Source organism: Amycolatopsis sp. NPDC003731 (assembly GCF_053586895.1).
Window position 1 is genome coordinate 35,634 of record NZ_JBSFNC010000011.1, and the last position, 81,761, is coordinate 117,394.

Here is an 81,761-nt window from a genome sequence, read left to right on the forward strand (position 1 = left end):
CGCGGCCCACCCACCCAGCGGCCCACCCACCCAGCGGCCCACCCACCCAGCGGCCCACCCACCCAGCGGCCCACCCACCCAGCGGCCCACCCACCCAAGGGGTCCATCCCCGCTCCAGCGTATCGGCACCGCCGGACAGAAAGCGCGCAAAAGCCCCAACCGGCCCGCCTTGTCCACACCCCGACCCAGTTGTGGACAAGGCGGCGACCGACCAAACCCGGCACCACCCGAACCCGGCACCACCCGAACCCCGCACCGCCGAACCCGGCACCGCCTGAACCATCGCAACTCGACCACAAGACCGTGCCCCACTCACCGGGAACCACCCCCACCAGCACCGCAACAAGCGCCCGGCCACGAACCCACCCTTAATTCGGGTTGAAAAAAAATGACCGCCCGACGGTTGCCCGGCTTGTCTGGACCATGCATACTTTGTTGCCAGACACAACAAAGCGCCCGCCGAGGCCCCGCAAGTCCGAGCCCGCTCAGGACCGCGAGCACCGGCTGATCGGTCGCGCCTGCCGCCGCCCCGGCATGCGGGACCACCTCCCCTCCCCGCGTTCCGTGCTGCGCGCGGAACGCCGTTCCCCCACGGTGAAAGAGGCGACAACGATGTCCACCTCCAAAAAGAACCGCTGGGCGGCACTCCTCGCCGCCTCCGCGCTGCTGTTCCTCGGGCAGCAAGCCCTCACGATGACCCCAGCCGCCGCGGCGGCCACCTTCACCGACGACTTCAACGGCCCCGCGGGCGCCGCCGTCGACGGGTCGAAGTGGCAGCTCGAGACCGGCGACAACGTCAACAACCACGAGCGGCAGTACTACACCTCCGGCACCAACAACGCCCAACTCGACGGGCAGGGCCACCTCGTCATCACCGCCAAGAAGGAAAACCCCGGCAACTACAACTGCTGGTACGGCCGCTGCGAGTACACCTCCGCCCGCCTCAACACCGCCGGCAAGTTCAGCCAGGCCTACGGCCACTTCGAGACGCGCATGAAACTGCCGCGCGGGCAGGGCATGTGGCCGGCCTTCTGGATGCTCGGCGGCGGAAACTGGCCGACCGACGGCGAAATCGACATCATGGAGAACGTCGGGTTCGAGCCGAACACCGTGCACGGCACCATCCACGGCCCCGGCTACTCCGGTTCCGGCGGCATCGGCGCGGCCTACAACGGCCCGAACTTCTCCGACGACTTCCACACCTACGCCATCGACTGGGCACCCAACCAGATCAAGTGGTACGTCGACGGCAACCTCTACCAGACGCGCACGCCGTCGGACCTGAACGGCAACCGCTGGGTCTACGACCACAATTTCTTCATCATCCTCAACCTCGCCGTCGGCGGGTACTGGCCCGGCGACCCCAACAGCAGCACGCAGTTCCCGCAGCAGCTGATTGTCGACTACGTGCACGTCACCAACTCCTCGAGCCAGGGCGGCGGCCGGACCGGCACGATCACCGGCATCGGCGGCAAGTGCGTCGACGTCGCCGGCGCGAACACCGCCAACGGCACGCCGATCCAGATCACCGACTGCAACGGCAACGCCGCGCAGAACTGGACCGTCGGCACCGACGGCACCATCCGCGCCCTCGGCAAGTGCATGGACGTGAGCGCGGCAGGCACCGCGGACGGCACGCCGGTGCAGCTCTACGACTGCAACGGAACCGGTGCCCAGCAATGGGTCGTGACCGGCGCGAAGGACATCGTGAACCCCAACGCGAACAAGTGCCTCGACGCCACCGGGAACTCCAGCGCGAACGGCACCCGTCTGCAGATCTGGACCTGCGGCGGCGGCGCGAACCAGAAGTGGACCACTCCCTGAGCTGAGCCCCCCACAAGGAGAAACCAGTGCGGCGAATCCTCGTCGCGCTAATGGGGTGCGCCCTGTTAGCGCTTTCCTTCCTCACGACCGGCTCCGCTCAGGCCGCGGTCGACGCGGGCCCGTCGGCGAGCCAGCTGCTCGCGAAAACCCAGTCCTGCCAACAGATTTCGAACGGCAAGTATTCCTTCGACGAAGGCGGCGCGGCGACGGTGCCCGTCTGCCAGGCGAACGGCGCGGTGTTCTTCAAGGCCGACATGGACATCGACTGCGACGGCGTCCGCACCACGCAGTGCAACGAGAACACCGACTGCTGCTTCTACCCCGACACCGCGTTCCACACTTCGACCGACCAACCGCTCAACGCGGCACAGTTGCCGTACATCGTCCTGCCGCAGCCGACGTCCACCTGGGACTACCGCAACTACGGCATCGACGGCGGTTCGGTCGTGGCGGTGATCTACAACAACCAGGTCACCTACGCCGTGGTCGGCGACACCGGCCCGACGAGCATCATCGGTGAGGCGTCCTACGCCACCGCCGTCAGCCTCGGCATCAACCCCGACCCGAAGAACGGCGGCACCGAGGGACCGGTGACCTACATCGTCTTCCCGAACACGCACGTCAACCCGATCGAGAACCACGCCAACGCGGTCAGCCTCGGTGAGCAGGTCGCGTCGCAGTTCGCCGGCGGCACCACGCCGCCGCCCACGCAGAACGCCGGCCCGATCACCGGCATCGGCGGCAAGTGCGCCGACGTCGCGGGTGCGAACAACGCCAACGGCACCGCCGTCCAGCTCTACGACTGCAACGGCACGAACGCTCAACAGTGGACAGTCGGCACCGACGGGACCGTGAAAGCACTGGGCAAGTGCCTCGACGTCACCAGCGCCGGCACCGCGAACGGCACGCCGACCCAGCTGTGGGACTGCAACGGCTCGAACGCCCAGAAGTGGACGGCCAACGCGGCCGGCAACCTCGTGAACACCGGCTCCGGCAAGTGCCTCGACGCCACCGGCAACTCCAGCGCCAACGGCACCCGGCTCCAGATCTGGACCTGCGGGTCCGGCGCGAACCAGAAGTGGACGCTCCCATGAGAAAACGCTCTCTCGCAGCCCTGGCCGGGGTGACGGCGATCGCCGCGGCCACCTTCGCCGCGCCCGCGCAGGCCGCGGGCGAAACGGTCAGCATCTGGCTCACCACGACCAGCGACGCCGGCGGCCGCCAGGTCACCCGCGGCCTCCAGCAGCAGACGCCGGTGACGTTCGCCGCCGGCACCGGCAGCGGCGGCGTGGCCATCAACGTCAACGAAAACACCACCTACCAGCAGTTCGAGGGCGGCGGAGCGTCCTTCACGGACACCGCGGCCTGGCTGATGAACTCCAGCGGCGCCCTCTCCCAAGCCACCCGTGACGACACCATGCGCAAGCTGTTCGACCCGAACAGCGGCATCGGGCTGAGCTTCATCCGCAACCCGCTCGGCGCGTCCGACCTGGCCCGCTACAGCTACACCTTCGACGACATGCCGGCCGGCCAGACCGACCCGAACCTGACGCACTTCTCGATCGCCCACGACCAGGCCGACGTGCTGCCGCTGACCAAGCAGGCCAAGCAGCTCAACCCGCAGGCCAAGGTGATGGCGTCGCCGTGGAGCGCACCGCCGTGGATGAAGGACAACGACAGCTACCTGCTCGGCTGGGTCGAATCGCAGTACTATCCGGCCTACGCGCAGTACTTCGTCAAGTACCTCCAGGCCTACCAGGCCGCGGGCGTGCCGATCGACTACGTCTCGATGCAGAACGAGCCGACGTGCTGCGCGAGCTACCCGTCGACGAACTGGAACGGCGCCGGTCTGGCGTACTTCGCGAAGAACAACCTGCTGCCCGCGCTCCAGAACGCCGGTCTGTCCACAAAGGTCCTGGCCCTCGACTGGAACTGGGACACCTACGCCTCCTACGGTGCGCCCACATTGGACGACGCGGCGATCCGCAACCACCCGAACTTCGGGGGCGTGGCCTGGCACGGCTACGGCGGCGACATCGCTCAGCAGACGACGACGCACAACCAGTACCCGAATGTCAACGCCTACTCGACCGAGCACTCCGGCGGCACCTGGATCTCGAACCAGCAGGCCGAGGACATGAACAACATCGTCGACTACACCCGCAACTGGTCGAAGAGTGTGACCAAGTGGAGCCTCGCCGTCGACCAGAACATGGGTCCGCACAACGGCGGCTGCGGCACCTGCACCGGCCTGATCACCGTCCACAACGGAGACTCCCGCAGCGGGCAGGTCGACTACACCGTCGAGTACTACACCATGGGTCACCTGACGAAGTTCGTGAAGCCGGGTGCCTACCGGATCGACTCGAACGACAGCTCGGCCGTCCGCAACGTCGCCTGGAAGAACCCGGACGGCTCCAAGGCGCTGATCGCGTACAACTCCGGCACCGGCAACCAGAGCGTGCGGGTGAACTGGGGCAACTCGTCGTTCACCTACACCCTGCCCGGCCGCACGTCGGCGACGTTCACCTGGAGCGGCAACCAGGGCAACGGCGGCGGTACCGGCAAGACCGGCCCGATCACCGGCCTCGGCGGCAAGTGCATCGACGTCGCGGGTGCGAACAGCGCCAACGGCACCGCGGTCCAGCTCTACGACTGCAACGGCTCGGGCGCTCAACAGTGGACCGTCGGCACGGACGGAACCCTGAAGGCGCTCGGCAAGTGCCTCGACGTCACCGGACAGTCCACAGCGGACGGAGCACAGCTCCAGCTGTGGGACTGCGGCGGCACGGCCAACCAGCGGTGGGCGGCCACCGCGGCCCGGGACCTCGTCGGCGCGGGCTCGAACAAGTGCGTCGACGCCACCGGCAACTCCAGCGCCAACGGCACCCGGCTGCAGATCTGGACCTGCACCGGCGCCGCCAACCAGAAGTGGAACGTACCCGCATGAAGAAAACAGCAGTATTCGGCGCCCTGATCGCCGCATCGGCACTGGTGCTCGCACCGGGCGTCGCGCAGGCGGCGACCGGGCCGATCACCGGCATCGCCGGCAAGTGCGTCGACGTCGCCGCGGCGAGCAACGCCAACGGCACCGCCGTCCAGCTCTACGACTGCAACGGGACGAACGCTCAACAGTGGACAGTCGGCAGCGACGGTTCCCTGCAGGCGCTGGGCAAGTGCCTCGACGTCACCAGCGCCGGCACCGCGAACGGCACGACGATCCAGCTCTGGGACTGCAACGGCTCGAACGCCCAGAAGTGGACGGCCAACGCGGCGAAGAACCTGGTCAACACCGGGTCCGGCAAGTGCCTCGACGCCACCGGCAACTCCAGCGCCAACGGCACCCGCCTGCAGATCTGGACCTGCGCGAGCACGGCCAACCAGCAGTGGACGCTGCCGAGCGGCGGCACCACCCCGCCGCCCGGACCGGGCGTGATGGCCGTCGCGCCGTACCTCTACAACGGCTGGGGCGACCCGCCCAACCCGGCGACGATCCAGAACGCCACCGGCGTCAAGTGGTTCACGCTGGCGTTCATCCTCTCCAACGGCTACTGCAACCCGCAGTGGGACGGCGGCCGGGCGCTCACCGGCGGCGTCGACCAGAACACGATCAACACCGTCCGCGCGGGCGGCGGCGACGTCATCCCGTCCTTCGGCGGCTACTCCGGCAACAAGCTGGAGTCGTCGTGCGGCAGCGCGGGCGAGCTGGCGGCCGGCTACCAGAAGGTGATCAACGCCTACGGCCTCAAGGCGATCGACATCGACATCGAGGCCGACGCCTACAGCAACCCGACCGTGCAGCAGCGCACGGTCGACGCGCTGAAGACGGTCCGGGCGAACAACCCGGGCATCAAGCTGTACGTCACCTTCGGCACCGGCCAGTCCGGGCCGGACAACAGCCTGGTCAACCGGGCCGCCCAGTCCGGGCTCACGGTCGACGGCTGGGTGATCATGCCGTTCGACTTCGGCGGCGCGGGCCAGAACATGGGCACGTTGACGCAGCGGGCGGCCGAGGGCCTGAAGAACGTCGTCAAGAGCGCGTACGGCTACGACGACGACACGGCCTACCGGCACATGGGCATCTCGTCGATGAACGGCATCACCGACAACAACGAGACGGTCACGCTCAACGACTTCAGCACGATCCTGGCCTACGCGAACTCCCACCACCTGGCCCGGCTGACGTTCTGGTCGGCGAACCGCGACCGCCCCTGCCCGGGCGGCTACCCGAACAACGACACCTGTTCCGGGGTTTCCCAGCAGGCGTGGGACTTCACGAGGATCTTCGCCCGCTACGCCGGCTGACGGCGGTACCACGAAGGCCCGGCCGGGAACCCCGGCCGGGCCTTCGAGCGTGGGGCTGCCGGGCCGCGGCCCTGGGGAAGCGGCGACCCGGCAGCGTGGAGTCCCGCCTGCCGCTGGGGGTATCCGGCGGCGGGACCGCCACCGAGGTTATCGACCGCGTGTACCGCGCGGCTCGTGGTGGGCCCGTCCGGACGCGAACCGTGCCCGAATGGACCTACTCCGCCGCGATGGCCGCGCGGGCTGCCTCGGCACGGTCGGCGTACGCGCCCACCAGCTGTTCTTCGGCGTCGTCGAGGTACTTCAGCAGCAGCTGTTCCGCCCCCGGGCCGTCGCCGGCCTCGATGCGGTCGAGGATTTCGTGGTTGCGCGGCAGGTAGCGCTCGTGGAAGCGCCGCGGCTCGGCCATGATGTGGAACACCAGCCGCAGCTCGGCGGTCAGCCGCCCGACCAGCTCGTTCACCCGCTCGCTGCCCGACAGCGCGGCGAGCTCCTGGTGGAACCAGACGTTCGCGGTGCCGAGGTCCTTCCAGTTGCCGGTGCGCGCGGCCTCGTCGCCGATCTCGACCTTTTCCTTGATCCGTGCGAAAGACGCCGGCTTGGCCTTCAGCCCGCGGACCGCGGCGCACTCGATGATCTTGCGCACCCGGTAGATGTCGACGACGTCCTCGACGCTCGGGATGCGGACGAAGACCCCGCGGTTGAGCTCGTGGGCGAGCAGCCGCTCGTGCGTGAGCAGCCGGAACGCCTCGCGCAGGGTGTTGCGGGAGACGCCGAGCGCGTTGCCGATGTCCTGCTCCGAGAGCCGCCCGCCGGGCAGGAAGAACCCCTCCGCGATGCGCTTGCGGAGGACGCCGGCGACCCGCTCCGCCGTGCTCTTGCGCGTGACCAGGCCGCGGTCGGCCTCCAGGCCCGGGACCACGCCGTCTTCGATGACCACGAGGACAAGGCTACCCGCCACTCGGGGGACGATCCAATCGGCATCTTGTGGAATTGTTCAACAATCCCTACCGTGTGAGGCACGCCACGATGAGAGACACTGGCCAGGAGGTGCCCATGACTGCCACAGCTACCGAGGCCCGGCCGTTCGACTGGTTCCGCACGCTCGGAAAACGCGGACGCCGCGCCTTCCTCGGCGCGTTCGGCGGGTACGGCCTGGACTCGTTCGACTACCAGACCCTCCCGCTCGGGCTCGCCGCGATCACCGCGTTCTTCGGCATCTCGAGCGGCGAAGCCGGGCTGCTCAGCACGACGACGCTGGTCGTGTCGGCCGTAGGCGGCGTCGGCGCCGGCATCCTCGCCGACCGCATCGGCCGCGTCCGGACGCTGCAGCTCACCATCGCGATGTACACGATCTTCACCGTGCTCTGCGGCTTCGCGCCGAACTTCGAGACGCTGCTGGTGTTCCGCGCGCTGCAGGGCCTGGGCTTCGGCGGCGAGTGGGCGGCGGGCGCGGCCCTGGTCGCCGAGTACTCGCAGGCCAAGTACCGCGGCCGGACCGTGGCGTTCGTGCAGAGCGCGTGGGCCGTCGGCTGGGGCCTGTCGGTGATCGTCTACACGATCGTCTTCAGCTTCGCGAGCGACGACGTGGCCTGGCGGATCATGTTCTGGACCGGCGTCATCCCGGCGCTGCTCGTGCTGTGGGTCCGCCGCAGCGTGCAAGACGCCCCGCGCGCGGAGGAGCGCCGCGTCGCCGTGCGGACCCGCGGTTCCCTGGGCCGGATCTTCCGGGCCGACCTGCTGCGGACGACGTTCTTCGCCTCGCTGCTGGCCACCGGTGTCCAGGGCGGCTACTACGCGATCAACACCTGGCTGCCCGCCTACCTGAAGAAGACGCGTGAGCTGACCGTGATCGGCACCGGCGGCTACCTCGTCTTCCTCATCACCGGCGCCTTCGTCGGGTACGTCTGCGGCGGCTACCTCACCGATCTGCTGGGCCGCAAGAAAACCTTCTTGACGTTCGCGCTGCTCTCGGCCGTGCTCATCGTCGCCTACACGCAAATCCCGAAGGGCGCCAACGGTCTCGTGCTGGTGCTCGGCTTCCCGCTCGGCTTCTCGATGTCCGCGATCTTCAGCGGCTTCGGCGCGTTCCTCGCGGAGCTGTACCCGACCGCGCTCCGCGGCACCGGGCAGGGCTTCACCTACAACTTCGGCCGCGCGGTCGGGGCGATCTTCCCGACCGTCGTGGGCTTCCTCGGCGCGGGCGGCGCGATCGTGATCGGCGCGGCCGGGTACGGCATCGCGGTGCTGGCCCTGCTCGGCCTCCCGGAGACCCGCGGTATCGAACTCGCCGATTGAGGGGGAACTCATGACGACCTTCGACGAACCGGCCACCTACACCCCGGCGCAGGCCCGGGCGGCGTTCCGCACCGGCACCGCCCACCCGACGACGGGCTGGGCCACCGGCTTCACCCAGACCAACCTGATCGCCGTGCCCGAGGACTGGGCCTACGACGTCCTGCTGTTCTGCACCCGCAACCCGCAGGCGTGCCCGCTGCTCGACGTCACCGACCCCGGCGACCCGGAAACCCGGCTCGCCGAGGGCGCGGACCTGCGCACCGACCTGCCGCGGTACCGGATCTGGCAGAACGGCGTCCTCGCCGGCGAGGTCTCGGACGCGACCGGCCTGTGGCGCAGCGACATGGTCGCCTTCTCCATCGGCTGCAGCTTCACGTTCGAGACGGCGCTGGCCGCCGAGGGCGTCCCGCTGCGGCACGTCGACCAGGGCCGCAACGTCGCGATGTACGTGACGAACCGGCCGTGCGAGCCCGCCGGGCGGCTGTTCGGCCCGATGGTCGTGTCGATGCGGCAGATCCCCGAGGACCGGGTCGCCGACACGATCCGGATCACCCGCGCGATGCCCGCCGTGCACGGCGGCCCGGTGCACATCGGCGACCCGGGCGCACTGGGCATCGACGACCTTTCGCGGCCGGACTTCGGCGATCCGGTGGACGCCGAACCCGGCGACGTCCCGGTGTTCTGGGCCTGCGGGGTCACCCCGCAGGCGGCGCTGATGGCGTCCCGGCCCCCCTTTGCGATCACCCACGCACCGGGGTACATGTTCATCACCGATCGGTACGACAGCGAATACCGGGTGGGGTGAAATGGATCTGAACAGCGATCTCGGCGAAGGCTTCGGCGCCTGGAAGATGGGCGACGACGAAGCCATGCTCGACATCGTGACCAGCGCGAACGTCGCGTGCGGCTTCCACGCCGGCGACCCGTCGGTGATGCGGCGGGTGTGCGAACTGGCGGCCGAGCGCGGCGTCGCGATCGGCGCGCACGTCGGGTACCACGACCTGGCCGGGTTCGGCCGGCGCGCCCTCGACATCGCACCGGACGACCTGGCGAACGAAGTGCTCTACCAGATCGGCGCGCTGGACGCGTTCGCCCGCGCGGCCGGCAGCCGCGTGACGTACGTGAAGCCGCACGGCGCGTTGTACAACACCGCGGCGGTGGACGCCGAGCAGGCCGCGGCGATCGTCGACGGCCTGCGCCGCTACGACCCCGCGCTCGCACTGCTCTGCCTGCCGAACTCGGAAATGCAGCGGCAGGCGGAGGCGGCAGGCGTGGTGGCGTACGCGGAGGCGTTCGCGGACCGCGCCTACACGGCGGAGGGCAAGCTCGTGTCGCGCAAGCAGCCGGGCGCGGTCATCCACGACGCCGACGTGGTCGCCGAACGCGCGGTCGGCATGGCGACCGGCGGCGTCGTGACGGAGAACGGCACCAAGCTCGAGGTGCGCCCGGATTCCCTGTGCGTGCACGGGGACACGCCGGGCGCGGTCGAGCTGGCCCGGCGGATCGAGGCGGCGCTGACCGGGGCGGGCATCCAGCTCGGCGCGTTCACCGGATGACCGTCCGGCTGCTGCCGTGCGGGCGGCGCGCGGTGCTGGTGGAGACCGCCGACGTGCTGGGCTACCAAACGGCGTTGGCCGGCTTGGCTCCGGACGGCGTCGAAGAACTGGTCCCGGCGGCGCGGACCCTGCTGGTCCGCTTCGACCCGGCGGTGACGAACGCGGACAAGCTGGGTGCGCTGCTGCGCGAAGTGTCCCCTGTGGACAGTGTGGCGGCGGACGCGGGAGAGGTGGTGGTCCCGGTGGTGTACGACGGCGAAGACCTGGCCGACGTCGCCGCGGAGACGGGGATGAGCGTGCCGGCGCTGGTTTCCCGGCACACCGCGGGGACGTACGTCTCGGCGTTCTGCGGCTTCGCGCCGGGGTTCGCCTACCTCACCGGGTCGGACCCCGCCCTGCACGTGTCCCGCCGGTCGTCGCCGCGCACCCGCATCCCGCCGGGTTCGGTGGCGATCGCCGGCGAGTACAGCGCGGTCTACCCGAGTGCGTCCCCGGGCGGCTGGCGGTTGCTGGGCCGGACGGACGTGCCGGTGTGGGACGTCGAGCGCGACCCGCCGAACCTGCTGCCGCCGGGCACCCGCGTCCGGTTCACGGCGGTGCGGTCGTGAAGCTCGAAGTCGTCCGGCCCGGCTTCGCGACGACGGTGCAGGACCTCGGCCGCCCGGGCCACGCGGCCCTCGGCGTCGGCCGCTCCGGCGCGGCCGACCGCGGCTCGTTCCGGCTGGCCAACCGGCTCGTCGGGAACCCTCCGGATGCGGCGGCGCTGGAGGTCACGCTGGGCGGGCTGGTGCTGCGGGCGTCGGCCGTGACGACGGTGGCGGTCACCGGCGCTTCGTGCCCGCTGTCGAAGGGTGGGCTGAACGGGCCGATCACGTTGTGGCCCGGGGAAGAGCTGACGTTGGGCACGGCGGTGTCGGGGTTGCGGTGTTACGTCGCGGTGCGCGGCGGGATCGACGTGCCGCCGGTGCTGGGCTCCCGGGCGACGGACACCCTCGGGAAGCTCGGCCCGCCCCCGGTGACGGCCGGGATGCTGCTGCCGATCGGCCCGGCGCCCCGGGCGTTCCCGGTGGTGGACCTCGCACCCCGGGCATCGCTGCCGGCGGAACCGGTGTTGCGCGTGACACCGGGCCCCCGCCGCGACTGGTTCACCGATCCGGAGAAGTTGTTGTCCACTGTGTACACGGTCTCGCCGGACTCGGACCGCGTCGGCATCCGCCTGACCGGACCGCCGTTGTCCCGGGCGCGCCACGACGAGCTGCCGTCGGAGGCGTGCGTGCCGGGATCGCTGCAGGTGCCGCCATCGGGCCGGCCGATCCTGTTCCACGCCGACCACCCCACGACGGGCGGCTACCCGGTGATCGCGGTCGTCGAGGAGGAGGACCTCGACCTGGCCGCCCAGCTGCGGCCGGGCCAGACGGTGCGGTTTCGCGCGGTGAGCTGAGGCCCGCGAGCCGAGCGCCCGGCCGCGCCCACCGTCACCGCCACGAGCCACACGCACCGACCCGGAGCTGATCGAAGAGTCCACAGAGGACTAGAGCCCGGACACCCGGAGCGTGATGTTCAGCCGCCCGTCGAGGCCCAGCGCCGGGTCCGCCGTGCCCGGCAGCGTCTTCGGGACGCCGTGGTAGGCGAGCCGGGACGGGCCGCCGAACACGAACACGTCACCCGACCGCAGCTCGACGTCGGTGTACGGCCGCCCGCGCGTTTCGGTGTTGCCGAAGCGGAACACGCACGCGTCGCCGAGGCTGAACGACACCACCGGCTCGAGGCTGCGCTCGTCCTTGTCCTGGTGCAACCCCATCTTCGCGGCAGCGTCGTAGAAGTTGACCAGCGCGATGTCCGGCTCGTAAGGCTGGGCCTCGCCGTACGCGGCCGCCAGCGCGCGGCGGCCGAGGTCGCCGAGCCAGTCCGGGAACGGCAGCACCGGCTTTCCTTCGCCGGTCGTGCGCGAGTAGCCGTACGGGTACCAGTGCCAGCCGAGGCAGACCGACTTCACCGACATCACCCCGCCGTTGGGCAGCCGGGTGTGCCGGTAGCCGGACCAGCCGCGGCAGGCCGCGACCAGCGCCCGCTGTTCGTCGAAGCCGAGCCAGTCGGGCAGGTGCACCGCCCCGGGCGCGAGCTCGGCGCGGGGGCGCGGCAGGAGAGCGTCCATCACTTCGATTGTGCCGGAGACTCCTGCCGCACACGTTCGGTGATCGTCGAGGGCACCACGCGATGACCGCGGAACGTGACACCCGCGGTGGCGAACCTCCGCAGGAGCCGCCCCATCGGACCAGCGGGACGGCCCTGCGACCGCGTCCCCTCGCTCTGGGCCACCATGGCCTCGACGTTCTCACACCTGAATGTCACAAACCAGGGTGGATCAGCTACGAACGCGTCTCTTGACCGCGGCGCCGCCGATCAGTCACGGAACGTCACAACGGTGACGCCCGCCTGTGCCGGCACCGGGTCGTTCATCGCGGCCAGCGCGGCGGGGACGTCGTCGAGCCCGATGCGCCGGCCGATCAGCGCGGCGAGGTCGATGCCCGCCGTCTCCACGACGCGCAGCAGCTCCGGGTACTCGTGCGCCTGGAGCCCGTGGATGCCGACCAGCTCCAGCTCGCCGCCGATGACGCGGTGCATCGGGATCGGGGCGATGCCCTGTGCGGGCGGCATCAGGCCCGCCTGGACGTGCCGGCCGCGCTTGCGGAGGCTGCCGACCGACGCGGCGCAGGTCGACGGCGCGCCGAGGCAGTCGAGCGAGACGTGCGTGCCGCCGCCGGTGAGCTCGCGGACGTGCGCGGCGACGGCTTCCGGGCCGTCGAACGCCGAGGAATCGACGGTGACGGTGGCGCCCGACCTCGCGGCGAGCTGCAGGGCGGCCGGGGAGACGTCGACGGCGACGACCTTGGCGCCCGCCGCGACGGCCAGCAGCACCGCGGAGATCCCGACGCCGCCGCAGCCGTACACCGAAACCCACTGGCCCGCGGTGACGCGCCCCTGCCGCAGCACCGCGCGGAACGCCGTCCCGAACCGGCAGCCCAGCGCCGCGGCCTCGGCGGCGCCGAGCGAGTCCGGCAGCGCGACCAGGTTCGTCTCGGCGTGCTCGATGGCGACGCGCTCGGCGAACGACCCCCAGTGCGTGGCGCCGGGCTGGAACTCGCGGTCGCAGATCTGCTGGTCGCCGCGGGCGCACTGGGCGCAGCTGCCGCAGGCGCAGACGAAGGGCACGGTGACGCGCGCGCCGAGCTCCCAGCCGCGGACGCCTTCGCCGAGCGCGACGATCCGGCCGGCGAGCTCGTGCCCGGCGACGTGCGGCAGCGTGACGGCGGTGTCGTGCCCCTGCCAGGTGTGCCAGTCGCTGCGGCAGACGCCGGTGGCGTCGACCTCGATCACCGCACCGCCCGGCGCGGCCACCGGCTCGGGCACGTCCCGCACGACGGGCGGGACGCAGAACTCCTCCATCACGACAGCTCGCATGCCGCGAGCCTAACCGTCGCTCAATTGAGCGCGTGGAACCTCGTTCTCGCCCGCGGCGGGCCGAGGAGTTTGCTGAGCGAGCCGTCGGGCACGTTCAGGATCTCCTCGAGATTCCGCAGGGCCTCCAGCGATTCCGGCCGCTCGGGCCGGCACCGTCCGGACTGCCAGTGGCTGAGGGTGGCCAGGCTGACCGTGGTTCCCCTGCCGCGCAAGCGATAGCGGATCCGCTCGAGGCCGAGGCCGCGGGCCCGGATCGCCGCCCGCAGGGCCACGTCGAACGGTCCGGCTGCCAGCAGCCGGCTCAGCTCCGCCTGTTCCCCCCGGTCGATGGTGCGTGTTCGCTGACCGGTCATCACAACGCTCCGAAGCAATCCCGATTACAGAACATTGGAGCGTAGGCGCAGCTTCCCAAGATCGGAAGGGCCCTCACCCACCTGCCTTGCGCGTCTCGTCCGCGATCGCCGCGAACGGTTCCGCGTAGCCGGAGTTGATCGTGACGTAGGAAATCCCCCACCGTTCCCGCCACCGGAGAAGTGTTTCCGCGGCCGCGCCGGGATCCTCGGGCAGGACGGTCACGGCACCCCCGGCCGCGAGTTCGGGCACGTCGACCCCGGCCCACCGCGCGATTCCCGGCGACGGCGCGGTTCCGACGGCCATCAGGTTCAGGCCGAGCTCGATGTCGGGAAGGCGCGCCCCGGCGAGCTCTCGGAATCGATCCACAATGGACTGCGCCTCGCGTTCGGTGGTCCTCGGCATCCAGGTGAAGGTGACGATGTCGGCTTCTTGCGCGGCGAGCGCCAGCATTTTCGGCCCCCCGGCGGCGAGCATCAACGGCGGCCGATCGGGTGTTCGCTTCAGGTGCGCGATGGTGGCGGCCATCCGTGTGATGCGCTCACCCGGTGAGGGGAACTCCCGCCCGAGGCTCGTCGCGTGCCCGTCGGCCCCGGGGCGCCCGACGCCGAGCCCGAGCTCGAACCGCCCGCGAGTCTGCTGGTGCAGGGTTTTCGCCTGCCAGTCGAGAGCCCGGGCGTCGCGGAAGGGATCGGCGAGGACGAAGGTGCCGATGGTGAGATCGATGGTGACCGCGGCGGCGGCCCCGAGCAGGACGAAGGGATCGGAGCTCCCGACGGGATCGGTGGCGAGCAGGGTGTCGAAGCCGAGCTTCTCGACCCGTTCGGCCTGGGCGGTCCAGGAGGTGAGATCAGGCGCATGACCGGCGACGACGCCGAAGCGGAAGGAGTTCATGCGGCCATGGTCTTGCGGAGACGGTCGTCACCACATCCGCTTCACGACGTCACCCGCGCGTACGCCCCTGAGCGTCGTAACGACGAGACGGCCGGGATTTCGGACACCGACGGCAGCATGGCGGTCGAGTTCTGGGCTACCAAGATCGCCGTCGGCATACGCACCAACCGCACCTGCACCGGTCAAGTCGCGATCTCGACCACGGCGAAGAACGGCACCCTGCAGCTCACGGACGCTTCAGGGCTGTTCGGCCCCGGCGCGCACGGCTGGGAGTGGTCGCACTGAGCCGGCTCAGCGCAGGGTGACCGACAACGCCTGCGCGATCTCCTTGCCGATCGCGTGCGTAGCCGCGTCCGGGGGCGAGCCCACCTTCACCACCATCGGCCCACCGAACGGCTGCCGCTCCACGACCTCGATGCGCTCGCCCAGGTTGATCGCGTGTTCCGTCAGGTACCTCAGCAGCTCCGGGTCCGTGTCCCAGACCCGGACGATCTCGCCCACCGCGCCCGGCGGGAGGTCGTCCAGGATGCGGACCGGCAGCTCCTCCACGCTGCCGTCCGGGGCCGGGATCGGGTCGCCGTGGGGGTCGCGGACCGGGTTGCCGAGCTTGGCCGCGATGCGCTCGACCAGCCTGTCCGACACCGCGTGCTCCAGCGCGTCCGCCTCCGCGTGGACCTCGTCCCACGTGTAGCCGAGCTCCGACACCAGGTACGTCTCGATCAGCCGGTGCCGCCGGAGCACCGACCGCGCCAGCAGCCGGCCGTCGGCCGTGAGCTCGATGCCGCGGTACGGGGCGTGGGTGACCAGGCCGAGCTGGGACAGCTTCGTGACCATCCCCGACGCCGAGGACGGGCTGACCTCCAGCCGGCCGGCGAGCGACGCGTTGGTGACCGCCTCACCCCGCTCGACCAGCCCGTAGATCACCCGGACGTAGTCCTCGACCGACGAGGACCTCCGGACCGAACCATCTCCCATGCCGCATACGATACGGGGCCGGGTACTTTCTCGTGAAAGTTCACGGCCGCCAGCGGTAGCGGATCCAGCCCGGGACCGGCTCGGCACCCAGTTGCGCGTAGAACGCCGAACCCTTTTCGTTGCCCTCCTGCATGTCCCACTCGACGCGGCCGGTCGTGCGGTTGCGCAGCTCGTCCAGCAGCTCGCCGCCGAGCCCGTGGCGGCGGTGCGCAGGGCGGACGAACAGGTCGTCCAGCCAGATCCCCGGCCGCGCTTCCCAGGTGGAGAAGTTCCAGCTGCAGAACGCGAAGCCGGCCACCGTCCCCGGCTCGCCGGGCGGGGTCGCGATCAGCACCCATGCCTTCGGGTCCGGCCCGAACAGGTGCCCGCTCATCTCGGCGCGGTCCAGCTTCAGGTCGTGGTTGTCCTCGTAGACGGCGTGCTCCTCGATGAGCGCGCAGATTTCCTCGATGTCTTCGAAGACGGCGTCGCGGACGGGCATTTCGCCTCCCGGTTTTGTCGGTGGTGGTCGTTACTGTCGGGCTCGGAGGTGGTCGATGTCACCAGAGGAGAAGTTCGAGGACCTGGTCGACGAGTTCACCGGACGTCCGGGCATCACGCCACCCGGCACGACCGGCGGGTTCGGGCGCACGGCGCTGCGCGCGCACGGCCGGATCTTCGCGATGTTCGTCCGCGGGCAGCTCGTGCTCAAGCTGCCCCGGGTCCGGGTGGACGAACTGGTGGAGGGCGGGCACGGGGTGCGCTTCGACGCCAACAAGGGCACCCCGATGAAGGAATGGCTGGCGCTGGCCCCGGGGTCGCCACACCCCTGGGCCGAGCTGGCCGAGGAAGCACTCGAACACGTGGGAAGGAAGTGAGTCATCACGCTTGATAACGCAGTTCGCCGCCGACGGCGGTGCCTTGCACGGTGAGGTCGTCCAAACCGGACTCGTCCAGGGGCGAACCGGACAGCACGGCGAAGTCGGCGAGCTTCCCTGGTTCGAGCGTGCCCAGGTCACGCTCGGCGAAGGTGGCGTACGCCGAGCCGTACGTGTACGCGCGCAACGCCTGCTCCGGCGTCAGCGCCTCTTCGGGTGCGAAGGACGCGCCTGACGCCGTGCGCCGACGCACCATGTCGGCGAGGGCGAGCAGGGGCGCGCCGTTCACCACGGGCCGGTCCGAGGACGCGGGGAGCACGCAACCCGCGTCGAGGACGCTGCGCAGCCGGTAGCACCACGGGACGCGCGACTCGCCGAGCGCGGCGCGCATGCCGTCGCCGAGCTCGTTGACGAACCGGCCCTGCGGCGACGGGATGATGCCGAGCGAGGCGAGCCGGCGCAGCTCCGCGGGCTGAAGCACCGCGCAGTGCTCGATGCGGTGCCGGTGGTCCGTGCGCGGCGAAGCGGCCAACGCGGCTTCGTAGGCGTCGAGGACGACGGTGATCGCGCGGTCGCCGATCGCGTGCGTCGCGATCTGCCAGCCCGCTTCGTGGGCACGGCGGATCGTGCGGGCCAGCTCGTCCTCGGGCACCTGGAAGTAGCCACGGTTGTCCGGCTCGCCGTCGAAGGGCTCGTGCATCGCGCAGGTGCGCCCGACCAGGGAGCCGTCGGCGAACAACTTCATCGGGCCGACGCGCAGCCACTCGTCGCCGAGGCCGGTGCGCAGGCCGAGGTCGAGGCCGAAGCCGGCGTCGTCGGGCAGGTCGTGCAGCACGCTCGCGGCGACCATCACCGTGCTGCGCACGCGCAGCACGCCGGTATCGCGCGCCTGCTGGTAGGCGGCAAGCTCGGCGGGCGTCTCGCCGACCAGGCCGCCGCCGATCCCGGCCTCCTGGACGCTGGTGATGCCCTCGGCCAGGTACCGCTCGGACGCGCGCTCGAGCCCGCGCACGACCCGCGCCACCGGCGTCGGGTACGTGAGCGGCCGCAGCAGGAGCTGGGCCTGCTCGCGCAGCAGGCCGGTCGGCGAGCCGTCGGCGGCGACCACGACGTCGCCGCCGACCGGGACGTGCGCCAGGTCGAGCTGGTCGAGCACGGCCGAGTTGACCACGGTCATGTGCCCGGACGTGTGCTTCAGCCGCACGAGCATGCCCGGCGCGGCGCGGTCGAGGCCGTGCCGGTCCGGGTGCCCGCCGGCGAGCTTGTTCTGGTCGTACCCGCTGCCGACCACCCAGCTCCCGGCCGGCAGCGTCGCGGCGCGCGCGGCGACGGCGTCGTAGACCTCCTCGACGCTGCGGCAGTCGCTCAGCGGGACGTCGTCGAGGCCCATGCCGAACCACGCCATGTGGTTGTGGGCGTCGTGGAAGCCGGGGACGACGAAGCCGCCGGCCAGGTCGACGCGCGCGCGAGCCGAAAGCGACAGAGCGTCGTCGCCCAGCGCGACCACCCGGCCGTGCAGGACGGCAAGTGCGCTGGTGACGCCCGCGCCCGTCCACACCGTGGCGTTCTCGTAGACCGTGTCCACCTGCATAAAATCAGAGGCTATCGATCGATCGATCGAACGTCTAGCATCGGCCTCATGCCCACCGTGGACTTCGCCGTCGAGGACGGCATCGCGCACATCCGGCTGAACCGGCCCGAGCGGCTGAACGCGGTCGCCGCCGTGCTGGTCGACGACTTCCTCGCCGCCCTCGACGCGGCCGCCGGCAGCGACGCGCGCGTCGTCGTGCTGTCCGGGAACGGGCGCGCCTTCTGCGCCGGCCACGACCTGAAGGAACCCACCCCCGAGGGTGATTCGCGGGCGCGGCTGGACCGGCTCCAGGACGTCACGCGGCGGCTGCGCGGGCTGCGTCAGCCGGTGATCGCGGCGGTCCACGGCTACGCGATCGGCGCCGGCGCGGAGTTCGCGCTCGGCTGCGACCTGATCCTGGCCGCCGAGGACGCCGTGTTCGCGTTCCCCGAGGTCTCGCTCGGGCTGAGCGTCACCGGCGCGGCGTCGCGGCTGCTCCCGCTGCTGGTCGGCCCGCTCAAGGCGAAGGAACTCCTGCTGCTCGGCGAGCGCTTCGACGGCCGGAAGGCGGCCGAGCTGGGCATGGTCAACGCGGCCGTCCCCGCCGAGCAGCTCCAGGCCGAGGCGCTGAGCTGGGCCAAGCGGATCGCCGAGCACCCGCCGGCCGCCGCGGCGATGGCGAAGCGGGTCCTCGACGCCCCGATCGACGTCGAGCCCGCCCTGGAGCTCGAGGTCAGCCACGCCCTGATCACCGAGCACTCGGCCGCGGTCGCCGCGTCCACCGAAGCGTTCCGGAGCCGGGCGTGACGCCGCTGGCCGAGATCGGGACCCTCGCGCAGCTCGTCACCCGGGCGGCCGCGCTGTGGCCGGACCGCACGGCCTGGCTCTTCGACGAGCACGACCAGCGCTTCACCTTCGCCGAGGTCGATCGCGAAAGCTCCCGGATCGCCGCGGCGCTGGCCGAACGCGGCATCGGCCCCGGCGACCGGGTCGCGGTGATGCTGCGGAACGTGCCCGCGTTCCCGCTGACCTGGCTCGCGCTGGCGAAGATCGGCGCGCAACTGGTGCCGGTCAACACGAACTACCAGGAGTTCGACGGCGCCCACATCCTCCGGCACTCCGGCGCGAAGCTGGTCGTCGCCGCATCCGAGTTCACCGAGCTCCTCGGCCGGATCGGGGTGACCGAGGTCATCACGCCGGACGAACTCCGCACTGACGCCGAACCGCCGGAATTCACCCCGGTGCCCGAATTGCCGGTCAACATCCAGTACACGTCCGGCACCACCGGCGCACCCAAGGGCTGCGTCCTGCCGAACCGCTACTGGACCACCCTCGCGGTGAGCCTGGCCACCGACTTCCCGGCCGTCGGCGAGGACGACGTCATCCTGACCGCGCAGCCCTTCCACTACATCGATCCACAGTGGAATGTCGCGCTGGGACTCGCGGGCGGCGCCACCCTCGTCGTGCTGGACCGGTTCCACCCCAGCACGTTCTGGGCGAAGGTGCGCGAACACGGCGTCACCTGGTTCTACTGCCTCGGCCTGATGCCGACGCTGCTGCTGCGCCAGGAACCGTCCGAAGCCGACCGCGACCACCGCGTCCGCGCGATCTGCGCGTCCGCCATCCCGCACGACCTGCACGCCGAGCTGGAGGCCCGGTGGGGCGTGCCGTGGTACGAGGCGTTCGGGATGACCGAAACCGGCGGCGACATCCGGATGACCGCCGCCGACCACGACGAGACCGTCGGCACCGGCTGCATCGGGCGGCCGAGCCGCGATCGCGAGGTGCTGATCGCCGGCGACGACGGGAAGCCGCTGCCGCGCGGGGAAACCGGGCAGCTGCTGATCCGCGGCATCGGCCTGATGCACGGCTACCACGACGATCCGGACGCGACGGCGAAGGCGTTCGAAAACGGCTGGTTCCACACCGGCGACCTCGCCCGGATGGACGCCGCCGGCCGCGTCTACTACGTCGGCCGCACGAAGGACATGATCCGCCGCAGCGGCGAGAACGTCTCCGCCGACGAGGTCGAGCGCGCGCTGCTGCTGCACCCGGCGGTGCGGCTGGCGGCCGTCGTCGCGGTGCCCGACGAGCTGCGCGGCGAGGAGATCAAGGCGTACGTCGTCTGCGACGGCGACCGGCCGGACCCCGCCGAGCTGGCCGCCTTCTGCGCCGGAAAACTGGCCTACTTCAAGGTTCCGCGGTTCTGGGCGTTCGCCGAGGCGCTCCCGATGACGCCGTCGGAGCGGGTGGCCAAGGGCGAGCTGCGGAAGGTCGCGGACCCGCGCGCCGGGTCCTGGGACGCGAAGGCGGCAGCATGGCTGTGAGCAGCCGGGAGCGGGTGCGCGCGGCGGCGGTGAAGCTGTTCGCCACCAAGGGCTTCCACGGCACCGGCATCCGGGATCTGGCGCAGGAGGCGGAACTCTCCTCGGCGAGCCTGTACCACTACATGGGCACCAAGGAGGATCTGCTCGCCGAGATCATGCACACCGCGCTCAACCGGCTGCTCGACGCCGCCCGTGAGGCGACCGCGGGTGGCGGCGACCCGGTGCACCGGCTGCGCACGCTGGTCGCGCTGCACGTCCTCGCGCACGCCGTCGGCCCGGCGGAAACCCGGGTGGTGGACAACGAAGTCGACGTGCTGTCCCCGGCCGCGCGCGAGCCGGTGGTGGCCCTGCGGGACGCCTACGAACGGCTGTGGGCGGCCGCGATCGACGAGGGCGTGGCGGCCGGGGTGTTCCGTGTGGAGCACCCGGCGGTGACCCGGCTCGCCCTGCTGGAGATGTGCAGCGGCGTCGCGAGGTGGTATTCACCACGCGGCCCGCTGGCGCTCGACGAGCTGGCGGAGCACTACGCGGAACTGGCGTCGAGGGCGCTGGGCTGCACGTCCGCACCCGGCGTGACCGACTTGCGGCGGTGCCGGGAAATCGTCGCGAAAGAGTGGGGCGTGTCCGTTTAGCGGCGCTTTTACCTGTGTACGCCTTGCCCAGACGGCGCGGGTGGGGGACGCTCGAAGGGTGACTGAGGAAACGATCCAACTGGAACTGGACGACTCGGGTCTCGCGCCGGGCCTCCCGGCGCCGGCACACCCCCGCGATCAGGTGCAGGATGTCCCCTATCGCCCCGTCGAGTTCCGTGACGACGATCTCCCCGCGGCTCTGGAGCGCTGCGCCAAGTGGCTGCGTCAGGCACAGGAGTGGCTCGGCGAGCCGCTCGACGTGCTGGCCATCCACCTCGACTACGACGACCGTCAGGGTTCGCCGTACTACGACGTGAAGCTCCTGTGCAACGAAGAGGACCTAGCGGGCGTCCCGATCGCCATTCGCAACAAGAAGTAGGCAAGCCGAAGCGCCGTCAGGGCCGCCTTCCCGGCGGCCCTGACGGCTTCTCGCACGTTCTCAGCCCAGCGTGCCGCCGACCTTCACGTGCCCCTTGAGCAGGTTGCGCGCGATGGTCCGGCGCTGGATCTCGTCGGTGCCTTCGTAGATGCGCAGCAGCCGCAGCTCGCGGTACCACCGCTCGACCGGCAGCTCCCGCGTGTAGCCCATGCCGCCGTGGATCTGCAGGACGCGGTCGACGATCTCGTTGGCCTTCTGGCCGCCGTACAGCTTCGCCATCGACTGCGCGTGCCGCGAATCGAGGCCCTGGTCGACCTGCCAGGCGGCGTGCAGCACCAGCCACCGCAGTGCTTCCAGCTCGACCCCGGAGTCGGCGATCATCCACTGGATGGCCTGCCGCTCGGCAATCTTCTGCCCGAACGTCTCGCGGGTGTTGGCGTGCTCGATGGCCATCGAGATCAGCCGTTCGCACGAGCCGATCGCGCGGGCGGGCAGCAGGTACCGGCCCTGGCCGATCCACTGCATGGCGAGCTCGAAGCCGCGGCCCTCCTCGCCGAGGATCTGCGTTTCCGGGACGCGGACGTCCTGGAAGATCAGCGACGCCGGGCCCCACTCGCCCATGGTGTCGATGTATTCGGACTTCCAGCCGGCCTCGCGGTCGACGAGGAAGCAGGTGACACCGCCGTTCGCGCCCTTCTCGGGGTCGGTGATGGCGAAGACCATGGTGAAGTCGGCCTCGTTGCCGCCGGTGATGAAGGTCTTCTCGCCGTTGATGATCCAGTCGCTGCCGTCCTTGCGGGCGGTGGTCCGGATGGCCTTGGCGTCCGACCCGGCCCCCGGCTCGGTGATCGCGAAGCACGACTTGCGCTCGCCCGAGATGGTCGGCAGCAGGTAGGTCTGCTTCTGCTCTTCGTTGGCGTGGAACAGGATGTTGTCGGCGGCACCCCCGAAGCGGAACGGCACGAAGGTGCGGCCGAGCTCGGCTTCCAGCAGCGCGGCCATCACCGCGGACAGGCCCATGCCGCCGTACTCCTCGGGCGTGAGGACACCCCAGAAGCCGGACTCCTTCGCCTTGAGCTGGAGGTCCTTGAGCTCCTCGCCGGTGAGGCCGGGCTGGTGGGCGCGCTCGCGCCGGAGGACTTCCTGCTCGAGCGGGACCAGCTCCCGCTGGACGAACGTGCGGACCCAGTCGCGCACTTCCCGTTCTTCGGTGCTGAGTGAAAAGTCCATGGGGTGGCTGCTCCTCCGACACTGGCTAAGCGCTTGCTTACTCCCATAGTGCGGCACGCGCCACCCGGGCGCAAGGACGGCGGGACGCACCGAGGGCAGCCGGAGCAGCCCGGGAGGCGGCATCCGGGGGCAGGACGGGCGGCCGCGGACGGGCTTACCTTGTCCGCGTGACGAAGGCGACGCACCCCGGCGAGCAGGAGCCGCGCGCTGCCACCCGGGCGATGCCCACGCCGTCGATCGCCGCACCCTGCGATCCGCGGGGCGCGCTGACCGCGGGCTCCGCCCTCGCTCTGCAGCGCCAGGCAGGCAACCACGCGCTGACCGGGCTCCTGGTGCAGCGCCAGAGCGCACCCGCCCGGGCCGCCGGCCGCCGCGTCACGACCCCGTTCGGCCGGTTCGTGGTCGTCGATCGCGACGCACGGGGCGACGACCGGATCACCCGCGCCGAGCTCGACGCGGCCACGCGAACGTGGTCCGCGATCACCTCCGGCCAGTCGCCGCTGACCATCTCGGACACCCAGACCTTCGGCCGCACCTACCCCGGCTTCCGCGAACGCGTCCTCGCCGCGCTCGCCGCCCTGATGTCCCGCCGCCACGGCCGCCGGCTGGTCGTCGCGCTGGCCGCCGGGTCGCACCGGGTGCGGATCGAGCCGTCCGAGGCCGTCGCCCTGCTGCAGGACGGCGGCGAAACCCAGGCTCTCGACCAGGCCGGCGCGCACAATCCGCACACCGGCTCCGACGTGGTGATCAGGCTCGACCCGGCGTGGAGCGCGGTACACGTCCTGGATGCGCACGGCGCGGCGCTGACCGTCCCCGACGTCGTGCGCGTCGGCCACGAACTGATCCACGCCCGCCACGACACCGCGGGTACGAACGCGAGCACCCGGCCCGCCGCCGATCCCGCCTACGACAACCGCGAGGAGGAGAACACCATCGAGACCGGGGACCTCACCGAAAACCAGCTGCGCGAGGAACACCACGTCGACGCCCGGCCCGGGCAACCGGCACCGCGGCGCCACGGCCACCACGGCTACGGCCGGTCCCTCGACCCGCTGCCGAGCCTCCCGTCCGTGCCACGCCGGTTGTGACACCCCCTGTCCTGGGCCCGATCCCGTGACAACGGCCTGCGGGCCCGGAAGGATCGGAGGGGTGATGGAGATCGAGGTCCGCTGGTCGTCGCCGTTGCCCGCCGAAGATCGCTTCCTGCGCCTGCTCGACGACGTCGAGCAGGGGCGGTTCGAGGCGTACCGGCAGGAGGCGGACAAGCGGCGGTTCCTCACCGGCCGCGTCCTGGCGAAGGCGGTCGCGGCCGAGCGGCTCGGCCTGGCCGTCGAGGCGGTGAAGTTCGACGCGACCTGCGAAGACTGCGGCAAGCCCCACGGGCGGCCCCGCATCCCGGGCGCGGACCTGACGCTGTCGATCTCCCATTCGGGCGACCTGATCGGCATCGCGGCGACGCCCTCGGTCCCGGTGGGCCTCGACGTCGAGACGGCCACCCGCCGAGCGGACGACGGCCTGATCGAGTACGCGTTGAGCCCCGCGGAGGCCGAGCACCTGACCGGCCTCGACGGGACCGCGAAAGCGGCAGCGTTCTTCGTCTACTGGACCCGCAAAGAGGCGGTGATGAAGGCCACCGGCAAAGGCCTGCGCATCCCGCTGCAGAGCATCACGTTCTCGCGTTACGACGAGCCGGCGAGCCTGGTCGCTTCGGGCGACCCCGCCCTGGACCCGGCGACGACCCGGCTGGTCGATCTGAAGGCCGCCGACGGGTATCGGGCGGCCATCGCGGTGCTGACCACCGAGGAGCTGTCGGTCACCGAGGAACACTGGGTCCCGTAGCTCAGACCGGCAGGTCCGCCAGCCCCATCGCGGTCAGCAGCGTCCGGAACTTCGCCGTCGTCTCGTCCAGCTCGGACCGCGGGTCCGACGCCGCGACGATCCCGCCACCCGCATACAGCCGCATCGAGGTCGAGGCAATCTCGGCGCAGCGGATCGCCACCGCCCACTCGCCGTCGCCCGCCGCGTCGACCCAGCCGACCGCGCCCGCGTAGTAGTCGCGGTCGAACGGCTCCAGTTCCTGGACCAGCTCACGTGCACCCTCCGTCGGGGTGCCGCAGATCGCCGGGGTCGGGTGGAGGGCCGCCGCGAGGTCCAGCGCCGTGATGTCCGGGTCCGCCAGCTCGCCCGTGATCGGGGTGCGCAGGTGCCAGATCGCCGGCGTGGTCACCAGCTCCGGGCCGGCCGGGACGTCCAGGGTCCGGCAGAACGGCCGCAGCGCCTCGACCAGGTAGTCGATCACCACCGCGTGCTCGAGCTGGTCCTTCCGGGACGTCCGCAGCGCCTCACCGTTGGCCCGGTCGGCCACCGGGTCCGCCGAGCGCGGCATCGACCCGGCGTGCGGCGACGAGAACACCGTCCGGCCGGTGCGGCGCAGCAGCAGCTCCGGCGTCGCCCCCACGAGTGACCGGCCGCCCGGCAGCTCGGCCGCGTACGTGAAGTGGCGGGGATTGCCCACGGCCAGGTTCCGCACGATGCTCTCGGCGGGCACCGGCGCGGCGAACTCGAGGTCCAGGGCCCGGGCCAGCACGGCTTTCCGCAGGTCACGGTCCCCGAGAGCGGAAACGGCGGCGCTCACGGCCGCCATGTGCGACGCCGGCGACGGCACCGCACGCACCCGCACGGGTGCCGGCAGGGCCTCTCGCGGCAGTGAAGGCGCCCCCGAGGACCGGTGGACGGTCCGGGGCACCACGAGGTGGCCCGGCACCTTCGTGTCGGGCCCGGTGTCGAACGGCAGGACGCCGACGGCCAGCGGGGCACCCGTCTCGGCCAGGACACCGGGGATCGCCGAGGCGAGCCGCCGCGGGTCCGTCTCGGTGACCGTGCGGATCGTGCCCTGCGCGAGGAGTGCGCGCGCGGCCGTCGTGAACAGGAAGTCGCCTCGCTCGTAGCGGGCGGCGAGGTCAACCGGGGTGGCCGGGTCAGGAGAACTCACAAGACCAGCCTCCCAGGCGATGGGAGATCCGCGAGGGAAGTGTCGCCAGCGACACTCCCCTCGCGGTCAGCTCCTGGTGACGAGCTACTTGAGCGCGTCGATGAGCGCCTCGCGCTGGCGCTCGCCCAGGCCGGCCGCACGCCGGTCCGGGTCGATGCCGGCCTGCTCGAGCAGGGCGGCGACCTTCACCGCGCCGAGGCCGGGGACGGCCTTCAGCAGCTGGGTGACCTTCGTCTTCCCGATGGTCTTGTTCTCCTTGGCCTGCTTGAGCACCTTTTCGATGCTCTCCTTGCCGGACTTGATCGACGCGAGCAGCTCCGAACGCGCCTTGCGAGCCTCGGCGGCCTTGGCCAGGGCCTCGGCGCGCTGCTCCGGAGTCAACGTAGGCAGAGCCAACGTAGTGTCCTTTCCTCTCAGGTCTCCGCTTTCGCGGCCGACAGCTTTTGTGAGTGCTTGCTCCTGCAAGCGCTGCTCAGCCGTCTCTTGCCACGGGCCCAGTAAACGCCACCCGCTTCCTGGCCGTGCAACCGACACGCACTTATTACCCCCGGAGGTGATACCGGGCAACCCGCTCCGGCCTGCGGAAACGCTCCCAAGAAGTGCTCCGCGTGGCCCTTCTCACCCGGAAGTGGAGCCTCCGTTACGCGCTGTTCTCGTGCACATTTCCTTGCACATAAGGAAAAGTCGAAAAAGAGATGATCTTGATCATCGTCCGGTCGTCGCCCGATCGCGCGACGACCGTGACCGAACGGAGCCGTTGTTGACCATGCCCGCTTCACCCGATCCGCACTAGAGTCGGCGCAACCCCAGTTCACCGGCGAACGACCCCCGGGAGCGACCATGTTGAGCACCATGCAGGACGGCCAGCTGTCGCTGGCGAACCTGCTCCGCCACGGCACGTCGGTGCACTCGGCGAGCGAAGTCATCACCTGGACCGGTTCAGCAGCCCGTCGCGAGACCTACGGCGACCTCGGCAGGCACGCCGCCCGGCTCGCCAACGCCCTCCGGGGCCTCGGCGTGACGGGCGACCAGCGCGTCGGCACGTTCATGTGGAACAACGCCGAGCACATGGCTGCCTACCTGGCCGTTCCGGCTATGGGCGCCGTGCTGCACACGCTGAACATCCGGCTGTTCCCGGAGCAGCTCGTGTTCGTCGCCAACCACGCCGAGGACCACGTCGTCATCGTCGACGGCACCCTCGTCCCCCTGCTGGCCAAGCAGCTGCCGCAGTTCAAGACGGTCCGGCACGTCATCGTGGCCAACGGCGACGCCGCGTCCCTCGAAGCCCCCGACGGCGTCGAGGTGCACTCCTACGCCGAGCTGCTGGCCGCCCAGCCGGACACCTTCGACTGGCCGGACGTCGACGAGCGCTCGGCCGCCGCGATGTGTTACACCTCGGGCACCACCGGTGACCCCAAGGGCGTCGCCTATTCACACCGGTCGATCTGGCTGCACTCGATGCAGGTCTGCATGAGCGACAGCATGAACCTCGCGCAGAGCGACAAGGCGCTGGCCATCGTGCCGATGTTCCACGCGATGGCGTGGGGCCTGCCGTACGCGGCGCTCATGGTAGGCGCGTCGCTGCTGATGCCGGACCGGTTCCTCCAGCCGGCGCCGATCTCGGCGATGCTGGCCGCCGAGAAGCCGACGTTCGCCGGCGCGGTCCCGACCGTCTGGCAGGGTCTGCTCGCCCACCTCGAAGCCCACCCGCAGGACATCTCGCACCTGCGCGAGGTCGTCGTCGGCGGGTCCGCGGTGCCGCCGTCGCTGATGCACGCCTTCCAGGAGCGGCACCACGTGTCGATCCTGCACGCCTGGGGCATGACCGAGACGTCGCCGCTGGGCAGCGTCGCCCGGCCGCCGGCGTCGGCGACCGGCGACGACATCTGGAAGTACCGCTACACACAGGGCCGCTTCCCGGCGTCCGTGCGGGCGCGGCTGATCGACGACGACGGCGCGGTGCTGCCCTGGGACGACGACGCCGTCGGCGAGCTCGAGGTCCAGGGCCCGTGGATCGCGGCTTCGTACTACGGCGGCGCGGAAGTCGACCCGGACAAGTTCCACGACGGCTGGCTGCGCACCGGCGACGTCGGCAGGATCAGCGCCGACGGCTACCTGACCCTCACCGACCGCGCCAAGGACGTCATCAAGTCCGGCGGCGAGTGGATCTCCTCGGTCGACCTGGAGAACCAGGTCATGGGCCACCCGGCGGTGGCCGAGGCCGCGGTCGTCGGCATCCCGGACGAGAAGTGGGACGAGCGGCCGCTGGTCGCCGTCGTGCTCAAGGAAGGCCAGAGCGTCACGCCGGAAGAGCTGCGCGACTACCTCAGCGACAAGGTCGCCAAGTGGCAGCTGCCGGAGAACTGGACGTTCGTGGACGAAGTGCCCAAGACCAGCGTCGGCAAGTTCGACAAGAAGCGGATCCGCGCGTCCTACTCCGAGGGAAAGCTCGACATCGCACAGCTCTAACGGGTAAATCTCCGGCGAGTCTCATGCCTCTGGCGGTCACCATAAGGGACCCTTGCGCCCTTATGGTGACCTTCAGAGCACGTCGGAGGGGTTCTGGGGATGCAGCGGAACAGGCGGAGTTTCCTCGCACTGGCCGGGATGGGCGCGCTGGCGACGGCGTGCGGGTCGAACACCGGGCGGCAGGGTGATCCGCCGCCCTCGACGGCGTACTCGGCGGGGCCGCCGCCGTCGGACGCCCCGAACGTCGCGCTCCAGCAGTGGTACCACGCCTACGGCGAGGAAGGCGTCCAGGACGCCGTCAAGCGGTACGCGGCGAGCTACCCCGGCGCGGCCGTGACCGTGCAGTGGAACCCCGGCGACTACGACTCGAAGATCGTCACCGCGCTGCAGAACAGCAAGGTGCCGGACGTCTTCGAGGCGCAGGTCAAGATCGACTGGGTGCGGCAGAAGCAGGTCGTCCCGCTCGACGACGTCATCGGGCCGGTGAAGGACGACTTCAGCCCGGCCGTGCTGGCCGCGCAGACCGTCGACGGCCGGGTCTACGGCATCCCGCAGGCCACCGACACGCAGGTGCTCTTCTACCGCAAGAGCCTGCTGCAGGCCGCGGGCGTGCAGCCGCCGCAGACGGTCGACGAGCTCATCGACGCCGCCGGGAAGCTCACGAAGGACGGCGTCAAGGGCTTCTTCGCGGGCAACGACGGCGGCGTCGGCGTGCTCACCGGCCCGCTGCTGTGGTCCGCGGGGCTCGACTTCCTGAAGAACGGCAACCGCGAGGTCGGCTTCGACGACCCGCGCGCGGCGACCGCGCTGGCGAAGCTGCACACGCTGAACGCCAACGGTTCCCTGCTGCTCGGCGCGCCGGCGGACTGGTCGGACCCGGGTGCGTTCATCGACGGGCTGACGGCGATGCAGTGGACCGGCCTGTGGAACGTGCCGAAGATCCGCCAGGCGTTCGACGACGACTTCGGCGTCCTGCCCTTCCCGAAGCTGGACGGCAGCGGAGCGCCGTCGGTCCCGGTCGGCGCGTACGGCGCGATGGTGAACGCCAAGAGCGCGCACGTCACCGAGGCCAAGGCGTTCGTGAAGTGGCTGTGGATCGACCAGACGCAGGACCAGCTGGAGTTCGCGACGAAGTTCGGCTTCCACGTGCCGGCCCGTCAGAGCCTGATCGGCCGCGCGGACAACCTCAAGTCCGGCCCGGCCGCCGACGCGGCCCGGTTCGTCAAGGAGAACAGCCACCTCGTCGGCGGCCCGGTGTGGACGCAGCAGTCGAACACGGCGCTGTCCGACGCGGTCGCGAAGATCGCCAAGGAGGGTGCGGACCCGGCCGCGCAGGTCAAGACCGCCGTTGAAGTCGCGAAGGCCGAGCTGAAGCGCCTTTTCGGATGAAGCGGCGCGATGCGCGCGCGTTCTGGCTGTTCGTCGGGCCGTTCCTGGTCGGGTTGGCGATCTTCGCGTACCTGCCGATCGGCTGGAGCGCGTACCTCTCGTTCTTCGACGCGCGCAACACGGTGACGCCGACCGAGTTCGTCGGGCTGGACAACTACGGGCACATGCTCACCGACGAGCCGTTCCTGTCGAGCCTGGGGACGTTCAGCGTGTTCGCGGTGTTCATCGTGCCGCTGACGTTCGTGTTGTCGCTGGCTCTGGCGCTCGGCGTCAACCAGCTGCGGTTCGCGCGGGCGTTCTTCCGGTCGGTGTTCTTCCTGCCGTTCGCGTGCTCCTACGTGGTGGCGTCGCTGATCTGGAAGACCTCGCTGTTCTCGGGGGTCCGGTACGGACTCGCGAACACCGTGCTCGGCCTGTTCGGCGCCGACCCGGTGGCCTGGACCGGGACGGTCGACCCGCCGCTGTACTGGGTGGTGCTGGTGACCGCGCGGCTGTGGCTGCAGCTGGGCTTCTACATGATCCTGTTCATCGCGGCGCTGCAACGGATCCCGGCCCAGCTGTACGAAGCGGCGTGGCTCGACGGCGCCAAACCGGGCTGGCAGGTGTTCCGGTACATCACGCTGCCGCAGCTGCGCGCGACGGCGGTGGCGGTGCTGCTGCTGAACCTGATCAACGCGTACCAGGCGTTCGACGAGTTCTACAACATCATGGGCGACGCCCGCGGCTACCCGCCGTTCGCCCGGCCGCCGCTGGTCTACCTGTACTACACGTCCCTGGGGTCGGGCGGCCAGGACCTCGGCCGCGGCAGTGCCGGCGCGGTGATCCTGGCGCTGATCATCGCCCTGGTGACCCTGTTGCAGGGCCGGGTGCTGCGGTTCGGGCGCGCCTCATGAGGACGTTCCTGCGGTGGGCTTGCCTGGTGGTGGCGGCGGTGTTGTTCCTGCTGCCGTTCTACCTGCTGCTGCGCAACGGGCTGGCGTCGCGAACGGACCTCACCTCTCCACAGTGGACGTTCTTTCCGTCCACAGTGCACTGGGAGAACTTCTCGCGGCTGTTCTCGCTGTCGGACGTCCCGTTCGCCCGCAGCCTGCTGAACTCGACGCTGGTCGCGACCCTGCAGACGGCCGGCCTGATGGTGATCTGCTCGCTGGCCGGCTACGGCCTGGCGCGGATCCCGTACCGGCATTCCAAGATCGTGTTCTACGCGGTGCTGGCGACGCTGATGATCCCGACGTCGGTGACGTTCGTGCCGAGCTTCGTGGTCGTCTCGTCGCTGGGCTGGCTGTCGGACTTCCGCGGCCTGGTGATCCCCGGGCTGTTCAGCGCGTTCAGCGTCTTCCTGTTCCGGCAGTACTTCCTGGACTTCCCGCGCGAGCTGGAGGAGGCCGGCCGGGTGGACGGCCTGTCCCGCTGGGGCGTGTTCTGGCGGATCGTGGTGCCCAATTCGAAGGGCTTCTTCGCGGCGATCGCCGTGATCACGGTGATCGGCAGCTGGAACGCGTTCCTGTGGCCGCTGATCATCGCGCAGTCGCCGGACTCGTGGACGGTCCAGGTGGCGCTGTCGGGGCTGCTGACGGCCCAGAACCCGCAGCTGAACCTGCTGTTCCTCGCGGCCGCGGTGTCGATCCTGCCGATCGTGCTGCTGTTCGCGTTCCTGCAGCGGTACCTGGTGCGCGGGGTGGCCGAGTCCGGCTTGAAGGGCTGAAGCGGGTCCGCCGAAATGACCACGACCTTCGGCGGTACAGCCATCCCGACACCTGTGACAAGGTAGCTCGAAATGTCACGTTCACCGTCCGGTCACCGGCGTCCGGCACGGTGCCGGTCAACCGAGAAGACTGGGGAGCGAACTCATGGCCGAACTCACCCGGCGCACCTTCACCACCGCGGGCGCCGCCGGTGTCGGGCTGCTGCTCTGCACGCCTGCCGCGAACGCCCTCGACCGCGCCCTGCGGCTCACCAGCACGCGCTCGGTCAGCACCGCCGGCACCACGCTCGAGCAGGTCGCCACCGGCGGCGGCACCAGCACCTACTCGCGCCTCTCCGCGGGCCCCGGGTGGCCGCTGGTCGTCCGGAGCGATCTCGCCACCGCGAAGAGCGGGCGCGACGACCGGCGCCGGGCGCTGTCCGCCTTCGTCCAGTTCACCGACCTGCACATCACCGACGCCGAGAGCCCCGCGCGGTTCGAATACCTGCACCCCTTCATCGGCTCGGCGCACCGGCCGCAGGAGGCGCTCGGCACCGTCGCCACCAGCGCGCTCGTCGAGCGCGTCAACAGCGTGCGGCAGGGCCCGTTCACCGGGCGGCCGTTCGACCTGATGGTCACCACCGGCGACAACACCGACAACCACGAGCTGATCGAGCTCGACTGGTTCCTCAAGGTCCTCAACGGCGGCACGGTCACCCCGAACTCCGGCGACGAGAACGCGTACGAAGGCGTCCAGAGCTCCGGCAACGACGCGTACTGGAACCCCTCGATCCCCGGCGTGGGCGACAAGTACTCGGCGAAGGGCTTCCCGCAGCTGCCCGGCCTGCTCGAAGCCGGCCTGCGGACCTTCACCGCGCCCGGCCTCGACGTCCCGTGGTTCTGCACCTTCGGCAACCACGACGACAGCATCGTCGGCTCGCTGCCGGCGCAGATCCCCGGGATCGACGCCTGGTACACCGGGAAGTACAAGGTGATCGGCAAGGACGAGACCACGTCCAAGAAGCTCGCCGACGCCATCAAGAAGGGCTCGGGGGTGCCGGTCGCGGAGCTGTTCGGCGGCAGCGGCACCATCCGCGAGGTGACGCCGGACGCGCGGCGCCGTCCGTTCAGCACCGGCGAGTTCGTCCGGGCCCACCTCGACAGCGCCAACACCGGCCCCGGCCCGGTCGGGCACGGCTTCACCAGCGCCAACGCCGACGGCCAGAACGTCTACTACACCTTCCGGATCGCGCCCGGCATCACCGGGATCAGCCTCGACACCACCACCGACGCCGGGTTCGCCGACGGCTCGATCGGGCTCGCGCAGTACTCCTGGGTCGAGTCGACGCTCAAGCGCAACAGCTCCACCTACTACGACTTCTTCGGCCGCAAGGTCACCCACTCCGTCACCGACGAGCTGTTCCTGCTGTTCAGCCACCACACCAGCGGCTCGATGGGCAACCTGCTGCCGGACTCGCGCCACCTGCTCGACCCGCGGCTGGACGGCAACGCCTTCGTCGCGCTGCTCAAGCGGTTCCCGAACGTGCTGGCCTGGGTCAACGGCCACACGCACCTCAACAAGATCACGCCGCACGCCGGGAACACGCCGCAGCAGGGCTTCTGGGAGATCAACACGGCATCGCACGTCGACTTCCCGCAGCACGCCCGGATCGTCGAGGTCGCGGACAACGCCGACGGCACGTTGTCGCTGTTCACGACGCTGATCGAGGCTGAAGCGCCGTACGCCGTGGACTACGACGCCCGGACGCCGCAAGCGCTTGCGTCGCTGTACCGCGAGCTGTCGTACAACGACATCCACACCGACCTGGCCCGGGTCGGTGCGGCCGAGGACCACAACACGGAGCTGCTGCTCGTCAACCCGCTGAGCTGAGGTACGGCACAGTGGTCGCATGACCGATCTTGAAGGTACACAGCTCTTCCACCGCTCCATGCCGTTTTCGGCACGCCTCGGCGTGGAGGTGCTGGAGCACGGGCGGGAACTCGTCCGCAGCCGGCTGAAGTGGGACGAGAGCCTCTGCACGCTCGGCGGCGCGCTGCACGGGGGCGCGCTCATGGCGCTGGCCGACTCGACCGGCGCCGTGTGCGCGTTCCTCAACCTGCCCGAGGGCGGGCAGGGCACCACGACCGTCGAATCGAAGACGAACCTCCTGCGTGCCGTGCGTTCGGGCTACGCCGTTGCGTCGTCCAGACCATTGCACGCGGGCCGCAAGTTCGTCGTGGTGGAGACCGAAATCCACGACGATGACGGCAAGCTGGTCGCGAAAGTGACACAGACGCAGGCCGTCCTGTAGGTACCTGTTTACAGCCCCGGCCGGAGCGGCGAAAATCCCTGGCAACTGGGTGGGTCTATCAGGGAGCCGCGATGCGCGCACGTGAGTTGTTCACCTTATTGTCAGTGGTTGTGTTATCCGCCGTAACCGCGCAAGTCGCCGAGGCCACGCCCGTCCGGCCGCACGACGACGAGGCGATCGACTACCACGAGTGGACCGGCGGCCGCTTCCACGAAGGCGGCTTCGCCGGGGTCGCGCTCACCCGCGACGGCCTGCGCATCACGCACCCGGCCGGCACGGTCCAGCACACCGAGCCGGAGCTCGGCACGACCAGAACGTACGAGTACGGCCAGTGGACGTCGCCGGAGTACCGGCAGGGCTTCGGCGCGACGCAGCTGGTCGCGTCGTGGAACGCGAAGACGCCCGCGAAGACCTGGCTGCAGGTCGAGGCGCAGGGCCGGACGTCGGCGGGCGCCGAAACGGCGTGGTACGTGATGGGCCGGTGGGCCAGCGGCGACGCCGACGTCCTGCGCACCAGCGTCGACGGCCAGGACGACGCGAACGCGCTGGTCGACGTCGACACGCTGGTGATGAAGACCGGCGTGACGCTGAAGTCCTACCACCTGCGGATCAGCCTCTACCGCGAAGCCGGGTCGGGCGCGACGCCGTCGGTGAGCCTGCTGGGCGCGATGACCTCGGCCGTCCCGGACCGCTTCGAGGTCGAGCCGACGAAGCCCGGGCGCGCCACCGGGATCGAGCTGAAGGTGCCCGCGTACGCGCAGAACCTCCACAAGGGACAGTTCCCGGAGTACGGCGGGGGCGGCGAGGCCTGGTGCAGCCCGACGTCGACCGAGATGGTGGCCGAGTACTGGGGCAAGAAGCCGTCGCCGGCGGAGATGTCGTGGATCCCGGCGGGCTACGTCGACCCGCAGGTGGCCTTCGCCGCGCGCTACACCTACGACCACGCCTACGACGGCACCGGCAACTGGCCGTTCAACACGGCGTATGCGGCGTCGCGCGGGCTGCGCGGCCACATCACGCGGCTGCACTCCCTGAACGAGCTGGAGAACTACATCGCGCGGGGCATCCCGGTGATCACGTCGCAGTCGTTCCTGTCGTCGGAACTCGACGGCGCCGGCTACGGCACGGCGGGGCACATCATGGTCGTCGTCGGCTTCACGAAGGACGGCGACGTGATCGCGAACGACCCGGCGTCGAGCAGCAACGACCGCGTCCGAAACATCTACCAGCGCGACCAGTTCGAGAAGATCTGGCAGCGGACGAAGCGGTACCGCGCGGACGGCACCGTGGCGGGCGGCCCGGGCGGCATCGCGTACATCATCACGCCGGCCTGACCACCGGCCGGGCTCGGCGGGGCGCCTTCCGGGCGCCCCGCCGGGCTCACCAGGTCTTGCCGGCCTGCACCCGGATCGCCCGGTTGATCCGGTTGAAGAAGCCGGTGAGCGCGATGTGCGTGACGATCGCGGACAGCTGCGTCTCGTCGAAGTGCTCGGCGGCGGCCGCCCAGATCTCGTCGGTCACCCCGGACTGGCCGTCCTCGATCCGCGTGGCGGCCTCGGTGAGCGCGAGCGCGGCCCGTTCCGGCTCGGTGAAGAACGGCGTTTCGCGCCAGGTGACGACGCTGTGCAGGCGGTCGTCGGTCTCGCCCTGCCGCTTCGCCGATCGGACGCCGGCGTAGGTGCAGGGGGCGCAGCCGTTGATCTGGCTGGCCCGCAGGTGGACCAGTTCGAGCAGCAGCGGATCAACCCCGGCGCGGTGCACTGATTTGTAGAGCTGCTGGACCGCGCCGGTCACGTCGGGATCGCTCTGGGTCTTCAGCCGTGGTTCCATCGGTTCCTCCATCGGTTACCTGTGCCCCTCCGGGCCCGTCATGTCCACGACGGAGCGGAAGCGAGGAAGGTAACGACCATGACCGACGGGTTGGCTTCGACGTTCGAAGCGCAGCGAGACCGCCTGCGCGCGGTGGCTCACCGCATCCTCGGCTCCCACGCCGACGCCGAGGACGTGGTCCAGGAGGCCTGGCTGCGCCTGTCCCGCCAGGACGAGGCGGCGATCGAGAACCTCGAGGGCTGGCTGACGACGGTGGTCGGCCGGATCAGCCTGGACGTGCTGCGAGCGCGCCGAGCGCGGCCCGAAGGGCTGTACGAGGAGGTCGTCGTCACGGTGGCCGGCTCTCCCGAGGAGGACGCGGAGCTGGCCGACTCGGTGGGCTTGGCGCTGCTGGTGGTCCTGGAGTCCCTCGGCCCGAGCGAGCGGCTGGCGTTCGTCCTGCACGACCTGTTCGCGGTGCCGTTCGACGAGATCGCCCGCATCCTGGGCAAGTCGACGGCGGCGGCCAAGATGCTGGCCAGCCGGGCCCGCCGCAAGGTCCGGACGCCCTCGCCGCCGACAGGGCCTTCGCAGCATGAGGTGGTCCAGGCATTCTTGACGGCAGCCCGCGACGGCGACTTCGAGCAGTTGCTGCGCGTACTGGACCCGGAGGTCCGCTTGACGGTGGACACCCCGGACGGCGTGGTGGTGGTCCTGGGGGCGACGAACGTGGCGACGGGAGCCCGCTTCGGAGCGGCGGCCGGTGGCCGGACGGTACTGGTGGGCGGCTTGCCGGGCGTGGTGGCGTGGCGCCCGGACGGAACGCCGCTGTCGGTGGTGGCATTCACGGTGACGGACGGCCGCATCACGAACATCGCGGCGGTGGCCGACCCGGCGAAGCTGGCGTCGATGGCGCTCCCGGAGCCGCCGGAAACTGTCGGTGGTGGTCGGTAAGCTGGATACCGGGGGCCGGAGGCATGCCTCCTGATGCCGGTTTCGAGCTCCTCGAGGGAGCAGGACTCCGGCAACGCCGCTGTGGCTCGTCGCGAATGACTCATTCGGGACGTGGGAGGTCCCGAATGAGTCATTCGCGACGTCGGGTGCGGGTCAGTCGACCAGGGCGCCGCAGCTGACGTTGACCGTGGCCGCCGTCATCGAGGCCGCCCGGTCCGACGCGACGAACGCCGCCACCGCTCCCACGTCGGCCAGGGTGGCCGCGCGGCCGAGCATCGTCTTGCCCGCGATGTTCTCCTCCAGCTCCGCGCGGCCCGCGAAACCGTCCGGGATCGTCTCCGGGATGCCACCCGTGCGGAGCGTCACCGTGCGGATCCCGTGCGGCCCCAGCTCGGCCGCGAGCTGGCGGCGCATCGCCTCCAGCGCGTGGAACGCCACCTGCAGCCCGCCGACCGAGAACTCCCGCACCGGGTCGCCCGCGCCGCCGAAGAACAGGATCGCCCCCGACCGCTGCCCGATCATGTGCCGGGCCGCCGCGCGGGCGGTCAGGAACTGGGTGCGGACCGCCGTCAGCACCGGGCGCTCGTAGTCCGCGAGGGCCATCTCCACCAGCGGCGTGCCCTGGACGTCGCCGTGGCCGATCAGGTTGAACGAGACGCCGATCCCGCCCTCGGCCGCCACCGCCGCGGCGTGCTCGTCGACCGCGCGCTCGTCGAGGGCGTCGACCGCCGCCGTCTCGGCCCGGCCGCCGGACGCGCGGATCCGGCCGGCGACCTCCTCCAGCCGGGAGCGGGTGCGGCCGGCGAGGAACACCCGCGCGCCCTCCTCCGCGAAGGCGGTGGCCACCGCCGTGCCGATCCGCCCCGCGGCGCCGTAGACGATCGCGTTCTTGCCGGCGAGCAACGTCATGAAGTCCTCCCGAGTGTCCGGTTTTGCCCGTGCGTCGAACGGGCGCACCCGGAATCGACACTCAGGGCCGCGGAACCCCGACCGGGTTCGGCATGGTGACCAGCCCGCGGTCGATCACCGCCCGGCTCAGCGGCACCGCCAGCGCCAGCAGCCGGTCGACGTCGGGGCCCAGCGCCGCCACCGGGGCCGCCGCCAGCCGGTCCGTGTCGTCCTCGACGCCGCGGCGCAGGGCACGGCCCGCGTCGGTGAGGACGCCGTCCGCGTCGAGGATGCCGCGGGCCCGCAGCCGGTCGGTGGCCTCGTCCCACTGTGCGTCCGTCCAGCCGCGGTGGGGCTGGATGTCCCCGCGGGCGAGCACGCCGTCACCGATGTGGGTGAGGGTCGTCTCCAGGCCGCTCAGCCCGGCGTGGACCGCCGCGAGGACGTGGCCGTCGCCGCGGTGCTCACGCAGGATCGTCGCCGCCAGCCACAGGCTCGCCGGCGCGTCCGCCGGCTTCGGCACCGCCGCCCACGCCGCCGCGAGCGGGCGGCCGCCGAACTCGCACGCGTCCACCGCCCGCCAGAGCAGCGCGCTCAGCTCCGAGACGTCGTCCGCGACCGTGCGCAAGGCCGACGCCACCGCTTCCGTCCGCGAGCCGATGACGGCCTCGGGCGAGGCGAACGACCAGGCGTCGGGCAAGGACCGCGCCACCATCGACGGCGCGAAGCCGAACAGCATCGCCGTCGCCGGTCCGGGGCCGATCGGGCCGAGGGGCGCCAGCCGCCCCGCGAAGTAGCCCATCCAGTAGCCGCGCAGGCCGGCCGCTTTCGCCGCTTCGGCCGTCTGAGGCGCGAAGTAGACGACGGCGTGCAGTGGTTCCACGGCCGCCCACAGGCGACGAGCTGTCATGGGCCCTCCTCACGGGATCAGCCGGTGCCGTCACATACTCCCGAATTCAACCCCAGGCGACGGGCAGTTCCCGGACTCCGTACACGAGCGTGTTGTGCTTGAACTCCAGGTCCTCCCGCGCCACTCCCAGCCGCAAATCCGGCACCCGCCGGAACAGGCCCGTCAACGCCTCCTGCAGCTCCACCCGCGCCAGCTGCTGCCCCACGCACTGGTGCGCTCCGAACCCGAACGCCACGTGCGTCCGCGGCGACTCGCGGCCGAAGTCCAGCTTGTCCGCGCCCGTGAACACCGACTCGTCGCGGTTCGCCGAGTTCAGCGCCGCCACCAGCCACTCGCCCGCCCTCACCGACCGGGCCCCGACCTGCACGTCCGCTGTCGCGTACCGCAGCACGCCCCACTGCACCACCGACAGGTACCGCAGCAGTTCCTCCACCGCCCGGTCCGGCGAGGCGAGCACCTCGTCCCGGCCGCCCGGGTGCTCCAGCAGCAGCAGCGTGCTCAGCGCGATCATGTTGGCCGTCGTCTCGTGGCCCGCCACCAGCAGGCTCAGGCCGAGCACCACCAGTTCCTCCATGGTCAACGCGTCGGAAGCACCGGAAGACAGCCTGCTGAACAGATCGTCCTGCGGATTCCGCTGCTTGGAGACGAACAACTCGGCGAGATACCCCGAAAGCGTGTCGTACGCCTCCTCGCCTTCCTCACGCGTCGCGTCCGTGCTCACCAAAGTCGCGCTCTGCCGCTGGAAGTGCGACCGATCCCCGTACGGCACCCCGAGCAGCTCGCAGATCACCAGCGACGGGATCGGCAACGCGAAGTCCTGCACCAGATCCGCGTGGCCGGGCCGCGCGAGCATCGCGTCGAGATGGCTCTCCACCAGCGAACGCACGTACCCCCGCAGCGCCTCCACGCGCCGCACGGTGAACTCCGCGATCACCTTCTTCCGGAGCCGGGCGTGCGCGACGCCGTCGAGCTGGATGATCGAACCCGGGCTGACCTCGAAATCCAGGTCCGCGTTCGGGTTCACGTGCACCGAAGACGCGCCGCGCGAGCTCAGCGTGCGGTCGGCGAGCACCGCGCGGACGTCGGCGTACCGGGTCACCAGCCACGCGTCCATGCCCGCCGGGCAGCGCACCTTGGACGTCGGCGCGGTTTCCCGGAGGGTGGCGTAGGTCCCGGGCGGGTCGAACGGGCAGCCGGCCGGCCGGGTCGTCGGGAGGGCCGGGGTTTCGGGAGCGGCCGTCACGGCGGATCCCCTCTCTCTTCCGGTGGTTCCAACACTTCCACCATGGAGAGAACGGCGGCCGCGCGCCGCCCATCCGACCCGGATGGCCTAGCGGGCGCCGTACGCGCCGCCGTTCACGGGCACGACCTGGCCGGTGACGTGCGCGGCGTCCGGCGCGGCCAGGAACGACACCGTGGCCGCGATCTCCTCCGGGCGGCCGGCCCGCCCGTTGAACGCCAGCGCGATCCGCGGCTCCAGCCACTCGTCGGTCAGCGTGCCGTGGAAGAACTCCGTGTCGAGGACGACGCCCGGTGCGACGACGTTCGCCGTGCCCGTGGCGCCCAGCTGCCGCGCGAGGTCGGTGTTCCACGCCTCGATCGCCGCCTTCGCCGCGCCGTACGAGCCTGAGCCCTGCTTCGCCGCGATGGAGCCGAGCGTCACCACCCGCACGTTGTCCGCGAAACGCGGCTTCAGTGCCGCGGTGACGAGCACGGCGGAGAGCACGTTGGCTTCGAAGTTCGCCTGCCACGCGTCGGCGAGGCCCTTCAGGTCCCCGGGCGCGGGGGCTTCCCGGACCCGGTCGGTGTTGCCGCCGGCGTTGTTGACCAGGACGTCCACCCGCTCGGGCAGGTCCGCCAGTGCCGCCTGCACCGCCGCCGGGTCGCTCGCGTCGAAGGACACCGCCCGCGCGCCGATCTTCTCCGCCGCCGCTTCGAGGACGTCCTTGCGCCGCCCGGTGACGGTCACCCGCTCGCCCGCCGCCGCGAACCGGGCGGCGATCGCCAGCCCGATGCCGGTGCCGCCCCCGGTGACCACGATTTCCCGCTGTTCGCTCATGCCGCCATCTTCGCCGAGAACTCCCGGCGGCCACGCGATTTTCCCGGCGAGCGGGACACGAAACCGGGTTCGTTAGGAAACTTTACTAATAGGTCTTGACGCACCGCCGAACCCCGGCGAACCTGGACGCACGCCGCAGTCATCGTCCGCCCAGTCCCCCGGAGGCAGCATGACCCGGCGCGCGCTCGTGCTCGTCGTGACCCTGTTCCTCGCCCTGGCCACCGCCCTCGCCGGCGGAAGCACGGCCGCCGCGGCGACCACGCAGCCCACCTTCCTCACCTTCTACGGCTGGTGGGACAACACCCCGCCCGGCGGGGACATCTCCTACCCGCAGATCCACGGCACCGCGGGCGGCAAGGGCAGCTACGCCGACCCGATCACCTTCGCCACCAGCAGCGCCGAACTCAAGCCCGGCACCAAGGTCTGGGTGCCGCGGGTGAAGAAGTACTTCATCATGGAGGACGGCTGCGACGAGTGTTCCGACGACTGGAACGGCCACGGCCCGAACGGCGGCCCCGGCCTGCGCCACATCGACCTCTGGCTCGGCGGCAAGGGCGGCAGCGCCTTCGACGCGATCGACTGCGAAGACGCGCTCACGCACTACAACGCCGACAACACCCCGGTCATGGAACCGGTCGTCGTCGACCCGCCCTCGAACGAACCCTACGACGCCACGCCGATCTTCGACACCAGCACCGGTGAATGCTGGGGCGGCGCGCAGCCGAACACCACGGTCGGCCAGTACAAGAACAACTCCACCGGCACCTGCCTGGCCGCGCCGGGCAGCGGCAGCACGCTGAAAGTGGCCGCCTGCACCGGAACCGCCGAGCAGCGGTTCACCTTCCACGGCGCGTTCCTGGTGATCGACGACAAGTGCGCGGGCATCTCCGGCAGCTCGATCGTGTTGCAGACCTGCACCGGCGGCCCGGCCCAGCAGTGGTCGATCAACCCGGACGGCACCATCTCGGACATCCAGTCCAGCAGCAAGTGCTTCCGCGCCTCGGGCACCACCCTGACCGCGGGCAGCTGCTCCGGCACCCAGGCCCGCTGGACGTTCACCGCGGCCGGCACCCCCTCGGGCCTCAGCGTGACGCCGTCGTCGGTGTCGGTCGCGCCGGGCGCCTCGGCGACGGCCACCGTGACCTCCACCGACGCCGTCACGCTCTCCGCGAGCGGCGCTCCGGCGGGCGTCACCGTGGCCTTCTCCCCCGCGTCGGTGCCCGCCGGCGGCTCCTCGACCGTCACGGTCGCCGCCGCGGCCACCGCGTCCCCCGGCTCGGCGACGATCACCCTCACCGGCGGTACGAAGACGGCGTCGCTGGGTGTCACGGTGACCGGCGGCTCGGAAAGCCTGCTCTCACAGGGGAAGACCGCAACGGCGTCCTCCACCGAATCGTCGTCCTACCCGGCGAGCGCGGCCTTCGACGGCAACCTGACCGGCACGCGCTGGGCGTCCAAGGAAGGCAGCAACGCGGAATGGCTGCGCGTCGACCTCGGCGCCACGAAAGCCGTCTCGCACGTCAAACTGACCTGGGAAGCCGCGTACGGGAAGGCGTACAGCATCCAGACCTCGGCCGACGGCACGACCTGGACGTCGATCTACAGCACCACGACCGGCAACGGCGGCACGGACGACCTCACCGGCCTGACCGGCACCGGCCGGTACGTGCGGATGAACGGCGTCACGCGTGGGACGTCCTACGGCTATTCGCTGTACGAAATGCAGGTGTACGGCGCGGGCTAGTTGCCAAATCGGCAACGAGGTTTGCCTTCCCGGGGACGTCGCCCGCATGCTCGGGGGACGTCCTTGAGGAGGAACCATGTCCCACGACCACCCGATGACCGTCGACGCCATGCTGAAGCAGGACTTCTGGGAAGCGATGTACCAGCGTGACGAGCACCGGATCTGGAGCGGGAACGTCAACGTCAACCTGCGCACCGAGGTCGAAGGCCTGAACCCCGGACACGCCCTCGACCTCGGCAGCGGCGAGGGCGGCGACGCGATCTGGCTGGCGAAGCACGGCTGGACGGTCGACGGTGTCGACATCTCGACCACCGCGCTCGCCCGCGCGGCGGAGGCCGGCGCCGAGGCGGGCGTGACGGTGAACTGGCTGCACCGCAACATCCTCGAGTGGCGGCCGGAAGCGCAGTACGACCTGGTCTCCGCGCAGTACATGCACCTGCCGCCGGACCTGCGCCGTGACGTCTTCACGGCGGCCGCGGCGGCGATCCGGCCGGGCGGCTCGCTGCTGGTCGTCGGGCACTCGCCGAAGGCGATGCGGCAGTTCGACGGCCAGAAGCCGCCGGAGGAGCTGTACTTCGAGCCCGAGGAGATCACCGGGTACCTCGGCGACCCGTGGCAGTGGGTGGTCGAGACGTGCGAGACGCGCGGCGAGGGCCACCACACCGACGCCGTCTACCGCGCGCGGCGCCTGGACGCGTGACGGAGCAAGGGCCCGCTCACCTCCCCCGACGGAAGGTGAGCGGGCCCGCGGCCTTCGCTCAGGCGAGCTCGAGGCCGTAGGCCTGCAGCTCGAGGGTGAGCGGGTAGAAGTAGCTGGTCACGGTGTCGCCGCCGGACAGCGTGCCGAGACCCTTGGAGCCGTCGTAGGCCGGGCCGCCGGAGTCGCCGTGGTCGGTGTGCGCGGTGGTGCCGAACTCGTGGTTGAGCACGCCGACGTCGAAGTTGACCGACTCGTCGACCGAGGTGACCTCACCGCTGCCGCCGCCGGTGGTCGAGCCCTGCTTCTGGATCTGCTCGCCCACGGTCGGGGTGGCCGCGCTGGTGATCTGCTGGCCGGTGTTGATCTCGCCGGGTCCGGTGCCGTTCGGGCGGGTCAGCAGGCCGGAGTCGGCGCCGGGGCAGTTGCTTTCGACGACCTGCGCGCCGGAGACGTCGCCGCCGGACCAGGTGCCGCCGAGGTTGGTGCAGTGGCCCGCGGTGAGCAGGAACGGCGAGCCGCCGCGCGTCACGTTGAAGCCGAGCGAGCAGCGGCCCTGGCTGTTCTGGATCGCGTCGCCGTCCGCGATGTACAGCGACAGCTTGCCGGTGCGGTGCTCGACGCGGACGCTGTCGCCGTACTTCGCGGCGGCCGCGGAGACCTTTTCGGCGGTCTCCTTGCTCGCCGCGTCGTACACCTTGACCACGACCTGGTTGGTCTTCGTGTCGATGCCCCACGCGGTCTGCGGCACGTTCTTCACCGCGTCCAGCTGGTTCTTGACCCCCGTGAGCGCCGCGAAGGTGTGCTTGACCTTCTTCGCGGTGAAGCCGGCGGCCTGCACCCGCTGCACCGCGGCGTCGTCGACGACGTTCACCACGGCCTTGCCGTTTTCGAGGTAGATGCCGCCGGACGCGGCACCGAGCGCGTCCGCCATCTGGGTGGCGCCCGCGATGGCACTGGCCTGCAGTTCGGCGAAGGCCAGGGGGGACGCGGTGGCCGCCGAGGCGCAAACACCGCTGGTCAGCGCGGCGGCCGACAAGACGGCGAGGGTCTTGAGGGCGGTCTTCCGGGGAGTCATCAACTTCCTCCAGGTTGCCGTTCGAAGCCTGTGCCGACACTTTCGTTGCCAGGCAACCAACGCACTACCGACGAAGGTTGGTTAATAACCAAGCTATCCGGACATACCTCTCAGATCGCCCCGAACGGCGTAACGCGTCTCCCCTTCCGGCCTACTCGCGCGGCCAGCGGACGTGGTCCTCGTACCCCGGGTTCTTCCGCAGGTACCCGGCGATGAACGGGCAGACCGGCACGATCGTCCGGCCGTGGGCGACGACGTCGTCGAGCGCGCCCGCGGCCAGGACCTTGCCGAGGCCCTGCCCGGCGAAGGCGTCGTCGATCTCGGTGTGGGTGAACACCGTCAGGTCGCCGCGCCGGTCGTACTGGGCGATCCCCGCCAGCTTCTCGCCCTGCCACAGCTCGTAGCGGTTCTCGTCCGGGTTGTCGGCCACCCGGTTTTCGTCGGTCATCTGCTCTCCTCGCTCGCCGGACTCCCCCATCGTGCGACGGCCCGCCACCGCGCGCCGATCGGGCCGGGAAGCCCGCTGGGCCGGCCGGGGGAAGCGGCCGTCCCGTTCGTGTGCATCCCGGCTGTTCCCCTTGGCGGACACCGCGGCCGGCTGGTTGCCTCGCGGTGTGCCTGAACAGCCGTTCGTCCTCCCCGAGTTCTACCTGCCTCACCCGGCGCGGCTGAACCCGCACCTGGACCGGGCGCGCGAGCACAGCAAGGCGTGGGCCCGCGAGCTGGACATGATCGACGTGCCGCAGCACGGCACGGTGATCTGGACCGAGCACGACCTCGACGCCCACGACTACGCGCTGCTCTGCGCGTACACCCACCCCGACGCCGGTGCCGGCGAGCTCGACCTGATCACCGACTGGTACGTCTGGGTCTTCTACTTCGACGACCACTTCCTCGAGCTGTACAAGCGCACCGGCGACATCGAGAGCGCCCGCGCCTACCTCGACCGGCTGGAGCTGTTCATGCCCGCCGAGGGCGAGATCACCGCGACCCCGGAGAACCCGGTCGAGCGCGGCCTCGCCGACCTGTGGCACCGGACGGTCCCGCAGCGGTCGGCCGGCTGGCGGCGCCGGTTCGCCGCCAGCACCAAGGCGCTGCTGGACGAGTCGCTGTGGGAGCTGGCCAACATCAACGAAGGCCGGCTCGCCAACCCGATCGAGTACGTCGAAATGCGGCGGAAGGTCGGCGGCGCGCCGTGGTCGGCGAACCTGGTCGAGCACTCGGTGCACGCGGAAGTCCCCGGCGCGATCGCCGCGTCCCGGCCGATGGAGGTCCTGCGCGACTGCTTCGCCGACAGCGTCCACCTCCGCAACGACCTGTTCTCCTACCAGCGCGAAGTGCAGGACGAGGGCGAGCTGTCCAACGGCGTGCTCGTGTTCGAGAAGTTCCTCGGGCTGGGCACCCAGCAGGCGGCCGACGCGGTCAACGACCTGATCACCTCCCGGCTGCACCAGTTCGAGCACACCGCGCTCACCGAAGTGCCCGCGCTGCTCGACGACCACTGCGTCGACCCGGCGGCGCGCGCGGCGACCTTCGCCTACGTGAAAGGCCTGCAGGACTGGCAATCCGGTGGACACGAATGGCACCTGCGGTCCAGCCGGTACATGAACGAAGGCGCGCTGGCCGGCCGCGGCACGTCCGCGGCACGCATCTTCGCTTCGGTGCTCGCGACCGCACCGCAACGGCTGCGGGCGTACGGCTCGACGCCGTTGCGCGCGACCGACGTCCCGCGGCCGTCGCTCGACCTGCCGTTGCCGCCGCGGCTCAGCCCGCACCTCCCCGCGGCCCGTGCCCGGAACGTCGACTGGGCCCGGCGGACGGGGCTGCTCGACGGCGTGGTGTGGGACGAGCGGAAGCTGCGGGCGGCCGACCTGCCGCTGTGCGCGGCGGGCATCCACCCGGACGCGACGGCCGACGCCCTCGACGTCACGAGCGACTGGCTGACCTGGCGCACCTACGCCGACGACCACTACCCGCTGGTGTTCGGCGCGACGCGCGACCTCGCCGGCGCGAAGGCGGCCAATCGCCGCCTGTCGGCGTTCATGCCGGCGGACGGCGCGCCGATGCCGGCGCCGACGACGCCGCTGGAAGCGGGCTTGGCCGACCTCTGGCCGCGCACCCCGGCGGAGAGCCGGCCCGCCGTGCGCCGGGCGGTCGAGGCGATGGCGGCCGGCTGGCTCTGGGAGCTGGCGAACCAGGCCCAGAACCGCATCCCGGACCCGATCGACTACGTCGAGATGCGGCGCCGGACGTTCGGCGCGGACCTCACGATGAGCCTCTCGCGCGGCCACGCGGTGCCGCCGGCCCTGCGGCGCTTGCGTCCGGTGCAGACGCTCGAGCACGCGGCGGCGGACGTGGCCGGCCTGGCCAACGACCTGTACTCCTTCCGCAAGGAAGTCCAGTACGAAGGCGAGCTGCACAACGCCGTGCTGGTGGTGCGGAACTTCCTGGACTGCACGGAGGAGCGCGCGGCCGAGGTGGTCGCCGACCTGATCCACGCCCGCATGGCCGAGTTCGAGCACGCGGCGGCGACCGAGCTGCCGGCCCTGTACCGCGACGACACCACCGAGGAGACGCTGCTCGCGTTCGTCCAGCAGCTGCGCGACTGGATGGCCGGAATCGTGCACTGGCACGAAAACACGGCCCGCTACACCGAACCCGAGCTGGGCTACCACCCCACACCGGCCCCGGTCTTCGGCGGCCCGACCGGCATCGGCACGTCCTCACTCCGCATCTCCGCCCTGCTTCCGACCCCCTGACCGCCGTGTCGACCCTCCAATCACGCGTGCCGACCCTCCAATCACGCGTGCCGACGCTCCAATCACGCGTGCCGGCTTCCCGATCACACGCCGGCGTTGCCCTGGCCACTCCGCCGGGCATTCCCCGCCGGGGGAGGTGATACTCGGGGCGTGAGCGGCTTCAGCCTGCGGTTCCTCGGCCATTCGACCGTCCGCCTGGACCTCGGCGGCCGTGTCCTCCTGACCGATCCCGTGCTCACCGCGCGCGTCGGCGGGCTCGTCCGGGTCGTTCCCCCGCCGCCGCCCGAGAGCTACGCCGACGTCGACCTCGTCCTGCTCTCCCACCTGCACGGCGACCACCTGCACCTGCCGTCGCTCAAGCTGCTCGGCCACCGGACCCGGATCGTCGTCCCCCGCGGGGCGGGCTCGTGGCTCGGCAAGAAGGGCTTCCGCAACGTCGAGGAGATCGCGCCCGGCAAGACGCTCACCGACGGCGGTGTCACCATCACCGCCACCGAGGCCATCCACTCCGGACACCGGTGGGGCCCCCGCCTGACGCACGGGCCGCAAAGCCCGGCGCTCGGCCACCTCATCGAGGGCGACGGCAAGAAGGTCTACAACGCCGGCGACACCGACCTCTTCGACGGCATGCGCGACCTCGGCCCGGTCGACGTCGCCCTGCTGCCCGTCTGGGGCTGGGGACCGAACCTCGGCCCCGGCCACCTCGACCCCGCCCGCGCCGCCCAAGCCGCCGCGCTGGTCCAGGCCCGGGCGGCCGTCCCCGTGCACTGGGGCACCCTCGCCCTCCCCGGCGTCCGGCGCACCGCCCGGATGCGACGCCTGCTCGCCGATCCGCCGCGCGTGTTCGCCGCCGAAGTCAAAAACCAGACCGAAGTGCTGTTCACCGAGCCCGGCGCCGACGTCGTCCTGCCCGCGCCGAAGGACCGCTCGTGAACTGGACCGACCCCGCCGCCATCGGCTACCCCGCGGTGTTCGGCGGCGTGCTGCTCGGCTCGATCGTCCCGATCGTGCCCACCGGCGCGGTCGTCGGCGCCGCGGCCGCCGTCGCGACGGCGACCGGCCACCTCTCCCTGCCGCTCGTGATCGTCCTCGCCGTCCTCGGCGCGTACGTCGGTGACGTCGTGACGTTCGGGATCCCGCGGCTCGGCAGCGAAGCCGCTTTCCGCTGGATCAGCCGCCGCCAGCCCGCCGAACGGCTCGAGAAGGCCCGCGAGCAGTTCGCCCGCCGCGGCTGGCAGCTCGTCGTGATCGGCCGGCTCGTCCCGGCCGGGCGCATCCCGGTGCTGCTCGCCGCGGCCGCGCTGAGCTACCCGTGGCGGCGCCTGCTGCCCGCCGCGCTCGGCGCCTGCGTGCTCTGGGCCTGCGCCTACGCCGTGCTCGGCATCGTCTCCGGCGGCATCTTCGACTCGCCGCTCATCGCGACGCTGCTGGCGACCGTGCTGGTCCTGCTGGTCACCGTGCTGGCCAACCTGATCGCCCGGTGGCGGCGCAAGACCAAGGAGCCGGTGTGACGACGACCGCGCCGAAGGGCAGGCTGCTGCGCGGCGGCCGGGCCGTCGCCCGCGCGGTGGCGGTCTGGATCGCGGTGACCGGCGCGCTGCGCCTGCTCGACGTCCTCCTGCCCGGCTTCCGGATGACACACTGGTGGCAGCCGACGGTCTGCGCGCTGCTGCTCGCCCTGCTCACCGCCGTCGTCTGGCCGCTGGTCATGCGGATCGCCTACCCGCTGGCGTTCTTCACCTTCGGCGGCTTCGGGTTCCTGCTGCTCGGCGCCGGAACCCTCGCCGTCTTCCGCACAGTTCCCGGTGTCGAGGTCGCCGGCTTCCGGACCGCGGTGATCGTAACGCTCGGCATGGCCGCGGTCGGCGCGCTCATCTCCAGCCTGCTCGCCGTCGACGAGGACGAAATCTTCTTCCGCCGCGCCGCCCGCCGACGACGACGTCACCACCACGAGCCCGGCACCGAGCTTCCGCCCGGTGTGCTGTTCCTGCAGATCGACGGCCTCGGGTACGACACCGTCCGCCGCGCGATCCGCGACGGCGACATGCCGACCTTCGCCGCCTGGCTCGCCGAGGACAGCCACACGCTGAACCGGTGGCACACCGACTGGAGCTCCCAGACCGGGGCCAGCGTCTGCGGCATCCTGCACGGCTCCAACCACGACATCCTCGGTTTCCGCTGGTACGAAAAGGACCGCGACCACGTGATGGCGTGCGCGCACCCGGCCGACGCGGCCGAGATCGAGGCGCGGCACTCCGACGGCCGCGGTCTCCTGGCCGGTGACGGCGCGAGCCGCGGCAACCTCTTCTCCGGCGACGCCGCCCACGTCAGCCTCACCATGAGCTCGATCCCGGTGCTGGTGCCGAAGAAGCTGCAGCGCCGGCACCGGGACCGCGTCGGTGCGGGGTACTACGCCTACTTCGCGAACCCGGTCAACGCGCTGCGCACGTTCGCCGTCGCGCTCGTGGACGTCTTCCGCGAGATCAGCGCGTCGGTCCGCCAGCGCCGCGCCGGCGTCGTGCCGCGGATCCCGCGCGGCGGCTGGTACCCCCTGGCCCGGCCGGGCACGACGGTGATCGCGCGGGACGTCGTCGTGTCGGCGATCCTCGGCGACATGCTCGCCGGCCGGCCCGCGGTGTACGCGGACTTCCTCGGCTACGACGAGGTCGCGCACCACTCCGGCATCGAGCGGTTCGACACGCTGTCGGTGCTGCGCTCGATCGACCAGCAGATCGCGCGGCTGCACCGGGCGAGCCGGCTGGCCCCGCGCCGCTACCACGTCGTGGCGCTGTCGGACCACGGCCAGACCCAGGGCCAGGCGTTCTCACAGCGGTTCGGCGAGACGATCGAGGCGTACGTCGGCCGGCTGTGCGGCGGGTCGCCGTCGCCGTCCGCCGGCAAGCGGCGGCAGGCCGAGAGCTGGCAGATCAACGCGGCCCTGGCGGAGGCGACCAAGAGCGGCGGCCTGATCGCGCGCCGGCTGCGTGCCCGGGTGGAGGACGCGGAGTGCGCCGAAGACCGCCCGCGCACGGCGTCCGGCTCGCCGGGCGCGGTGACCCGCGTGGCGCCCGGCGTGGTGGTGGTCGTGTCCGGGCACCTCGCGATGGTGTCGTTCACCGAACACGAAGGCCGCGTCGAGCTGGAGACGATCGAGCGCGAGTTCCCGGACCTGCTGCCGTCCCTGGTGGACCACCCGGGTGTCGGGTTCCTGCTGGTCCGCAGCCGCGAGTTCGGCCCGGTGGTGCTGGGCCGCGACGGCCTGCACCGGCTCGCCACCGGCGTCGTCATCGGCGAGGACCCGCTGACACCGTACGGCCCGCACGCGGCGGACCTGATCCGCCGGGTGGACACCTTCCCGCACTGCGCGGACGTGATGATCAACAGCCGCTACGACCCGGAGCCGGACCAGGCGTCGCCGTTCGAGACGCACGTGGGTTCGCACGGCGGGCTGGGCGGGCCGCAGCAGCGGGGTTTCGTGGTGCACCCGCGTGAACTGGCGTTTCCCGACGAGGTCGTCGGGGCGGAGGCCCTGCACCGGGTGTTCCGCGGCTGGCTGACAGAGTTGGGCCACCCCGAGCCGGCGGACGCCGGGGCCTCGGTTTCGGAGGTGGTTTCGTGAAGCTGCTGCGGGAACTCCCGCTCGGCACGCGGGTCGTCGTGCGCTACCGCATCGACGGCGGTTTCACCGACGCGCTCGGCGACCTGGTGGCCCGCGACGACGTCTCCTGCACGATCGGGACCCGGCGCGGCCCGGTCGTGGTGGCGTTCTCCGCGGTCACGCTGGCCAAGCCGGTGCCTCCGCCGCCGGTCCGGAAGTCGAAGTTCGACACCCTGGTGGCCGAAGCGTCCGCGGTGTCCGTCGACGGCTGGGACTTCTCCTGGCTCGACGGCCGCGCCACCGAGGCCCGCCCTTCGTGGGGCTACCAGCGCCTGCTGGGCTCCCGGCTCGCGGTCGCGGAAGCGGCCCTCGACCTGGAGACCGGCGGCGGCGAGGTCCTCGACGGCTGCCCGTCCCTGCCGCCGGTCACGATCGCGACGGAGTCGTGGCCGCCGAACGTCGCGAAGGCGTCGGCCCGGCTGCGGCCGCGCGGCGCCCTGCTGGTGGCGACCGCGGGATTTCCCTTCCGCGACAATGCGTTCGACCTGGTCAGCAGCCGGCACCCGGTGACGACCGACTGGCGCGAGATCGCCCGCGTCCTGCGTCCCGGCGGAACGTACTTCTCCCAGCAGGTCGGCCCGGCGAGCGTGTTCGAGCTGGTCGAGTTCTTCCTCGGCCCGCAGCCGGAGGAGGCTCGCAACAGCCGTCACCCCGACCACGCCGTGCGGGCGGCCGCGGAGGCCGGGCTCGAAGTGACGGACCTGCGTTCGGAGTCGCTGCGCACGGAGTTCTCCGACATCGGTGCGGTGGTCTACTTCCTGCGCAAGGTGATCTGGATGGTCCCGGGGTTCACGGTCGGGCAATACCAGGACAAGCTGCGGGAGCTGCACGAGCTGATCGAGCGCGACGGCCCGTTCGCCGCCCACACGACCCGGTTCCTCATCGAGGCCCGGAAGCCTTGACGATCGCGGCTTCGACGCCGTCCAGGAGCAGTTCCAAGCCCGCTTCGAACGACAGCCGGGCCTCGCGCTCCAGGTAGGGCTCGTCGGACCCCGACGCCTCGTACTCGCCCTCTTCCCCCAGGCGGGCCACCGTCGGGAACCGGGCCGGGAGGTCCGGCGCCAGCTCCGCCAGCAACGCCGACCGCGCGTACCACCAGTCCTCTTCGGACTGCCCGGTCTCGCGCGCCGCCTGCCGGGATTCCGCCGCCGCTTGGACCGATCCGCGCACGATGTTGAACAACGCCGCCACCACCCAGCGCACTCGGGCGGGCGGCAAGCCGGTCGACGCCAGGACGGAAAGCAGCGTCTCCTGGACGTGGAACTCCCCCGGCCCGAGCACCGGCCGCGCCGGCGACACCTGGAGCAGCCAGGGGTGCCTCAGGTGCAGGCCCCACAGCGCGTCGGCCAGCGCCAGCGCGGCCGCACGCCACCCCGAAGAATCCGGGAACGACGACGGCAGCTCCCCCAGCGTGCGGTCGTACATGAGGTCGACCAGCTCGGTCTTGCCCGGCACGTACGTGTAGAGCGCCATCGCCGTGCGGCCGAGCCGTTCGCCGACCGACCGCATCGACAGCGCCGCCATGCCGTCGGCGTCCGCGATCTCGATCGCCGCCGCGACGATCGCCTCGACGGACAGGCCCGGCTTCGGCCCCGGGCCGGTGCGCGGCGCCACCACGCGCGGCCCCCACAGCAGCTCCATGGACCGCCGGGCGTCGCCCTGACCCGCGAAGACGACCACCTTGCCGACTCCTTACACCCTAAAGTATTGTACGCTGGTAGATCACTTTACAGCCTAAAGTATCAAGAAGGACGGTATGACTTCACCCAGGCGGGCCGCCGACACCCACGACGTGATCGAGGTCCGGGGGGCCCGGGAGAACAACCTGACCGGCATCGACCTGGACATCCCGAAGCGCCGGCTCACGGTGTTCACGGGCGTCTCCGGCTCCGGCAAGTCGTCCCTGGTCTTCGGCACCATCGCGGCCGAGTCCCAGCGGCTGATCAACGAGACCTACAGCGCCTTCCTCCAGTCCTTCATGCCGAGCCTGTCGCGCCCGGACGTCGACCTCCTGGAGAACCTGAGCGCGGCCATCGTCGTCGACCAGGAGCGGATGGGCGCCAACTCGCGCTCCACGGTCGGCACCGCGACCGACGCCTACGCCATGCTGCGGATCGCCTTCTCGCGGCTCGGCGAACCGTACGTCGGGACGTCCGGCGCGTTCAGCTTCAACCTGCCCGAGGGCATGTGCCCGGCCTGCGAGGGCCTCGGCCGGGTCTCCGACCTCGACGTCGACGCCCTGCTCGACTTCGACCTCTCGCTCAACGAAGGCGCGATCCAGGTGCCCGGCTTCACGCCGGACACCTGGTACGTGCAGACCTACCTCTCCTCCGGCTTCTACGACCCGGACGCGAAGATCCGCGACTTCACGCCGGAGCAGCTGGACGCCCTGCTGCACAAGGACTCCTGCAAGGTGAAGGTCGGCAAGACCAACGTCACCTACGAGGGTCTCGCGGTGAAGGTCCGGCGGCTCTACCTGCACAAGGACGTCGAATCGCTGCAGCCGAAGCTGCGGGCGTTCATCGAGAAGGCCGCGACCTTCGCCACCTGCGGCGAGTGCGGCGGCGCCCGGCTCAACCAGGCCGCGCTGGCGGCGAAGATCGACGGCAAGAACATCGCCGACTGCGCCGCGCTGCAGATCAGCGACCTCGCCGAGTTCGTGCGCAACCTCGACGCGCCGTCGATCCGGCCGCTGCTGGGCAACCTGCGCGACACCCTCGACTCGCTGGTCGAGATCGGTCTCGGCTACCTCTCCCTCGACCGCGAGTCCGCGACGCTCTCCGGCGGTGAGGCGCAGCGCGTGAAGATGGTGCGGCACCTGGGTTCCAGCCTCACCGACGTCACCTACGTCTTCGACGAGCCGACCGTCGGGCTGCACCCGCACGACATCGAGCGGATGAACAACCTGCTGCTGTGCCTGCGGGACAAGGGGAACACGATCCTGGTCGTCGAGCACAAGCCGGAGACGATCCGGATCGCCGACCACGTCGTCGACCTCGGCCCCGGCGCGGGCACCGACGGTGGCCGGCTCTGCTACACCGGCAGCGTCGACGGCCTGCGCGCGTCCGGCACGCTCACCGGCCGCCACCTCGACCACCGGGTGACCCTCCGGGACCAGGTCCGCACGCCCACCGGGCACGTCTCGATCACCGGCGCTCGCCTGCACAACCTGAAGGACGTCGGCGTCGACGTCCCGCTCGGCGTGCTGACCGTGGTCACCGGGGTGGCCGGGTCCGGGAAGTCGTCGCTGATCCACGGCTCCCTGGCCCACCGCGACGACGTCGTCGTGGTCGACCAGTCGGCGATCCGCGGGTCCCGCCGGTCCAACCCGGCGACCTACACCGGCCTGCTCGACCCGATCCGGGCGGCGTTCGCCAAGGCCAACGGCGTCAAGGCGAGCCTGTTCAGCGCCAACTCCGAGGGCGCCTGCCCGAAGTGCAAGGGCCTCGGCGTGATCTACACGGACCTGGCGATGATGGCCGGGGTCGCGTCGGTCTGCGAAGAGTGCGAGGGCAAGCGGTTCACCCCGAAGGTGCTGACGTACGAGCTGCGCGGCAAGAACATCAGCGAGGTCCTGGCGATGTCCGTCGCCGAGGCGCGCGAGTTCTTCGCGGGCGGCACCGCGCGGACGGTCCTCGACCGCCTCGCCGACGTCGGCCTCGGCTACCTGACCCTCGGGCAGCCGCTGACCACGCTGTCCGGCGGCGAGCGGCAACGGCTCAAGCTCGCGATCCGGATGGCCGAACAGGGCTCGACGTACATCCTCGACGAGCCGACCACCGGGCTCCACCTCGCCGACGTCGACCAGCTGCTGGCGTTGCTCGACCGGATCGTCGACGCGGGCAACACGGTGATCGTCATCGAGCACCACCAGGCCGTGATGGCCCACGCCGACTGGCTGATCGACCTCGGCCCCGGCGCCGGCCACGACGGCGGCCGGGTCGTCTTCGAAGGCACCCCGGCCGCGCTCGTCGCGGACGCCTCGACGCTGACGGCCCGCCACCTGCGCGAATACCTGGGGAAGCCGTGAAGCCGACCGGACTGCTCGAGGTGACGGCGGTGCGCCGGGTGACGCCGCGCGTCGTGCGCGTCACCTTCACCGGCGACGGCCTGGCCGAGCTGGAGGCGTGGCCGGACCAGCAGCTCAAGCTCCTGTTCCCGCCGCCGGGCCGCCCGGTGCGGCTGCCGCCGGCCGACGACGACGTCATGCGCTGGTACCAGGCTTACCTGGCGATCCCGGCCGGCGAACGCCCGGTGATGCGCAGCTACACGGTGCGCTCACGGGACGGTGACACGATCGACGTGGACTTCGTGCTGCACACCGGCCACGCGGGCCCGGCCACCGCTTGGGCCGCGCGGGCGGCGGTGGGGGACGTCCTCGGCCGGTACGGGCCGGACCCGGCGTACCGCCGTCCACTGTCCACAGCGGACGGAGTGCTGTGCGCGGGCGACGAGACGGCGATCCCCGCCGCCGCGTCCATCCTGTCCGAAGTGGACAATTCGGTGGTCTTCCTCGAGGTCGCGGACGCGGCGGAGGAGCAGCCGCTGCCCGGCGTCCGGTGGCTGCACCGGGACGGCGCCGAGCACGGCAGCCGGCTGCTGGAGGCGGTGCGCGGGACGGCCCTCCCGGAAGCGGCGTGGCTGGCCGGGGAGGCGTCGACGGTCCGTGCGCTGCGCCGCCACCTCGTCGAACGCGGTCTGCCCAAGAGCGCCATCGAGTTCACTGGCTACTGGCGGCGCAGCCTGACCCAGGACGACGCCCCGACGCCGGACGACCTGGCCGACGCGGCGGAAAAGCTGGAAGACTCGGCGGGGTGGACGGGGAGCTGACGGCAGCGGGCATCGACCCGGCTTCGGTGGTGGCGGCCGAGGACCTCGGCGGCGGGACGTACAACCGGGCGGTCCGGGTGACGCTGGCGGACGGACGGCGGCTGGTGCTCAAGATCGCGCCGTCCGGGCCCGGCCTCACGTACGAGCACGACCTGCTGGCGACGGAGGCGGAGTACTACCGCCTGGCTTCCGGGCCGTTGCCGACGGTGGTGGGTGCGGGGCCGGGGTTCCTGCTGATGACGGAGGTGCCGGGGACGCCGTGGAACCGCGCGCCCGGCACCGGCCCGCACCTGCGTGCGGAGCTGGGCGCCATCGTGGCACGCCTGCACGAGACGACCGGCGACGGCTTCGGCTACCTCCAGGACCCCCTGCACCCGACGTGGTGCGCCGCCACGAGCCCCTGCTGGCATCGGTCACGACACCGGTGCTGGTCCACTTCGACCTGTGGCCGGGCAACATCCTGGTCCGGGACGGCCGGGTGTCGGGCATCATCGACGCGGAGAGGGCGTTCTGAGGCGACCCGGCGGCGGAGTTCGTCTCGCTGACGCTGTTCCACGAACCGGACGAGCCATTTCTGGCGGGATACGGCACGGGCGCCTTCGACGCCCCGGCCCGGCGGAGGCTGACGTTGTACCGGGTTACCTGGGCCTGAGCGGTTCGTCTCGGCGTGACTGGCGGAGAACCTGGCCGCCTTGGGATGACGTCGCGAATCCGCCAGCCCGCCGATGCCGCGCGCCGTTAGGGTCGCGGACATGCCGAGCCGCGACATCGTCGAGAACGCCTGGAAAGCCTTCGCCACCCACGACGCGGACCGGATCGCCGCCGTCTTCACCGAGGATGCGGAATGGCTGGCCCCGCCGGGCAACGCCACCGCGGTCGCCCTGGGCGGCCCCTCGCACCTCGTCGGCCGGCCGGCGATCGTGCGGTTCCTCGCCGAGGACTTCCCGCGCTTCTTCGCCGGCGACGTCACCGTGACCTTCCACGGCTTCCACGCGGACGGCGACCGGGTGGTCGTGGAGGAGACGATGACGGCCACCCTGGCCAACGGCAACCACTACGCCAACGACTACTGCTTCGTCTTCGAACTCCGCGACGGGCGCATCCACCGCGTCCGCGAGTACATGGACACCGCCCGCGGCCACCGCATGGTCTTCGGCGAGGCCGCCGTCACCACGTGACCGGCAGGCTGTGCACGCCGTACACCAGCATGTCGTCCTTGAAGGACAGCTCCTCCATCGGCACCGCGAGCCGCAGTCCCGGGATGCGGCGGTACAGCGTCCCGTACACCACCTGCAGCTCCACCCGGGCCAGCGTCTGACCGAGGCACTGGTGCACGCCGTACCCGAACGCCACGTGATGGCGGGCTTCGCGCGTCACGTCGAGGCGGCCGGGATCGTCGAACACCGCCGCGTCGCGGTTGGCCGCGTCGCCCGCCGCGATGATGCCTTCGCCCGCGCGGATCGTCTCGCCGCCGATCTCGATGTCCTCGGTCGCCACGCGGCGGCGGCCCGTGTGCGTGATGTCCAGGTAGCGCAACAACTCCTCGACCGCGCGGCGCAGCACGTCCGCGTCCCCCGTGCGCACCAGCTCCAGCTGCGCGGGGTGCGCCAGCAACGCCACCGTGCCGAGGGCGATCATGTTCGCCGTCGTCTCGTGGCCGGCCACCAGGAGCAGCTGACCCGTCGACGCCACCTCTTCGGCCGTCATCTTCCCCGTCGCGTACTGCGTGACCGCCAGCTTGCTCAGCACGTCGTCACCCGGGTCGGCCACCTTCCGCTCGACCAGGCCGCCGAGGTAGGCCAGCAGTTCTTCGGTGGCTTCCACCGCCTCTTCCGGCGTCGCCGTCCTCGACACCATCACCTTCGTGATGTCCTGGAACAGTTCGCGGTCTTCGTACGGCACGCCGAGCAGTTCGCAGATCACCAGCGACGGCACCGGCAGCGCGAACGCCGGCACCAGGTCGACCGGCTTCGGGCCGGCCAGCAGCCCGTCGACGAGGTCGTCGACGATGCGCTGGATCGCCGGGCGCAGCGCCTCCATCTTCTTGACCAGGAAGTCGCCGGTCAGCAGCTTGCGCCGGGCCGCGTGCTCGGCGCCGTCCATGGTGATGAACGACTTCGCGCGGTGGCGGCGGGCCGCCGAAGCCGCGCTCTGGTGCGGGTAGCCCGGGTGGTCGGAGTCGGCGCTGACCCGCGGATCCCGCAGCAGCGCGCGGACGTCGCCGTAGCGCGTCACCAGCCACGGCGTGCTCCCGTTCCACAGCCGCACCCGGGACACCGGGGGCAGCTCGGCGAGTTCGGCGGGCGGGTCGAAGGGACACCGCCGGGTCATCGGAAACGCGGGCACGCCGTCCACCGGACACCTCCCGGAGCCGTCGGAAATTTACGTAGCTATGCTAAGCATCTTCCCGCGACCCCGCCACCGTCCGATCAGGCGAACACCAGCGACACCAGCTCGTCCACGAACGGCTCCACCAGCTCGGCCCCGGTCCGGTTCAGCGCGCTGTGGAACAACGCGACCCGGCCGTGCGCGCCGACGAACACCACCGCCGCCGCGCGGCCCGGGGTCACGCGCAGCTCGCGGCCCGCCTCGACGCAGCGCTCGAAGCCCGCCGTCAGCCGGTCGATCACGTCCAGCAGCGGGCCCGTCGGACGGGTGCCGGGCTCCAGGTCGGACGCGCCGTTCGCGAGCATCAGCCGGTAATGCCCCGGATTCTGCATCGCGAACGCGCAGTAGGCGTGAATCTGCGCCCGGATCCGGCCGACGGGGTCGGTTTCGCCGATTGACTCCTCCGCCGCGCGCATGGAATCGGCCAGCCGCGCGTATTCGTGGTCGAGCAGCCCGCGAACCAATTCCGCACGGTCGGAAAAATGCTGGTAGATGCTCGCCGGGGCGATGCCGACGGCGCGGGCGACGCCGCGGATCGTCAGCCCGTCCTCGCCGCCGAGCTCGGCGAGCAGCCGGCCGGCCGCGGCCAGGATCTCGCCGCGCAACCGTTCGCCTTCGCCCCAGCGGTTTCTCGTCCGTCCCATTCCGGCTTCGACGCGTTCCGCCACCCGCCTATTCATACGCCCGCGCCGGAGACCCCGGTATTCCGGGGTCGGCGAAAACGCCTTCAGGAAACCAGCGCGGGGTACAACCCGGTGAGATCTCCGGCGAGCCCGGCCCGCACGTTCCGGCTGACGTCGTCGGCGAGCACCTCGAACCGGCCGTCCTCGACGCCGTCCAGGGCCAGCCCCGCCACGACCGCCGGATCGACCTTGGGACCGTCGACGTCCTTGGCCATGTCGGTGTCCATGTACCCGACGTGCAGCGCGGTCACCTGCGTCTTCTGCGGGGCCAGCTCCAGGCGCAGCGCGTTGGTCAGCGACCAGGCCGCCGACTTCGCCGCGGAGTACGCCGCGACCCGCGGGGCGGTGAACCAGGAAAGCACCGAAAGCACGTTCAGCACCGCGCCGCCGCCGTTGCGCTCCAGGACCGGCGCGAACTCGCGCGTCACGGCCAGGGTGCCGAAGAAGTGCGTGTCCATCTCCAGCCGGATGTCCTCGATGGACCCGCCGAGCAGCGACGCCCCGGTCGACGAGCCGGCGTTGTTGACCAGCAGCGTGACGTCGCCGGCCAGCGCGGCGGCTTCCCGGATCGACTCCGGGTCGGTGACGTCCAGCTTCAGCGGGACCACCCCCGGCAGGTCGATCGACTCCGGATTCCGCGCGGCGGCGTACACCTTGGCCGCACCCCGGTCCAGCAGTTCCGCGGCGAACCGGCGGCCGAGGCCCCGGTTGGCTCCGGTGACCAGCGCCACCGCACCCGAAATCTCCATGACGAACTCCTCTCGCACCTGGCTTGCTCGTTGCAAGCTAGCTGAGGACGACACTACGACGTAGACTTGCTTCAAGCAAGTCAGGTCGAAGGGATCACACGATGAGCCGTCGCATCACCTGGGCGGACGCCGCCTGCCCGATCGCCCGCGCCGCCGACGTCCTCGGCGAGCCGTGGACGCTGCTGATCCTGCGCAACGCCACCGCGGGCACCACCCGGTTCGAAGACTTCCGCGCCCAGCTCGGCATCGCCGACAACGTGCTGACCACCCGGCTGGCCAAGCTCGTCGACCGCGGCCTGCTGACGAAGCTGCCCTACCGCGACGGCGGCCGCACCCGCCACGAGTACCGCCTCACCCAGGCCGGCTCGGACGCGTTGCCGGTGCTGCACGCCCTCGGCACGTGGGGACACACCCACACCTCCTCGGAAGCCGGGCCGACGACGCTGGTCCACACCCGCTGCGGGCAGGCCACCCGGCCGGGCGCGAAGTGCGACGCCTGCGGGAAACCCCTGGCCAGGGGCGATCTGGCGTGGCGCGGATCCTGGCTGGGCGAAGGCGAGATCCCGCTGGCCGATCCGGTCGGCTGAGCCGAACGGCCCCAAGCCGGTACGAAAGTCGGGTCACAAACGCCGGGCGATTCCGTAAGTTCGACACCCAGCGCGCGCAGACCCGGTAAATTCCCCACGGCAAGGAGTCGTCCCGATGTCCAGGAAGTACCTGCTGCCCGGAGCTGCCGCCGCCCTGGCGATGATCGCGACCCCGCTGACGGCCGGCCCGGCCTTCGCGGCCCCGGAAGCGGCCACGATCGTCTACTACGACACCTCGGACGCCCCCAGCTTCCGCGACGTGATCAACGCGGGCGCGGCCCACTGGAACGCGGCGGTCTCGAACGTCAAGCTCCAGGAAAGCTCCTCGGGTGCGTCGCTGCACTACACCGAGGGCAACGACCCGCGCGGGTCGTACGCCCAGACCGACGGCCACGGCAGCGGCACGATCTTCATCGACTACACCCAGGCCCAGCAGTACGACCAGACCCGCATCGCGGCCCACGAAACCGGGCACGCGCTGGGCCTGCCGGACCACTACGAAGGCCCGTGCTCGGAACTGATGTCCGGCGGTGGCCCCGGCCCGTCCTGCACCAACGCCGACCCGAACGCCCAGGAGGCGTCGCAAGTGGAATCCCTGTGGGCCAACGGCTTCACCGGCGCCCGCAAGGCCGCCTCCCGCGTCTACGAAGTCACGATGCCCGTGCGCTGACGGGCTTCACGCGGGTGCCAAGGGGCATCACGCGTGATCGGGGCCGCATCGGCGTGCTGCCCCTGGATCACGCGTGATGCCCCGGGGCGCACGAGCCGCTCACCGCAGCCCGCCGATCACCGGCCGACGGCCGCGGCCGGGCCGCCTTCCGCGCCGCCGGACAGGCTAGGTTCGGGGACATGCTCACCACGCTGGCCGTCGAGAACTACCGCTCGCTGCGTGACCTGGTGCTGCCGCTGTCCGGCCTGACCGTCGTCACCGGGCCGAACGGCAGCGGCAAGTCGAGCCTGTACCGGGCACTGCGGCTGCTGGCGGACGCGTCCCGCAACGGCGCGGTGGCGGCACTGGCCCGGGAGGGCGGGTTGCCGTCGACGCTGTGGGCCGGCCCGGAGAACGGCGTCCGCCGGGGCACCACACGGGTCCAGGGCAAGGTGCACACGAAGGCCGTCGGGCTGCGGCTCGGCTTCGCGGGCGACGAGTTCGGCTACGCGCTCGACCTGGGCCTGCCGGTACCGGGCGCGACGCTGTTCAACCTCGACCCGGAGTTCAAGCGGGAAGCGGTCTGGTCGGGCCCTTACTTGCGGCCGGCCGCGTTGCTCGCGGACCGCGCGGGCCCGTCGGTGCGCACGCGCGTGACGTCCGGGGCGTGGGGCGACGAACGGTTCAAGATCCGGTTGACCGACAGCATGCTGAGCGAGTTCGCGGACCCGCGGGCGTGCCCGGAGCTGGTGGTGCTGCGCGAACGCATCCGGTCGTGGCGGTTCTACGACCACTTCCGCACGGACGCCGGCGCCCCGGCCCGCCAGCCCCGCATCGGCACGCGCACGCCGGTGCTGTCCCACGACGGCGCCGACCTCGCGGCGGCCCTGCAGACGATCATCGAGGTGGGCCGGGCCGCGGAGCTCGAGGACGTGATCGACGCGGCCTTCCCGGGCTCGACCGTGGAGGTGCGCCGCTCCGAGGACGGCCTGCTGTCGGTCGAGTTCCGCCAGCACGGCCTGCTGCGCCCGCTGTCGGCCGCGGAGCTGTCGGACGGAACGCTGCGGTTCCTGCTGTGGGTGGCGGCCCTGCTGACCCCGCGCCCGCCGGAGCTGCTGGTGCTGAACGAGCCGGAGACGAGCCTCCACCCGGACCTCCTCCCGGCCCTGGCGACGTTGATCGCCACGGCGGCGAAGGAGACCCAGCTGGTGGTGGTGTCCCACGCCCGGCCCCTGATCCGCGCCCTGGCCGAGGTGACCGACGTGGGCACGGTCGAGCTGGAGAAGGAGTACGGCGAGACGAAGGTGTCCGGCCAGGGCCGTCTGGACCGCCCGTCCTGGCACTGGCCGGCCCGCTGACCCCCGTACCCAGCGGGCCGACACGCGTACCCAGCGGGACGACACGCGTACCGGAACGGACGACACGACGAACCCCGGCCCGGAGGGCGTGTCGTCCGGCCATGTACGCGTGTCGTCCGGGTGGGTACGCGTGTCGTCCGGGTGGGTACGCGGGTCAGCGGCCGCCGGTGCTTTCGCGGATCTCCAGGGCGAACGGGGTCTGGATGTCCTGCGGCGGGGACGTCTTGTCGCCGGTGATCCGCCGGTGCACGAGGTCCACCGCGGCCTCCGCCAGGGCCGTTTTGTCCGGGGCGATCGTCGTCAGCGACGGGAGTGAGAATGCGCTCTCTTCGTTGTTGTCGAAACCCACGATCGCCACGTCCTCCGGCACCCGCAGGCCCAGCTCGGCCACCGCGCGCAGCGCGCCGATGGCCAGCAGGTCGTTGAAGCAGAACACCGCGTCCGGCGGCGAAGGCAGGGCCAGCAACGACTTCATCGCCGCCGAGCCCACCGAGCGGTGCCACTTCTCCGCCGGGGCCACCAGAGCGTCCGAATAGGACAGGCCCGCCGCGGCCAGCGCCGCCCGGTAGCCGGCCAGGCGCTGCGACGACGTCCCGCGGGAGGGATTCCGGCCGATCGCCGCGATGCGTGTGCGCCCCAGCGAGGCCAGGTGGGACACCGCCGTGCTCGCGGCCAGGACGTTGTCGATCGCCACGTGGTCGATCGGCACGTCCACCGCGTGCTCGCCCAGCATGACCAGCGGGATTCCGCCCGGGTCGGCCGGGAAGTCCGCCGCCTCCAGGGCTTCCGGGTGGACCAGGGCGCCGTCGACCAGGTGCGGCCCCAGCGACGAAAGCGTCTCCCGCTCCCGCGGCCGCGTCCCCTGCGTCTGTTCGATCAGGACGCTCCAGCCGCGCTTCTGCGCCGCCGTGATCACCAGGCCGGCCAGCTCGCCGAAGTACGGGATGGACAGCTCCGGCACCATCAGCGCCAGGAAGCCGGTGCGGCCGCGGCGGAGGTTGCGCGCCCCGACGTTCGGCCGGTACCCGGTCGCCGCGAGGGCTTCTTCGACGCGCCGCCGGTTCTCCGGCTTGACGAAGGCGTAGCCGTTCACGACGTTCGACACCGTCTTCACCGACACTCCGGCAAGCGTGGCGACGTCCTTGAGCGTCACGGTCACGGGCGGTCCCTTCAGAGAGTGAGCACGAAGTGTAGCCAACGGCTGCCGGTTTACAACGTTGTTCCAACGATGTAAAAAGTACCCCAAGGCTCCCGTGGTGACCCCGATCACCCCGGCGAGCGGGCCACCAACGACGCTGCCCGAGGAGTCGACGTGCTCTTGCCCTCCCGTCCCCGACTGGTCCTGGTCACCGCGGCCGCCGCCGCGCTGACCCTCACCTCCTGCACCGCCCGGGAAGAAAGCCCCGCGGCGCCCTCCAGCGGCGGCGGACCGGCCGCCAGCGCCCAGTCCGCCGCGCCGTCCGCCGACGGCTGCACGCTCCAGAAAACCGGTTACCCCAAGGTCGACCTGAAGACCGCGGTGGTGGGTTTCTCCCAGTCCGAAAAGGAGGCCAACCCCTTCCGGATCACCGAGACGCAGTCCATCCGCGACGAAGCCGCGAAGCTGGGTATCGGCAACCTGCTGGTCACCAACGCCCAGAGCGACCTGAACCGCCAGATCAGCGACATCAAGTCGATGCTCGACCGCGGTGCCCAGCTGCTGATCGTCGCGCCGTTGAACTCCGACGGCCTGCAGCCCGCCCTCGACGCGGCGAAGGCCAAGAAGGTCCCGGTCGTCACCATCGACCGCAAGGTGACGTCCCAGCCGTGCACCGACTACCTGACCTTCATCGGCTCGAACTTCGTCGAGCAGGGCAAGCGCGCCGCCCAGGAGACCGCGCGGGTCACCGGCGGCACCGGCAAGGTCGCGATCCTGCTCGGCTCGTCCGGCAACAACGTCACCACCGACCGCACCAAGGGCTTCAAGGACGAGCTCGCGAAGACGCCGGGGCTGTCCGTGGTCGCCGAGCAGACCGGCGAGTTCGACCGCTCCAAGGGCCAGGCCGTGATGGAGCAGCTCATCCAGAGCCACCCGGACATCACCGCGGTCTACGCCGAGAACGACGAGATGGGCGTCGGCGCGGTCAACGCGCTGAAGACGGCGGGCAAGGCGCCCGGCAAGGACGTCAAGATCGTCTCCATCGACGGCACCCGCAACGCCGTGCAGCTCATCGTCGACGGCAGCTACAACGCGGTGATCGAGTCCAACCCGCGCTTCGGCCCGCTGGCCTTCCAGACGCTGCAGAAGTTCGCCGACGGCGAGGCCATCCCGCCCAGCATCGTCATCACCGACGACCAGTACGACGAGACGAACGCGGCGCAGAAGGTCGGGAACTCCTACAAATGACGGCCACCACCGAAGTGCGGACCGCACCGGTGCTCGAGGTGACCGGGGTGACCAAGCGGTTCCCCGGCACCCTCGCGCTCGACGACGTCAGCTTCGCGCTGGCCCCGGGCGAAGTGCACGCGCTGGTCGGCGAGAACGGCGCCGGCAAGTCCACGCTGATCAAGGTGCTCACCGGCGTCTACCAGCCCGACGAGGGAGAAGTGCGGCACCTCGGCGAGCCGGTGACGTTCAAGCGGCCGATCGACGCCCAGCGCGCCGGGATCTCCACGATCTACCAGGAGGTCAACCTCGTCCCGCTGATGAGCATCGCCGGCAACGTCTTCCTCGGCCGCGAGCCGCGCACGAAGGCCGGCCTGGTCGACTGGTCGAAGATGTACGCCGACGCCCGCGAGCTGCTCAAGGGCTACGGCATCACCGACGACGTCAAACGGCCGCTGCACACCCTCGGGGTCGGCGCCCAGCAGATGGTCGCCCTCGCCCGCGCGGTGTCGACCGACGCCAAGGTCGTCATCATGGACGAGCCGACGTCCTCGCTGGAACCGCGCGAGGTCGAGACGCTGTTCGAGGTGCTGAACCGGCTGCACGCCCACGGCATCGCGATCGTCTACGTCAGCCACCGGATGGACGAGCTGTACCGGGTCTGCGACAGCGTCACCGTGCTGCGCGACGGCCGCGTCGTCCACAGTGGACCGCTGAAGCCGCTGCCGCGCATCGAGCTCGTGTCGCTGATGCTCGGCCGCGAGATCCGGCAGATCCGCGAAGAGGGCGTCACGGCGTTCGGCGAGGAGCACGACGTCGAGCGCGAGCCGCTGCTCAAAGCCGAAAACCTCAGCGGCATGCGGAAGCTGCACGACGTCTCGGTGAGCATCCGGCCCGGCGAGGTCGTCGGCCTGGCCGGGCTGCTCGGCTCGGGCCGCAGCGAGACGGCCCGGGCCATCGTCGGCGCCTTCCCCCTCGACGGCGGCAGCGTGCTGCTCGCCGGGAAACCGCTCAAGAAAGGCCGGATCGCCCAAGCGATGCGGGCCGGGATCGCGCTGCTGGCCGAGGACCGCAAGACCGACGGGATCATCCCGAACCTGTCCGTCCGCGAGAACATCGTGCTCGCCGCACTGCCGGCCCTCTCGCCGTTCGGCCTGGTCAGCAAGGCCAAGCAGGACCGGATCGTGCAGGTCTTCATGGAGCGGCTGCGGATCAAGGCGGCCAGTCCCGAGCAGAGGGTGTCGGAGCTGTCCGGTGGCAACCAGCAGAAGGTGCTGCTGGCCCGCTGGCTCGCCACCGGCCCGAAGATCCTGCTGCTCGACGAGCCGACCCGCGGCATCGACGTCGGCGCGAAGGCCGAGGTCCAGGCGCTGATCGACGAACTCGCGCAGGAAGGGCTCGGCGTCCTGCTCATCTCGTCCGAACTGGAGGAACTGATCGACGGCTCCGACCGCGTGGTCGTCCTGCGCGACGGCTCGGTGGCCGGCGAACTGACCGGCGACCGCATCACCGAAGAGAACGTCCTGACGGCCATCGCGGCGGAAACCACCGGGGGTGACAACGATGTCCACGGCCACCCTTGAGCGCGCGAAGGTCACCGCGTGGCTGCAGAACTACGGCGTCTACCTGGCCGTCGTCGTGCTGCTGCTGTTCAACGTGGTGTTCACCGAGAACTTCCTGTCGGCGGCCAACTTCCGCACCCAGCTGGTGCAGGCGGCGCCGGTCTGCATCGTCGCGCTCGGCATGGCGCTGGTGATCGGCACCGAGGGCATCGACCTCTCGGTCGGCTCGGTGATGTCGATCGCCGCCGCGCTCATCCCGCTCTACCTGGGCGCGGGGCCACTGACGGCGATCATCGTGGCCGTCATCGCCGGGATCGTCTCCGGCCTGTTCAGCGGGTACCTGGTGGCCTACCTGGGCATCCAGCCGATCATCGCGACCCTCGCCCTGCTGGTCGGCGGCCGCGGGCTCGCGCTGGTCATCGCGCACGGCCAGCTCGTCCAGCTGCACAACCGGGACTTCCTCGAACTCGGCACCGGTGACGTCCTCGGCGTCCCGATCATGGTCGTCGTCGCGGGTGTCCTCGCCGTGCTGGCCGGGCTGGTCGTCCAGCGCACGACGTTCGGGCGGCACCTGGTCGCCGTCGGCGGCAACCGCGCGGCGAGCACCCTGGCCGGGCTGCCGGTGAAACGCGTGCTCGTCGGCGTCTACGTCATCTCCGGGGCGCTGGCCGCGGTGGCCGGCGTGCTGGCGACGTCGAGACTCGGCGCCAGCGACCCCAACGACCTCGGGCTGCTCATGGAACTGTCCGCGATCACCGCGGTCGTCGTCGGCGGCACGCCGCTGACCGGCGGCCGGGTCCGCGTGCTCGGCACCGTGTTCGGTGCGCTGCTCATGCAGCTCGTCCACGCCACCCTGATCAAGCACAACCTGCCGGACTCGACCGCGCAGATGGTCCAGGCGGCCATCATCGTCGTCGCGGTCTACGTCGCTCGCGAGCGGAGCAGCCGATGACCGCAACGCAGACCACGGAACGCAACGCCGCCTTCGCCGGAGTCCTGCAACGCCAGGGCGCGGCCGTCGTGCTCGTGCTGGGCATGGCCGCGGCGTGGTTCGCCTTCCCCCGCTTCGGGTCCGCGGACAACCTGCGGGACCTGGCGCTGCAGAGCTCCTTCCTGGCAGTGATCGCGCTCGGGATGACCTTCGTGATCATTTCCGGGGGCATCGACCTGTCGGTCGGGTCGAACTACGCGCTCGGCGGTGTCCTGGCCGCGTACGGCGCCCAGTACGGGCTGGTCGTGGCGATCCTGCTGCCCCTGGCGGTGTGTTCGCTGATCGGGTTCGTCAACGGCGTGCTCATCGCGCGCACCGGGATGGCGCCGTTCATCGTCACGCTCGCGTCGCTGCTGTTCGCCAGGGGACTGCTGCTGGCGCTGACGTCCGAAGGGGCGACGACGTACAAAGTGGACGCCGGTTCGGCGTTCCTCTGGCTCGGCCAGGGCACGATCTTCGGCATCGGCGTCCCGGTGTACCTGACGCTCGTCCTGTTCGCCCTCGGCGGGCTCCTGTTGCGCCGCACGCGCTTCGGCCAGTCCGTGTTCGCCATCGGCGGCGCCGAGCAGTCGGCGATGCTGATGGGACTTCCGGTGGCCCGCACCAAGATCGGCCTCTACACGCTCAGCGGCGCGCTCGCCGGCGTTGCGGGCATCCTCACCGCCGCCTACCTGCAATCCGGCGTCACGGTGATCGGTGTCGGCACCGAACTCGACGCGATCTCCGTCGTGGTCATCGGCGGCACGCTGCTCACCGGCGGCGCCGGGACGATCATCGGCACGCTCGTCGGCGTGCTGCTGCGCACGCTCATCCAGAACGTCATCAACCAGATCGGCACCCTCGACTCCAACTACCAGACCGTGGTGAGCGGGGCCTTCCTGCTCGTCGTCGTGGTGATCCAGCGCCTGCTCGCGCGCTCCCGTACCCGCTGACCCCTGTCCCCTACCAGGAGGTTCGACGATGCTCCGCCCCGCCCGCCTGGCCGCCGTGCTGGCCCTGGCGCTCACCGGACTCGCGGTGCCCACCGCGAACGCCGCGGCGCCACCGCAGTGGCAGCGGCTCGCGCCGCCGCTGTCGACGCCGTGGACGAACGACGTCTCCCCCACCAACGCCCTGCCGGACTACCCGAGACCGCAGCTGACCCGCGCGAAGTGGCAGAACCTCAACGGCGTCTGGGAATTCTCCTCGGCCAAGCCCGGGGAGGCCGCGCCGGTGGGCAGGACGCTGGGCGAGCGGATCCTGGTGCCGTACCCGGTCGAGTCGGCGCTGTCGGGGATCATGCGCCACGAGACGAACATGTGGTACCGGCGGACGTTCCAGCTGCCGCGCGACTGGCGGGGCCAGCGCATCCTGCTGCACTTCCAGGCCGTCGACTACGACACGACGGTGATCGTCAACGGCAAGACCGTCTCCCGGCACACCGGTGGCTACGACGCCTTCTCGGTCGACGTCACCGACGCCCTGACCACCGCCCGCGACCAGGAGCTGATCGTCGGCGTCGCCGACCCGAACGACCAGGGCGGGCAGCCGATCGGCAAGCAGCGCCAACCCGGTGACGGCATCTTCTACACGCCGTCGTCGGGCATCTGGCAGACCGTCTGGATGGAACCGGTCGCGTCCGCGCGCATCGACCGCCTGGACGTGACGCCGGACCTCGGTTCCGTGACGGTGACCGCGGTCGTCGGCGGGCCGGTGAAGCAGCGCGTCGAAGCGACGGCCTACGACCACGGCCGCCCGGTCGGGCGCGTGTCCGGCGACGCGAACAAGCCGTTGAAGCTCAAGGTGGACCGGCCGCACCTGTGGTCGCCCGACGACCCGTTCCTGTACGACCTGCGGGTGAAGCTCGTCCCGTCGGGCGACGAGGTCGGCTCGTACTTCGGGCTGCGCACGGTCGGGCTCGGCAAGACCGCCGACGGCAAGCAGCGGATGCTGCTCAACGGCAAGTTCGTCATGCAGGTCGGCCCGCTCGACCAGGGCTTCTGGCCGGACGGCATCTACACCGCGCCGACCGACGCCGCGCTGAAGTTCGACCTGGAGCAGGAGAAGGCGCTCGGCTTCAACATGGTGCGCAAGCACATCAAGGTCGAGCCGGACCGCTGGTACTACTACGCCGACAAGCTCGGTCTCCTGGTCTGGCAGGACATGCCGGCGATGAAGGACGACGTCGAGCCGTCCGCGGCTTCGCGCGTCAACTTCGAGTCCGAGCTGAAGCGGATGATCGACCAGCACCGCAGCTTCCCGTCGATCGTCAGCTGGGTGCCGTTCAACGAGGGCTGGGGCGACTACGAAGTCGGCCGCATCGCCGACCTGGTCAAGTCCTGGGACCCGACGCGGCTGGTGAACGCCGAATCCGGCGTCAACTGCTGCCGGTCCGAACCGGACAGCGGCAAGGGTGACGTCTACGACGACCACACCTACACCGGCCCGGGCACCCCGGCGCAGAGCGGCACCCGCGCGGCGGTCGACGGCGAGTACGGCGGCCTCGGCCTCAAGGTCGCCGGGCACGAGTTCGACCCGGCGGGCAGCTTCGCCTACGAAATGGAACCCGACAGCGCGACGCTGACCCGGCGCTACGGCGAACTCCAGCAGCGCCTGCTGCTGGTCGCCCAGCGGTGCGGGGTGTCCGCGGGTGTCTACACGCAGACCACCGACGTCGAGAAGGAGGTCAACGGCTTCTTCACCTACGACCGGCAGGTGAAGAAGATGGACTTCGCGGCGGTCCGCGCGGCGAACCTCGCGGTGATCAAGGGGGCCACCGGCGCCCCGGTGTCCGGTCCGTCCGTTCCCGCCGGAACGCCCGGGATCGACGGCATCGCCGCCTACCCCTTCGACGAGAACGTGGGCACGGTGGCCGAGGACGTCGTCGGCAGCCACGACGCCACGCTCGTCGGCGGCGCGTCCTGGACCGCGGGCAAGAGCGGTTCGGCACTGGCCACCAACGGCTCCGGCCAGTTCGCCGACACCGGCGCGGCCCTGGTGAACACCGAAGGCAGTTACAGCGCGGCGGCGTGGGTCCGCTTCAACGCGGTCGGCGACGGCTTCCAGACGATCGTGAGCCAAGACGGCGACAGCAACAGCGCGTTCTTCCTGCAGTACTCGGGCGCCGACCACCGGCTCGCGATGAGTTTCGTGGGCACGCGGGCCCTGGCGCCCACGGCTCCGGAAGCGAACCGCTGGTACCACGTCGTCGGCGTCCGCGACGCGGCTTCGGGCACGCTCAAGCTGTACGTGGACGGTCAGCTGGCGGCCACGAAGAGCGTCTGCCTCGGCGAAGCGTCGACGGGCCACACGGTGATCGGCCGCGGCAAGTACGGCGGCGGCCCGGTCGACTTCTTGAACGGGGCGGTCGACCAGGTCCACGTCTACGACCGGGCCCTGTCCGATTCGGACGTGAGCGCGTTGTACTCGAGCGGGAAGTAGGAAACCAACCGGACGGCCCGGGGACCGCGGTCCCCGGGCCGTCCTTCACCCTTGCCGGGCGACCATTGCGCCGCGGCTACCGGTCGGTCGACGCCTTCGCCCCGGTCTCGCGCCGCGACTTGACCCGGTGGTAGCTCCAGCCCAGCAGCGCGAACAGGATGATCGAGGACAGGATCAGGCTCGACCCGGTGCTCCAGCCGCTGAACGGCAGCGACTTCACCGTGCCCCAGACGATCCCCGCCGCCAGCAGCGCCAGCCCGGCCAGCACCGATCCGGCGATCCGCAGCGGCGACGACACGCTGTCCTCGGCCGCCTTCATCGCGCGGTCGCGCACCGGGTCGACGTACTTCTCCAGCGCCGGGAACTCCGAGGCCAGCACCAGGAGCCCGGCGAGCACGAGCAGCAGCCCGGGGCCGGGGAGGACGAGCAGCACCACGCCGACCACCAGCAGGACCGCACCCGCCACGGTGATCAGGATCCGCTTCGCCTGCTTGCCGATGCCCACTGGGCGTCTCCCCTCGTCTTCCCCGATTGTTCCTGGTCGCGGCGCCGCGTGCCACTCGCCAGGACCCGGGCCCTGGCCGCGGCCACCGTCAGCCCCGCCAGCGCGGCCACGCCGAGCGCGGCCACGAGCCCCGGCCAGACGTAGAGCACCTGGGCGTAGGTACCCCGCCGTCCGGCGAATACCCACCCGAGCAGCTGCGGCAGGAACACCAGCGGGACGAGCGGCAGCAGCGGCGGCGCGACCCGCCACCACCGGGGCTTCCGCCCGGCCCGGCGGACGCCCAGGACGGCGAGGCCCACCACGAGCAGCGCCAGGGCGCCGAGCACCCGGTCCGCGACCACCCCGGCGGGCAGGGCCGGCTCCGGCGTGCCGCCTTCCAGCAGGCTCGCGAGGCCCTGGGCCAGCAGCTCCGCGTCGTTGTCCAGGGCCAGCCCGGTGTTCGCGAGCACGGCGACGCCGTACCCGCCGGGCAGCAGCACCTGCGCCGCGGTGTGGGTGAACAACTCGCCGGTGTGCGACGTCCGCCCGTCCCGGACGCGCCAGCCCAGCGCGTAGTCGCGTCCGGGCGCGGGCGTGTGGGCGGTCCGGACCGATTCCGGGGTCAGCACCCCGCCGCCGTCCTGCTGCGCCCGCAGCCACTTCGCCAGGTCCGCCGCGGTGCTGAGCACGCCGTGACTGCCGCCGGTGAACCAGTCCGGTTCGGACGCCGGCACCTCGATCCCGAACGCCCGGACGTACCCCTCGGTCCCGGACGGCGGCGCGTCCACGGCGGTGCTGCCGGTCATCCCCAGCGGCCGGAAGAGGTGCCCGGCGAGGTGGTCCGCGAACGGTTGCCCGGCCACGACCTCGACGATCCGCGCGGCGACCTCGTAGTTCGGGTTGTGGTAGTGGAACGTGGTGCCCGGCTCGCCGGCGAGTTCCGCGTCCTTCAGCCGGGCCACGGCCTCGGCGAGGGTGTGCGGCTGCGGCAGGGTCAGGTCGGGGAAGGCGGAGTCGGCCATCCCGGACGTCTGGTCCAGCAGCATCCGGACGGTGATCTTCGCGCCGCGCGGATCGGCGAGCCGGAAGTCGGGCAGGTACCGCGTCACGGGCTCGTCCAGCCGCAGCCGGCCGGCTTCGGCGAGCTGCAGGACGGTGAAGGCCGTCATGGACTTGCTCACCGACGCGATCGGCAGCCGGGTCTCCGCGGTCAGCGGCGCGCCCGCGGCGTCGTGGCCGTAGCCGGCGGTCCGGACCACTTCGTCGCCGTGGGTGATCGCGACGGCCGCGCCGGGGAGGCCGGTGTGGTCCAGGTAGGCGCGGACGTAGCTGTCGATGTCCGGGCGCGGGGCCGCCGCGGCCGGGGTCGCCGTGGCCGTCAGGAGGGCCGCCAGCGCGAGGAGAAGCCTGATCATGGGGTGAAGGTAGGCAGCGCGGGGTGGCGGCCGCCGCTGCCGGACGACCGGGACGACCCCTTACTTTCGGCACCTTCCCGTGCTTTACTCAATCCATTGGTTGATAAACCAAATGGTTGACCAGGAGGTGCGGGCGATGCCCGGAGTGGTGGCGAGTTTCTGCATGTCGCTCGACGGATTCGTGGCCCGGCCCGACGACAGCGTCGGGCCGCTCTTCGACTGGTACCGGGCCGGGGACGTCGAGCTGCCGATGATCGGCTACCCGATGACGTTCCGGGTCGCGGCGGCGAGCGCGGAGTACCTGGGCACGTTCCTGGATTCGGTGCGCCACAGCGCGTTCGTGTGCGGCCGCCGCGTGTTCGAGTACACGCACGGCTGGGGCGGCCGGCCGCCGGGCGGCGGCACGGCGTTCGTCGTGACCCACCGCCCGCCCCCGGCGGACTGGCCCGCCGACCACCTGGCGCCCTTCACGTTCTGCCCGGACGTCGCGACCGCGGTCGAGCAGGCCCGGTCGGCGGGCGACGGAACGGTCGGCGTTTCCGGGCCGTCGATCGCGCAGCAGTGCCTGGAGCTCGGGCTGCTCGACGAGCTGCGGATCGACCTGGTGCCGGTGCTGCTCGGCGAAGGGGTGCGGTACTTCGGGCACCCCGACCTCGGGAAGTCCGAGCTGGAGCAGGTGGAAGTCGTTGCCGGACAAGGGGTCACCCATCTCCGGTACCGGGTCCACCACCCGTGACCGCCTTACTCGGCCGCCAGCAACTGCTCGAACGGAACGAAATCCGGCTCGCTCGAGGCGGCGACCCGCCCCGAGGCCGACGAAGCCAGCTCCGCCCCCGCCTTCTCGATCCGCCGCTGCAACGCCCCCGAAGCCTCGCCGCTGCCCCAGTCCGACGATGCCGCGTACACGCCGGTGGCCACCGGATCCGCCTTCAGGTACCCGAACAACGGCCGCAGCTGGTAGTCCAGCACCAGCGAATGCCGTTCCGTGCCGCCGGTGGCCGCGAGCAGCACCGGCTTGCCGACCAGCGAATCCGTGTCGAGCACGTCGAAGAACGACTTGAACAGCCCGCTGTAGCCGGCCGTGAACACCGGGGTCACCGCGATCACCGCGTCCGCGCCGGTCACCGTCTCGATCGCGGTGCGCAGCTGCGGGCTCGGGAAGCCGGTCAGCAGGTTCTTCGTGACGTCCAAGGCGATGTCCCGCAGCTCCACCACGGACACCGAGACCGGTTCCCCGGCCGCGGCGACGGTCGCCGCGGCCAGGCGGTCGGCGAGCAGGCGGGTCGACGAAGGCACCGACAAGCCCGCGGTCACCACTGCGAGCTTCATACCGTCGCCTCCACCGCGGCCGAAGCCGCCGCCTTCAGGGATTCGTGCGTCGGCGCGTCCGGCACGTGCGCCGGGCGCAGGGCGTCGAGTTCCTTGCGCAGCACCGGGACCACGTGCTCGCCGAGCAGGTCGAGCTGTTCCAGGACGGTCTTCAGCGGCAGGCCGGCGTGGTCCATCAGGAACAGCTGGCGCTGGTAGTCGCCGAAGTGCTCGCGGAAGGTCAGCGTCTTGTCGATGACCTCCTGCGGGCTGCCCACGGTCAGCGGCGTCTGATCGGTGAACTCCTCCAGGGACGGCCCGTGCCCGTACACCGGCGCGTTGTCGAAGTACGGCCGGAACTCGTTCCACGCGTCCTGGGACTTGGGCCGGATGAACGCCTGGCCGCCCAGGCCGACGATCGCCTGGTCCGCCGAGCCGTGGCCGTAGTGCTCGAACCGCTGGCGGTAGAAGGAGATCAGCTGCTGGAAGTGTTCCTTCGGCCAGAAGATGTGGTTGGCGAAGAAGCCGTCGCCGTAGTACGCGGCCTGCTCGGCGATCTCCGGGCTGCGGATCGAACCGTGCCACACGAACGGCGGGACGCCGTCCAGGGGCCGCGGGGTGGACGTGAAGCCCTGCAGCGGGGTGCGGAACTTGCCGGACCAGTCGACGACGTCCTCGCGCCACAGCTTGCGCAGCAGCGCGTAGTTCTCGATCGCGAGCGGGATGCCCTGGCGGATGTCCTGGCCGAACCACGGGTAGACCGGGCCGGTGTTGCCGCGGCCCATCATCAGGTCGACGCGGCCGTCGGCGAGGTGCTGCAGCATCGCGAAGTCCTCGGCGATCTTCACCGGGTCGTTCGTGGTGATGAGCGTCGTCGACGTCGAGAGGATCAGCTTGGACGTCTGCGCCGCGATGTGGCCCAGCATCGTCGTGGGCGACGACGGGACGAACGGCGGGTTGTGGTGCTCGCCGGTCGCGAAGACGTCGAGGCCGACCTCTTCGGCCTTGAGCGCGATGCGGACCATCGCCTTGATCCGCTCGTGCTCCGTCGGCGTGGTTCCGTTCGTGGGATCGGTCGTGACGTCGCCCACCGTGAAGATTCCGAACTGCATGACCTGCTCCCTTCGCGAGCACCATCTTATATGCGCGTTCAACTACTTCCAAGCAAGAGATATTCCGGCCGTCAGGCGTCCGAGGGGCACCGGCTAAGGTCGGGGGCATGGACGCGGAGCTCGCTCGGCTGGGTTTGGCAGAACGTTCGGTACGACTACTCGCCGGTCGCGACATCTGGGCCTCGATCACCCCCTTGCTCGCCCCGCGCCGGAACCTGGTGGCCGCCTTCGGTCACGTCGGGCCCGGCGCGGCGGCCCTGCTGCCCTTGCAACCCGGCGACACGCTGATCACGGACGCGAGCCTGGACACCGTGCTGTCCGGCGCGACGAGCCCGCACGCGCTGCTGCACTGGGTCAAGGCGGGCGTGATCGTGCACTCGCTGCGGGGCCTGAACGCGAAGCTGGTGATCGCGGAGGACGACCCGTCGTTCGTGGTGGTCGGCTCGGCCGACGTCACCGCCGCCGGCCCGCGGCAGCTGTTCGAGGCCGTCACGCTCTCGCACGAGCGGCACACCGTCGAGGAGGCCCAGGAGGCCTGGCTCGAGTGGTGCGACCTCGCGGGCCCCTCGCTGACCGCGGGTGACCTGGAGCCGCTGCTGGAGCAGTACGGCGCGGGCAAGCCGGTCACGGCCCGCCCCGCGGCGGCGACCCGGACCGCGGCGGCCCCCGCCCGGCCGGTGGTGACCAGCCGCCCGGTGACCCCGGTCCGCCCCGCGGCCGCGACGCCACCGCCCTCGCCGGTCCGCCCCGCGGCGCCCGCGCCGTCGCCGGTCCGCCCGGCCACGCCGCCCGCGTCGCCGGTGCGCCCGGCAGTGTCCGATGCCCCCGCCGCCGCTTCCCCCACGCCGGGCGCCCCGGCCACCGGGTCTCCGGCGCCGTCGCCCGCCGAGCCCGCCCGCCCGGCGCAGCCGGAGGCGGGTTTCCCGGCCGCCGAGGGCGGCGCGCCCGAAACCACGGCCGCCGCCACCGAGCCCGCCACCGCGGAACCGGTTGCGGCCGAGCCGGAAGCCGCCGAAACCGCCGAAACCACCGACGTGCCGCGCCCGTCGTGGCCGCGCCCGGCCGAGCTCTACCTGGTCAGCCTGGTCGAAGGCGGCGAGCCGTCCGCCGAGGCGGAGTACCGCCTGGAAGAGCTGTCCCGCGAGTACACCCACCCCGGCGAAGACGGCGAATCGCCGTTCCGCGTCGAGCTGTTCTGGGCCGACGACGGCCAGGGCCAGGACCCGCCGCGCACGCTGCGCGCGGGCGTGCACGTGATCCCGGTCTACAGCCAGAAGCAGGGCCGTCCCCTCGTCGGGTCGCGGATCGAGGCCCCCGGGCTCGTCCTGCAGGCGCACGTCGACGAGTTCGCCTACCCCCGCCGGACGTACTGCTACGTGCTGACCCGGCAGTCGGCCGCCAAGCCGGCGTTCGGCGACCTCCGCAAGGCCCTCGCCGCGATCGGCGAGAAGCCGAACTTCCGGAACAGTTTCCAGGTCCCGCGGAAGATCGAAGCCCTGCTGGGCCTGTGGCCCGACCTGGGCTACGACCCCCGTTAGGGGGCGGCGCACGCCACTCCGGGAGCGGGAGCGCGCGAAAGTTGTCGGGGGTGGCGGATATCCTGCACTACGGTGCAGGCGAGTCCGCACCACCACCAGCACTTTCGCGAGCCACGATCCGGGAGAACGACCCTGTGACTGCCGAGACCTTGTACGGGGCCGACGACCTGACGCATCTCGAGGGTCTCGAAGCCGTCCGCAAACGACCCGGGATGTACATCGGCTCCACCGACAGCCGGGGCATCAACCACCTCTTCTCCGAGGTGGTGGACAACTCGACGGACGAGGGTGTCGCCGGCCACGCGACGAAGATCGTCGTCACGCTGCACGCCGACGGCAGCGTCCAGGTGGACGACGACGGCCGCGGCATCCCCACCGGCACCCACGCCAAGTCCGGTCTGTCCGGCGTCGAGCTGGTGCTGACGCGGCTGCACGCCGGCGGCAAGTTCGGCGGCTCCGGCTACAAGACCTCCGGCGGCCTGCACGGCGTCGGCGCTTCGGCGGTCAACGCGCTGTCGCACCGCTTCGACGTCACGGTGAAGCAGGACGGCAAGGTCCACCAGATGTCGTTCAAGCACGGCGTCCCGGGCACGTTCGACGGGCCGGGCCCGAAGGCGAAGTTCACCCGCCGGTCCGGGCTGAACGTCGTCGGCAAGATGAAGCGCGGCGAGCGCAGCGGCACGTCCATCCGCTACTGGTACGACGCGCGCTACTTCGAGTCCGGCGCGGCGCTCGACGTCGAAGGCGTCCGGTCGAAGCTGCGCAACACGGCGTTCCTCGTCCCGGGCGTCACGTACGTGCTGCGCACCGCGATCGAAGACACGATCAACGAAGAGACGTTCCACTTCCCGAACGGCCTGGCCGACATGGTCGACTTCCTCACGCCGTCGGGTGAGAAGCCGGTCTGCGGCACGCTGCTGATCACCGGCGAAGGCACGTACAAGGAGAACGCGGCCGACGCCGCCGGCGTCATGCAGTCCAATGTGGAGCGCCACGCCGAGGTCGAGGTGGCGCTGCGCTGGGGCACCGGCTACGAGCGCACGGTCGAGTGCTTCACCAACACGATCCGCAACGTCCACGGCGGCACCCACCGCCGCGGCTTCGACCGCGCGATGGCGAAGGCGTTGCAGGAGGCGATCTCCAAGACCCGCGGGCTGCTCAAGCCCAAGGAGGACATGCCGACGATCGAGGACGTCCTCGAGGGCATGACGGCCGTCATCCACGTCCGGCTGCCGGAGCCGCAGTTCACGTCGCAGACCAAGGACGAGCTGTCCACCGCCGGCATCACCCGCGTGCTGCAGGGCATCGTCGACAAGCACGTCAAGGCCTGGACCGAGGATCGCAAGACGAAGTCCGAGGCCAAGGTCGTGCTGCAGAAGGTGGTCGACGCCTCCCGCGTCCGGCTCACCCAGAAGCAGCAGAAGGACGCCGCCCGGCGCAAGACCGCCCTCGAGGGCGCGGCGATGCCGCCGAAGCTGGTCGACTGCCGCACCACCGGCGTCTCCCGCAGCGAACTGTTCCTGGTCGAGGGTGACAGCGCGCTGGGGTCGGCGCGGATGGCGCGCGTGTCGGAGTACCAGGCGCTGCTGCCGCTGCGGGGCAAGATCCTGAACGTGCAGAAGGCGTCGCTGGGCGACACGCTGAAGAACGCCGAGATCGCGTCGATCGTCCAGGTGCTCGGCGCGGGCACCGGGCGCACGTTCGACCTGACGACCATGCGCTACGGCCGGGTGATCCTGATGGCCGACGCGGACGTCGACGGCTCGCACATCCGCACCCTGCTGATCACGCTGTTCGCGAAGTACATGCGCCCGGTGATCGAGGACGGCCGGCTGTACGCGGCGATGCCGCCGCTGCACAAGCTCGTCACGAAGGGCCGCAACCCGGAGACGCACTTCACGTACACGCAGCAGGAGATGGAGGCGAAGTTCGCCGAGCTGGAGAAGGCCGGCAAGAACATCGTCACCCCGGTGCCCCGGTTCAAGGGTCTCGGCGAGATGGACGCCGACGAGCTGTGGGAGACCACGATGAACCCGGCCACCCGCTCGGTCCGCCGCATCACCATGGACGACGTCGAAGCCGCCGAGGGCGCGCTGGAACTGCTGATGGGCGAGAAGGTCGAGCCCCGGCGGAACTGGCTGGTCGCCTCTTCGGACCGGATCGACCGCGAAGCCATCGACGCTTAAGTTTTCTCAGCTACCAAGGAGTTCTGCCGTGGCACGCCGCAAGGGCCCCACCACCAAGGTCGATCCCAGCGCGTTCGACTCCCCCGGTGCGCACGTCTTCGACAACTCGCTCAAGACCGAGATCGAAGACTCCTACCTGGAGTACGCGTACTCGGTCATCCACTCGCGCGCCCTGCCGGACGCGCGTGACGGGCTGAAGCCGGTGCACCGCCGGATCCTGTTTTCCATGCACGAGCAGGGGTACCGGCCCACACACGCGTATGTGAAGTCGTCCCGCGTGGTCGGCGACTGCTTCGTCCGCGGCGCACTGGTCTCCACCCCGGGCGGACTGCGGCCGATCGAAGAGATCGAACTCGGCGACCAGGTGCTCGACCGCCGTGGTGCCGCCGTGCCGGTCACCGAGGTCTACGAGAACCCGGTGTCCGCACTCGTGCGGGTCACGTGGTCGAACGGGCACACGATGCTCGTGACGCCGGGCCAGCGGTTCCGGACGTTGGCGGAAGACTCGAGTCTGACGTGGACGGACGCCCGCGACCTCGCCGGCCGACAGACTGTTGCCTACGGGAGCGCACGCCGCGAAAACCGTTCGACGGGCGGAGATCGCTACGCCTACCTCCTCGGCTTGATCACGGCCGAAGGGTTCGCGGTCGACCGCAACCGCGACGCGGACGGCCGGGTCCGGATCCACATGTGCGACGTGGAGCCGCTCGACGCGGTGTACGCGTGGGCAACGGCTCACGGCCTAGGCGTGTCGCGGGGGACGCGCACCGCGGCGAAGCCGAGTTGGCGCGACCAGCACATTCTCACTTTCGCCCGGCACGAAGGCCTCCTTGCGGCCGGTAGCCCGCTCAGCGACGCGAAGGTCGTCCCGGCGGAGGTTCTCGCGGACCGGTCGAGCTGGGCGCCGTTCCTCGCGGGCCTCCTCGACGGCGACGGCCACATCCGCAAGAACAACCGCGAGATCGTCTACGTCAGCACGAGCGAGACGCTGGTCCGGCAGGTCTACGCGATGCTCGCGGACCTCGGGATCCACGGTCACCACTGGACCAATCCGGAGACCGGCGGCCACAAGACCTTGCTCGGTCTCTCGGTCAGCGGATCCGACGCCGCGGCACTGGCCGGCATCCTGGCGCCGTGGATCACGATCGGCTACAAGAAGAGCGATCTGGAAAAGCTCACGGAGATCACCTACGGCTACGGCGGCAAGCAGGGCAACGACCGGCTGCCCAACAAGGTGGTCATGGCCGAGTTCTCCGCGGCCCACCTCGGCGGCGGCTGGTTCCGCGACACCGAAGGAACCGCCTTCCGCGCTTCGCTGTCCGCGGTGAGCGGGGCCAAGGTCCGCTACGGCAAGGACCGGCACGGCACCGCACTGGCCGATCGCTCGTTCCCGCTCGCGCGGGCGCACCAGGACGGCTGGATCGACAAGCTGCGCCGCATCGGTTCTCCGCTGGCCGACCGGCTGGACGCGCTGAAGGGGTTCTCGTTCCTCGAAGTGGTGTCGGTCGAGCCCGTCGAGCCGGACGTCACCTACGACATCCAGGTCGGCAGCGAAGCACACGAGTTCGTGGTCGAGGGGTTCGCCGTCCACAACTGCATGGGCAAGTACCACCCCCACGGCGACACCGCGATCTACGACGCGATGGTCCGCTTGGCCCAGGACTTTTCCCTCAACGCGCCCCTGATCGACGGCCACGGCAACTTCGGCTCCCCCGACGACGGCCCGGCCGCCAGCCGGTACACCGAAGCCCGCATGTCGCCCGAGGCGATGCAGCTGGTCGGCGAGCTCGGCGAGGACACCGTCGACTTCCGCCCGAACTACGACGGTTCGCTCGAAGAGCCGTCCGTGCTGCCCGCGGCGTTCCCGAACCTGCTGGTCAACGGCACCTCCGGGATCGCGGTCGGGATGGCGACCAACATGATCCCGCACAACCTCGGCGAGGTCATCGCCGCGGCGCGGTGGCTGATCACGCACCCGTCGGCGACGCTCGACAAGCTGATGGAGTTCGTGCCCGGCCCCGACCTGCCGACCGGCGGCAAGCTGCTGGGCCTCGACGAGGTCCGCCGCGCGTACGAGACCGGCCGCGGCGTGGTCCGGATGCGCGCGAACGTCGAGACCGGCCCCCTGGAAGGCAGCCGCGGGCGGCAGGCGATCACCGTCACCGAGCTGCCCTACGGCGTCGGGCCGGAGAAGGTGATCGAGAAGATCACCGACGAGGTCAACAAGTCCAAGCGGCTCACCGGCATCGCCGACGTCAAGGACCTCACCGACCGCGAGAACGGCACGCGGCTGGTCATCGAGTGCAAGGTGGGCGTCAATCCGCAGGCGTTGCTGGCCGACCTGTACCGGCTCACGCCGCTGGAGCAGTCGTTCGGCATCAACAACCTGGTGCTCGTCGACGGCCAGCCGCAGACCCTGGGCCTGAAGGAACTCCTGGAAGTCTTCCTGCGGCACCGCTACGACGTCGTCACGCGGCGCACGAAGTACCGCCGCCGCAAGCGCGAAGAGCGGCTGCACCTGGTCGACGGCCTGCTGATCGCGCTGCTGAACATCGACAAGGTGATCCGGCTCATCCGCGAAAGCGAGAACGCGCAGGCGGCCAAGGACGGCCTGATGACGCGCTTCAAGCTCTCGGAGATCCAGGCGACGTACATCCTCGACACGCCGCTGCGCCGGCTGACCAAGTACGACCGCCTCGAGCTGGAGTCGGAGCAGGAGCGGCTGCGCGAGGAAATCGCGGAGCTGACCAAGATCCTGGACGACGAGTCGGTGCTGAAGAAGCTCGTCTCGGCGGAGCTGGCGAAGATCGCGAAGGACTTCCCGACCGAGCGCCGCACCGCCCTGATCGACGGCGATCTGAAGGAGGTCCTGGCCGCGTCGAAGCCGTCGGGCCCCCTGGAGGTCGCGGACGACCCGTGCCAGGTGATCCTGTCGGCGACCGGCCTGGTGGCCCGCACCGCGGCCGAGTCCGAAGAAGCGACGGAGACGCGTCGCCGCAACGGCCGCGTGAAGCACGACGCGGTGGCAGCGCTGGTCCACACGACCGCGCGCGGGCAGATCCTCCTGGTGACCAGCCGCGGCCGCGCGTTCAAGACGGATGTCCTGCCGCTGCCGGTGCTGCCCGAGCAGGCAGGCACGGTCTCGCTGCGCGGCGGCATGGCGGCTCGCGAGCTGGTCCCCCTGGAAAAGGGCGAGACGGTGATCGGCATCGCGCCGCTGGGCGAACAGGCGGCGGGCTCCCCGGGCCTGGCCCTGGGCACGAAGGCCGGCGTCGTGAAGATCTGCGCGCCGGAGTGGCCGGTCCGCTCGGACGAGTTCGAAGTGATCTCGCTGAAGGACGGCGACGAAGTCGTCGGCGCCACGTGGCTGACGGACGGTTCGGAGACGCTGGCGTTCGTGTCGTCGGAGGCGTCGCTGCTGAAGTACGCGGCGTCCCTGGTCCGCCCGCAGGGCCTGAAGGGCGGCGGCATGGCGGGCATGAACGTCGGCTCGGGCTCGGTGGTGTTCTTCGGCGCGGTCCGCACGGACGACGACGAGCACGGCGAACCGCTGGTGATCACGGCAACGGGCCAGAGCGTGAAGGTGACCCCGTTCAGCGAGTACCCGGCGAAGGGCCGCGCGACCGGAGGCGTCCGGGCCCAGCGTTTCCTCAAGGGCGAGACGGCGTTGCGCGTGGCCTGGATCGGCCCCCGCCCGGCCGGAGCGGCCCGCAACGGAGACCCGGTGGAGCTCCCGGAGATCGACGTCCGCCGCGACGGCTCAGGCCACGCCCACCCGGGCCCGGACGTGGTCGGCCACCTCATCGAGCGCGACTGACGGTCGTGCGTGGCAAGGCGGGGAGAACCCGCCTTGCCACGCACGACCCGCTAGGCGACCTTGAACGACTGAGCGGCGCTGCCGCTGCAGGCCGCCTGGACCAGCTGGACGCTGTCCGCGGTGGACGATCCCGGCACGGTCAGGCACTTGCCGCTGTGGCGGGCGACGAAGTGGTAGTACCCGCTCCCCTCGGACACCGGCTGCCACTGCTGGTTGGCGCCGCCCGCGACGAGACGTGGGAGCAGGCCCGCACCGACAAG

General features: G+C 71.0%; 75 protein-coding genes and 2 pseudogenes. 49 read left to right on the forward strand and 28 right to left on the reverse strand.

Annotation, left to right across the window (positions count from 1 at the left end; genetic code table 11):
• The first annotated feature begins 612 nt into the window (after positions 1–612).
• From ACWDN5_RS07130 to ACWDN5_RS07145, 4 genes are read left to right on the forward strand one after another with little or no spacing between them, the layout of a single operon-like run.
• Positions 613–1,824, forward strand: coding sequence for a family 16 glycosylhydrolase (locus tag ACWDN5_RS07130; protein ID WP_310968606.1), 1,212 nt, complete (start codon positions 613–615; stop codon positions 1,822–1,824).
• A 26-nt stretch (positions 1,825–1,850) separates the two neighbouring features.
• On the forward strand, positions 1,851–2,918 hold the full coding sequence (locus ACWDN5_RS07135; protein WP_449675143.1) for a ricin-type beta-trefoil lectin domain protein: 1,068 nt from the start codon (positions 1,851–1,853) through the stop codon (positions 2,916–2,918).
• Positions 2,915–4,774 (forward strand): ricin-type beta-trefoil lectin domain protein, encoded by a 1,860-nt coding sequence (locus tag ACWDN5_RS07140; RefSeq protein WP_449675145.1) that lies wholly within the window; start codon positions 2,915–2,917, stop codon positions 4,772–4,774. The genes ACWDN5_RS07135 and ACWDN5_RS07140 overlap by 4 nt, the downstream gene beginning before the upstream one ends.
• Positions 4,771–6,129 (forward strand): ricin-type beta-trefoil lectin domain protein, encoded by a 1,359-nt coding sequence (locus ACWDN5_RS07145; protein WP_310968609.1) that lies wholly within the window; start codon positions 4,771–4,773, stop codon positions 6,127–6,129. Before ACWDN5_RS07140 ends, ACWDN5_RS07145 begins: the two co-directional genes overlap by 4 nt.
• 214 nt (positions 6,130–6,343) lie before the next feature.
• Here ACWDN5_RS07145 and ACWDN5_RS07150 read toward each other — a convergent pair whose 3' ends face one another.
• The gene (locus ACWDN5_RS07150; RefSeq protein ID WP_310968610.1) at positions 6,344–7,066 is read right to left on the reverse strand and encodes a GntR family transcriptional regulator; all 723 of its coding nucleotides are present in this window, start codon (positions 7,064–7,066) and stop codon (positions 6,344–6,346) included.
• Positions 7,067–7,182: 116 nt separating this feature from the next.
• Between ACWDN5_RS07150 and ACWDN5_RS07155 the strand changes: the two genes are divergently transcribed.
• From ACWDN5_RS07155 to ACWDN5_RS07175, 5 genes are read left to right on the forward strand one after another with little or no spacing between them, the layout of a single operon-like run.
• Positions 7,183–8,424 carry an MFS transporter gene (locus tag ACWDN5_RS07155; RefSeq protein ID WP_449675148.1) on the forward strand — a complete coding sequence of 414 codons (1,242 nt, stop codon included), beginning with the start codon at positions 7,183–7,185 and terminating at the stop codon, positions 8,422–8,424.
• A gap of 10 nt (positions 8,425–8,434) precedes the next feature.
• Positions 8,435–9,229, forward strand: coding sequence for a putative hydro-lyase (locus ACWDN5_RS07160; protein ID WP_449675150.1), 795 nt, complete (start codon positions 8,435–8,437; stop codon positions 9,227–9,229).
• 1 nt (position 9,230) lies between these two features.
• The gene (locus ACWDN5_RS07165) at positions 9,231–9,980 is read left to right on the forward strand and encodes a LamB/YcsF family protein (RefSeq protein ID WP_310968613.1); all 750 of its coding nucleotides are present in this window, start codon (positions 9,231–9,233) and stop codon (positions 9,978–9,980) included.
• Complete coding sequence (locus ACWDN5_RS07170; protein ID WP_310968615.1) at positions 9,977–10,588, forward strand: 5-oxoprolinase subunit B family protein; 612 nt, start codon at positions 9,977–9,979, stop codon at positions 10,586–10,588. The genes ACWDN5_RS07165 and ACWDN5_RS07170 overlap by 4 nt, the downstream gene beginning before the upstream one ends.
• The gene (locus ACWDN5_RS07175; protein WP_449675153.1) at positions 10,585–11,421 is read left to right on the forward strand and encodes a 5-oxoprolinase subunit C family protein; all 837 of its coding nucleotides are present in this window, start codon (positions 10,585–10,587) and stop codon (positions 11,419–11,421) included. Before ACWDN5_RS07170 ends, ACWDN5_RS07175 begins: the two co-directional genes overlap by 4 nt.
• Positions 11,422–11,511: 90 nt before the next feature.
• Here the strand turns inward: ACWDN5_RS07175 and ACWDN5_RS07180 are convergent, their stop codons facing one another.
• From ACWDN5_RS07180 to ACWDN5_RS07195, 4 genes are all read right to left on the reverse strand, one after another.
• On the reverse strand, positions 11,512–12,135 hold the full coding sequence (locus ACWDN5_RS07180) for an alpha-ketoglutarate-dependent dioxygenase AlkB family protein (RefSeq protein ID WP_449675154.1): 624 nt from the start codon (positions 12,133–12,135) through the stop codon (positions 11,512–11,514).
• A 248-nt stretch (positions 12,136–12,383) separates the two neighbouring features.
• A complete protein-coding gene (locus ACWDN5_RS07185) occupies positions 12,384–13,442 on the reverse strand; it encodes a zinc-binding dehydrogenase (RefSeq protein ID WP_449675155.1) in 1,059 nt (352 codons plus the stop codon).
• A gap of 20 nt (positions 13,443–13,462) precedes the next feature.
• Positions 13,463–13,795 carry a transcriptional regulator gene (locus tag ACWDN5_RS07190; RefSeq protein ID WP_449675157.1) on the reverse strand — a complete coding sequence of 111 codons (333 nt, stop codon included), beginning with the start codon at positions 13,793–13,795 and terminating at the stop codon, positions 13,463–13,465.
• 73 nt (positions 13,796–13,868) lie between these two features.
• Complete coding sequence (locus tag ACWDN5_RS07195) at positions 13,869–14,687, reverse strand: LLM class flavin-dependent oxidoreductase (RefSeq protein WP_449675158.1); 819 nt, start codon at positions 14,685–14,687, stop codon at positions 13,869–13,871.
• Between ACWDN5_RS07195 and ACWDN5_RS07200 the strand changes: the two genes are divergently transcribed.
• Entirely contained in the window at positions 14,652–14,972 is a 321-nt protein-coding gene (locus ACWDN5_RS07200) for a hypothetical protein (protein WP_449675160.1), read from the forward strand. The two genes, ACWDN5_RS07195 and ACWDN5_RS07200, sit on opposite strands and share 36 nt — an antisense overlap.
• A 6-nt stretch (positions 14,973–14,978) precedes the next feature.
• On the opposite strand, the gene ACWDN5_RS07205 is transcribed toward ACWDN5_RS07200, so the two are convergent.
• Both ACWDN5_RS07205 and ACWDN5_RS07210 read right to left on the reverse strand, forming a co-directional pair.
• Entirely contained in the window at positions 14,979–15,662 is a 684-nt protein-coding gene (locus tag ACWDN5_RS07205) for a metal-dependent transcriptional regulator (RefSeq protein WP_086839591.1), read from the reverse strand.
• Between the two features lie 40 nt (positions 15,663–15,702).
• Entirely contained in the window at positions 15,703–16,143 is a 441-nt protein-coding gene (locus ACWDN5_RS07210) for a GNAT family N-acetyltransferase (protein WP_285986644.1), read from the reverse strand.
• Between the two features lie 55 nt (positions 16,144–16,198).
• Between ACWDN5_RS07210 and ACWDN5_RS07215 the strand changes: the two genes are divergently transcribed.
• Positions 16,199–16,519, forward strand: coding sequence for a hypothetical protein (locus ACWDN5_RS07215; protein ID WP_310968621.1), 321 nt, complete (start codon positions 16,199–16,201; stop codon positions 16,517–16,519).
• A gap of 4 nt (positions 16,520–16,523) precedes the next feature.
• Here the strand turns inward: ACWDN5_RS07215 and ACWDN5_RS07220 are convergent, their stop codons facing one another.
• Positions 16,524–18,110, reverse strand: coding sequence for an amidohydrolase (locus ACWDN5_RS07220; protein ID WP_449675163.1), 1,587 nt, complete (start codon positions 18,108–18,110; stop codon positions 16,524–16,526).
• A 48-nt stretch (positions 18,111–18,158) separates the two neighbouring features.
• Between ACWDN5_RS07220 and ACWDN5_RS07225 the strand changes: the two genes are divergently transcribed.
• The 4 genes from ACWDN5_RS07225 to ACWDN5_RS07240 are packed head-to-tail and all read left to right on the forward strand — an operon-like array spanning position 18,159 to position 21,427.
• Positions 18,159–18,896, forward strand: coding sequence for an enoyl-CoA hydratase/isomerase family protein (locus tag ACWDN5_RS07225; protein WP_310968623.1), 738 nt, complete (start codon positions 18,159–18,161; stop codon positions 18,894–18,896).
• The gene (locus tag ACWDN5_RS07230) at positions 18,893–20,416 is read left to right on the forward strand and encodes an ATP-dependent acyl-CoA ligase (protein ID WP_449675166.1); all 1,524 of its coding nucleotides are present in this window, start codon (positions 18,893–18,895) and stop codon (positions 20,414–20,416) included. The genes ACWDN5_RS07225 and ACWDN5_RS07230 overlap by 4 nt, the downstream gene beginning before the upstream one ends.
• Positions 20,407–21,048, forward strand: coding sequence for a TetR/AcrR family transcriptional regulator (locus tag ACWDN5_RS07235; protein WP_242545469.1), 642 nt, complete (start codon positions 20,407–20,409; stop codon positions 21,046–21,048). Before ACWDN5_RS07230 ends, ACWDN5_RS07235 begins: the two co-directional genes overlap by 10 nt.
• A gap of 58 nt (positions 21,049–21,106) precedes the next feature.
• The gene (locus ACWDN5_RS07240; protein ID WP_004561305.1) at positions 21,107–21,427 is read left to right on the forward strand and encodes a hypothetical protein; all 321 of its coding nucleotides are present in this window, start codon (positions 21,107–21,109) and stop codon (positions 21,425–21,427) included.
• Positions 21,428–21,487: 60 nt separating this feature from the next.
• Here the strand turns inward: ACWDN5_RS07240 and ACWDN5_RS07245 are convergent, their stop codons facing one another.
• Positions 21,488–22,657 carry an acyl-CoA dehydrogenase family protein gene (locus ACWDN5_RS07245; protein ID WP_091318329.1) on the reverse strand — a complete coding sequence of 390 codons (1,170 nt, stop codon included), beginning with the start codon at positions 22,655–22,657 and terminating at the stop codon, positions 21,488–21,490.
• A gap of 167 nt (positions 22,658–22,824) precedes the next feature.
• On the opposite strand from ACWDN5_RS07245, the gene ACWDN5_RS07250 reads away from it, so the two are divergent.
• Positions 22,825–23,745, forward strand: coding sequence for a M91 family zinc metallopeptidase (locus tag ACWDN5_RS07250; protein WP_449675169.1), 921 nt, complete (start codon positions 22,825–22,827; stop codon positions 23,743–23,745).
• 64 nt (positions 23,746–23,809) lie between these two features.
• Complete coding sequence (locus ACWDN5_RS07255; RefSeq protein WP_449675171.1) at positions 23,810–24,496, forward strand: 4'-phosphopantetheinyl transferase family protein; 687 nt, start codon at positions 23,810–23,812, stop codon at positions 24,494–24,496.
• A gap of 1 nt (position 24,497) precedes the next feature.
• On the opposite strand, the gene ACWDN5_RS07260 is transcribed toward ACWDN5_RS07255, so the two are convergent.
• Entirely contained in the window at positions 24,498–25,649 is a 1,152-nt protein-coding gene (locus tag ACWDN5_RS07260) for an isochorismate synthase (protein WP_449675173.1), read from the reverse strand.
• 84 nt (positions 25,650–25,733) lie between these two features.
• Positions 25,734–26,045, reverse strand: a complete 312-nt coding sequence (gene mihF, locus ACWDN5_RS07265) for an integration host factor, actinobacterial type (protein WP_051767699.1) — start codon at positions 26,043–26,045, stop codon at positions 25,734–25,736.
• A gap of 444 nt (positions 26,046–26,489) precedes the next feature.
• Here mihF and ACWDN5_RS07270 point away from each other — a divergent pair, with 444 nt between their 5' ends.
• The 7 genes from ACWDN5_RS07270 to ACWDN5_RS07300 all read left to right on the forward strand — a co-directional run bounded on the left by ACWDN5_RS07270 (position 26,490) and on the right by ACWDN5_RS07300 (position 34,837).
• Entirely contained in the window at positions 26,490–28,118 is a 1,629-nt protein-coding gene (locus tag ACWDN5_RS07270; protein ID WP_449675175.1) for a long-chain fatty acid--CoA ligase, read from the forward strand.
• 99 nt (positions 28,119–28,217) lie between these two features.
• Positions 28,218–29,507, forward strand: coding sequence for an ABC transporter substrate-binding protein (locus ACWDN5_RS07275; RefSeq protein WP_449675177.1), 1,290 nt, complete (start codon positions 28,218–28,220; stop codon positions 29,505–29,507).
• Entirely contained in the window at positions 29,504–30,400 is an 897-nt protein-coding gene (locus ACWDN5_RS07280) for a carbohydrate ABC transporter permease (RefSeq protein WP_449675179.1), read from the forward strand. The genes ACWDN5_RS07275 and ACWDN5_RS07280 overlap by 4 nt, the downstream gene beginning before the upstream one ends.
• On the forward strand, positions 30,397–31,212 hold the full coding sequence (locus ACWDN5_RS07285) for a carbohydrate ABC transporter permease (RefSeq protein WP_449675181.1): 816 nt from the start codon (positions 30,397–30,399) through the stop codon (positions 31,210–31,212). Before ACWDN5_RS07280 ends, ACWDN5_RS07285 begins: the two co-directional genes overlap by 4 nt.
• A gap of 145 nt (positions 31,213–31,357) precedes the next feature.
• Positions 31,358–33,082 carry a TIGR03767 family metallophosphoesterase gene (locus ACWDN5_RS07290; RefSeq protein ID WP_449675183.1) on the forward strand — a complete coding sequence of 575 codons (1,725 nt, stop codon included), beginning with the start codon at positions 31,358–31,360 and terminating at the stop codon, positions 33,080–33,082.
• A gap of 19 nt (positions 33,083–33,101) precedes the next feature.
• Complete coding sequence (locus ACWDN5_RS07295) at positions 33,102–33,503, forward strand: PaaI family thioesterase (protein ID WP_449675185.1); 402 nt, start codon at positions 33,102–33,104, stop codon at positions 33,501–33,503.
• 71 nt (positions 33,504–33,574) lie between these two features.
• Positions 33,575–34,837 carry a peptidase C39 family protein gene (locus ACWDN5_RS07300; RefSeq protein WP_310968634.1) on the forward strand — a complete coding sequence of 421 codons (1,263 nt, stop codon included), beginning with the start codon at positions 33,575–33,577 and terminating at the stop codon, positions 34,835–34,837.
• Positions 34,838–34,883: 46 nt separating this feature from the next.
• Here ACWDN5_RS07300 and ACWDN5_RS07305 read toward each other — a convergent pair whose 3' ends face one another.
• Complete coding sequence (locus ACWDN5_RS07305) at positions 34,884–35,333, reverse strand: carboxymuconolactone decarboxylase family protein (protein ID WP_449675187.1); 450 nt, start codon at positions 35,331–35,333, stop codon at positions 34,884–34,886.
• A 78-nt stretch (positions 35,334–35,411) separates the two neighbouring features.
• Between ACWDN5_RS07305 and ACWDN5_RS07310 the strand changes: the two genes are divergently transcribed.
• Positions 35,412–36,266 (forward strand): sigma-70 family RNA polymerase sigma factor, encoded by an 855-nt coding sequence (locus tag ACWDN5_RS07310; protein ID WP_449675189.1) that lies wholly within the window; start codon positions 35,412–35,414, stop codon positions 36,264–36,266.
• Positions 36,267–36,419: 153 nt separating this feature from the next.
• Here ACWDN5_RS07310 and ACWDN5_RS07315 read toward each other — a convergent pair whose 3' ends face one another.
• The 4 genes from ACWDN5_RS07315 to ACWDN5_RS07330 all read right to left on the reverse strand — a co-directional run bounded on the left by ACWDN5_RS07315 (position 36,420) and on the right by ACWDN5_RS07330 (position 40,123).
• Positions 36,420–37,175 (reverse strand): SDR family NAD(P)-dependent oxidoreductase, encoded by a 756-nt coding sequence (locus ACWDN5_RS07315; RefSeq protein WP_449675191.1) that lies wholly within the window; start codon positions 37,173–37,175, stop codon positions 36,420–36,422.
• A gap of 61 nt (positions 37,176–37,236) precedes the next feature.
• The gene (locus ACWDN5_RS07320; RefSeq protein ID WP_449675193.1) at positions 37,237–38,064 is read right to left on the reverse strand and encodes an SCO6745 family protein; all 828 of its coding nucleotides are present in this window, start codon (positions 38,062–38,064) and stop codon (positions 37,237–37,239) included.
• A 46-nt stretch (positions 38,065–38,110) separates the two neighbouring features.
• Complete coding sequence (locus ACWDN5_RS07325) at positions 38,111–39,307, reverse strand: cytochrome P450 (protein ID WP_449675195.1); 1,197 nt, start codon at positions 39,305–39,307, stop codon at positions 38,111–38,113.
• Positions 39,308–39,394: 87 nt separating this feature from the next.
• On the reverse strand, positions 39,395–40,123 hold the full coding sequence (locus ACWDN5_RS07330; protein WP_310975857.1) for an SDR family oxidoreductase: 729 nt from the start codon (positions 40,121–40,123) through the stop codon (positions 39,395–39,397).
• A gap of 169 nt (positions 40,124–40,292) precedes the next feature.
• On the opposite strand from ACWDN5_RS07330, the gene ACWDN5_RS07335 reads away from it, so the two are divergent.
• Together ACWDN5_RS07335 and ACWDN5_RS07340 are read left to right on the forward strand one after the other, a co-directional pair.
• A complete protein-coding gene (locus ACWDN5_RS07335; RefSeq protein ID WP_449675197.1) occupies positions 40,293–41,867 on the forward strand; it encodes a discoidin domain-containing protein in 1,575 nt (524 codons plus the stop codon).
• A 76-nt stretch (positions 41,868–41,943) separates the two neighbouring features.
• Positions 41,944–42,567: an SAM-dependent methyltransferase gene (locus tag ACWDN5_RS07340; RefSeq protein WP_449675199.1), complete on the forward strand. Its 624-nt coding sequence runs from the start codon at positions 41,944–41,946 to the stop codon at positions 42,565–42,567.
• A gap of 58 nt (positions 42,568–42,625) precedes the next feature.
• On the opposite strand, the gene ACWDN5_RS07345 is transcribed toward ACWDN5_RS07340, so the two are convergent.
• Both ACWDN5_RS07345 and ACWDN5_RS07350 read right to left on the reverse strand, forming a co-directional pair.
• Positions 42,626–43,642, reverse strand: coding sequence for a S1 family peptidase (locus ACWDN5_RS07345; RefSeq protein WP_449675201.1), 1,017 nt, complete (start codon positions 43,640–43,642; stop codon positions 42,626–42,628).
• Positions 43,643–43,793: 151 nt separating this feature from the next.
• A complete protein-coding gene (locus ACWDN5_RS07350; protein ID WP_310975853.1) occupies positions 43,794–44,090 on the reverse strand; it encodes a GNAT family N-acetyltransferase in 297 nt (98 codons plus the stop codon).
• 166 nt (positions 44,091–44,256) lie between these two features.
• On the opposite strand from ACWDN5_RS07350, the gene ACWDN5_RS07355 reads away from it, so the two are divergent.
• The 6 genes and pseudogenes from ACWDN5_RS07355 to ACWDN5_RS07380 all read left to right on the forward strand — a co-directional run bounded on the left by ACWDN5_RS07355 (position 44,257) and on the right by ACWDN5_RS07380 (position 50,961).
• Entirely contained in the window at positions 44,257–46,401 is a 2,145-nt protein-coding gene (locus ACWDN5_RS07355; protein ID WP_449675203.1) for a terpene synthase family protein, read from the forward strand.
• Between the two features lie 150 nt (positions 46,402–46,551).
• Positions 46,552–47,334, forward strand: coding sequence for an MBL fold metallo-hydrolase (locus ACWDN5_RS07360; RefSeq protein ID WP_449675205.1), 783 nt, complete (start codon positions 46,552–46,554; stop codon positions 47,332–47,334).
• On the forward strand, positions 47,331–47,912 hold the full coding sequence (locus ACWDN5_RS07365) for a DedA family protein (RefSeq protein ID WP_449675207.1): 582 nt from the start codon (positions 47,331–47,333) through the stop codon (positions 47,910–47,912). Before ACWDN5_RS07360 ends, ACWDN5_RS07365 begins: the two co-directional genes overlap by 4 nt.
• The gene (locus ACWDN5_RS07370) at positions 47,909–50,020 is read left to right on the forward strand and encodes a phage holin family protein (RefSeq protein WP_449675209.1); all 2,112 of its coding nucleotides are present in this window, start codon (positions 47,909–47,911) and stop codon (positions 50,018–50,020) included. The genes ACWDN5_RS07365 and ACWDN5_RS07370 overlap by 4 nt, the downstream gene beginning before the upstream one ends.
• A pseudogene (locus tag ACWDN5_RS07375) lies at positions 50,017–50,148 on the forward strand (putative acetyltransferase); the annotation flags it as partial. The gene ACWDN5_RS07370 and the pseudogene ACWDN5_RS07375, both read left to right, overlap by 4 nt.
• Positions 50,149–50,193: 45 nt before the next feature.
• Complete coding sequence (locus ACWDN5_RS07380; RefSeq protein WP_449675240.1) at positions 50,194–50,961, forward strand: class I SAM-dependent methyltransferase; 768 nt, start codon at positions 50,194–50,196, stop codon at positions 50,959–50,961.
• Here ACWDN5_RS07380 and ACWDN5_RS07385 read toward each other — a convergent pair.
• Complete coding sequence (locus ACWDN5_RS07385; protein WP_449675211.1) at positions 50,939–51,739, reverse strand: TetR/AcrR family transcriptional regulator C-terminal domain-containing protein; 801 nt, start codon at positions 51,737–51,739, stop codon at positions 50,939–50,941. The genes ACWDN5_RS07380 and ACWDN5_RS07385 overlap by 23 nt on opposite strands.
• 76 nt (positions 51,740–51,815) lie before the next feature.
• Between ACWDN5_RS07385 and ACWDN5_RS07390 the strand changes: the two genes are divergently transcribed.
• The 4 genes and pseudogenes from ACWDN5_RS07390 (at position 51,816) to ACWDN5_RS07405 (ending at position 56,067) form a co-directional block, all read left to right on the forward strand.
• Positions 51,816–54,089: an ATP-binding cassette domain-containing protein gene (locus tag ACWDN5_RS07390; protein ID WP_449675212.1), complete on the forward strand. Its 2,274-nt coding sequence runs from the start codon at positions 51,816–51,818 to the stop codon at positions 54,087–54,089.
• On the forward strand, positions 54,086–54,889 hold the full coding sequence (locus ACWDN5_RS07395) for a siderophore-interacting protein (protein WP_449675214.1): 804 nt from the start codon (positions 54,086–54,088) through the stop codon (positions 54,887–54,889). The genes ACWDN5_RS07390 and ACWDN5_RS07395 overlap by 4 nt, the downstream gene beginning before the upstream one ends.
• A gap of 77 nt (positions 54,890–54,966) precedes the next feature.
• Positions 54,967–55,403, forward strand: a pseudogene (locus ACWDN5_RS07400) (phosphotransferase).
• Positions 55,404–55,641: 238 nt separating this feature from the next.
• The gene (locus ACWDN5_RS07405) at positions 55,642–56,067 is read left to right on the forward strand and encodes a nuclear transport factor 2 family protein (RefSeq protein ID WP_310975845.1); all 426 of its coding nucleotides are present in this window, start codon (positions 55,642–55,644) and stop codon (positions 56,065–56,067) included.
• On the opposite strand, the gene ACWDN5_RS07410 is transcribed toward ACWDN5_RS07405, so the two are convergent.
• The 3 genes from ACWDN5_RS07410 to ACWDN5_RS07420 form a co-directional block, all read right to left on the reverse strand.
• Positions 56,057–57,220, reverse strand: a complete 1,164-nt coding sequence (locus ACWDN5_RS07410) for a cytochrome P450 (protein WP_449675242.1) — start codon at positions 57,218–57,220, stop codon at positions 56,057–56,059. The genes ACWDN5_RS07405 and ACWDN5_RS07410 overlap by 11 nt on opposite strands.
• A 98-nt stretch (positions 57,221–57,318) precedes the next feature.
• The gene (locus tag ACWDN5_RS07415; RefSeq protein WP_310975844.1) at positions 57,319–57,921 is read right to left on the reverse strand and encodes a TetR/AcrR family transcriptional regulator; all 603 of its coding nucleotides are present in this window, start codon (positions 57,919–57,921) and stop codon (positions 57,319–57,321) included.
• A gap of 83 nt (positions 57,922–58,004) precedes the next feature.
• Positions 58,005–58,709 (reverse strand): SDR family oxidoreductase, encoded by a 705-nt coding sequence (locus tag ACWDN5_RS07420; protein ID WP_449675215.1) that lies wholly within the window; start codon positions 58,707–58,709, stop codon positions 58,005–58,007.
• A 101-nt stretch (positions 58,710–58,810) separates the two neighbouring features.
• Here ACWDN5_RS07420 and ACWDN5_RS07425 point away from each other — a divergent pair, with 101 nt between their 5' ends.
• The 3 genes from ACWDN5_RS07425 (at position 58,811) to ACWDN5_RS07435 (ending at position 61,303) form a co-directional block, all read left to right on the forward strand.
• On the forward strand, positions 58,811–59,296 hold the full coding sequence (locus ACWDN5_RS07425; RefSeq protein WP_449675216.1) for a winged helix-turn-helix transcriptional regulator: 486 nt from the start codon (positions 58,811–58,813) through the stop codon (positions 59,294–59,296).
• Between the two features lie 115 nt (positions 59,297–59,411).
• Positions 59,412–59,966 carry a snapalysin family zinc-dependent metalloprotease gene (locus tag ACWDN5_RS07430; protein WP_310975841.1) on the forward strand — a complete coding sequence of 185 codons (555 nt, stop codon included), beginning with the start codon at positions 59,412–59,414 and terminating at the stop codon, positions 59,964–59,966.
• A 179-nt stretch (positions 59,967–60,145) separates the two neighbouring features.
• Positions 60,146–61,303, forward strand: coding sequence for an AAA family ATPase (locus ACWDN5_RS07435; RefSeq protein ID WP_310975840.1), 1,158 nt, complete (start codon positions 60,146–60,148; stop codon positions 61,301–61,303).
• A 154-nt stretch (positions 61,304–61,457) separates the two neighbouring features.
• Here the strand turns inward: ACWDN5_RS07435 and ACWDN5_RS07440 are convergent, their stop codons facing one another.
• A complete protein-coding gene (locus tag ACWDN5_RS07440; RefSeq protein WP_449675218.1) occupies positions 61,458–62,462 on the reverse strand; it encodes a LacI family DNA-binding transcriptional regulator in 1,005 nt (334 codons plus the stop codon).
• A gap of 153 nt (positions 62,463–62,615) precedes the next feature.
• Here ACWDN5_RS07440 and ACWDN5_RS07445 point away from each other — a divergent pair, with 153 nt between their 5' ends.
• Genes ACWDN5_RS07445 through ACWDN5_RS07465 form a run of 5 tightly spaced genes read left to right on the forward strand, consistent with a single transcriptional unit; the run spans position 62,616 to position 69,641 of the window.
• The gene (locus ACWDN5_RS07445; protein WP_310975838.1) at positions 62,616–63,689 is read left to right on the forward strand and encodes an ABC transporter substrate-binding protein; all 1,074 of its coding nucleotides are present in this window, start codon (positions 62,616–62,618) and stop codon (positions 63,687–63,689) included.
• Positions 63,686–65,251, forward strand: a complete 1,566-nt coding sequence (locus ACWDN5_RS07450) for a sugar ABC transporter ATP-binding protein (protein WP_310975837.1) — start codon at positions 63,686–63,688, stop codon at positions 65,249–65,251. Before ACWDN5_RS07445 ends, ACWDN5_RS07450 begins: the two co-directional genes overlap by 4 nt.
• Positions 65,232–66,182 carry an ABC transporter permease gene (locus ACWDN5_RS07455; protein WP_310975836.1) on the forward strand — a complete coding sequence of 317 codons (951 nt, stop codon included), beginning with the start codon at positions 65,232–65,234 and terminating at the stop codon, positions 66,180–66,182. The genes ACWDN5_RS07450 and ACWDN5_RS07455 overlap by 20 nt, the downstream gene beginning before the upstream one ends.
• Entirely contained in the window at positions 66,179–67,153 is a 975-nt protein-coding gene (locus tag ACWDN5_RS07460) for an ABC transporter permease (protein WP_310975835.1), read from the forward strand. Before ACWDN5_RS07455 ends, ACWDN5_RS07460 begins: the two co-directional genes overlap by 4 nt.
• 28 nt (positions 67,154–67,181) lie before the next feature.
• Positions 67,182–69,641, forward strand: a complete 2,460-nt coding sequence (locus ACWDN5_RS07465) for a LamG-like jellyroll fold domain-containing protein (protein ID WP_449675222.1) — start codon at positions 67,182–67,184, stop codon at positions 69,639–69,641.
• A 76-nt stretch (positions 69,642–69,717) separates the two neighbouring features.
• On the opposite strand, the gene ACWDN5_RS07470 is transcribed toward ACWDN5_RS07465, so the two are convergent.
• Entirely contained in the window at positions 69,718–70,146 is a 429-nt protein-coding gene (locus ACWDN5_RS07470; RefSeq protein WP_310975833.1) for a PGPGW domain-containing protein, read from the reverse strand.
• Positions 70,113–71,540 (reverse strand): serine hydrolase domain-containing protein, encoded by a 1,428-nt coding sequence (locus tag ACWDN5_RS07475; protein WP_449675224.1) that lies wholly within the window; start codon positions 71,538–71,540, stop codon positions 70,113–70,115. Before ACWDN5_RS07475 ends, ACWDN5_RS07470 begins: the two co-directional genes overlap by 34 nt.
• 136 nt (positions 71,541–71,676) lie before the next feature.
• Here ACWDN5_RS07475 and ACWDN5_RS07480 point away from each other — a divergent pair, with 136 nt between their 5' ends.
• Complete coding sequence (locus ACWDN5_RS07480; RefSeq protein ID WP_449675226.1) at positions 71,677–72,276, forward strand: dihydrofolate reductase family protein; 600 nt, start codon at positions 71,677–71,679, stop codon at positions 72,274–72,276.
• A gap of 5 nt (positions 72,277–72,281) precedes the next feature.
• Here the strand turns inward: ACWDN5_RS07480 and ACWDN5_RS07485 are convergent, their stop codons facing one another.
• Both ACWDN5_RS07485 and ACWDN5_RS07490 read right to left on the reverse strand, forming a co-directional pair.
• Complete coding sequence (locus tag ACWDN5_RS07485; RefSeq protein WP_310975830.1) at positions 72,282–72,869, reverse strand: FMN reductase; 588 nt, start codon at positions 72,867–72,869, stop codon at positions 72,282–72,284.
• Positions 72,866–73,960, reverse strand: a complete 1,095-nt coding sequence (locus tag ACWDN5_RS07490; RefSeq protein WP_449675228.1) for an LLM class flavin-dependent oxidoreductase — start codon at positions 73,958–73,960, stop codon at positions 72,866–72,868. The genes ACWDN5_RS07485 and ACWDN5_RS07490 overlap by 4 nt, the downstream gene beginning before the upstream one ends.
• Positions 73,961–74,067: 107 nt before the next feature.
• Between ACWDN5_RS07490 and ACWDN5_RS07495 the strand changes: the two genes are divergently transcribed.
• The 3 genes from ACWDN5_RS07495 to ACWDN5_RS07505 all read left to right on the forward strand — a co-directional run bounded on the left by ACWDN5_RS07495 (position 74,068) and on the right by ACWDN5_RS07505 (position 81,501).
• Positions 74,068–75,498, forward strand: coding sequence for a hypothetical protein (locus ACWDN5_RS07495; protein WP_449675230.1), 1,431 nt, complete (start codon positions 74,068–74,070; stop codon positions 75,496–75,498).
• Positions 75,499–75,632: 134 nt separating this feature from the next.
• Positions 75,633–77,684, forward strand: a complete 2,052-nt coding sequence (locus tag ACWDN5_RS07500) for a DNA gyrase/topoisomerase IV subunit B (protein ID WP_310975827.1) — start codon at positions 75,633–75,635, stop codon at positions 77,682–77,684.
• A 28-nt stretch (positions 77,685–77,712) separates the two neighbouring features.
• Positions 77,713–81,501, forward strand: coding sequence for a DNA topoisomerase (ATP-hydrolyzing) (locus ACWDN5_RS07505; protein WP_449675232.1), 3,789 nt, complete (start codon positions 77,713–77,715; stop codon positions 81,499–81,501).
• Positions 81,502–81,551: 50 nt separating this feature from the next.
• Here ACWDN5_RS07505 and ACWDN5_RS07510 read toward each other — a convergent pair.
• A partial coding sequence (locus ACWDN5_RS07510; RefSeq protein WP_449675234.1) for an RICIN domain-containing protein occupies positions 81,552–81,761 on the reverse strand: 210 nt, incomplete at its 5' end.

Bases quoted from the DNA above. Each gene is read 5' to 3' on its own strand.
- ACWDN5_RS07420 (WP_449675215.1), bottom strand. From the start codon at position 58,709: ATGGAGATTTCGGGTGCGGTGGCGCTGGTCACCGGAGCCAACCGGGGC.
- ACWDN5_RS07160 (WP_449675150.1), top strand. From the start codon at position 8,435: ATGACGACCTTCGACGAACCGGCCACCTACACCCCGGCGCAGGCCCGG.
- ACWDN5_RS07495 (WP_449675230.1), top strand. From the start codon at position 74,068: ATGGACGCGGAGCTCGCTCGGCTGGGTTTGGCAGAACGTTCGGTACGA.
- ACWDN5_RS07220 (WP_449675163.1), bottom strand. From the start codon at position 18,110: ATGCAGGTGGACACGGTCTACGAGAACGCCACGGTGTGGACGGGCGCG.
- ACWDN5_RS07130 (WP_310968606.1), top strand. From the start codon at position 613: ATGTCCACCTCCAAAAAGAACCGCTGGGCGGCACTCCTCGCCGCCTCC.
- ACWDN5_RS07280 (WP_449675179.1), top strand. From the start codon at position 29,504: ATGAAGCGGCGCGATGCGCGCGCGTTCTGGCTGTTCGTCGGGCCGTTC.
- ACWDN5_RS07215 (WP_310968621.1), top strand. From the start codon at position 16,199: ATGTCACCAGAGGAGAAGTTCGAGGACCTGGTCGACGAGTTCACCGGA.
- ACWDN5_RS07200 (WP_449675160.1), top strand. From the start codon at position 14,652: ATGACCGGCGACGACGCCGAAGCGGAAGGAGTTCATGCGGCCATGGTC.
- ACWDN5_RS07350 (WP_310975853.1), bottom strand. From the start codon at position 44,090: ATGACCGACGAAAACCGGGTGGCCGACAACCCGGACGAGAACCGCTAC.
- ACWDN5_RS07490 (WP_449675228.1), bottom strand. From the start codon at position 73,960: ATGCAGTTCGGAATCTTCACGGTGGGCGACGTCACGACCGATCCCACG.
- ACWDN5_RS07390 (WP_449675212.1), top strand. From the start codon at position 51,816: ATGACTTCACCCAGGCGGGCCGCCGACACCCACGACGTGATCGAGGTC.
- ACWDN5_RS07155 (WP_449675148.1), top strand. From the start codon at position 7,183: ATGACTGCCACAGCTACCGAGGCCCGGCCGTTCGACTGGTTCCGCACG.
- ACWDN5_RS07345 (WP_449675201.1), bottom strand. From the start codon at position 43,642: ATGACTCCCCGGAAGACCGCCCTCAAGACCCTCGCCGTCTTGTCGGCC.
- ACWDN5_RS07170 (WP_310968615.1), top strand. From the start codon at position 9,977: ATGACCGTCCGGCTGCTGCCGTGCGGGCGGCGCGCGGTGCTGGTGGAG.
- ACWDN5_RS07225 (WP_310968623.1), top strand. From the start codon at position 18,159: ATGCCCACCGTGGACTTCGCCGTCGAGGACGGCATCGCGCACATCCGG.
- ACWDN5_RS07455 (WP_310975836.1), top strand. From the start codon at position 65,232: ATGTCCACGGCCACCCTTGAGCGCGCGAAGGTCACCGCGTGGCTGCAG.
- ACWDN5_RS07410 (WP_449675242.1), bottom strand. From the start codon at position 57,220: ATGACCCGGCGGTGTCCCTTCGACCCGCCCGCCGAACTCGCCGAGCTG.
- ACWDN5_RS07205 (WP_086839591.1), bottom strand. From the start codon at position 15,662: ATGGGAGATGGTTCGGTCCGGAGGTCCTCGTCGGTCGAGGACTACGTC.
- ACWDN5_RS07340 (WP_449675199.1), top strand. From the start codon at position 41,944: ATGTCCCACGACCACCCGATGACCGTCGACGCCATGCTGAAGCAGGAC.
- ACWDN5_RS07180 (WP_449675154.1), bottom strand. From the start codon at position 12,135: ATGGACGCTCTCCTGCCGCGCCCCCGCGCCGAGCTCGCGCCCGGGGCG.
- ACWDN5_RS07430 (WP_310975841.1), top strand. From the start codon at position 59,412: ATGTCCAGGAAGTACCTGCTGCCCGGAGCTGCCGCCGCCCTGGCGATG.
- ACWDN5_RS07475 (WP_449675224.1), bottom strand. From the start codon at position 71,540: ATGATCAGGCTTCTCCTCGCGCTGGCGGCCCTCCTGACGGCCACGGCG.
- ACWDN5_RS07140 (WP_449675145.1), top strand. From the start codon at position 2,915: ATGAGAAAACGCTCTCTCGCAGCCCTGGCCGGGGTGACGGCGATCGCC.
- ACWDN5_RS07190 (WP_449675157.1), bottom strand. From the start codon at position 13,795: ATGACCGGTCAGCGAACACGCACCATCGACCGGGGGGAACAGGCGGAG.
- ACWDN5_RS07300 (WP_310968634.1), top strand. From the start codon at position 33,575: ATGCGCGCACGTGAGTTGTTCACCTTATTGTCAGTGGTTGTGTTATCC.
- ACWDN5_RS07245 (WP_091318329.1), bottom strand. From the start codon at position 22,657: ATGGACTTTTCACTCAGCACCGAAGAACGGGAAGTGCGCGACTGGGTC.
- ACWDN5_RS07335 (WP_449675197.1), top strand. From the start codon at position 40,293: ATGACCCGGCGCGCGCTCGTGCTCGTCGTGACCCTGTTCCTCGCCCTG.
- ACWDN5_RS07330 (WP_310975857.1), bottom strand. From the start codon at position 40,123: ATGAGCGAACAGCGGGAAATCGTGGTCACCGGGGGCGGCACCGGCATC.
- ACWDN5_RS07460 (WP_310975835.1), top strand. From the start codon at position 66,179: ATGACCGCAACGCAGACCACGGAACGCAACGCCGCCTTCGCCGGAGTC.
- ACWDN5_RS07305 (WP_449675187.1), bottom strand. From the start codon at position 35,333: ATGGAACCACGGCTGAAGACCCAGAGCGATCCCGACGTGACCGGCGCG.
- ACWDN5_RS07295 (WP_449675185.1), top strand. From the start codon at position 33,102: ATGACCGATCTTGAAGGTACACAGCTCTTCCACCGCTCCATGCCGTTT.
- ACWDN5_RS07315 (WP_449675191.1), bottom strand. From the start codon at position 37,175: ATGACGTTGCTCGCCGGCAAGAACGCGATCGTCTACGGCGCCGCGGGG.
- ACWDN5_RS07435 (WP_310975840.1), top strand. From the start codon at position 60,146: ATGCTCACCACGCTGGCCGTCGAGAACTACCGCTCGCTGCGTGACCTG.
- ACWDN5_RS07425 (WP_449675216.1), top strand. From the start codon at position 58,811: ATGAGCCGTCGCATCACCTGGGCGGACGCCGCCTGCCCGATCGCCCGC.
- ACWDN5_RS07290 (WP_449675183.1), top strand. From the start codon at position 31,358: ATGGCCGAACTCACCCGGCGCACCTTCACCACCGCGGGCGCCGCCGGT.
- ACWDN5_RS07285 (WP_449675181.1), top strand. From the start codon at position 30,397: ATGAGGACGTTCCTGCGGTGGGCTTGCCTGGTGGTGGCGGCGGTGTTG.
- ACWDN5_RS07480 (WP_449675226.1), top strand. From the start codon at position 71,677: ATGCCCGGAGTGGTGGCGAGTTTCTGCATGTCGCTCGACGGATTCGTG.
- ACWDN5_RS07310 (WP_449675189.1), top strand. From the start codon at position 35,412: ATGACCGACGGGTTGGCTTCGACGTTCGAAGCGCAGCGAGACCGCCTG.
- ACWDN5_RS07415 (WP_310975844.1), bottom strand. From the start codon at position 57,921: ATGGGACGGACGAGAAACCGCTGGGGCGAAGGCGAACGGTTGCGCGGC.
- ACWDN5_RS07270 (WP_449675175.1), top strand. From the start codon at position 26,490: ATGTTGAGCACCATGCAGGACGGCCAGCTGTCGCTGGCGAACCTGCTC.
- ACWDN5_RS07405 (WP_310975845.1), top strand. From the start codon at position 55,642: ATGCCGAGCCGCGACATCGTCGAGAACGCCTGGAAAGCCTTCGCCACC.
- ACWDN5_RS07450 (WP_310975837.1), top strand. From the start codon at position 63,686: ATGACGGCCACCACCGAAGTGCGGACCGCACCGGTGCTCGAGGTGACC.
- ACWDN5_RS07320 (WP_449675193.1), bottom strand. From the start codon at position 38,064: ATGACAGCTCGTCGCCTGTGGGCGGCCGTGGAACCACTGCACGCCGTC.
- ACWDN5_RS07210 (WP_285986644.1), bottom strand. From the start codon at position 16,143: ATGCCCGTCCGCGACGCCGTCTTCGAAGACATCGAGGAAATCTGCGCG.
- ACWDN5_RS07465 (WP_449675222.1), top strand. From the start codon at position 67,182: ATGCTCCGCCCCGCCCGCCTGGCCGCCGTGCTGGCCCTGGCGCTCACC.
- ACWDN5_RS07275 (WP_449675177.1), top strand. From the start codon at position 28,218: ATGCAGCGGAACAGGCGGAGTTTCCTCGCACTGGCCGGGATGGGCGCG.
- ACWDN5_RS07165 (WP_310968613.1), top strand. From the start codon at position 9,231: ATGGATCTGAACAGCGATCTCGGCGAAGGCTTCGGCGCCTGGAAGATG.
- ACWDN5_RS07255 (WP_449675171.1), top strand. From the start codon at position 23,810: ATGGAGATCGAGGTCCGCTGGTCGTCGCCGTTGCCCGCCGAAGATCGC.
- ACWDN5_RS07145 (WP_310968609.1), top strand. From the start codon at position 4,771: ATGAAGAAAACAGCAGTATTCGGCGCCCTGATCGCCGCATCGGCACTG.
- ACWDN5_RS07195 (WP_449675158.1), bottom strand. From the start codon at position 14,687: ATGAACTCCTTCCGCTTCGGCGTCGTCGCCGGTCATGCGCCTGATCTC.
- ACWDN5_RS07185 (WP_449675155.1), bottom strand. From the start codon at position 13,442: ATGCGAGCTGTCGTGATGGAGGAGTTCTGCGTCCCGCCCGTCGTGCGG.
- ACWDN5_RS07235 (WP_242545469.1), top strand. From the start codon at position 20,407: ATGGCTGTGAGCAGCCGGGAGCGGGTGCGCGCGGCGGCGGTGAAGCTG.
- ACWDN5_RS07485 (WP_310975830.1), bottom strand. From the start codon at position 72,869: ATGAAGCTCGCAGTGGTGACCGCGGGCTTGTCGGTGCCTTCGTCGACC.